General features: G+C 56.1%; 116 protein-coding genes, 1 tRNA gene, 1 pseudogene and 1 other annotated feature (2 of these 119 cut by a window edge). Of the genes and pseudogenes, 57 read left to right on the top strand and 61 right to left on the bottom strand.

The annotated features are described in order from the left end of the window. Positions 1-337 carry the 5' portion of a RadC family protein gene (radC, locus tag FFS28_RS15675; RefSeq protein WP_006177720.1) on the bottom strand. It extends 329 nt beyond the left edge of the window, so only the first 337 of its 666 coding nucleotides appear in the window; it begins with the start codon at positions 335-337; the stop codon falls past the left edge of the window. Positions 338-510: 173 nt separating this feature from the next. Here radC and coaBC point away from each other — a divergent pair, with 173 nt between their 5' ends. The 3 genes from coaBC (at position 511) to slmA (ending at position 2,875) form a co-directional block, all read left to right on the top strand. Next, positions 511-1,722, top strand: coding sequence for a bifunctional phosphopantothenoylcysteine decarboxylase/phosphopantothenate--cysteine ligase CoaBC (coaBC, locus tag FFS28_RS15670; protein WP_102892105.1), 1,212 nt, complete (start codon positions 511-513; stop codon positions 1,720-1,722). Next, positions 1,700-2,158 carry a dUTP diphosphatase gene (gene dut, locus FFS28_RS15665; protein ID WP_006177718.1) on the top strand — a complete coding sequence of 153 codons (459 nt, stop codon included), beginning with the start codon at positions 1,700-1,702 and terminating at the stop codon, positions 2,156-2,158. Before coaBC ends, dut begins: the two co-directional genes overlap by 23 nt. A gap of 120 nt (positions 2,159-2,278) precedes the next feature. Beyond that, the gene (gene slmA, locus FFS28_RS15660; RefSeq protein WP_006177717.1) at positions 2,279-2,875 is read left to right on the top strand and encodes a nucleoid occlusion factor SlmA; all 597 of its coding nucleotides are present in this window, start codon (positions 2,279-2,281) and stop codon (positions 2,873-2,875) included. A gap of 59 nt (positions 2,876-2,934) precedes the next feature. Here the strand turns inward: slmA and pyrE are convergent, their stop codons facing one another. Both pyrE and rph read right to left on the bottom strand, forming a co-directional pair. Then, positions 2,935-3,576, bottom strand: a complete 642-nt coding sequence (pyrE, locus tag FFS28_RS15655; protein ID WP_137273050.1) for an orotate phosphoribosyltransferase — start codon at positions 3,574-3,576, stop codon at positions 2,935-2,937. Positions 3,577-3,641: 65 nt separating this feature from the next. After that, positions 3,642-4,358 (bottom strand): ribonuclease PH, encoded by a 717-nt coding sequence (gene rph, locus FFS28_RS15650; RefSeq protein WP_006177715.1) that lies wholly within the window; start codon positions 4,356-4,358, stop codon positions 3,642-3,644. Between the two features lie 125 nt (positions 4,359-4,483). On the opposite strand from rph, the gene FFS28_RS15645 reads away from it, so the two are divergent. Both FFS28_RS15645 and FFS28_RS15640 read left to right on the top strand, forming a co-directional pair. Then, positions 4,484-5,347, top strand: coding sequence for a YicC/YloC family endoribonuclease (locus tag FFS28_RS15645; RefSeq protein ID WP_042321337.1), 864 nt, complete (start codon positions 4,484-4,486; stop codon positions 5,345-5,347). Between the two features lie 205 nt (positions 5,348-5,552). After that, positions 5,553-6,170 (top strand): trimeric intracellular cation channel family protein, encoded by a 618-nt coding sequence (locus tag FFS28_RS15640; protein WP_058610853.1) that lies wholly within the window; start codon positions 5,553-5,555, stop codon positions 6,168-6,170. Positions 6,171-6,172: 2 nt separating this feature from the next. On the opposite strand, the gene ligB is transcribed toward FFS28_RS15640, so the two are convergent. After that, positions 6,173-7,843, bottom strand: coding sequence for an NAD-dependent DNA ligase LigB (gene ligB / locus FFS28_RS15635; protein ID WP_137903419.1), 1,671 nt, complete (start codon positions 7,841-7,843; stop codon positions 6,173-6,175). 251 nt (positions 7,844-8,094) lie between these two features. Between ligB and gmk the strand changes: the two genes are divergently transcribed. The 7 genes from gmk to FFS28_RS15600 all read left to right on the top strand — a co-directional run bounded on the left by gmk (position 8,095) and on the right by FFS28_RS15600 (position 17,267). Further along, the gene (gene gmk, locus FFS28_RS15630) at positions 8,095-8,718 is read left to right on the top strand and encodes a guanylate kinase (RefSeq protein WP_006177710.1); all 624 of its coding nucleotides are present in this window, start codon (positions 8,095-8,097) and stop codon (positions 8,716-8,718) included. 54 nt (positions 8,719-8,772) lie between these two features. Then, a complete protein-coding gene (gene rpoZ, locus FFS28_RS15625) occupies positions 8,773-9,048 on the top strand; it encodes a DNA-directed RNA polymerase subunit omega (RefSeq protein ID WP_000135058.1) in 276 nt (91 codons plus the stop codon). A gap of 19 nt (positions 9,049-9,067) precedes the next feature. Next, positions 9,068-11,185: a bifunctional GTP diphosphokinase/guanosine-3',5'-bis pyrophosphate 3'-pyrophosphohydrolase gene (gene spoT, locus FFS28_RS15620; RefSeq protein ID WP_006177709.1), complete on the top strand. Its 2,118-nt coding sequence runs from the start codon at positions 9,068-9,070 to the stop codon at positions 11,183-11,185. 4 nt (positions 11,186-11,189) lie between these two features. Next, positions 11,190-11,879: a tRNA (guanosine(18)-2'-O)-methyltransferase TrmH gene (gene trmH, locus FFS28_RS15615; RefSeq protein ID WP_058610855.1), complete on the top strand. Its 690-nt coding sequence runs from the start codon at positions 11,190-11,192 to the stop codon at positions 11,877-11,879. A 3-nt stretch (positions 11,880-11,882) separates the two neighbouring features. Continuing rightward, complete coding sequence (gene recG, locus FFS28_RS15610; RefSeq protein WP_006177707.1) at positions 11,883-13,964, top strand: ATP-dependent DNA helicase RecG; 2,082 nt, start codon at positions 11,883-11,885, stop codon at positions 13,962-13,964. 103 nt (positions 13,965-14,067) lie between these two features. Continuing rightward, positions 14,068-15,459: a nucleobase:cation symporter-2 family protein gene (locus tag FFS28_RS15605; protein WP_006177706.1), complete on the top strand. Its 1,392-nt coding sequence runs from the start codon at positions 14,068-14,070 to the stop codon at positions 15,457-15,459. Between the two features lie 119 nt (positions 15,460-15,578). Beyond that, positions 15,579-17,267: an AsmA family protein gene (locus FFS28_RS15600; RefSeq protein WP_137903418.1), complete on the top strand. Its 1,689-nt coding sequence runs from the start codon at positions 15,579-15,581 to the stop codon at positions 17,265-17,267. A 91-nt stretch (positions 17,268-17,358) separates the two neighbouring features. On the opposite strand, the gene yicI is transcribed toward FFS28_RS15600, so the two are convergent. Then, positions 17,359-19,677 (bottom strand): alpha-xylosidase, encoded by a 2,319-nt coding sequence (yicI, locus tag FFS28_RS15595; RefSeq protein ID WP_137903417.1) that lies wholly within the window; start codon positions 19,675-19,677, stop codon positions 17,359-17,361. A 12-nt stretch (positions 19,678-19,689) separates the two neighbouring features. Continuing rightward, the gene (locus FFS28_RS15590) at positions 19,690-21,081 is read right to left on the bottom strand and encodes a glycoside-pentoside-hexuronide family transporter (protein ID WP_058610858.1); all 1,392 of its coding nucleotides are present in this window, start codon (positions 21,079-21,081) and stop codon (positions 19,690-19,692) included. Positions 21,082-21,371: 290 nt separating this feature from the next. On the opposite strand from FFS28_RS15590, the gene FFS28_RS15585 reads away from it, so the two are divergent. The 3 genes from FFS28_RS15585 (at position 21,372) to FFS28_RS15575 (ending at position 22,581) form a co-directional block, all read left to right on the top strand. Then, a tRNA-Sec gene (locus FFS28_RS15585) sits at positions 21,372-21,466 on the top strand. Between the two features lie 140 nt (positions 21,467-21,606). After that, entirely contained in the window at positions 21,607-22,098 is a 492-nt protein-coding gene (locus tag FFS28_RS15580) for a hypothetical protein (RefSeq protein WP_137903416.1), read from the top strand. 3 nt (positions 22,099-22,101) lie between these two features. Continuing rightward, the gene (locus FFS28_RS15575) at positions 22,102-22,581 is read left to right on the top strand and encodes a hypothetical protein (protein ID WP_137903415.1); all 480 of its coding nucleotides are present in this window, start codon (positions 22,102-22,104) and stop codon (positions 22,579-22,581) included. A 13-nt stretch (positions 22,582-22,594) separates the two neighbouring features. On the opposite strand, the gene FFS28_RS15570 is transcribed toward FFS28_RS15575, so the two are convergent. Continuing rightward, the gene (locus FFS28_RS15570; protein ID WP_137903484.1) at positions 22,595-22,786 is read right to left on the bottom strand and encodes a toxin-antitoxin system HicB family antitoxin; all 192 of its coding nucleotides are present in this window, start codon (positions 22,784-22,786) and stop codon (positions 22,595-22,597) included. 125 nt (positions 22,787-22,911) lie between these two features. Between FFS28_RS15570 and FFS28_RS15565 the strand changes: the two genes are divergently transcribed. The 5 genes and pseudogenes from FFS28_RS15565 to FFS28_RS15545 all read left to right on the top strand — a co-directional run bounded on the left by FFS28_RS15565 (position 22,912) and on the right by FFS28_RS15545 (position 25,349). Beyond that, positions 22,912-23,253 (top strand): SymE family type I addiction module toxin, encoded by a 342-nt coding sequence (locus tag FFS28_RS15565; RefSeq protein WP_137903414.1) that lies wholly within the window; start codon positions 22,912-22,914, stop codon positions 23,251-23,253. 59 nt (positions 23,254-23,312) lie between these two features. Then, positions 23,313-23,694 (top strand): annotated as a pseudogene (locus FFS28_RS15560) (virulence RhuM family protein); the annotation flags it as partial. 222 nt (positions 23,695-23,916) lie between these two features. Further along, entirely contained in the window at positions 23,917-24,402 is a 486-nt protein-coding gene (gene tssD / locus FFS28_RS15555) for a type VI secretion system tube protein TssD (RefSeq protein WP_137903413.1), read from the top strand. Positions 24,403-24,411: 9 nt separating this feature from the next. Continuing rightward, entirely contained in the window at positions 24,412-24,777 is a 366-nt protein-coding gene (locus FFS28_RS15550) for a tlde1 domain-containing protein (RefSeq protein ID WP_137903412.1), read from the top strand. After that, positions 24,774-25,349 carry a hypothetical protein gene (locus FFS28_RS15545; RefSeq protein WP_249357441.1) on the top strand — a complete coding sequence of 192 codons (576 nt, stop codon included), beginning with the start codon at positions 24,774-24,776 and terminating at the stop codon, positions 25,347-25,349. Before FFS28_RS15550 ends, FFS28_RS15545 begins: the two co-directional genes overlap by 4 nt. A 33-nt stretch (positions 25,350-25,382) precedes the next feature. On the opposite strand, the gene FFS28_RS15540 is transcribed toward FFS28_RS15545, so the two are convergent. Then, on the bottom strand, positions 25,383-25,826 hold the full coding sequence (locus FFS28_RS15540; protein WP_137903411.1) for a GNAT family N-acetyltransferase: 444 nt from the start codon (positions 25,824-25,826) through the stop codon (positions 25,383-25,385). Between the two features lie 108 nt (positions 25,827-25,934). On the opposite strand from FFS28_RS15540, the gene FFS28_RS15535 reads away from it, so the two are divergent. Next, complete coding sequence (locus tag FFS28_RS15535; RefSeq protein WP_101736760.1) at positions 25,935-26,372, top strand: hypothetical protein; 438 nt, start codon at positions 25,935-25,937, stop codon at positions 26,370-26,372. Here FFS28_RS15535 and FFS28_RS15530 read toward each other — a convergent pair. From FFS28_RS15530 to FFS28_RS15520, 3 genes are all read right to left on the bottom strand, one after another. Next, complete coding sequence (locus FFS28_RS15530; protein WP_137903410.1) at positions 26,357-27,358, bottom strand: GlxA family transcriptional regulator; 1,002 nt, start codon at positions 27,356-27,358, stop codon at positions 26,357-26,359. The two genes, FFS28_RS15535 and FFS28_RS15530, sit on opposite strands and share 16 nt — an antisense overlap. A 130-nt stretch (positions 27,359-27,488) precedes the next feature. Then, positions 27,489-27,950, bottom strand: a complete 462-nt coding sequence (locus tag FFS28_RS15525) for a YqeJ family protein (protein WP_249357440.1) — start codon at positions 27,948-27,950, stop codon at positions 27,489-27,491. A gap of 19 nt (positions 27,951-27,969) precedes the next feature. Further along, on the bottom strand, positions 27,970-28,767 hold the full coding sequence (locus tag FFS28_RS15520; RefSeq protein ID WP_137903408.1) for a winged helix-turn-helix domain-containing protein: 798 nt from the start codon (positions 28,765-28,767) through the stop codon (positions 27,970-27,972). A gap of 844 nt (positions 28,768-29,611) precedes the next feature. On the opposite strand from FFS28_RS15520, the gene FFS28_RS15515 reads away from it, so the two are divergent. Genes FFS28_RS15515 through FFS28_RS15490 form a run of 6 tightly spaced genes read left to right on the top strand, consistent with a single transcriptional unit; the run spans position 29,612 to position 35,652 of the window. Next, the gene (locus tag FFS28_RS15515) at positions 29,612-30,214 is read left to right on the top strand and encodes a LuxR C-terminal-related transcriptional regulator (RefSeq protein WP_137903407.1); all 603 of its coding nucleotides are present in this window, start codon (positions 29,612-29,614) and stop codon (positions 30,212-30,214) included. A 53-nt stretch (positions 30,215-30,267) separates the two neighbouring features. Continuing rightward, positions 30,268-30,852 carry a fimbrial protein gene (locus tag FFS28_RS15510; RefSeq protein WP_137903406.1) on the top strand — a complete coding sequence of 195 codons (585 nt, stop codon included), beginning with the start codon at positions 30,268-30,270 and terminating at the stop codon, positions 30,850-30,852. A gap of 53 nt (positions 30,853-30,905) precedes the next feature. Then, the gene (locus FFS28_RS15505) at positions 30,906-31,583 is read left to right on the top strand and encodes a fimbrial biogenesis chaperone (protein WP_101736756.1); all 678 of its coding nucleotides are present in this window, start codon (positions 30,906-30,908) and stop codon (positions 31,581-31,583) included. A gap of 24 nt (positions 31,584-31,607) precedes the next feature. Beyond that, positions 31,608-34,133, top strand: coding sequence for a fimbria/pilus outer membrane usher protein (locus FFS28_RS15500; RefSeq protein WP_137903405.1), 2,526 nt, complete (start codon positions 31,608-31,610; stop codon positions 34,131-34,133). After that, complete coding sequence (locus FFS28_RS15495; protein WP_006177680.1) at positions 34,124-34,642, top strand: fimbrial protein; 519 nt, start codon at positions 34,124-34,126, stop codon at positions 34,640-34,642. The genes FFS28_RS15500 and FFS28_RS15495 overlap by 10 nt, the downstream gene beginning before the upstream one ends. Further along, positions 34,642-35,652: a fimbrial protein gene (locus FFS28_RS15490; RefSeq protein ID WP_137903404.1), complete on the top strand. Its 1,011-nt coding sequence runs from the start codon at positions 34,642-34,644 to the stop codon at positions 35,650-35,652. The genes FFS28_RS15495 and FFS28_RS15490 overlap by 1 nt, the downstream gene beginning before the upstream one ends. Positions 35,653-35,655: 3 nt before the next feature. Here the strand turns inward: FFS28_RS15490 and FFS28_RS15485 are convergent, their stop codons facing one another. Next, positions 35,656-36,180, bottom strand: a complete 525-nt coding sequence (locus FFS28_RS15485; protein WP_137903403.1) for a lipocalin family protein — start codon at positions 36,178-36,180, stop codon at positions 35,656-35,658. A 118-nt stretch (positions 36,181-36,298) separates the two neighbouring features. Here FFS28_RS15485 and FFS28_RS15480 point away from each other — a divergent pair, with 118 nt between their 5' ends. The 4 genes from FFS28_RS15480 (at position 36,299) to FFS28_RS15465 (ending at position 39,833) form a co-directional block, all read left to right on the top strand. Next, the gene (locus tag FFS28_RS15480; protein WP_006177676.1) at positions 36,299-37,024 is read left to right on the top strand and encodes a MerR family transcriptional regulator; all 726 of its coding nucleotides are present in this window, start codon (positions 36,299-36,301) and stop codon (positions 37,022-37,024) included. Between the two features lie 101 nt (positions 37,025-37,125). Continuing rightward, positions 37,126-37,536, top strand: coding sequence for a hydroxyisourate hydrolase (uraH, locus tag FFS28_RS15475; RefSeq protein WP_137903402.1), 411 nt, complete (start codon positions 37,126-37,128; stop codon positions 37,534-37,536). Between the two features lie 103 nt (positions 37,537-37,639). After that, entirely contained in the window at positions 37,640-38,599 is a 960-nt protein-coding gene (locus tag FFS28_RS15470) for a YbgA family protein (RefSeq protein WP_006177674.1), read from the top strand. 145 nt (positions 38,600-38,744) lie between these two features. Then, entirely contained in the window at positions 38,745-39,833 is a 1,089-nt protein-coding gene (locus FFS28_RS15465) for an AAA family ATPase (protein ID WP_137903401.1), read from the top strand. A 4-nt stretch (positions 39,834-39,837) separates the two neighbouring features. On the opposite strand, the gene FFS28_RS15460 is transcribed toward FFS28_RS15465, so the two are convergent. From FFS28_RS15460 to FFS28_RS15395, 14 genes are all read right to left on the bottom strand, one after another. Then, complete coding sequence (locus FFS28_RS15460) at positions 39,838-40,791, bottom strand: GlxA family transcriptional regulator (protein ID WP_006177672.1); 954 nt, start codon at positions 40,789-40,791, stop codon at positions 39,838-39,840. A gap of 25 nt (positions 40,792-40,816) precedes the next feature. After that, entirely contained in the window at positions 40,817-41,596 is a 780-nt protein-coding gene (locus tag FFS28_RS15455; protein WP_137903400.1) for an MBL fold metallo-hydrolase, read from the bottom strand. Positions 41,597-41,685: 89 nt separating this feature from the next. After that, the gene (locus FFS28_RS15450; RefSeq protein WP_088208968.1) at positions 41,686-42,936 is read right to left on the bottom strand and encodes an HlyD family secretion protein; all 1,251 of its coding nucleotides are present in this window, start codon (positions 42,934-42,936) and stop codon (positions 41,686-41,688) included. 6 nt (positions 42,937-42,942) lie between these two features. Beyond that, complete coding sequence (locus FFS28_RS15445) at positions 42,943-43,692, bottom strand: hypothetical protein (protein WP_006177669.1); 750 nt, start codon at positions 43,690-43,692, stop codon at positions 42,943-42,945. Continuing rightward, positions 43,689-45,785: a peptidase domain-containing ABC transporter gene (locus tag FFS28_RS15440; protein WP_058609933.1), complete on the bottom strand. Its 2,097-nt coding sequence runs from the start codon at positions 45,783-45,785 to the stop codon at positions 43,689-43,691. The genes FFS28_RS15445 and FFS28_RS15440 overlap by 4 nt, the downstream gene beginning before the upstream one ends. A gap of 66 nt (positions 45,786-45,851) precedes the next feature. Continuing rightward, on the bottom strand, positions 45,852-46,037 hold the full coding sequence (locus FFS28_RS15435) for a hypothetical protein (RefSeq protein ID WP_001196016.1): 186 nt from the start codon (positions 46,035-46,037) through the stop codon (positions 45,852-45,854). A gap of 23 nt (positions 46,038-46,060) precedes the next feature. After that, positions 46,061-46,255, bottom strand: a complete 195-nt coding sequence (locus FFS28_RS15430) for a hypothetical protein (RefSeq protein WP_006177667.1) — start codon at positions 46,253-46,255, stop codon at positions 46,061-46,063. A gap of 73 nt (positions 46,256-46,328) precedes the next feature. Then, on the bottom strand, positions 46,329-46,982 hold the full coding sequence (locus FFS28_RS15425) for an EcpB family pilus assembly chaperone (protein ID WP_006177666.1): 654 nt from the start codon (positions 46,980-46,982) through the stop codon (positions 46,329-46,331). Positions 46,983-46,988: 6 nt separating this feature from the next. Then, positions 46,989-48,587, bottom strand: coding sequence for a fimbrial adhesin EcpD family protein (locus FFS28_RS15420; protein ID WP_137903399.1), 1,599 nt, complete (start codon positions 48,585-48,587; stop codon positions 46,989-46,991). Further along, positions 48,565-51,159, bottom strand: coding sequence for a CS1-pili formation C-terminal domain-containing protein (locus tag FFS28_RS15415; protein ID WP_006177664.1), 2,595 nt, complete (start codon positions 51,157-51,159; stop codon positions 48,565-48,567). The genes FFS28_RS15420 and FFS28_RS15415 overlap by 23 nt, the downstream gene beginning before the upstream one ends. 6 nt (positions 51,160-51,165) lie before the next feature. Further along, on the bottom strand, positions 51,166-51,843 hold the full coding sequence (locus FFS28_RS15410) for an EcpB family pilus assembly chaperone (RefSeq protein WP_006177663.1): 678 nt from the start codon (positions 51,841-51,843) through the stop codon (positions 51,166-51,168). A gap of 45 nt (positions 51,844-51,888) precedes the next feature. Beyond that, positions 51,889-52,512, bottom strand: a complete 624-nt coding sequence (locus FFS28_RS15405; protein ID WP_137903398.1) for a common pilus major fimbrillin subunit EcpA — start codon at positions 52,510-52,512, stop codon at positions 51,889-51,891. Between the two features lie 228 nt (positions 52,513-52,740). After that, positions 52,741-53,226, bottom strand: coding sequence for a FidL-like protein (locus FFS28_RS15400; protein ID WP_006177661.1), 486 nt, complete (start codon positions 53,224-53,226; stop codon positions 52,741-52,743). A gap of 3 nt (positions 53,227-53,229) precedes the next feature. After that, entirely contained in the window at positions 53,230-54,042 is an 813-nt protein-coding gene (locus tag FFS28_RS15395) for a winged helix-turn-helix domain-containing protein (RefSeq protein ID WP_006177660.1), read from the bottom strand. Positions 54,043-54,414: 372 nt separating this feature from the next. On the opposite strand from FFS28_RS15395, the gene FFS28_RS15390 reads away from it, so the two are divergent. Genes FFS28_RS15390 through FFS28_RS15375 form a run of 4 tightly spaced genes read left to right on the top strand, consistent with a single transcriptional unit; the run spans position 54,415 to position 59,333 of the window. Next, positions 54,415-54,999 carry a fimbrial protein gene (locus FFS28_RS15390; RefSeq protein WP_042321476.1) on the top strand — a complete coding sequence of 195 codons (585 nt, stop codon included), beginning with the start codon at positions 54,415-54,417 and terminating at the stop codon, positions 54,997-54,999. Between the two features lie 53 nt (positions 55,000-55,052). After that, entirely contained in the window at positions 55,053-55,745 is a 693-nt protein-coding gene (locus FFS28_RS15385; protein ID WP_088208965.1) for a fimbrial biogenesis chaperone, read from the top strand. 15 nt (positions 55,746-55,760) lie between these two features. After that, on the top strand, positions 55,761-58,253 hold the full coding sequence (locus tag FFS28_RS15380) for a fimbria/pilus outer membrane usher protein (RefSeq protein ID WP_137903397.1): 2,493 nt from the start codon (positions 55,761-55,763) through the stop codon (positions 58,251-58,253). A gap of 15 nt (positions 58,254-58,268) precedes the next feature. After that, the gene (locus FFS28_RS15375) at positions 58,269-59,333 is read left to right on the top strand and encodes a fimbrial protein (RefSeq protein WP_006177656.1); all 1,065 of its coding nucleotides are present in this window, start codon (positions 58,269-58,271) and stop codon (positions 59,331-59,333) included. A gap of 40 nt (positions 59,334-59,373) precedes the next feature. Here the strand turns inward: FFS28_RS15375 and FFS28_RS15370 are convergent, their stop codons facing one another. Beyond that, positions 59,374-60,039, bottom strand: a complete 666-nt coding sequence (locus FFS28_RS15370) for a LuxR C-terminal-related transcriptional regulator (protein ID WP_137903396.1) — start codon at positions 60,037-60,039, stop codon at positions 59,374-59,376. A gap of 542 nt (positions 60,040-60,581) precedes the next feature. Here FFS28_RS15370 and FFS28_RS15365 point away from each other — a divergent pair. Together FFS28_RS15365 and FFS28_RS15360 are read left to right on the top strand one after the other, a co-directional pair. Further along, on the top strand, positions 60,582-61,202 hold the full coding sequence (locus FFS28_RS15365; protein ID WP_102891870.1) for a LuxR C-terminal-related transcriptional regulator: 621 nt from the start codon (positions 60,582-60,584) through the stop codon (positions 61,200-61,202). Between the two features lie 75 nt (positions 61,203-61,277). Beyond that, positions 61,278-61,958 carry an EAL domain-containing protein gene (locus FFS28_RS15360; RefSeq protein ID WP_137903395.1) on the top strand — a complete coding sequence of 227 codons (681 nt, stop codon included), beginning with the start codon at positions 61,278-61,280 and terminating at the stop codon, positions 61,956-61,958. A 5-nt stretch (positions 61,959-61,963) separates the two neighbouring features. On the opposite strand, the gene nlpA is transcribed toward FFS28_RS15360, so the two are convergent. The 4 genes from nlpA to FFS28_RS15340 all read right to left on the bottom strand — a co-directional run bounded on the left by nlpA (position 61,964) and on the right by FFS28_RS15340 (position 65,165). Next, positions 61,964-62,764 carry a lipoprotein NlpA gene (nlpA, locus tag FFS28_RS15355; protein WP_137903394.1) on the bottom strand — a complete coding sequence of 267 codons (801 nt, stop codon included), beginning with the start codon at positions 62,762-62,764 and terminating at the stop codon, positions 61,964-61,966. A gap of 134 nt (positions 62,765-62,898) precedes the next feature. Beyond that, entirely contained in the window at positions 62,899-63,297 is a 399-nt protein-coding gene (locus tag FFS28_RS15350) for a type II toxin-antitoxin system VapC family toxin (RefSeq protein ID WP_137903393.1), read from the bottom strand. Between the two features lie 2 nt (positions 63,298-63,299). After that, positions 63,300-63,560 (bottom strand): antitoxin, encoded by a 261-nt coding sequence (locus FFS28_RS15345; protein WP_137903392.1) that lies wholly within the window; start codon positions 63,558-63,560, stop codon positions 63,300-63,302. Between the two features lie 111 nt (positions 63,561-63,671). Continuing rightward, positions 63,672-65,165: an MDR family MFS transporter gene (locus FFS28_RS15340; protein WP_137903391.1), complete on the bottom strand. Its 1,494-nt coding sequence runs from the start codon at positions 65,163-65,165 to the stop codon at positions 63,672-63,674. A 93-nt stretch (positions 65,166-65,258) separates the two neighbouring features. On the opposite strand from FFS28_RS15340, the gene FFS28_RS15335 reads away from it, so the two are divergent. Beyond that, positions 65,259-65,906 (top strand): TetR/AcrR family transcriptional regulator, encoded by a 648-nt coding sequence (locus FFS28_RS15335; protein ID WP_088208959.1) that lies wholly within the window; start codon positions 65,259-65,261, stop codon positions 65,904-65,906. On the opposite strand, the gene FFS28_RS15330 is transcribed toward FFS28_RS15335, so the two are convergent. Further along, positions 65,903-66,322: a GNAT family N-acetyltransferase gene (locus tag FFS28_RS15330; RefSeq protein ID WP_137903390.1), complete on the bottom strand. Its 420-nt coding sequence runs from the start codon at positions 66,320-66,322 to the stop codon at positions 65,903-65,905. The two genes, FFS28_RS15335 and FFS28_RS15330, sit on opposite strands and share 4 nt — an antisense overlap. 182 nt (positions 66,323-66,504) lie before the next feature. On the opposite strand from FFS28_RS15330, the gene FFS28_RS15325 reads away from it, so the two are divergent. The 5 genes from FFS28_RS15325 to FFS28_RS15305 all read left to right on the top strand — a co-directional run bounded on the left by FFS28_RS15325 (position 66,505) and on the right by FFS28_RS15305 (position 72,540). Next, the gene (locus FFS28_RS15325; RefSeq protein WP_088208957.1) at positions 66,505-67,074 is read left to right on the top strand and encodes a TetR/AcrR family transcriptional regulator; all 570 of its coding nucleotides are present in this window, start codon (positions 66,505-66,507) and stop codon (positions 67,072-67,074) included. Positions 67,075-67,220: 146 nt separating this feature from the next. After that, complete coding sequence (locus FFS28_RS15320; protein WP_137903389.1) at positions 67,221-68,342, top strand: efflux RND transporter periplasmic adaptor subunit; 1,122 nt, start codon at positions 67,221-67,223, stop codon at positions 68,340-68,342. Next, positions 68,342-70,954 carry an efflux RND transporter permease subunit gene (locus FFS28_RS15315; RefSeq protein WP_137903388.1) on the top strand — a complete coding sequence of 871 codons (2,613 nt, stop codon included), beginning with the start codon at positions 68,342-68,344 and terminating at the stop codon, positions 70,952-70,954. Before FFS28_RS15320 ends, FFS28_RS15315 begins: the two co-directional genes overlap by 1 nt. Before the next feature lie 50 nt (positions 70,955-71,004). Further along, positions 71,005-72,162, top strand: coding sequence for a multidrug effflux MFS transporter (locus FFS28_RS15310; RefSeq protein WP_137903387.1), 1,158 nt, complete (start codon positions 71,005-71,007; stop codon positions 72,160-72,162). Between the two features lie 81 nt (positions 72,163-72,243). Beyond that, on the top strand, positions 72,244-72,540 hold the full coding sequence (locus FFS28_RS15305) for a YicS family protein (RefSeq protein ID WP_088208952.1): 297 nt from the start codon (positions 72,244-72,246) through the stop codon (positions 72,538-72,540). Between the two features lie 94 nt (positions 72,541-72,634). Here FFS28_RS15305 and FFS28_RS15300 read toward each other — a convergent pair whose 3' ends face one another. Then, entirely contained in the window at positions 72,635-73,585 is a 951-nt protein-coding gene (locus FFS28_RS15300; protein WP_137903386.1) for a LacI family DNA-binding transcriptional regulator, read from the bottom strand. Between the two features lie 291 nt (positions 73,586-73,876). Here FFS28_RS15300 and FFS28_RS15295 point away from each other — a divergent pair, with 291 nt between their 5' ends. The 6 genes from FFS28_RS15295 to FFS28_RS15270 all read left to right on the top strand — a co-directional run bounded on the left by FFS28_RS15295 (position 73,877) and on the right by FFS28_RS15270 (position 79,788). After that, a complete protein-coding gene (locus tag FFS28_RS15295) occupies positions 73,877-74,191 on the top strand; it encodes a PTS sugar transporter subunit IIB (RefSeq protein ID WP_042321291.1) in 315 nt (104 codons plus the stop codon). Positions 74,192-74,202: 11 nt separating this feature from the next. After that, positions 74,203-75,528: a PTS sugar transporter subunit IIC gene (locus tag FFS28_RS15290; protein WP_042321287.1), complete on the top strand. Its 1,326-nt coding sequence runs from the start codon at positions 74,203-74,205 to the stop codon at positions 75,526-75,528. Positions 75,529-75,545: 17 nt separating this feature from the next. Next, positions 75,546-76,922, top strand: coding sequence for a 6-phospho-beta-glucosidase GmuD (gmuD, locus tag FFS28_RS15285; RefSeq protein ID WP_137903385.1), 1,377 nt, complete (start codon positions 75,546-75,548; stop codon positions 76,920-76,922). 5 nt (positions 76,923-76,927) lie between these two features. After that, positions 76,928-77,230 (top strand): PTS lactose/cellobiose transporter subunit IIA, encoded by a 303-nt coding sequence (locus FFS28_RS15280; RefSeq protein ID WP_072208838.1) that lies wholly within the window; start codon positions 76,928-76,930, stop codon positions 77,228-77,230. Between the two features lie 138 nt (positions 77,231-77,368). Next, positions 77,369-78,748, top strand: a complete 1,380-nt coding sequence (locus FFS28_RS15275) for a carbohydrate porin (protein ID WP_137849961.1) — start codon at positions 77,369-77,371, stop codon at positions 78,746-78,748. 134 nt (positions 78,749-78,882) lie between these two features. Continuing rightward, a complete protein-coding gene (locus FFS28_RS15270) occupies positions 78,883-79,788 on the top strand; it encodes an EamA family transporter (RefSeq protein ID WP_042321283.1) in 906 nt (301 codons plus the stop codon). A 1-nt stretch (position 79,789) separates the two neighbouring features. On the opposite strand, the gene FFS28_RS15265 is transcribed toward FFS28_RS15270, so the two are convergent. The 5 genes from FFS28_RS15265 to FFS28_RS15245 form a co-directional block, all read right to left on the bottom strand. Beyond that, positions 79,790-80,056, bottom strand: coding sequence for a Txe/YoeB family addiction module toxin (locus FFS28_RS15265; RefSeq protein ID WP_088208949.1), 267 nt, complete (start codon positions 80,054-80,056; stop codon positions 79,790-79,792). After that, positions 80,031-80,303 carry a type II toxin-antitoxin system Phd/YefM family antitoxin gene (locus FFS28_RS15260; RefSeq protein WP_041911702.1) on the bottom strand — a complete coding sequence of 91 codons (273 nt, stop codon included), beginning with the start codon at positions 80,301-80,303 and terminating at the stop codon, positions 80,031-80,033. The genes FFS28_RS15265 and FFS28_RS15260 overlap by 26 nt, the downstream gene beginning before the upstream one ends. Before the next feature lie 56 nt (positions 80,304-80,359). Next, the gene (gene nepI, locus FFS28_RS15255; RefSeq protein ID WP_101736732.1) at positions 80,360-81,550 is read right to left on the bottom strand and encodes a purine ribonucleoside efflux pump NepI; all 1,191 of its coding nucleotides are present in this window, start codon (positions 81,548-81,550) and stop codon (positions 80,360-80,362) included. 101 nt (positions 81,551-81,651) lie between these two features. Continuing rightward, entirely contained in the window at positions 81,652-82,104 is a 453-nt protein-coding gene (locus FFS28_RS15250; protein ID WP_006177629.1) for a DUF1198 family protein, read from the bottom strand. A gap of 94 nt (positions 82,105-82,198) precedes the next feature. Beyond that, positions 82,199-83,218, bottom strand: coding sequence for an alpha/beta fold hydrolase (locus FFS28_RS15245; protein ID WP_137849960.1), 1,020 nt, complete (start codon positions 83,216-83,218; stop codon positions 82,199-82,201). A gap of 399 nt (positions 83,219-83,617) precedes the next feature. Here FFS28_RS15245 and FFS28_RS15240 point away from each other — a divergent pair, with 399 nt between their 5' ends. Both FFS28_RS15240 and FFS28_RS15235 read left to right on the top strand, forming a co-directional pair. Continuing rightward, the gene (locus FFS28_RS15240; RefSeq protein ID WP_064324250.1) at positions 83,618-84,070 is read left to right on the top strand and encodes an STM2901 family protein; all 453 of its coding nucleotides are present in this window, start codon (positions 83,618-83,620) and stop codon (positions 84,068-84,070) included. Next, a complete protein-coding gene (locus tag FFS28_RS15235) occupies positions 84,070-84,387 on the top strand; it encodes a DUF1493 family protein (RefSeq protein ID WP_137849959.1) in 318 nt (105 codons plus the stop codon). Before FFS28_RS15240 ends, FFS28_RS15235 begins: the two co-directional genes overlap by 1 nt. A gap of 24 nt (positions 84,388-84,411) precedes the next feature. On the opposite strand, the gene FFS28_RS15230 is transcribed toward FFS28_RS15235, so the two are convergent. The 8 genes from FFS28_RS15230 to ivbL all read right to left on the bottom strand — a co-directional run bounded on the left by FFS28_RS15230 (position 84,412) and on the right by ivbL (position 92,471). Continuing rightward, positions 84,412-84,894 carry an Hcp family type VI secretion system effector gene (locus tag FFS28_RS15230; protein WP_102891907.1) on the bottom strand — a complete coding sequence of 161 codons (483 nt, stop codon included), beginning with the start codon at positions 84,892-84,894 and terminating at the stop codon, positions 84,412-84,414. A gap of 358 nt (positions 84,895-85,252) precedes the next feature. Beyond that, positions 85,253-86,650 carry a hexose-6-phosphate:phosphate antiporter UhpT gene (gene uhpT / locus FFS28_RS15225; protein ID WP_006177624.1) on the bottom strand — a complete coding sequence of 466 codons (1,398 nt, stop codon included), beginning with the start codon at positions 86,648-86,650 and terminating at the stop codon, positions 85,253-85,255. A 142-nt stretch (positions 86,651-86,792) separates the two neighbouring features. Then, entirely contained in the window at positions 86,793-88,103 is a 1,311-nt protein-coding gene (locus FFS28_RS15220) for an MFS transporter (protein WP_006177623.1), read from the bottom strand. After that, a complete protein-coding gene (uhpB, locus tag FFS28_RS15215) occupies positions 88,096-89,601 on the bottom strand; it encodes a signal transduction histidine-protein kinase/phosphatase UhpB (RefSeq protein WP_137849958.1) in 1,506 nt (501 codons plus the stop codon). The genes FFS28_RS15220 and uhpB overlap by 8 nt, the downstream gene beginning before the upstream one ends. Further along, entirely contained in the window at positions 89,598-90,191 is a 594-nt protein-coding gene (gene uhpA, locus FFS28_RS15210; protein ID WP_006177621.1) for a response regulator transcription factor UhpA, read from the bottom strand. The genes uhpB and uhpA overlap by 4 nt, the downstream gene beginning before the upstream one ends. A gap of 99 nt (positions 90,192-90,290) precedes the next feature. After that, positions 90,291-90,578: an acetolactate synthase small subunit gene (ilvN, locus tag FFS28_RS15205; RefSeq protein ID WP_006177620.1), complete on the bottom strand. Its 288-nt coding sequence runs from the start codon at positions 90,576-90,578 to the stop codon at positions 90,291-90,293. 3 nt (positions 90,579-90,581) lie between these two features. After that, positions 90,582-92,270 (bottom strand): acetolactate synthase large subunit, encoded by a 1,689-nt coding sequence (gene ilvB, locus FFS28_RS15200; protein WP_006177619.1) that lies wholly within the window; start codon positions 92,268-92,270, stop codon positions 90,582-90,584. Positions 92,271-92,372: 102 nt separating this feature from the next. Next, positions 92,373-92,471: an ilvB operon leader peptide IvbL gene (gene ivbL, locus FFS28_RS15195; protein ID WP_088208941.1), complete on the bottom strand. Its 99-nt coding sequence runs from the start codon at positions 92,469-92,471 to the stop codon at positions 92,373-92,375. Positions 92,472-92,994: 523 nt separating this feature from the next. On the opposite strand from ivbL, the gene tisB reads away from it, so the two are divergent. The 4 genes from tisB (at position 92,995) to emrD (ending at position 95,851) form a co-directional block, all read left to right on the top strand. Next, positions 92,995-93,084, top strand: coding sequence for a type I toxin-antitoxin system toxin TisB (gene tisB / locus FFS28_RS21875; RefSeq protein WP_072208832.1), 90 nt, complete (start codon positions 92,995-92,997; stop codon positions 93,082-93,084). Positions 93,085-93,148: 64 nt separating this feature from the next. Further along, positions 93,149-93,595 carry a GNAT family N-acetyltransferase gene (locus FFS28_RS15185; RefSeq protein ID WP_006177617.1) on the top strand — a complete coding sequence of 149 codons (447 nt, stop codon included), beginning with the start codon at positions 93,149-93,151 and terminating at the stop codon, positions 93,593-93,595. A gap of 62 nt (positions 93,596-93,657) precedes the next feature. Next, positions 93,658-94,491: an EamA family transporter gene (locus tag FFS28_RS15180; protein WP_137849957.1), complete on the top strand. Its 834-nt coding sequence runs from the start codon at positions 93,658-93,660 to the stop codon at positions 94,489-94,491. Between the two features lie 175 nt (positions 94,492-94,666). Further along, positions 94,667-95,851, top strand: coding sequence for a multidrug efflux MFS transporter EmrD (gene emrD / locus FFS28_RS15175; protein ID WP_006177615.1), 1,185 nt, complete (start codon positions 94,667-94,669; stop codon positions 95,849-95,851). Here emrD and FFS28_RS15170 read toward each other — a convergent pair. Together FFS28_RS15170 and dsdC are read right to left on the bottom strand one after the other, a co-directional pair. Beyond that, positions 95,754-96,842, bottom strand: coding sequence for a cellulase family glycosylhydrolase (locus FFS28_RS15170; RefSeq protein WP_137849956.1), 1,089 nt, complete (start codon positions 96,840-96,842; stop codon positions 95,754-95,756). The two genes, emrD and FFS28_RS15170, sit on opposite strands and share 98 nt — an antisense overlap. 86 nt (positions 96,843-96,928) lie before the next feature. Further along, positions 96,929-97,843, bottom strand: a complete 915-nt coding sequence (gene dsdC, locus FFS28_RS15165; RefSeq protein WP_137849955.1) for a DNA-binding transcriptional regulator DsdC — start codon at positions 97,841-97,843, stop codon at positions 96,929-96,931. Between the two features lie 118 nt (positions 97,844-97,961). On the opposite strand from dsdC, the gene dsdA reads away from it, so the two are divergent. After that, entirely contained in the window at positions 97,962-99,242 is a 1,281-nt protein-coding gene (gene dsdA, locus FFS28_RS15160; RefSeq protein WP_137849954.1) for a D-serine ammonia-lyase, read from the top strand. Between the two features lie 32 nt (positions 99,243-99,274). Here dsdA and FFS28_RS15155 read toward each other — a convergent pair whose 3' ends face one another. The 5 genes from FFS28_RS15155 to ibpA all read right to left on the bottom strand — a co-directional run bounded on the left by FFS28_RS15155 (position 99,275) and on the right by ibpA (position 102,820). Next, on the bottom strand, positions 99,275-99,622 hold the full coding sequence (locus tag FFS28_RS15155; RefSeq protein WP_006177610.1) for a DUF202 domain-containing protein: 348 nt from the start codon (positions 99,620-99,622) through the stop codon (positions 99,275-99,277). Further along, entirely contained in the window at positions 99,612-99,959 is a 348-nt protein-coding gene (locus FFS28_RS15150; RefSeq protein WP_006177608.1) for a YidH family protein, read from the bottom strand. The genes FFS28_RS15155 and FFS28_RS15150 overlap by 11 nt, the downstream gene beginning before the upstream one ends. Positions 99,960-100,017: 58 nt before the next feature. After that, positions 100,018-101,679 (bottom strand): putative transporter, encoded by a 1,662-nt coding sequence (locus FFS28_RS15145; RefSeq protein ID WP_137273014.1) that lies wholly within the window; start codon positions 101,677-101,679, stop codon positions 100,018-100,020. Between the two features lie 165 nt (positions 101,680-101,844). Next, entirely contained in the window at positions 101,845-102,273 is a 429-nt protein-coding gene (ibpB, locus tag FFS28_RS15140) for a small heat shock chaperone IbpB (RefSeq protein WP_006177606.1), read from the bottom strand. A gap of 136 nt (positions 102,274-102,409) precedes the next feature. Further along, on the bottom strand, positions 102,410-102,820 hold the full coding sequence (ibpA, locus tag FFS28_RS15135) for a small heat shock chaperone IbpA (protein WP_006177605.1): 411 nt from the start codon (positions 102,818-102,820) through the stop codon (positions 102,410-102,412). Then, positions 102,814-102,886: a sequence feature (ROSE (Repression Of Heat Shock gene Expression) occurs in the 5'-region of heat shock genes and acts as an RNA thermometer to modulate expression.), on the bottom strand. It overlaps the preceding gene by 7 nt. A gap of 247 nt (positions 102,887-103,133) precedes the next feature. On the opposite strand from ibpA, the gene FFS28_RS15130 reads away from it, so the two are divergent. Beyond that, on the top strand, positions 103,134-103,466 hold the full coding sequence (locus FFS28_RS15130) for a YceK/YidQ family lipoprotein (RefSeq protein ID WP_006177604.1): 333 nt from the start codon (positions 103,134-103,136) through the stop codon (positions 103,464-103,466). Positions 103,467-103,472: 6 nt separating this feature from the next. Here FFS28_RS15130 and FFS28_RS15125 read toward each other — a convergent pair whose 3' ends face one another. The 8 genes from FFS28_RS15125 to gyrB form a co-directional block, all read right to left on the bottom strand. After that, entirely contained in the window at positions 103,473-104,693 is a 1,221-nt protein-coding gene (locus FFS28_RS15125; RefSeq protein WP_212743977.1) for a YidR family protein, read from the bottom strand. A gap of 51 nt (positions 104,694-104,744) precedes the next feature. Next, positions 104,745-106,082: an MFS transporter gene (locus FFS28_RS15120; RefSeq protein WP_137849952.1), complete on the bottom strand. Its 1,338-nt coding sequence runs from the start codon at positions 106,080-106,082 to the stop codon at positions 104,745-104,747. Positions 106,083-106,197: 115 nt separating this feature from the next. Continuing rightward, positions 106,198-107,346: a galactonate dehydratase gene (gene dgoD / locus FFS28_RS15115; RefSeq protein WP_006177597.1), complete on the bottom strand. Its 1,149-nt coding sequence runs from the start codon at positions 107,344-107,346 to the stop codon at positions 106,198-106,200. Next, positions 107,343-107,960 (bottom strand): 2-dehydro-3-deoxy-6-phosphogalactonate aldolase, encoded by a 618-nt coding sequence (locus FFS28_RS15110; RefSeq protein WP_137849951.1) that lies wholly within the window; start codon positions 107,958-107,960, stop codon positions 107,343-107,345. The genes dgoD and FFS28_RS15110 overlap by 4 nt, the downstream gene beginning before the upstream one ends. Further along, positions 107,944-108,822 carry a 2-dehydro-3-deoxygalactonokinase gene (locus FFS28_RS15105; protein WP_137849950.1) on the bottom strand — a complete coding sequence of 293 codons (879 nt, stop codon included), beginning with the start codon at positions 108,820-108,822 and terminating at the stop codon, positions 107,944-107,946. The genes FFS28_RS15110 and FFS28_RS15105 overlap by 17 nt, the downstream gene beginning before the upstream one ends. Then, positions 108,819-109,508, bottom strand: a complete 690-nt coding sequence (gene dgoR / locus FFS28_RS15100) for a D-galactonate utilization transcriptional regulator DgoR (RefSeq protein ID WP_137849949.1) — start codon at positions 109,506-109,508, stop codon at positions 108,819-108,821. The genes FFS28_RS15105 and dgoR overlap by 4 nt, the downstream gene beginning before the upstream one ends. A 225-nt stretch (positions 109,509-109,733) precedes the next feature. Beyond that, positions 109,734-110,546 (bottom strand): sugar-phosphatase, encoded by an 813-nt coding sequence (gene yidA, locus FFS28_RS15095; protein WP_006177593.1) that lies wholly within the window; start codon positions 110,544-110,546, stop codon positions 109,734-109,736. 195 nt (positions 110,547-110,741) lie between these two features. Next, positions 110,742-112,142, bottom strand: partial view of a DNA topoisomerase (ATP-hydrolyzing) subunit B gene (gene gyrB / locus FFS28_RS15090; RefSeq protein WP_006177592.1) — the 3' portion only. The gene runs 1,011 nt beyond the window's last position; 1,401 of the gene's 2,412 nt are visible here — the last part of the coding sequence; the start codon falls outside the window, past its right edge — the gene reads right to left on this strand; the stop codon is at positions 110,742-110,744.

Genomic DNA, 112,142 nt, shown 5'->3' with positions numbered 1-112,142 from the left:
GGCTTTGCAAAAACTCGCGGGTCATTTCAGGGGTCAGGAGCGGGTCTTCTTCCTGCATACGCACAATGTAGAAACGTCGGGCAAGTTCGGCAATCCCCCTTAACTGGGCAAATTTCGCCACGCCAATGCCATCAACCTCTTTAAACGCCGCCATGTCGGCGGTCAGCAGGCCATACAGCGAACCGAAGTGGTGGATCAACTCGCGCGCCAGGACATAGACCGACTTCCCCTGAGTGCCGGTTCGCAAGAACAGCGCCAGCAGCTCCGCATCAGTAAGCGACGTAATGCCATAGCGCAGCATTTTTTCACGCGGTAACAGCGATAATACCTCATCCATGGCCTGTCTCCTTAGGTTTAACACTATGCTGCCACAGCTCTCCCCCCTGCTCGACGCCCATTTTTCGTTCCTGCGTAGCGCCTCGCAAAGTGGATAACGGACAAAATCACCCCGTTTTAGGGATTGTGATAAAATGCCGGCTCTCTGGTGAAACCCAACAGGAAAGAATCATGATGAGCCTGGCCGGTAAAAAAATCGTTCTTGGCGTGAGCGGCGGCATTGCTGCCTATAAAGCGCCGGAGCTGGTGCGCCGTTTGCGCGAGCGCGGAGCCGACGTGCGGGTCGCGATAACCGAAGGCGGCAAAGCCTTTATTACTCCCCTGAGCCTGCAGGCCGTGTCGGGATACCCGGTGTCGGATAGCCTGCTCGATCCGGCGGCTGAAGCCGCGATGGGCCATATCGAGCTCGGCAAGTGGGCAGACCTGGTTATCCTCGCCCCTGCGACGGCTGACTTAATCGCCCGCGTCGCGGCCGGTATGGCGAACGATCTGGTCTCCACCATTTGCCTTGCCACACCGTCTCCCGTCGCCGTCGTGCCTGCGATGAATCAGCAGATGTACCGCAACGCTGCCACCCAGCATAACCTCGAGACGCTGGCCTCTCGCGGCCTGCTTATCTGGGGGCCGGACAGCGGCAGCCAGGCCTGTGGGGATATCGGCCCCGGGCGCATGCTCGATCCGCTGACGATTGTCGATATGGCTGCCGCTCATTTTTCGCCTGTCAACGATCTGCAACATCTCAACATCATGATTACCGCGGGCCCAACGCGCGAGCCGCTGGACCCGGTGCGCTACATCACCAACCACAGCTCCGGCAAGATGGGCTTTGCGATTGCTGCTGCTGCGGCAAAACGCGGCGCGAACGTCACGCTCGTCAGTGGCCCGGTGTCGTTACCGACGCCACCCTTCGTGCAGCGCATTAACGTGACCACAGCCCTGGAAATGGAGGCTGCCGTTCAGGCGCACGCCCAGAATCAGCAGATTTTTATCGGCTGTGCCGCCGTCGCTGACTATCGTGCAGAGACCATCGCAGACAGCAAAATTAAGAAACAAGGCGATGAATTAACACTAAAAATGGTTAAAAACCCGGACATCGTGGCCGGCGTTGCCGCACTGAAAAACCATCGTCCTTACGTTGTTGGGTTTGCCGCCGAAACAAATAATGTGGAAGAATATGCCCGGCAAAAGCGTACCCGCAAAAACCTCGATTTGATTTGCGCGAATGATGTCTCGCTGTCCACGCAAGGATTTAACAGCGACAGCAACGCATTGCACCTTTTCTGGCAGGATGGAGATAAAGTCTTACCGCTTGAGCGCAAGGAACTCCTGGGCCAACAATTACTGGACGAGATCGTTACCCGTTATGATGAAAAAAATCGACGTTAAGATTCTGGACCCGCGCGTTGGCGAGCAATTTCCGCTGCCAACCTATGCCACCTCCGGCTCTGCCGGTCTTGACCTGCGCGCCTGTCTCGATGACGCCGTAGCGCTGGCACCGGGCGAGACCACCCTGCTCCCGACCGGTCTGGCGATTCACATTGCTGACCCGTCGCTGGCGGCGGTGATCCTGCCGCGCTCTGGTTTGGGCCACAAGCATGGTATTGTGCTGGGCAACCTGGTCGGCCTGATTGACTCTGACTACCAGGGCCAGCTGATGGTCTCCGTCTGGAACCGTGGCCAGGATAGCTTCACCATTGAACCCGGCGAGCGGATCGCGCAGATGGTGTTTGTACCTGTTGTGCAGGCCGAATTTAACCTGGTGGCTGACTTTGACGCCACCGACCGTGGCGAAGGCGGCTTCGGCCATTCAGGGCGTAAATAGTCGCCCGTTAGACACGCATCTCACAGCGCCATAATGCAATAACAAACCGCAAACGTCAGTTTGCGGTCGCTGTGTGGATGCCAGCCTGGCAAGTGCTTATTTTCAGGGGTATTTTGTAACATGGCAGAAAAACAAACCGCGAAAAGGAATCGTCGCGAAGAAATACTTCAGTCTCTGGCTCTGATGCTTGAATCCAGCGATGGCAGTCAACGCATTACCACAGCAAAACTGGCGGCCTCCGTGGGCGTGTCGGAAGCGGCGCTGTATCGCCATTTCCCGAGCAAGACCCGGATGTTCGACAGCCTGATTGAGTTTATTGAAGACAGCCTGATCACGCGTATCAACCTGATTCTGAAAGATGAGAAAGACACCAGCGCGCGTCTGCGTCTGATTGTGCAGTTGATTCTGGGCTTTGGCGAACGTAATCCTGGCCTGACCCGTATCCTGACCGGACACGCCCTGATGTTTGAGCAGGATCGTCTGCAGGGCCGCATCAATCAGCTTTTTGAGCGCATAGAGGCGCAGCTGCGCCAGGTCCTGCGTGAGAAGAAGATGCGTGAAGGCGAAGGGTACATCACCGATGAGACGCTGCTGGCAAGCCAGATCCTGGCGTTTTGCGAAGGGATGCTCTCCCGCTTCGTGCGCAGTGAATTCAAATATCGCCCAACGGACGATTTTGACGCCCGCTGGCCGTTAGTGGCTTCGCAGTTGCAGTAACGTTATCCGGCCTGCGTAACCCGTAGGCCCGGTAAGCGCTAGCGCCACCGGGCAAAAAATCACACGCCAAACGCTTCCCGATAGGCACGCACCGCCGCCAGATGGTCCGCCATCTCTGGCTTCTCTTCCAGATACGCAATCAGGTCTTTCAGCGTGATGATTGACGTCACTTTACAGCCGTAATCACGCTCCACTTCCTGAATAGCCGAGATCTCGCCGCGTCCGCGCTCCTGACGGTCCAGAGAGATCAGCACGCCCGCAAGCGTTGCACCGTTCGCCTGGATAATCTCCATCGATTCACGGATCGCGGTGCCTGCCGTGATCACATCATCCACCAGCATCACGCGGCCCTGCAGCGCGCTGCCGACCAGGTTCCCGCCTTCACCGTGGGTTTTCGCCTCTTTACGGTTAAAGCAGTACGGCACGTCGCGATCGTGATGTTCTGCCAGGGCGACCGCCGTGGTGGTCGCAATTGGAATACCTTTGTAGGCCGGGCCAAACAGCAGGTCAAAATCAATCTTTGAATCCACCAGAGCCTCGGCATAGAAACGGCCCAGCAGAGCCAGATCGCGCCCGGTATTAAACAGCCCGGCGTTGAAGAAATAGGGGCTTTTCCGCCCGGATTTCAGCGTAAACTCGCCAAACTTAAGTACCTGCTTGTTAAGCGCAAACTCAATAAACTGGCGCTGATATGGTTTCATGGATTCGCTCCTTTATTTTCTGTCTTACAGGCAAAAAAAAGGCGACTCATTGGTCGCCTTTAAAATCAATTTTCTAACGCCGCTTTCTGCGTCGTGACAATAGATTCGATTCCCCCTCGGGCCAGCGCCAGCAAGGAGAGAAGTTCTTCATGGGTGAACGGCTCGCCTTCTGCGGTGCCCTGCACCTCAATGATGCGTCCGTCTTCGGTCATCACCACGTTCATGTCAGTTTCCGCCGCGGAATCTTCAACGTATTCCAGATCGCACAGCGCTTCACCGTTAACGATACCCACGGAAACCGCCGCCACCATCCCTTTCATAGGGTTAGTTTTCAGTTTGCCGGCCGCAACCAGCTTGTTCAGCGCATCCGCCAGCGCAACACAGGCGCCGGTAATAGACGCCGTACGCGTGCCGCCATCGGCCTGAATCACATCGCAGTCCAGCGTGATGGTGAATTCGCCCAGCACTTTCAAATCAACGGCTGCACGCAGCGCACGCGCGATCAGACGCTGGATCTCCATGGTACGTCCACCCTGTTTACCCTTTGCCGCTTCACGGGCGTTACGGGTATGGGTCGCACGCGGCAGCATGCCGTATTCGGCGGTGATCCAGCCCTGGCCCTGGCCTTTCAGAAAGCGAGGAACGCCTTCTTCAATAGACGCGGTGCACAGCACTTTGGTGTCACCAAACTCAACCAGCACGGAGCCTTCAGCGTGTTTTGTATAGTTACGGGTCAGGGTGACGGGACGCACCTGATTGGCGCTACGGCCTGATGGACGCATGATGAATTCTCCGGCTTGAAACGAATGTGGCTGCGCATTATACGGATAAAGGGCGCTTATTCCTATCCTGAGAAGCCCCCGAAAGCTATAATCCCCCCATCTCTCTTTTAAAAACGGGAATGTCTATGATCCGCAGTATGACCGCCTACGCCCGGCGTGAAATCAAGGGTAGCTGGGGTAGCGCTACCTGGGAAATGCGCTCGGTAAACCAGCGCTATCTGGAAACGTATTTCCGTATGCCGGAGCAGTTCCGCAGCCTGGAGCCAGTCGTGCGTGAGCGTATTCGTGCTCGTCTGACGCGCGGCAAAGTGGAATGCAACCTGCGTTTTGAACCCGATGCCAGCGCTCAGGGTGAGCTGATCCTTAACGAAAAACTGGCTCGCCAGCTGGTGAACGCAGCCAACTGGGTCAAGATGCAGAGCGACGAAGGCGAAATCAACCCGGTGGATATCCTGCGCTGGCCTGGCGTGATGGCTGCCGGTGAACAGGATCTGGACGCCATTACCGCTGAAATTCTCTCCGCCCTCGACGGCACGCTGGACGACTTTATCGTTGCCCGCGAAACAGAAGGCCAGGCGCTGAAAGCCATGATTGAGCAGCGTCTTGAAGGCGTAAGCGCCGAAGTGGCTAAAGTTCGCAGCCACATGCCTGAAGTGCTGCAATGGCAGCGCGAGCGTCTGGTGGCGAAACTTGAAGAAGCAGAAGTTCAGCTTGAAAACACCCGTCTGGAACAGGAGCTTGTCCTGATGGCGCAGCGTGTTGACGTTGCCGAAGAGCTGGACCGTCTTGGCGCGCACGTTAAAGAGACCTACAACATTCTGAAGAAGAAAGAAGCTGTGGGTCGTCGCCTCGACTTCATGATGCAGGAGTTCAACCGTGAGTCAAACACGCTGGCCTCTAAGTCGATTAATGCTGACGTGACCAACTCCGCGATTGAGCTGAAGGTGCTCATCGAGCAGATGCGCGAGCAGATTCAGAATATCGAGTAACGACTTTCGGGTGGTATCGTTCGATATCACCCATTATTTATTCTAATCCGTATTTCTCTACCCCTTTCCCGCCTACCGCCATCCATAACCCATTTTAATCAAAACCTGATTAGTTTTTATAGGGCAAAGCACATCACCTTAGAAAATCTCAATCGTGATCCTGCGCACAACTCGCTAACCTCTGGGCGCTCACACCGGAGGTTATATGCTGCTTCATATTCTTTATCTCATTGGTATCACCGCAGAGGCCATGACGGGCGCGCTTGCAGCCGGACGCCGCCGCATGGACACCTTCGGCGTGATCATCATCGCCACTGCCACCGCGCTGGGTGGCGGCTCGGTACGTGACATTTTGCTGGGCCACTATCCACTGGGTTGGGTAAAACACCCGGAGTACGTGGTTATCGTGGCCACCGCCGCGGTATTGACGACCATTGTGGCTCCCGTGATGTCCCACCTGCGCCGCCTGTTCCTGGTGCTGGATGCCATAGGGCTTATCGTCTTTTCCATTATCGGGGCGCAAATTGCGCTGGATATGGGGGAAGGCCCGATTATCGCCACCATTGCCGCCGTCGTGACCGGCGTGTTTGGCGGTGTGCTGCGCGATATGTTTTGCAAGCGTATTCCGCTCGTTTTTCAGAAGGAACTATACGCCGGCATCTCCTTCGCGGCAGCCGTACTGTATATCGCTCTGCAGCATTACGTCTCCAACCATGACGTCGTGGTGATCTCCACGCTGCTTTTTGGCTTTACGGCACGCATGCTGGCGCTGCGCCTGAAGCTGGGGTTGCCCGTTTTCCACTACAAACACAACGTGCACTGATTTCAGAATCCGTTGATGCGCTGTTCGGCAAGCCATGCTGCCAGCGCCTCGACCTGGGGATGGTGTAACCACTCGACTATTTGCAGCGCTTTTTCTTTTCCGGTCCCCGGCAGGTGTTGCCACTCTTCGGCGCGACGGCTGCGCATTGCCTGCCACGATGTATCCCCGGCGGCATTCAGCGTGGCTTTGGTTACCGGAATACCCATCGCCGTGATCCAGCGGATAAAAGGTTGTTCACGAATCAGGTTAAAACGATGCCAAAGCGCTACACCGCGTGCGGCGGAAAATCCCGGCGTAGACTGGATCTGCGCCTGGTTTAAGCGCAACCACGAAAAGATATGCTCAAAATGATGCGCCTGGTAAAGCGCACGCCAGCCAGCCTCCCCCAGACCCTTAACGTCCAGCCCCTGCGTCGAGCTTAGCCACGTTAACCGGCTAAAGAACTGATCCATACATTCTGGCGAGGCATAAAAACAGGTCAGTGAATGAAACTGCGACGCCGGAGGGCGTGGTTTTTGCCGCTCAACCCCACGCCAGATCACCTTTTCAAACCGCGGGATGCCTTGCCCGGCCAGGCTAATCAGAATGTGATCGCCCGGCGCAATATCCAGCCGTTGCCATCGGTCCACCGACCCCAGGCTCACCCGCTGCACGCGTTTATCATCCAGTTGCACGGGCGCCAGTAATGCGACGACGGAAATTTTTCCCGTTCTGCCCACAGCAAACTGAATGTCCCGAACGTCGGCTACCTGCGAAACCGGGGTGTATTTCCACGCGATGACCCAATTCCCCTCTCCGGGTAGCCAGCGTTCGCCGGCGGGTTCAACGGCCGAACGCACCACAACACCGTCCGTGACAAAGGGCAGAGGCGAGGTAAACCAGTGCGCGCGCTGTTTTTCGACCTCGTCTGCTGACTGGACTGGCAACGTATAGCGGGCCGTTAAATCAAAACCTGACTGCGATAACTGCGTAAGGTGCTGCTGCATGGCTTTGGGTCCATCAGGCCAGGCCCAGATAAACACGCCGATCTGCTTCAGCAGCGAGGCGTCCGCGTGTCGCATCATCGCCCCGGCAACTTTAGCCCGTGCGTTCATTCCGCCCATTTGCTGCTGGATGTGGTTATCACGCAGCAGAAACAGTTCGCCCTGCAGAACGCTGTTCGCCAGCGCGCCTTCGGTGGATTGAGGCACCCATGGCATTGCGCGTACCTGCGCGGTCCAGTCTTCACCTTTTACGCCATCCCCACGGCTGACGGCCTGACTTAATGTCCCGTTGCGGTACACCAGCGTTACCGCCACACCGTCCACTTTCGGCTGCACCCAGAGATCGCGTCGGTCGTACATCCACTGGCGAAGCGCCTCTTTACTGGCAACCTTCTGAACGCCCGTGTGGGCGATGGGATGTTTGACCGTTCCCTTCAGCGCGGGAAGGGACGACTCCGCAGGTGCGTTATCAAAACATCGCTGCCACTGGGCCAGGCGGGCGGTGAGCTGGTCGTAAATCTCATCACTCACCTCGCTTGTCCCTTCTTTCCAGTAGGCCTCATCCCAGCGTGTTTTCTGCGCGCTCAACGCCGCAATCTCTTTCTCTGCCTTCCCCTGCGACCAGACGGGGCATACCGCCACGCTACAACCGCACCACAACAGCATCACACTGCTTATCCATCGCCACATTGCTACCCCTCCTTTGCATTGGGAGTGGTATAACCCGGCGCGCATAACAACGCGATTAGCAACCTTTCACTTTGCGAGGCGTCATCCAGGCTTTCTTTTTGTTGCTGAAAACCAAAGATGAAACCTGAAAACGGCACGCAAAATTTAATAAACCATGGGAAAAAGTGTGACAAAGGCTACGTCACACAGCGCCGACGTGTATAATAAGCCCGTATGTAGGACTTCTTCGCTAACACATACAAAAGACTCTCATGGCTCAAGGCACGCTTTATATTGTTTCTGCCCCTAGTGGCGCGGGTAAATCCAGCCTTATTCAGGCACTGTTAAAAACCCAACCGTTGTACGACACACAGGTTTCTGTTTCTCACACCACGCGAGCACCGCGTCCGGGTGAGGTGCACGGTGAGCACTATTTCTTTGTGAATCACGACGAATTCAGAGCGATGATTGGCAGAGACGCGTTTCTTGAGCACGCTGAAGTTTTCGGTAACTACTACGGCACCTCGCGTGAAACCATTGAGCAGGTGCTGGCAACGGGCGTCAATGTGTTCCTGGATATCGACTGGCAGGGCGCGCAGCAGATCCGCAAGAAGATGCCGGACTCGCGCAGCATTTTTATACTGCCGCCGTCGAAAGATGAACTCGATCGCCGTCTGCGCGGTCGTGGTCAGGACAGCGAAGAGGTGATTGCAAAGCGTATGGCGCAGGCAGTTGCAGAAATGAGCCATTACGCGGAATATGATTACCTTATTGTGAATGATGATTTTGACGCCGCGCTGAGCGATCTCAAGACCATCCTTCGTGCAGAACGTCTGCGTATGAGCCGCCAGAAGCAGCGACATGACGCATTAATCACCAAACTGTTGGCAGACTGAACCCACTTTCAGTATCATGCCCAGTCATTTCTTCACCTGTGGAGCATTTTAAGTATGGCACGCGTAACTGTTCAGGACGCTGTAGAGAAAATTGGTAACCGTTTTGACCTGGTACTGGTCGCCGCGCGTCGCGCTCGTCAGATGCAGGTAGGCGGTAAAGATCCGCTGGTACCGGAAGAAAACGATAAAACCACCGTTATTGCACTTCGCGAAATCGAAGAAGGTCTGATCAACAACCAGATCCTCGACGTGCGTGAGCGCCAGGAGCAGCAAGAGCAGGAAGCCGCAGAACTGCAGGCCGTAACCGCCATTGCTGAAGGTCGTCGTTAATTAAACCTGCGGGTCGCCCTTGTATCTGTTTGAAAGCCTGAATCAACTGATTCAAACCTACCTGCCTGAAGACCAGATTAAGCGTCTTCAGCAGGCGTATCTCGTTGCACGTGACGCTCACGAGGGCCAGACACGTTCAAGCGGTGAACCCTATATCACGCACCCGGTTGCGGTAGCCTGTATTCTGGCCGAGATGAAACTCGACTACGAAACGCTGATGGCTGCCCTACTGCATGACGTGATCGAAGATACCCCTGCCACTTACCAGGATATGGAACAGCTGTTTGGCAAAAGCGTTGCTGAACTGGTGGAAGGGGTCTCTAAGCTTGATAAGCTGAACTTCCGCGATAAGAAAGAGGCGCAAGCCGAAAACTTCCGCAAGATGATTATGGCGATGGTGCAGGATATCCGCGTCATTCTCATCAAACTCGCTGACCGCACGCACAACATGCGCACGCTGGGCTCATTACGCCCGGACAAACGTCGCCGCATTGCCCGTGAAACCCTCGAAATTTACAGTCCGCTGGCGCACCGTTTAGGTATTCATCACATTAAAACCGAGCTGGAAGAGCTGGGTTTTGAAGCGTTGTACCCGAACCGCTATCGCGTAATTAAAGAGGTGGTGAAAGCCGCGCGCGGTAACCGTAAAGAGATGATCCAAAAAATCCTCTCTGAGATTGAAGGACGTTTACAGGAAGCGGGGATCCCCTGCCGCGTCAGCGGTCGCGAAAAACACCTGTACTCCATCTACTGCAAAATGGTGCTTAAAGAGCAGCGTTTTCACTCGATCATGGATATCTACGCGTTCCGCGTGATCGTCCAGGACTCGGACACCTGCTATCGCGTGCTGGGGCAGATGCACAGCCTGTATAAACCGCGTCCGGGGCGCGTGAAAGATTACATCGCCATTCCAAAAGCGAACGGCTATCAATCTTTGCACACCTCAATGATCGGGCCGCACGGTGTGCCTGTCGAAGTGCAGATCCGCACCGAAGATATGGACCAGATGGCGGAAATGGGTGTCGCGGCACACTGGGCCTATAAAGAGCACGGTGGCGAAAGCAGCACTACCGCACAGATCCGCGCCCAGCGCTGGATGCAAAGCCTGCTGGAACTGCAGCAGAGTGCGGGTAGCTCATTTGAATTCATTGAGAGCGTGAAATCCGATCTCTTCCCGGATGAGATTTACGTTTTCACACCAGAAGGGCGCATCGTCGAGCTGCCTGCTGGTGCCACACCGGTCGACTTCGCTTACGCCGTGCATACCGATATCGGTCATGCCTGCGTGGGCGCGCGCGTCGACAGACAGCCTTACCCGCTGTCGCAACCGCTCGCCAGCGGTCAAACGGTGGAAATTATTACCGCGCCGGGCGCACGTCCGAACGCGGCCTGGCTGAACTTTGTCGTCAGCTCCAAGGCGCGCGCCAAAATTCGTCAGCTGCTGAAAAACCTCAAGCGCGATGACTCCGTAAGCCTGGGTCGTCGTCTGCTCAACCACGCGTTGGGCGGCAGCCGTAAGCTCGCGGAGATCCCGCCAGAGAACATCCAGCATGAGCTGGAGCGCATGAAGCTCGCCTCGCTGGACGACCTGCTGGCCGAGATCGGCCTTGGTAACGCCATGAGCGTGGTGGTAGCGAAGAACCTGCAGCAGGGCGACACCGCCTCCGTGCCGCAGTCCACGACGCAAGGCCACGGTCATCTGCCGATTAAAGGCGCTGACGGCGTGCTCATTACCTTCGCGAAATGCTGTCGACCTATTCCCGGCGACCCGATCATTGCTCACGTCAGCCCGGGCAAAGGCCTGGTGATCCACCACGAGTCCTGCCGTAACATCCGCGGCTATCAGAAAGAAGCGGAGAAGTTTATGGCGGTCGAATGGGATAAAGAGACGGCGCAGGAATTTATCACCGAAATTAAGGTGGATATGTTCAACCACCAGGGTGCTCTGGCAAACCTGACGGCTGCCATCAACACCGCCTCTTCCAACATTCAAAGCCTGAACACGGAAGAGAAAGATGGCCGCGTGTATAGCGCCTTTATTCGCCTGACCGCGCGCGACCGTGTGCATCTGGCGAACATTATGCGCAAAATCCGCGTGATGCCAGACGTTATCAAAGTCACTCGTAACAGAAACTAGGCTTATGAATTCAGTACGTTATGCACGTATCTGTGAAATGCTCGCCAGGCGCCAGCCTGACCTGACGGTCTGCATGGAGCAGGTCCATAAGCCTCACAATGTATCCGCTATTGTCCGTACAGCAGACGCCGTCGGCGTGCACGAAGTCCACGCCGTCTGGCCGGGCGCGCGTATGCGTACGATGGTCTCGGCTGCCGCAGGCAGTAATAGCTGGGTCTCGGTTAAATCTCACCAGACAATAGGCGATGCCGTATCCCATCTTAAGGGCCGTGGCATGCAGGTGCTTGCGACCAACCTGTCCGATAAAGCCGTAGATTTTCGCGAGATCGACTACACCCGCCCGACCTGCATTCTGATGGGTCAGGAGAAAACCGGGATCAGCCAGGAAGCGCTGGATCTGGCGGATCGGGATATCATTATCCCGATGATCGGCATGGTACAGTCCCTCAACGTCTCCGTTGCCTCCGCGCTGATCCTGTATGAAGCACAGCGCCAGCGTCAGAACGCCGGAATGTACGCGCGCAGCAGCAGCATGCTGCCGGAAGAAGAACAGCAGCGACTGCTGTTTGAAGGGGGCTACCCGGTGCTGGCCCGCGTGGCGAAACAGAAAAAATTACCTTACCCCCACGTCAACGCGCAGGGCGAAATTGAAGCTGATGCCGAGTGGTGGTCTACCATGCAGTACGCAGGATAACCGATGAAAGGCCGCCTGCTGGATGCCATCCCGCTCAACAGCCTGACGGGCGTGGGCGCGGCGCAAAGCGGTAAGCTGGCAAAAATTGGCCTGCATACCGTGCAGGATCTCCTGCTTCACCTCCCCCTGCGGTATGAAGACCGCACCCAGCTGTACAAAATTGGCGATCTCCTGCCCGCAATTTACGCCACCGTTGAGGGCGAAGTGCTGAACTGCAACATCACGTTCGGCGGACGTCGAATGATGACCTGTCAAATCAGCGACGGCACCGGCATTCTCACCATGCGCTTTTTCAACTTCAACGCGGCGATGAAAAACAGCCTTGCTACCGGAAGGCGGGTACTGGCTTATGGCGAAGCCAAACGCGGAAAATACGGCGCAGAGATGATCCACCCCGAGTATCGCGTACAGGGCGATCTCAGCATGCCGGAACTCCAGGAGACGCTCACGCCGGTCTACCCGACGACCGAAGGGATCAAGCAAGCGACGCTGCGCAAGCTGACCGATCAGGCGCTTGAGCTGCTTGATACCTGTGCCATCGCCGAGTTACTGCCGCCGGAGCTGGCGCAGGGCATGATGAGCCTGCCGGAGGCGCTGCGTACCCTGCACCGTCCGCCACCGACGCTCCAGCTCATTGATTTAGAAAGCGGCACGCATCCCGCCCAGCGGCGGCTTATCCTTGAGGAATTACTGGCTCACAACCTGAGCATGCTGGCCCTGCGTGCGGGAGCGCAGCGCTTCCACGCCCAGCCGTTAAGCCAGCGTGATGAGCTCAAAGATAAGCTTCTGGCCTCGCTGCCATTTAAGCCGACAGGCGCACAGGCGCGTGTCACCGCCGAAATTGAGCGCGATATGGCACTCGACGTGCCGATGATGCGTCTGGTTCAGGGCGACGTCGGTTCCGGTAAAACGCTGGTTGCCGCGCTGGCCGCATTGCGCGCCATTGCCCACGGCAAGCAGGTGGCACTGATGGCACCGACCGAACTGCTGGCCGAACAGCACGCCAATAACTTCCGCGCCTGGTTCGCCCCGCTTGGGGTTGAGGTGGGCTGGCTGGCCGGCAAGCAGAAGGGCAAAGCCCGTCTTGCGCAGCAGGAGGCGATTGCCAGCGGCCAGGTACAGATGATTGTTGGCACCCACGCCATCTTCCAGGAACAGGTCCAGTTTAACGGCCTGGCGCTGGTGATCATCGATGAACAGCACCGCTTTGGCGTGCATCAGCGTCTGGCGCTGTGGGAAAAGGGGCTGCAACAGGGCTACCATCCGCATCAGCTGATCATGACCGCCACGCCTATCCCGCGCACGCTGGCGATGACCGCCTACGCCGATCTCGATACCTCTACCATTGACGAGCTGCCGCCGGGCCGTACGCCGGTGACGACGGTCGCTATCCCGGACACGCGTCGCAGCGATATTATCGACCGCGTGCGCAACGCCTGCATGCAGGAAGGGCGTCAGGCCTACTGGGTGTGTACGCTGATTGAAGAGTCTGACCTGCTTGAAGCGCAGGCCGCAGAAGCCACCTGGGAAGAGCTTAAGCTGGCGCTACCGGAGCTGAACGTTGGCCTGGTGCACGGGCGTATGAAGCCCGCCGAGAAGCAGGCGGTCATGCAGGCCTTTAAACAGGGCGAGCTGCATCTTCTGATTGCCACAACGGTCATCGAAGTGGGCGTGGACGTGCCAAACGCCAGCCTGATGATTGTTGAAAACCCGGAGCGCCTGGGTCTTGCGCAACTCCACCAGCTGCGCGGGCGCGTTGGCCGCGGCGCGGTGGCCTCCCACTGCGTTCTGCTTTATAAAGCGCCGTTGTCCAAAACCGCGCAGATGCGTCTGCAGGTCTTACGCGACAGCAACGATGGTTTCGTGATTGCGCAAAAAGATCTGGAAATCCGCGGGCCGGGCGAATTGCTGGGCACGCGTCAGACGGGCAACGCCGAGTTTAAGGTAGCGGATTTAATGCGCGATCAGGCCATGATCCCCGAAGTTCAGCGCCTCGCCCGCCATATTCATGAACGCTACCCCGAGCAGGCGGCAGCGCTTATCGAACGCTGGATGCCTGAAACCGAGCGCTACTCCAACGCCTGAAAACGCCACAGAATCCCCCTCAGAAAAATTTCTAAATGCAATCGTTTGCTTTTACCAACTGGTCAGATAAAATGCCCGCTTTTCCACCGTGGGATTGCCGCCGATGTCCGTTAACACCATAGAGTCTCCTGATGCGCAACCGATTGCGCAGAAGCAAAACAGTGAACTGATCTACCGTCTTGAGGACCGCCCGCCGCTGCCTCAAACGCTGTTCGCCGCGTGTCAGCACCTGCTGGCAATGTTCGTGGCGGTGATCACCCCTGCGTTATTGATTTGCCAGGCGCTCGGTTTACCGGCTCAGGATACTCAGCACATCATCAGCATGTCCCTGTTCGCCTCCGGTGTGGCCTCCATTATTCAAATTAAAGCGTGGGGTCCGGTAGGGTCCGGGCTGCTGTCGATTCAGGGCACCAGTTTTAACTTTGTGGCCCCGCTGATCATGGGCGGTACGGCACTGAAAACCGGCGGTGCGGACGTCCCGACGATGATGGCAGCGCTGTTCGGCACGCTGATGCTGGCAAGCTGCACGGAGATGGTCATCTCCCGCGTGCTGCACCTGGCGCGCCGGGTGATCACGCCGCTGGTTTCCGGCGTGGTGGTGATGATTATCGGCCTGTCGCTGATACAGGTTGGCCTGACGTCCATCGGCGGTGGCTATGCGGCGATGAACGACCACACCTTTGGCGCACCAAAAAACCTGCTGCTGGCAGGCATCGTGCTGGCGATTATCATTCTGCTTAACCGTCAGCGTAACCCGTATCTGCGCGTGGCATCGCTGGTGATTGCGATGGCGGCTGGCTACCTGATGGCGTGGGCGCTGGGCATGCTGCCGGAGAACACCGCCCCTGCCAATGCGGCGCTCATTACTGTCCCCACCCCGCTGTACTACGGCCTGGGCATTGACTGGGGTCTGCTGCTGCCGCTGATGCTGGTCTTTATGATCACCTCGCTCGAAACCATCGGCGACATTACGGCCACCTCCGACGTCTCCGAGCAGCCGGTCTCCGGCCCGCTGTACATGAAGCGTCTTAAAGGCGGCGTGCTGGCGAACGGCCTGAACTCGTTCGTCTCGGCGGTGTTCAACACCTTCCCGAACTCCTGCTTCGGCCAGAACAACGGCGTGATTCAGCTGACCGGCGTTGCCAGCCGCTACGTGGGTTTTGTGGTCGCCCTGATGTTGATTGTGCTCGGTCTGTTCCCGGCGGTAAGCGGCTTTGTGCAGCACATCCCTGAGCCAGTGCTTGGCGGCGCAACGCTGGTAATGTTCGGCACCATTGCGGCGTCCGGCGTGCGTATCGTCTCACGCGAGCCGCTGAACCGCCGCGCAATCATGATTATCGCCCTGTCGCTGGCCGTCGGTCTTGGCGTCTCTCAGCAGCCGCTGATCCTGCAGTTTGCCCCTGACTGGGTGAAAAACCTGCTCTCTTCCGGCATCGCCGCCGGGGGGATCACCGCTATCGTTCTGAACCTTGTGTTCCCGCCTGAAAAGAACTGATCGCCATCACGGCAGGCTGTCAACGCCTGCCGTGACATCTCTTTACACCATTCCCGCCTTGAGGATTGCGCATAAATCGTGCATAACTCCTCTATGTGCGTTTCACGGGATGGAAGACCATGAAATTTATTGGAAAGCTACTTGTCTATCTTTTGGTGGCCCTGCTTATCGTAGTGCTGGCATTCTATTTTCTGCTTCAGACACGCTGGGGCGCGTCGCAGGCCAGCAGTTGGGTAACGGAAAATACCGCCTACGAACTCAATTTCGATCAGATGGATCACCGCTTTTCATCGCCTTCCCACATCGTTCTCAAAAACGTCACCTTCGGGCGCGATGGCAAACCCGCCACGCTGGTCGCCAAAACGGTCGATATTGGTCTGAGCAGCCGTCAAATTACCGATCCGCTGCATATGGACACCATTACCCTGTTTGACGGGACGTTGAACCTCTCCCCGCAGACCGCGCCGCTGCCTTTCCAGGCAGACCGCCTGCAGTTGAACAACATGGCTTTTAACAGCCCGAATACCGAGTGGGATTTGAGCGCGCAAAAAGTGACGGGCGGCGTGAGCCCGTGGCAGCCCGAGGCGGGTAACGTGCTGGGCAAAAATGCGCAGATCCAGATGAGCGCGGGTTCGCTCACCCTGAACGGCGTCCCGGCGACCAACGTGCTGATTGAGGGCAAACTCAACGGTAAGGAGGTGGTGCTTAACACCATCGGTGCCGATATGGCGCGCGGCTCGCTCACCGGCTCGGCCCAGCGCAACGCCGATGGCGGCTGGGTTATCGATACCCTGCGTCTGAATGATATCCGCCTGCAGAGCGAAAAAACGCTCGCCGATTTCTTCGCGCCGCTCACCACCGTTCCGTCCCTGCAGATTGGTCGGCTGGAAGTGACCGACGCGCGTCTTCAGGGGCCGGACTGGGCGGTGACCGATCTTGATTTAAGCCTGCGCAACCTGACGCTCGCCAAAGGCGACTGGCAGAGCCAGGACGGGCGTCTGTCGATGAACGCCAGCGAGTTTATCTACGGCTCGCTGCATCTGTTCGATCCTATTCTGAATACGGAGTTCTCCCCGCAGGGCATCACGCTGCGTCAGTTCACCTCCCGCTGGGAAGGCGGTATGGTCCGCACGTCCGGCAACTGGCTGCGCGACGGTAAAGCGCTGGTCCTGGACGACGCCGCCATCGCCGGGCTGGAGTACACCCTGCCCGAAAACTGGAAAACGCTGTGGATGGAGCCATTGCCGGAGTGGCTGAACAGCGTGACGCTGAAAAAATTCGGCCTGAGCCGCAATCTGGTCATTGATATCGATCCGGCCTTCCCGTGGCAGATAACCTCGCTTGACGGTTACGGCGCGAACCTGCAGCTGGCTAAAGATCGCCAGTGGGGCGTATGGGGCGGCAGCGCAACGCTCAACGGCGCGGCGGCCACCTTTAACCGTGTTGACGTTCGGCGTCCGTCTCTGGCGCTGAATGCGAACGCCACGACGGTGAACATTACCGAGCTTAGCGCCTTTACGGAAAAAGGCATTCTGGAAGCGACGGCGACGGTTTCACAGCTGGCGCAGCGTCAAACCACCGTCAGCCTGAATGGCCGCGGCGTACCGCTCAACATCATCAACCAGTGGGGATGGCCCGCATTGCCAATCGCGGGCGACGGCAATATGCAACTGACCGCCAGCGGCAGCATCCAGGCCCACGCGCCGCTGAAGCCAACGGTTAACGGGAAGCTGAATGCGGTGAATATGGATAAACAGCAGGTGCAGCAGACAATGACAGGCGGAGTGGTATCAACACCTGTGCAATAAATAAGCCGGGTGGCGGCTGCGCCTTACCCGGCCTAGAAAAATACTGCATCGTAGGCCCGGTAAGCGAAGCGCCACCGGGCATTTTTTCAGCTCAGAGGTGAACAACCACCTCATTTCCCTCGGCTTTCACCACCACGCCCCACTCGCTACCTGCGTGTGAACCGCCCTTCACGCTGCCCACCTTCTGCACGTTGCGCAAGCAGACTGACCAGTTCCGCGCCTCGCCAGCCCCTGCAATCGTGATGCTGTCGCCCTGACGTGACGCCTTCAGCGTAAATGCCACGGAGCCGTCAGCCGCAGGGACGTCGCTCACCGCCGTCACACCGTCATTCAGGCTAAACAGCTGGAAGGCGGTGCCCTCATTCCACGCATAGTCCGGCTTGCGATCGTTGTTGCCCAGCGCCAGCAGGGTGTTATCACGCACATAGACCGGCAGGCTCAGGAAATCGTGCTGCTGCCTATGCCAGCGGCTGCCCTGAAGTTCATCGTTATGCCACAGGTGCGTCCAACGCCCTTCCGGCAGATAAAACTGCACGTCGCCCGCTTCGGAGAACACCGGCGCAACCATCACCGCATCCCCCAGCATGTACTGACGGTCAAGATAATCACACGCCGGATCGTCCGGGAACTCCAGCATCATTGCGCGCAGCATCGGCGTCCCGAACTCGCGGGCCAGCGCCGCCTGGCGATACAGGTACGGCATCATCCGGCATTTTAGCTGGGTGAAGTGGCGTACCACGTCGCAAGATTCGTCATCGTACGCCCACGGCACACGATAGGATTTGCTGCCATGCAGGCGGCTATGGCTGGAGAACAGACCGAAGGCACACCAGCGTTTATAGACGTGCGCTGGGGCGGTGTTTTCGAACCCGCCGATATCGTGGCTCCAGAAACCAAAGCCGGACAGACCAATCGACAGCCCGCCGCGCAGGCTTTCTGCCATAGATTCATAGTTGGCGTAGCAGTCGCCGCCCCAGTGAACCGGGAATTGTTGTGCACCGACGGACGCCGAGCGGGCAAACAGCACCGCCTCGTCTTCGCCCACCGTCTCTTTTAGCACGTTCCACACCAGTTCGTTGTAAATGTAGGCGTAGTGGTTATGCATCTTCTGCGGATCGGCCCCGTCGAACCACTGCACATCTGTCGGGATGCGCTCGCCGAAGTCGGTTTTAAAGCAATCCACGCCAATATCCACCAGGCCCTTGAGCTTGTCGGCATACCATCGGCAGGCTTCCGGGTTGGTAAAGTCATAAATCGCCAGCCCCGGCTGCCATTTATCCCACTGCCACAGCGAACCGTCCGGGCGCTTGAGCAAATAGCCTTTCTCTTTCAGCTCTTTAAACACCGGCGACTTCTGGCCGATATAGGGGTTGATCCACACGCAGACCTTCAGCCCCTTCTCCTTGAGGCGGCGGATCATCCCTTTCGGGTCCGGGAAGGTCACCGGGTCCCACTCAAAATCACACCACTGGAAGGCCTTCATCCAGAAACAGTCGAAGTGGAAGACGTGCAGGGGCAGGTCGCGTTCGGCCATGCCGTCGATAAAGCTGTTAACCGTCGCTTCGTCGTAGTTGGTGGTAAATGAGGTGGTCAGCCACAGGCCAAACGACCACGCGGGCGGCAGCGCCGGACGGCCAGTAAACTGCGTGTAGCGGTTGAGCACCTCTTTCGGCGTCGGGCCGTCGATCACGAAATATTCCAGATATTCGCCTTCAACGCTGAACTGCACCTTAGAGACTTTCTCAGAGCCGATCTCAAACGACACGTTTTCCGGATGGTTCACCAGCACGCCGTAGCCGCGGTTGGTGAGGTAGAACGGGATGTTTTTGTAGGATTGCTCGGTGCTGGTGCCGCCATCGCGGTTCCAGGTTTCCACCATCTGGCCGTTGCGCACCAGCGCGGTAAAACGCTCGCCCAGGCCGTAGACCGTTTCCCCTACCCCCAGGTCCAGACGCTCGAACATGTAGTTGTGATCGGTGTTACCGTCCTGCACGTAGCCGTTATTTTTCAGCTGGCTGCCGGTAATCCGCTGTCCGTTGCGCAAGAAGTCCAGCGCCCAGAATTCCCCTTTGGTCACGCGCACGCTGATGCTGCCGCTTTTCAGCTCGGCAAACTCCGCGTTGTTTTCAATCTCGACCTTCACGTCGTTGAGAACGTTCAGCGGATAGTGCGGGCCGTTATCCAGCGCGCCCTGGAAATGCTCGATACGCACCCCGACAATCCCCTCCTGCGGGGCAAACAGGCGAACGGTGAACATCAATGTATCGAGCTGCCAGGTGCGTTCGCGCACGTCGCGCGGTGCCACGTACACCACCAGGTCGTTGCCCTGCTGCTCCACATCGAACACCTGAACCGGATACGTCACGTTCAGGCCCGGTTGAATAAGCCAGTTTCCATCACTGATTTTCATCTTCTCGTCCTCTTAGTTCTGTAATTCTTTGCTGACCGGCAGGTTCTCAAATTCCTGCTGATTGCGGCGCGCGCCCTGCGCCAGCTCGCCCATGATTTTGATCAGGAACGGCGTTTTCAGCGTGTAATAGCGTTTGGCGATAATGGCGCTCAGCACGTAGCAGATGGCCGGAACCAGGGTAAACAGGCCAACGATGATGCTGATGGTCGCGCTGTTCTGGGTTTTGGCCGCCGCGTCATACCCGCCGCCTGCCAGCATCCAGCCGATCAATGCCCCGCCCAGCGCCAGGCCAAGCTTGAGCACGAACAAGGTACCCGCGAAGCTGATGCCGGTCAGGCGTTTGCCGTTAGTCCATTCACCGTAGTCGACGGTATCGGACATCATCACCCACTGGATTGGCGTTACCAGCTGGTGCAGCACGCCAATGACGAAGATGAAGGCGAACATCAGGACGGTGGCATGCATCGGCACGAAGAACATCGCCACGCTCACCACAGCCAGCGCGGCGTTGGTCCACCAGAAGATGCTGACCTTGCATTTCCAGTCGGTGAGCGGTTTAGCCAGCGCGGAGCCAATCAGGTTGCCGACGCAGTAGGTGGTGAGGAACGCGACGAACACTTCTGGCGAGCCCATGATCCAGGTGCAGTAGTACATCATCGCGCCGCCGCGCACGCAGACGGCGAGAATGTTGAGGATGGTGAGCACGCCCACGATGCGCCACTGGTCGTTGTGCCAGATGTCGCGCAGGTCTTCACGCATGGAGGTGGTGCTCGGCGGCACCTGGATACGCTCTTTGGTGGTGAAGAAGCAGAACGCCAGCATCAGAAACGCGACCACCGACAGCACGGCGATCCCGCCCTGGAAACCAAAGGCTTTGTCTTCCCCGCCAATCAGCTTCACCAGCGGCATCATCAGCACCGTGGAGAGCATCCCGCCCGCCGTCGCCAGCACAAAGCGCCAGGACTGCAGGGAGATACGCTGCGTCGGGTCGTTGGTGATCACCCCGCCCAGCGCGCAGTAAGGAATATTCACCACGGTATAGAGCAGGGTCAGCAGCGTGTAGGTGACGGCAGCGTAAATCATTTTGCCGTTCAGGCTGAGGTCTGGCGTGGTGTAGGCCAGCACGCAGACGATGCCAAACGGGATCGCGCCGAACAGTATCCACGGACGGAACTTGCCCCAGCGGCTGCGGGTGCGGTCGGCGATCAACCCCATGCACGGGTCGGAGATGGCATCCAGGGCGCGCGCCAGCAGGAACATGGTGCCGACAAACCCGGCGGGGATACCAAAGATATCGGTGTAGAAAAACATCATATACAACATGACGTTATCAAAAATGATATGGCTGGCGGCATCGCCCATGCCGTAGCCAATCTTCTCTTTTACAGACAGTACTTCGCTCATATTTTTTTATCCTTCACGCTGTAGGGGGCGCTGAGACCGGTTACCGTGTTTTTAAACCATTGTTTCGAAGACGGGTATTCTGATTTCTGGTTAGCAAGTTATGTTTCTTGTTTTTTGTGATCGCGATAAAAGTTGACGAGCACGAAAAGCTAACCTGAGGATTTTCTTAGGAATTAACTGAAACAGGCGGGTTAAGGTCAAAAGAGCAGTGAAAAAAGCGCGTTGGGGGATGTGGTAAATGCCTGAAAGTAGCTATAATGCGCCCCGCCTCCATGTAGCAATCGAGGCGCGGAAGATCGTCATCTCCGGTGAGGTGGCTGGACTTCAAATCCAGTTGGGGGCGCCAGCGTTCCCGGGCAGGTTCGACTCCTGTGATCTTCCGCCAAAAATGGTTTTTAAGAAAGCAGTTGCTTTAAGATAGTAGTTTGACCAATTCTAATAACGAGTTCTAAATCCTGTTAAAAATATTGGTATTAATTCATTTTAGTATGCATGGGACTATCTATCGTTGAACAAGGGGTACTAGTGAAGAAAGTAAATATTGCAGTAAAAGAGCTTAATGAAATGGATGAAGTTGAAAATATATCCATTGACAAGGAAGATAATACTAACAATCGGTTAATGTGTTCTGGTGAGTTTGATTTTTTCGGAATACACTGTTATTTTTTTTATGTTCATAGTGATCCACTAGTTATATTTCAATCCTCATTTATTTTTACATTTGAAAAATTTATCACAATAGATGAATTAACTATCTATAGAGCTTTAAACTATTTTAATGATAAGAACCTTGGTTTAAAGGCAACACTTTATGAAATTGATCAAGATAAAAAAGAAGTTTCTGTGGAATTTTCGAGTGGCTTGTTGCTTGAAAGCGAGCGTGTTGAAAAAAATCAAACAATAGATATCCAACCCGGGATTATTTTATTATCAAAGTGTAGTGTGAAATTTAGCAAAATTCTTATTGAAAATGGGGCGAAGCACGACTTTTTAGTTGATAGTGACGATGAGGAATGATCAGTGAATCTAGCAGCATTTTTACTTTACGCCGTACCTGCGTTATTTATGACTGCTTCAGGTAGCTACATTCCAACATTAGAAGTGTCACAATCATGGAAGTTTACAATATATGTTTTATGCGTTTTATTAACTTTTGTTTATAAGTTTTATGCTGACGATTTTTTCAAAAAAAAGGAGAAAAGAGACCAAGCTGATAAAGATAACATTAATAAACAAGAGCTAGTTCGGTTAAAAAAAGAAAAAGAATCCTTAGAAAATTTGTTAATGCAAAAAACTCTTGAGCATGGACAAGAGCTTAATAATTTTGTGAGAAAGATAAATAGACATCTTAAAACTAACATAAAAAATGGCAATAATGATTTATTGTGGACGGCTGTAGATAGCGTGCTACTCGAGATTGAGGAGTACTGTGATAATTTGCAAAAAAGCCTGATGCCAAATAATAAGAAAGTTACAAAAAATAGAAAGGCAGGCATTTAATTTTAGTAGTATCTTACCCTTTTGGTTCAATTCCTTTAGTGCGAAGAGTCTCTCTCGCCAACTCCTTTAACCAGCTGGCGAGACTCACCCCTTCCTCAGCCGCCACCGCATCCAGCTGTTCCTTCAATGCCGGATCAATACGCATTTTAAACTGCGGAGACTGCCCGCCGCCTTTTGGTTTTTTTTCGCGCGATATGATTGACATGAGGCCACCTATCCATCTACTCTGAAACACATAGGAGGCCACCTAATCCTCCTTTACTAGCAACACTCCGATGTGCGGGAACACAATCGGAGCGTCTAACCTCACCAACTATCAAGGAGTTGATTATGGCTGATACGCATTCTACCCCAGACACCGACCAATCCGGAACCGAGCACTCACTAATTGTGGGATACCGCCCGAATGTTTTGGACAAATCCACGCCGAAAATCATTCTTTCCGGCAAGTGGCTGCGCGCGGCGGGGTTTGATACCGGACAGCAAGTCACAGTTAAGGTGATGAAGGGGTGCATCGTTCTGGTGGCGTATAACGAGCAGGAGCAGAGGTTGCAGGATGATTATAAACGGACGAAGGCGAAGCTCAGTGAGATAGAAGGCGCGCTTGCAGCCATTCAAACCCAGCTTCCTAGAAAGCACCTCGCAAAACCAAATACAAACCACCTGGCTTAGTGGTCGTTTCTGGCATACTACAGGCAGGTAGGGTTAATCGATAAAAAGAAGGAAGCGACATGGCAGATAAAAACGTAATCCAATCCCCGGCGGATGAATTTGTTATGTTTGCCAGTGAGGACGGTACGGTTCGCATCACATGTCGCTTTGAGAATGAAACGCTCTGGCTATCGCAAGCAGCCATAGCAGCTCTTTATCAAGTCACTCCTCAAGCCATTACTCAGCATATTAGAGCTATTTACCAAGAAGGTGAGCTTGAACAAAAAGCAACTTGTAAGGCTTACTTACAAGTTCAGCAAGAAGGCCAGCGGAAGGACAATTGCAATACACTTCACTAGGGAGATTTTTGTGCTAGCCGCTGACTATCAGCCGTCGCTCAAAGAAACCACACAGTTCTTCCAGACCATCCTGAGTAAACTACATTTTGCCTGCACGGGCCACCGCTACCAGGTTTATTCAACGCCACATAGTTCTTTTGATGGAAGAATAGAAATAAATCAACCTTATTCATTATAAAAATCCATTCACATCATCTATAAACCTGGACCATAAAGTTCTATTTAATCAGCCAGAATTTTATTAGCATTTCTATTTTGAAATGTAAGTCACAATTTAAAGCACTTATGAAGAGTAATTTCCTTCACTCCATAAAAGGAGACTGAGATGGCTATACCTGTTTACTTATGGCTTGAGGACGATGCAGGCCGGAGAATTAATGGATCTGTCGATATAAAAGATCGTGAAGGTTCAATAGAAGTGATTGAATTGATGCACTCCATCGAACAACCTATAGATAAGTCTTCCGGAAAAATCACAGCAAAACGTATTTGTAGTACCTATGCATTCATGAAAGAAATTGATACGTCATCCTCTTATCTATACAACGCCTTGAGCACTGGGCAAACACTAAAAAAAGCAAAATTTATATTTTACAGGATCAACTATAACGGACTTGAAGAGGCATACTTTAAGACAACTTTAGAAAACGTAAGGGTAGTGCAAATTGAACCTGTGATGTTTGACATTAAACATCCGCAAAACGAACGCTATACACATTATGAATATGTAGATCTGACATATGAAAAAATCACATGGCATTACATGGATGGAAACATCATTCACTCTGACACCTGGAAAGAACGCGCTTAAGGAGAAAGTATGTCCTGGGAATATGATGTAAAAGAGCATAAATTTTATTTGGACGGTGTCTATCAATTTGATGCTGATTACGCAGGAGCTAGTGGTTATAAAAACGACCCATCACAAGAATGTGTAAAAAACAGCGGACCTCTGCCAAGAGGGACCTACACAATTGGGTCCCCTCATAATTCTGCCCACACTGGTAAATATACTCTCAGCCTTACGCCCTACTCGACAAATGATATGTGTGGCAGGGACTCCTTTAAAATTCATGGTAAAAGCAGTTTGCACCCTGATGACTCTTCAGAGGGCTGTATCATTGCTCCTCTGAGAGCCAGAAGGAGTATCTGGAAAAGCAACGATACAGTATTGGTTGTCAAATGAAGCGCTTATTATTATCTGTTGCAATCAGTTCGCACGTTTCAGCATCTGAAATGACTGGCTTCGGGACCCAGTATTACAACGAAGACGACTCACTGACGGAAATTTCAAGCAAATTGCCCCTCACCCCTACCATCACTGTCGGTAAGAAAACCTTGAAAATGGAGGTTACGCATTTGACAGACATCTCCAGCACACCCATCAACAAAGACGATTCCGCGCGCTGGGTTTGCCTTCATGACGACAGTGGCACTACTTACTGGTTTATTTCTGATAACGAAATGGGTGCAGGTTTACTCACTGCTCTGGCTATAGCTAAGGATAACATTCATAAAGAGTGTGCGAAAACAACGGAACATGTCAGCGTTTCAGTCGCTAATGTTCCATTGTTGAATGCAACGCATGAGGATCTGGTCAAATTGTCCGGCATGAAAGAGATCGCCAAAAAGAAAGCGATGCTTTTCTATCAGGAGACGCCTGTACAGGAGGAGTTCATCAAAAGTAATACCGTCACTTATTACTTTAACGGCGAAAAAGTGCGTGGCGTCATCATCGGGCAAATTACCAGTAATTAGTTCGCAGACTCCCTCCTCCCGTGGGAGAGGGAGTTAAGCCTGCGCACCCAGCCGCATATGCAGCAACGGAAACGCATTCCCCTGCCCGTCCAGTTCTGAGCGCCCCACCTGCTCAAACCCCATATGCCGGTAAAACGCCACGCCCAGCGGGTTTTGCTCATTCACGTCCACTTCGTTTACGCCAAATTCTGCGATGGCGTATTTCAGCAATAGTTTCCCCACGCCTTTTCCCCGGCTGGCGTCGTCGACAAACAGCATTTCAATCCGGTGTTCATCGACGCCTAAAAAGCCGTGAATTATGCCCGCATCATCACGCGCGATGACAACCGTCAGGCCAGGCAGATAGGTGTTGAGCAATAACGGCCGCAGTGCCGCAATATCGCTTTCCTGCAAGAAATGGTGAGTGGCGCGAACGGCGGATTCCCAGATCGCGGTGAGACGTTCAAATTGTGAAGGGACGGCGGTTTCTATTTTCATGACGGGATTCTGTTCGGATAGCCCCGTTATTTCAAGTGCATCCTTCACGCGTTTAACTTTCACCCGCACGGTGTCGCTTTGCTCGGATAAGACACCGGAGCGATATCAATGAAAAAACTTACCCTGCTGCTGCTTCTCCCGCTTTTGCTGAGCGGCTGCGCCGCCATTGTCGGCGATAACGAAGAAACCGTGACCATCAACAGCCAGCCGACGAACGCGTTCTTTATCATCGCCGATCAACGCGGTGCGATAGTCAAAACCGGCACCACGCCGCAGACCGTCACCCTTACGAAGTCGGACGGCAGCTACTTTGGCAAACGCGAGTACACGCTCACGCTCAAACAGGACGGCTACTACTCGCTTATCGTGCCGCTGGATACCCGCCTGAGCCACTGGTACACCCTGGGGAACGTGATATTCCTGGGCGTGCCCGGCTGGCTGATTGTCGATCCGTTCTTCGGCGGGATGTACACCTTCAAAAACGACACCGTTGACGGCGTACTGCGTCCCTGCCCGCCAGGTCCTTTCAACTACATGTGCTCATAACCCTGCGACGTGCGCCAGACGCCCGGCGTGCAGCCATACTCCGTCTGAAAATGGCGGATAAAGTGCGCGCAGTCGCTAAAGCCCATCCGCAGGCCAATGTCCGTTACGCTCTGCTGCGAATTTTTTAGCAGCCAGCAGGCATAACGAAGACGGGCACTGCGGATGAACTCTCGAGTCGTTTTACCAAACTCGGCATGAAACAGGCGATTGAGCTGCCGCTCGCTAAGCGCCACCTCGCTGGCAAGCCCCGCAGGGGTAAGGGGCCGGGTGAGGTACTGTTCAATGAGCAGCACCACGCGACGCAAACGCGAATCAGGAATGAGGGCAAGGCTGGCTGGTCGGGGAGTGACATTCTCAAGCGGGGCAAGGGAGAGTTGCTGAGCGGCGGTCTTCGCCGTGTCATTTCCGGCATGAAGCCGAATCAGCTCGGTGGCCAGGGTAATGGTTGAAATACCACCCGGGCAGGTCAGGACATCCCCTTCATTAATAAAATCATAACCCTGCTCTGCATAAACCTGCGGAAAAGCGTGCTGGAATATCTCAAGGTGGAAAGGATGAATGGAGGCTCGCCGCTCGTTCAGTAACCCTTCCTGCGCCAGCACAAAACTGCCGGTGCCGATGCCAATCAGCGGGACGTTCATGTGATGCGCATGCGCAAGATACTCTCTGTCTCCCGGGTATCCTTGCGCCAGATACTTCAGGCCCCCTCCAATCACCGCGACATAATTAAAATGCTCAGGCGGGGCATGCGCTGCATCGGGTCTGATGCTCACCCCCACATTGCTGCACAGCGGGATATCGGGGTGCTCGCTGATGAGCGTAATGTCAAAAGCACGTGTCTTCTCACGCTTTGCCGCATTCCGCAGCGCCTCCATCAATCCGGATAACGCCAGCAGCGAAAACCGGGGCCACAGCAGCAACCCGATATGCAGCCGTGTAGTGGGCGCAGCGATACTGCCCCCGGACGGTTCAACTATCATTTTCATTAACTTGCCAAATTTAGAGTAATTACATTATTGCAACACAACGGTTGCTTTTATTTTTCTAAGGTAATTCTTAGATACTAAATAAAGCATAAATGAGAATAAAGGTTTTTATTGCATAATCTTTTCAAAATTATTCATTTTTGGTACTTCGACATACATATGTCGGTAATGTTCCTAAGGTAAAAATATAGTTATCATTCTGTTGTTCATTAATGCGGATATAAATACTTTTCCCGGGATAAACAAAAAATTGCGGTTCGTATTTCTCCAGCAGGCGATCCCCGACGTTATCTCCCGGGAACGTCAAATTATTTTCAGACGTCAGTAACCAGACATTGTCTTTCCGCGCCACGCGGAAGGATATTTTCCGGTCGATAATCGAGCCGGGTTCGCTTTTCAGTCTGCCGTTCATACTGAGCGTGCCGCTTTTGCCGTCAAACCGGTAATTCAGCCAGAGCGACACCTTCTCGTCCTTATGGTGCTGTACCAGGTTAGCCTGACAGGAAAAGGGTTTTATGGCGTATCGCTGCCACAAAAAATAGCCCAGCACCACGGCGGCGGCGATAAATAAGAGAGCCAGCAGTGAGAGCATTTGACGATGACGGGTCATGCTAGCGGTCCTCAATAAAATAATCAGAGATGCAGCGGTTAGGCTCTTTCATCGGCTTGTCACAGCGAATAACGGAAGCGCGCGGTAACAATTCATACCAGCTGATATAGATCCACGGGTAGTCTGCACATTCGGCTTTAAACTGATCGACATAGGCCAGCGCTTTGACACGTTCACTCTGCGTCTGGATGCCATTTGCCAGCCACACCTGGCAGGCCCCTATGGTGGTGGCAAAATGATAATCCTCAATAAAGCGGTTTTCACGCGCGTTGCTATGGCCGATGATGCCCACACTCACCAGCAATACCAGCAGGACCATTAACATCCCAGCCAGCCAGCGAGCACGAGCAAGGCGGCTGTCCCGTTCGGGCAGTGCGTTCTCGCCAGGCTCCTCATTAAGGCGCAAGTCGGCGGTATCCTGCACCTGCACCGCCATTTCCGGCGCGGGCGTGGCCGGCTCTTTAATCACAATCTGCGTGTCGCTTGCCAGCGTTAAGCCGATGCGGGGGATGGTGACGATAGGATCGACGTCAAAACCAATTTTCTTCAGCCCTTTGCGCAGAATCGAGATATTTTGGTAATAAGTATTCGGCGAAACCAGCATACCGCGGCGTTGCCAGACAATATCGAGAAAATCCTGCTGGGTGACAATCGACCCGGCTCTTTCAATTAATAACAACAGGCAACGGCCCGCAGGCGAATTCAGCACGACAACACGATCCGGATTGTTGATGTCGCGAAGCGTGCTGGCTGCAGGATGAAACTCAACAATATTATTTATTATGTAGTGCTTGTGCATAGGGTCAGCGACGGTCCTCCTGAAACACTCTCATGATGTTATCTTTTTCTTGTTTACATAAAGAAAAAGTTCTCCCTTCACGTCCAAATCAATGTGACTGATAAAATTAACGCTGTATATCTTAGCAAGTAGCGAAAATTCTTAATTTCTTATTTTCTCTTTAACTTCACTGAAGCGAGAGAAGTTCGCCATTTGCGTTAAAGCGCCTGCTGACGGGCTTCCCGGGGCCTTTATTGATTCTCTCTCATTTTTTGTGAAGTGGCGTTAATGCCTCAGAAACTTCTCACAAACCGCCTTTTGCCGGGCGAGCACGGCCGCGTTGAAATAGCGTTAACACGCCATCTTGACATTGACAAAAATAGACAAACAACCAAATTGTACGCAATGGACATGCGTGTCTGAATCATTCAACAGAGACACGTCTGATATTTTGTGAACCATGCTCAATATCAATAAGTTAGAAGTACAAATTTCGCGCTCACCCTGCCAGAGCATTCGTTTAAACCAGGATAAATTCCCGCCATTTGTTATTCATTGTCAGCAAGCCACCGCCTGCTCTTACATGAGCAGACAAAAGGCTTACAAAACATTTATCAAAGCGTAAGTAGCATGAAAAAGCGCAGGTATGATTAATTGAAACAACACGCAGCACAGAACCAGTAAGAGGAAAACGGCGTTACCATTATCAATCTTAAAGATTAATATAAATTTAGATTAATTCAGGTTACCTCTTTTTTGGCCGACTTATACTAGCCCTACACAGCACAACGTGATTGCTTCGAAAGTACAGGCCGATATCAACCTACTGGTTCGCCTCATTACAATTATAAATCGAGGGAATAACATGGCGAATGAACCCTATATAAAAAGACCGATTCATATTGCGTTGATGGGTGGCGATCATTATGCACGCCAGGGCATTACCGCTTTATTAATGAAGATTAACTCAAAGGTGCAGGTAAAAATATCGACGGAAGATTATCAGCAGCTTAATGCGATGTTAGCCACAACCCGCATAGATATTCTCTTTATGTCCGGGGCTGATAAATACCATACGGGATACGATTACTTACGCTATTTGAAAAGAATTAAAGCCGAGCATCCGGAAACAGTGATTTGTCTTTATTCCGCCCCCGCGAACTCCATGCTGTGGGTCAGAGGAGATATAGACGCTTATATGTCGCTTCAGGATCCGCTTTATCACTGGCGAACTAATTTAATGCGGTTGGTCGATAACCGCTATCGGCCAAAACAGAGATCAACGGCGTTATCGCTGACGCCGGGTGAATGGAGGGTATTGAAGGAGCTGCGTAAAGGTCTGGATATGCGCTACATCGCCGAAATGGAGAAGCTTTCTTACCGTCGTGTCAGCGCGTTAAAAAGCTCAGCGATAAAAAAACTTGGGCTCAGGAACAAGACAGATTTGCTGGTCTTTTTAACCAGTTAGACCTGCCAACTTCAGAGCAAATCTCGTAATAACAACACAATGGAATCAAGACAATGAAAGCTCAATTCACAAAAAAAACAGTGCTGGCAATCGCTGCTATGGCCTTACTGCCAGCGGGCAATGCCCTGGCCGTTGGCACCAGCGGCGGTACGGTTAACTTTAACGGTAGCGTCGTGACCTCCGCCTGCGCCATCAGCGCGGGTAGCGCCAACATTGACGTCGACATGGGTGAAGTCCGTACCGCAACCCTGGCGGCGGCGGGCAGCGAGGCCAGCACGGCAAAAGCCTTCTCCATCACCCTGGAGGATTGCGAAATCGCGGATACCTCTGCTTCCACGGAGGCGAACCCGATTGCCGCAACCACCATCGCCGTGACCTTTACCGGCACGCCGGACAGCGCCGATGCCCACAGCCTGGCCGTCGGGTCAAACGGCAGCGCTGACTCGGCTCAGAACGTTGCGATCCGTCTGTATGACGAAAAAGGCAACATCGTGCGTCTGGGAGAGGCAGCCGCCGCGGTGCCCCTGCGTGCCGGCCCTAACGTCCTGAACTTCAGCGCGAAGTACATCTCCCCGGAAGGTCATGCCACCGCGGGCGATGCCAGCGCAACGGCAACCTACACCGTGACCTATTCGTAATCATCAGGCCCGGTCTGCGGGCCGGGCCTGACACCGTTTTAAGGAGAAACACTATGCGCGTATTACCATGGATTTGTCTGGCAGGTTCGTTATGTGCAACGGCCGCCCATGCAGGTGGCGTCGGGCTTGGCGCAACGCGAATGGTCTACTCCAGCTCCACCACACAGTCCATGCTGCAGGTGAGAAACACCCATCCCGATGCCACCTTCCTGATCCAGTCCTGGATAGAAAGTGAAAACGGCGAACGCAGCCATGACTTCGTCATTACGCCACCGCTGTACGTGTTAAAACCGGCCAGCGAGAGCGTGGTGAAAATCATGTTTAACGGCAAATCCCTGCCTCAGGATCGCGAAACGCTCTACTGGATAACGGTAAAAGCGATCCCGCAGCAGATGAAAAACAGCTCGGGCAACTCCCTGCAGTTTGCCTCGGCCAACCGCATCAAAATTTTCTACCGCCCGGACGGGCTTAGGGAAGGCGCGGGCGAAGCGTGGAAATCCCTCCGCGGCAGTTTCCGCGCGGGCCAGGTCACCCTGACGAACCCTACGCCGTACTACCTCACCACCATCAATGTGAAGGTGGACGGCAAGCCGGTTAAGCCGGTCATGCTGCCTCCGAAGGGGAGCGTGACGCTGGCGGAAAGCTTTAGCCATGCAAATAGCGTGAGCTACCAGACCATTAACGATTACGGAGCATGGACGCCCGTGACCCGCTCGTCGTTGTCCCCTTAATCAGCATCCCGAGGGCGTGACCACGTGAAAATAAAAACCTTGTGCGCCATGGCGATGTCCCTGGTCATTCGGCAAGCCATGGCTGTCGAAAGTGAGCTGCAATTTAACCCCGCGTTTCTCAACGGCGAGAGCGCGAACAGCGCCGATCTCGCCTGGGTCAATGCCGGGAGCGCGCTGCCGCCGGGGGAGTACAACCTTAACGTCTACATCAATAATGCCTACGCCTTCACCGGCGACGTGGCCTTCCGTGCGGATGAACAAGGGGCCGGCGATGCGCAGCCCTGCGTCACGCCGCAGCAAATTGACGCCCTGGGTATCGACCCTCATCAGGCGAAGGGCGGCGCATTGCCGCTCGCGCAGCGCTGCATTGTTTTGCAGAGCGTTTTTCCGGGCAGCCACGTTGACTATGATCAGAAGACGCTGACCCTGAGCTTTACCGTACCGCAGAGCATGATGCGCAACCTGCCGCGCGGCTACGTCAGCCCGGAAAGCTGGGAGCCGGGGATCACTGCCGCATGGCTGAACTATGTGCTGAATGGCTCAAACAATGAGTATCAGGGCGAGACGCGCACGCGCGACAGCCAGCTTTTCGTCAGCCTCAACAGCGGCGTCAACCTTGGCGCGTGGCGGCTGCGTGATTTCACCACCTGGACCAAAGACGCTAACGAGCTGACCCACGTACAAACCTGGCTGCAGCGGGATATTCCCGCCCTGCGCGCCCAGTTTTATGCGGGCGAAACCTATACGTCGGCGCAGGTGTTTGATTCCGTGGGCGTTCGCGGTATTGCTCTGAAAACCGATGACAACATGCTGCCCGCCAGCCTGAGCGGCTACGCGCCCGAAGTGCGCGGTATCGCCCGCAGCAACGCTACCGTCACGGTGCGCCAGAACGGCAACATCATTTATCAAACGTCCGTCACGCCGGGGGCGTTTGTGCTGAAAGATCTCTATCCCACCTCGTCGGGCGGCGATCTGGCGGTCACCGTTCAGGAGAGCGACGGCAGCATTACGCAGTACACCCTGCCCTTTGCCAGCGTGCCAAACCTGGTGCGCAACGGGCAGATGAAATATGCCTTCGGCGCGGGAAAATATCGCCCGACCGGCAATCAGGATGCGCCGACCTTTGCGCAGGGCGAGCTGTTCTACGGCTGGCAGTACGGGCTGACCTTCTACGGCGGCGCGCAGTTTTCCGATCGTTACACCGGCCTGGCGCTCGGTGCCGGGCAGAACCTTGGCCGTTTTGGGGCCTGGTCCGCCGATATCACGCATGCCCGCAGCCAGCTGGCTGACAACAAAACCTACACCGGCGATTCGGTGCGCCTGCGCTACAGCAAGCTGCTGAATGAGATGGGCACGCGCATCAACTTCTTCTCGCTGCGCTACTCGACGCAGGGGTTCTATACCCTGAGCGATACCACCTACAAAGGTATGGCGGGCGGCACTGCCCGGCAGGTCGTGGAAGATGACGGCACCCTAACCACCCACTATGACACCGTCTACAACCTGCATATGTCACGCAAAGCGAAGAACCAGCTGCTGCTGTCGCAGCCGATGGGAGAGTACGGCGCGCTGTCGCTGTCGTGGGATCAGCAGACGTACTGGAACACGCCGAAAACGACGCAGAGCCTGCAGCTGGCATGGAACGCCACGTTTCGCAACGTCTCGCTCGGCGTGAGCCTGCAGCGCAGCACCAGCCTGTATGACAATCAAAAAGACACGCTGATGGCGGTGTCCCTGTCCCTGCCGTTTGGTAATCCGACGCTGGCGACCCGCGCCCGCGTCACCACCACGCAGGCGGGGTCTGGCGGCACCACCACCAGCACGGGCGTCAGCGGTTATATGCCGGGTCAGGAAAACCTGTTTTACAGCGTGAACCAGCGCTACGGCACGCAGCAGAAATACGGCGGCGATGCGGCGCTCCAGTACGAAGGCCAGCGGGGGGATTACCACCTCGGCTACGCCTATGCGAAAAATTCGCGCAACCTCAGCTACGGCATGAGCGGTGGCGCTGTGTTGCATGAAGATGGTCTGACGCTAAGCCAGCCGCTGGGCAACACCAACATTCTGGTGAAAGCGCCGGGTGCCAGCGATGTCGCCGTGCTTAACCACAAAGGCATCAAAACCGACAGCCGGGGCTACGCGGTGATCCCCTACGCCACGCCGTATCGGGTGAATCAGGTGGCGCTGGACGTCACCACCGTGGGCAATGACGTGGAGCTGGAAAACGCCATCGTCAATAAAACCCCCACCGACGGCGCGCTGGTACGCGCAACCCTCACCACCCGCCGGGGGGCAAAAGCGATGTTCATCGTGCGCCACCGCAATGACGTGCTGCCTTTCGGCACGCTGGTATCGCTGGACGATGAAAACGTCAGCGGTATCGTCGGGGATGGCGGCAGCCTTTATCTCTCCGGGCTGACGCCAGAGGGTACCTTGCGGGCGGAATGGGGGCGCGGCAGCGGCCAGCGTTGCACCATCCATTACCGGTTAGACGCGCAGAATTACAACGCGCGCACCGGCCTTTATTCACAGGAGGTGGTATGCCAGTAGCCTTTCGTCTTGCCAGCATCGCCCTGCTGATGGCGTTTACGGTTCCCGTTCGCGGTTACGACGTGCTGGTTTCCGTCACCGGGAATTTGATCGGCAACACCTGCGTTGTCGCGGCGGATTCACTCGAGAAAAACGTGCCGCTGGGCACCATTGGCATCAAGCAGTTCAGTAAAGCGGGCGCGGTCAGCAATATCAAAGCACCCTTCACGCTGACGCTTGAAGAGTGCGGCCCTACCTTTGCGGGGGTGAAAATTCGCTTCAGCGGAACGCCGGACGATGACGACCCCCAGCTCATCAAAATTGCGCAGGGTGGTGCTACCGGCGTGGCGGTACAAATTCTCGATAACGAGAGCGCCCTGATCCCGCTGAACACCCAAACAACCGCCTACGGCGCGGCGGGTGATGACAGCGTCAACATGACCTTTTATGCGCGGCTGGCGGCCACCGGCGCGCCCGTCAGTGCCGGCGAGGTGTCGGCAGTGGCGACCTGGACTACGGAGTATCAATAATGCGTATTTTTGTGCTGATCGGCTGGTTACTGACCTGCACCCCCGTTCTCGCGATGGAATGGAAATCAGATATCACGCTCTCTCCCCAGCCGATGACCTACAGCGGCCCCGCAGATTCGGTGGTACCGGGAAATATTATCGGCTCAACCTGGAGCGCGACCGCAGACGTTCAGCAGGTGTTCTGGTGTGGGTGGGTATTTACCTGCTCGAAAGGCACCCTGGAACCGAGCAGCAGCGCCATCTCAAGCGGCATGACGGTCACCGTCGATGGGGTGAACTACACCATTTTCGAAACCGGCGTGCCCGGCGTGGGCTATATCATCGGGCTGAAAGATTTTAACGGCTCCAGTTACGTCCCGCTGCAAACCGGGATCACCCAAAGCTATCCTGCAGATGGCACCAACGGCTACGCCGCTGATTTAGGCTGGTCGGCAAAAGTCACCTTTATCAAAACCGGCACGGCGCTGAAATCCGGCGTATATCAAATCCCGACCATCAACGCCGCGGTCCTGACCGCCTACAACAACGAAACCAAAACCGCGCAGGTGATTATCAGCCCCACCACCATCACGGTTACCGCCAGCGGCTGCACGGTAGAAACCAAAAGCGCGAACGTCAATCTGGGGACAATTGATATCCGCACGCTGCCCACCGTAGGCAGCACGTCGCCATCAGGCACCTTTAACATTGGCCTGACCTGCGATGCAAACGTGGCGGTTCACGCGGTGATGACCGATCAGACCACGCCCTCAAACACCTCGTCCGTTGTCACCTTAACCGGTGACTCCACGGCCTCAGGCGTGGGCGTGCAATTCTTCTACAACGGCACCGGGCCGCTGATGATGGGGCCAGACAGCTCCGGCGCGGGCACCACTAACCAGTTCGCTGTCCAGACGCTCACCTCGGCACAAACGCTGTCGCTGCCGTTTCAGGCGCACTACATCCGCACGGGCGAACTGGTGCCCGGCACCGCAAATGCGCTGGCGAGCATCACGTTTTCGTACCAGTAACGGTTAGTGCTTCACCCAGACCAGCCGGTCGACGTTAAAGCCCAGACCACGTGCGGTGTTCAGGTAATCCTGTTTCACCGCATCCGGGATGGTTGGCGTGCGGGACAGGATCCACAGATAGTCGCGGTTCGGGCCGCTGACCAGCGCGTACTGGTACTTGTCGTCCAGCTTGATGACGTTATACCCGCCGTAGAACGGGCCGAAGAACGAGACCTTGAGCGCGGCCGTGGTCGGCTCGCCGGTAAAGTAGGCTTTACCTTCGCTCTCATTCCATTTTTTCTTCACCGGATCGTAGCCGCGGTTTAGCACGCTAATGCCGCCGTCGCTGCGTTCGCCGTACGTGGCAGTTACCTGCTCCAGCCCGCGCTCAAAGCGGTTTTCCAGGCGGGCCACTTCGTACCACTTGCCCAGATAACGGCTGGCATCAAAGCCGGAAATTGGCTGCACGCCTTTCGGCGGCGTTGGGGATTTACAGGCAACCAGAGTCAGGGCAATGGCGACACCGGTTACAACAGGCCATAGCTTCATGAGAATTCCTTTCATTTGCGCGGTTGGAAGTTAAAGTGTAGTGCACCGCTCGGGCGCTTCATCCCATCGGGAAGAATTCGTAGTATATTGGGAATATTCTTTCTCTGCGGGCACGGACATGGCTTACTCCATCGGCGAATTCGCCAGACTCAGCGGGATCACCGCCACTACGCTTCGCGCGTGGCAGCGCCGCTATGGTTTACTCAAGCCGCAGCGCACCGAGGGCGGGCATCGCCTGTACAGCGAAGACGATGTCCGGCAGGCGTTAATCATCCTCGACTGGGTCAAAAAAGGCGTCCCTATCGGTCAGGTGAAATCCCTGCTGGAGCGTCCTGCCCCGCGTCGTACCAACAACTGGCAAACGCTGCAGCAAACCCTGCTGGAGCGCCTGAAAGCGGGAAAAATTGAATCCCTGCGCCAGGCGATTTACGACGCCGGTCGGGAATATCCCCGGCCCGACCTGGTTGCCAACGTCTTACGCCCGCTGCGCAGCCAGATGTCGGCCAACGTGCCTGCGGCCATGACCCTGCGAGAAATCCTCGACGGTATTATCATCGCCTACACCTCGTTTTGCCTGGAGGGCGATAAAAAAGCGCCCGGCGATAATTTCCTGCTCAGCGGCTGGCACCTCAACGATCCGTGCGAAGTCTGGCTCGAGGCCTTAGCCCGCACCGGGCAGGGCCACCGCATCGACGTCCTGCCCTTTCCACCTGCTGCGCTGGCGCCGGAGATTTTCCCGGACCGCAAATGGCTTCTGGTCACCAGCGGAAAGCTCAACGCTGCCCGCAAAAAGCAGCTTGAGCAGTGGCAGCAGCAGGTTTCCCTTGAGGTGATTATCCTCTAAACATTTTCTGCGGTGGGAATTGTCACGAAAAGTTGAATATTTTCCCGCCTCTGGAGTGCTAACGTTTTCCTGTGACCTAACCACAACAACAGGAAAACGTGATGAAAAAAACAACCCCGCTGCTGATCCTCGCCTCGCTGGCCTTTGTGCCCGTTGCCTTTAGCGCCCCGATGGGCACCCTGAGCGTGCACGTGCTCGACCAGCAAACCGGCACCCCACCGCCGGGTGTCACCGTCACGCTCGAAAAACAGCAGCAGGATAAATGGACCCCGCTTGCCAGCGGTAAAACCGACCAGGATGGCCGCATCAAATCACTCTATCCGCAGGGTCAGGACATGCAGCCTGGCGTCTACAAAGTGACGTTTAAAACCGCGGACTATTTCCAGGGCAAAAAGCTGGACACCTTCTTCCCGGAAATTCCGGTGCTGTTTACCGTGACCCGCACGAACGAAAAGCTGCACATCCCGCTGTTGCTTAGCCAGTACGGTTACTCCACTTACAAGGGCAGCTAAACCGCGTTGATTTACAACGATTAGTAAAAATAATCGTGCCAATACTTGGACAAATCAGTCATGTTGTGTAAGTTTTAAAGAAGAGATTCTGGAGGCTTACACCATGACGACAAAACCTGTACTGGGAATTAGCGGATGCTTGACCGGTTCCGCCGTGCGTTTCGACGGCGGGCATAAGCGTATGGGCTTTGTCATGGATGAGCTGGCCCAGTGGGTGAATTTCAGGCCGGTATGTCCTGAAATGGGCATCGGCCTGCCGACGCCTCGCCCGGCCTTGCGCCTGACGATAACCCCTGCAGGCGAGACGCAAATGCGTTTCAGCAAAGCACCGCATGAAGACGTTACGCAGAAAATGGCCGACTTTACGGCACAATATCTGCCAAAAATCGGCGATCTCGCCGGGTTTATCGTCTGCGCCAAATCGCCAAGCTGCGGTATGGAGCGCGTGCGCCTGTATGATGAAAACGGCAATCGGGGCCGCAAGGAGGGCGTCGGGCTGTTCACCGCCGCCCTCCTTGAAACCTACCCGTGGCTGCCGGTCGAAGAAGATGGCCGCCTGCACGATCCCGTTCTGCGGGAAAATTTTGTCGAGCGCCTGTTTGCCCTTCACGAACTGAACACCCTGCGGGCCAACGGCCTGACGCGCCGGGCGCTGCTTGATTTTCACAGCCGCTATAAGCTCCAGCTGCTGGCGCACCATCAGGCAGGCTATCGCGAGATCGGGCCGTTCGTGGCGTCGCTGCATCAGTGGGACGATCTTGAGGCGTTCTTCGTCGAATACCGCAGCAAGCTGATGGCCATTCTGAAGAAGCCGGCCTCGCGTAAAAACCATACCAACGTGCTGATGCATATTCAGGGCTATTTCCGCAACCAGCTCAACAGCCGCCAGCGCGGGGAGTTACGCGACGTGATCCTCCACTACCGAGACGGGCTGTTGCCTATCCTCGCCCCGCTTACGCTGCTGAAGCACTATATGGCGGAATACCCGGACCGCTATCTGCAAACGCAAAACTATTTTGACCCCTATCCGGACGATCTGGGTCTCCGTCTCGCCGTGACCTAAGGCAGTATGCAAGGGCCCAAATTGACCCATAGAGGCCCAAAGCAGTACCCCGTTTAGACGACACCTCACTGTCGTCTTTTTTTGCATTTCACGTAAAAATACTGGCATTATATACAGGTCTTTATCCGCAAATCGGGACTGCCAGATGATCAAAACGCTGCATATCGAAAACTATCGCTCCATTCGCCGGATGTCGCTGGAGCTTGAACAGCTCAACATCGTTTTCGGGCCGAATGGCACCGGCAAGTCAAACATCTATAAGGCGATCCACCTGATGCACAGCGCGGCGCAAGGGCAGTTCTCGCAGGCGCTGGCGAACGAAGGGGGCATTCTGAAGGTGTTCTGGGCGGGTAAAACCAGCACCGACCAGCTGCGGCGGATGAACCTGGCGGTAGAAACCGAAACCTATGAGTATGAACTTCAGGTCGGTTTTGTTGAGCGGCTGCCTTACCCCTCGCAGTTCCAGCTCGATCCGGTTATCAAAGAAGAGACAATCTGGCTGAGCGATCAGCATCGCCGCCCATCGGCGCGGCTGATGCAGCGCAAAAACCAGACGGTGTTTCTGAACAACGTGCACCACGAGAAAGTGACCCACAGCGGTACGCTGTACGAGAACGAATCGGTCTTTGGCCAGCTCGGTGAGCCGCACCTGTACCCGGAAGTGTCACAGATGCGTGAATCCCTGCGCAACTGGCGCTTTTACCATGAATTTTCGGTCTCGTCCGGCTCGGCCATCCGCGCCCCGCAGGTCGGTTTCCGCTCGCCGGTGCTGGCCAGCGACGGGGCAAACCTGGCCGCGGCGTTCCAGACCATTGTGGAGATTGGCGATGAACTGCTCCTGATGCGCATCCTCGATCAGGCCTTTCCCGGCTGCGTGTTTTACAGCGATAACACGGATGGCCGTTTCCGCATGATGATGCAGCGTGAGGGCTTAAGCAGGCCGCTGGAGCCGACCGAGTTTTCCGACGGCACGCTGCGTTTTCTCTGTCTGGCCGTGGCGCTGTTAAGCCCGCGCCCGCCCGCATTTATCGTTCTCAACGAACCGGAAAACAGCCTGCATCCGCAGATGCTGCCCGCGCTGGCGAGCCTGATTGCCGAGGCCAGCCGCTACTCGCAGATCTGGCTGACCAGCCACTCGCCGGAGCTGGCGAACCTGATTGAAAAACAGCGCTCGTTTTCGCTGTATCAGCTGTCAATGGCGGACGGTGAAACGAGGATGGAACGGCTGGGATAGCGCGTTACGCACGCGTGCGGAACGTTTTGCGCCACTCCATGGGGCTGACGCCAAAGCGCGCCTTAAACTGCTGGCGATAGGTGACCGCCGACGCAAACCCAACCTCCGCAGCCACGCTCTCAATCGGCAGATTGCCCGATTCCAGTAAAATCTGGCTGCGCCGCAGGCGCTCGGCGCTGAGCCAGTCGGCGACGCTCATGCCCGTTGCGTGGGTGAAATGGCGGGTCAGGGTACGACGGCTCATAGAGACGATCGCCGCCAGAGAATCGAGATTATGCGGTTGCGCGATGTGCTGCTGTAGATAGTCGATCAGGCAGTTAATCCGCGCGTCGCGGGTATCTTTGGGCACAGGCTGGGCAATAAATTGCGCCTGCCCGCCTTCGCGGTGCGGTGGCACAATCATCCGTCGCGCAATCTGGTTAGCGACCACGCTGCCAAAGCGCTGGCGGATAATATACAGGCAGCAGTCCAGCGCCGCGGCGGTACCCGCCGAGGTAATGATGTGGTCGTCATCAACATAAAGCGCGTTGATATCCAGCTGCACCTTCGGGAATAACGACTGGAACTGGCGTTCAAATTCCCAGTGCGTGGCGGCGCGTTTGCCGTCGAGGATCCCCGCATAGCCCAGCACAAATGCCCCCAGACACAGGCCGACAATCGCCGCGCCCCTCTTTTTTGCCTGCACCAGGCTATCGAGCAAGGCCTGAGGCGGGCGCTCCAGAACATGCTGCCAGTAGGGCACGACGACGATATCGGCTTGCCCAATGGCTGAAAAATCCTGCGTCGCATTCAGCGCGAAACCGTCCTTCGAGGTCAATAAGCCCGGCTTTTCGGCGCATATCGTGACCTTAAAACGCGTTTCACCCGAGACCGTATCGCCAAACAGAATGCAGGGAACGGCGTAGTGGAACGGGCTAAACCCGTCCACTGCAACAATCGCGACGTGTGTAAGCGGCATCTGTCTCTCCTACCCTCAGTGAGGCTCAGAATATAACGGTTTCGCCGTCCTGTGGAATGCTCAGCGCATCGCTAAACTGGTTGGCTTCGGCATATTCCCGCAGCGCGCGGCGGGTCAGCAGGCAGTGATTAATCGCTTCCATATGGACCGCCATAAGCTTCGCCTGCGGGAGCAGGAAATGCACGTTCAGCACATCCTGCTCGCCCATAATAATCGGTCCAAAACCAATAACGTGCGCATACCCGGCGTTAAGTATCACCACATCCGGCTGATGGTGCAGCAGATCCGCCGCCACGTCTTCGCGCCATATCGTATCCCCGGCGAGATAAAGCGTTTTTTCATCAGCATGGCGGAACACTACGCCGCAGGCTTCTCCCAGCCGATCAGCCAGCTCGGGCACGGCGTAAGCGCGATCGGTACCGTGCTGGCCGCCGTGGGTTTTGGCGATGCGGATATCACCAAAAGCCGTCTCATTAGTCATCACCGTCAGGTGGGTGAATCCCTGCGAGCGCAACAGCGCGGCGTCGTGCTCGTTCTGAACAAAGATGGGTTTATCTTTGGGGATCAGCGCAATAGCTTCGCGATCCCAGTGATCGTCATGCGTATGGGTCACGATCACCGCGTCGGCCTCCAGCAGCGTCTTCACGTCCACGGGAAGTTCTACCATCGGGTTGCGCAGTTCCGCGCGGGCGGTCCCCGGAAAGCCCGGGTAAGCGCCTTTAGGTGCCAGCATCGGATCGATTAAAAAGCGTTTCCCGGCGTAGGTAATCAGCTGGGTGGCATTGCGAATATGGGTAATATTCATGGGCTATCCTCCGGTGTGTGTGATAAGGAGGATAGCCAGATGCCGCGCGTAACGATGTGGGTTATCGGGCAATGATCGATGAAATCGGGTCAATCAATAAACCGCTTCCTCACCCTTTCAAGCGGGGCGATAAGTAAATTAATAAGCGGCTTGCGGTCGATAACGATATCCGCGTTAACGGTCATTCCGCCCATCAGCAGCCGTTTTTTCTTGTCCGGGTCGCTAAACCACGAAGGAACGCGCACCTTCGCGAGATAGTAGTTCTGCCCTTCCTGGAGCGGGATCAGCGCCGAATGGGCGTCGATATTAACCTCATAGAAATCGGACAGCGTGGCGTCAACCGAGCCATATTTATCCACTGGCCAGGAGTCGAAGCGCAGTTTGACCTTGTCCCCTTTCGCCACCCGGCCAACGCCCGTCGCCGGGACGTAGAGATACCCCTCCATCGTCGCGGTGGTGTTTTTGCGGATCACCACCACCACCTCGCTGTTTTGCGTAATAGCGCGTCCGGGCGGGAAATTGATGGCCACAACGTACCCCTCGGCGGGAGCCAGCATCGACATGGTCGAACTGCCCCGGCTGGAGAGATTGCGGTCAATTTCACTGATGCGGTTTTTCACGTACAGCTGCTCTTCGCTCAGGGAGTCGATTTGCGACTGCGTGCTGTCCGACAGGCTGGTTTTCCGCGCCTCCAGATCGAGAATGGTGCTCTCCTCCAGCGTCAGGTTCAGCTGGGCGTTGAGCACATCGTTATGGCTTTTATCGAGGTCAACCTTCGACACATACCCCTTCCCGGAGATGGCTTTCCACGCGTTGTAGGTATCCGTGCTGTTTTTCAGCAGCGCGCGCAGCTTCTTGACCTTGTCCCGCGACACGGCGATCTGCCGGTCGGTGATATTCAGCTGCTGCGCCAGATTCTTACGGTATGAGGCGATAGAGTCATCAATGGCCTGAATACGCTGTTCACTGCGCTTTTTCTCGGCCTCCATCTGCTGGCGGTCGAACTGCACCACCGACCCCTGCTTACCGCCATAGTCCTGCGATACCGTAAACAGCGGGTCGTTTTCCTTCACGTAATCGCCCGGACGCACCGCGAAATCGACGATGGTGCCGGACTCTCTGGCCCGCACTTCAACATCGCCCTGCGCGGGGATCAGCACCCCGCGCGCCAGCGTGGTTTCGGAAAAATTAAACACCACGGAAAAAATCAGCAAGCAGAGAAAAAAGGAGATAAACAGCGCCAGCACGGCCTTTAACCGGGGGGCGTTAATCTGGTAACTCTTTGAAAAGTGGTTCGGGATCAGCGCCCGACGCTGTCGGCTACGGTTTTTTAATTTCACAACATGTCATCCATGATAAATCACTGAAAGATCGTCCCACGCACTCCAGAGCGTGGGGGTGCTGTGCAGCGCATTCAGCGTGGCGGTCGCGGCCTGGCGGTAATCCGCTGGCGCATAGCGCTGGCTCTCCAGTCCAAACGCCGGGGAATGGAGCGACCCCGTGGGCAGCAAGGTACGAATGCTGTAGCCGTATCGCGTCAGAAACCGCGTTGAGACATCCGTAAGCCACGCCGCCTGATCGCCCGCCCGGGCCATAAACAGCGGCGCGCCCGGCAGGCGCTCGTCCATCATCAGCACCGTTACCAGACGCTGGCGGGCAAAGAAGGACCCGGCGCGACGCGCCTCATGCGCGGCCATCAGCTTGTGCAGCGCGGGATAGTGGCTGATGCACTGAAAGCGCACATCGTCCGGCGCGGTGGATAACAGCGCGTCCATCACCAGCCCAAACCCCGCCCAGCGCATCCCCAGCAGCAGCGTGCGTTGTGAGGCGTAGAAGTCCTGCTCACGGGTAAACGCCGCCACGCGCGGATGCAGATCGAAGCGCACGTTACGCCGCCAGAGCGCGGGCGGGAAAACCTGCTCCACGAAGCCGAATCCGCTCAGCTCGCGGGCGTTCTCGCGCAGGAATTCGGCCGGGACATCGCTCTCTGCGCAGCGCATAAACTGGCTGTAGTTTTGCGTAATCCGGCTTCCCAGCGGCGTGCGCCCGACCTGACGGGCACAAAGATGGGCGTAGATCCGCGGAAGCAACATCATGGCTCACTCTCCCGCAGGGTGCCGTTTTCCATGGTGTAGCACCGCCCCTCACAGCCGACCACGTCAGGCGAGTGGGTGACAAACACCAGCCCGATCCCCAGGCTTCGCAGGTTTGCCAGCACCTTCTGCGCGGTGGTTTTATCGAGGTTGGCGGTCACTTCATCGCACAGCAGCAGCTTCGGCTGGCTGTACAGCGCGCGCGCCAGTACCAGACGCTGCATCTCTCCCGCGGAGAAAAAGGTATTCCCCGGCAGCAGCTGCGTTTCATAGCCGTGCGGCAGACGTGCCACCACGCTATCGACTTCCGCCAGCCGACAGGCCTCGATAACCCGCTCTTTATCCGGGGCGCTGTCGAAGCAGGCAATGTTGTCCAGAATCGATCCGGTAAAGAGAATATCGTCCGCATGGACGATGCGGATCTGCTGGCGCAGCGAGGAGAGATCGCACTCGTGAATGGGGATCGCATTGATCCGCAACGAACCCGACGTCGCCAGCAGCATGCCGGAGATCAGCCGCAGCAGCGTGGTTTTGCCGGAACCGCTCTGACCGACAATCACCGCCTCTTCGCCCTGCTTCAGGGTCATGTTGATGTGTTTAAGCGTGGCCTCGCGTCCTGGATAAGCAAACGAAACGTCCTCAAACGCCAGGCTCACCGGCGAGGTGACGATGCGTTTGCCGAACTGGCTGGCTTCCGAGGGGGCAAACAGCAGGTCGCCTACGCGATCCAGCGGCCCCTTAAGGGCGTTTTTGTCCAGCAGCTTTTGCGCCACCTGCACCATTGCGTCGGAAAAATAGCGTTTATAGCTGATGTAGGCGTACAGCATCCCGATGCTCATCTGCCCTTCCAGAATCAGCCACGCGCCAAAGCAGACCACCAGCAGCTGTTCGGCATTGATCACCAGCAGCGAGGCCACGTCAAAGCGGGCCAGCAGCCGCTCTTTGCGCATCAGGCCGGCGATATGCTCGCGCTGGGATTTATCCATCACCGCATCCCGCGCCTGCTCCATATTGTTTGCTTTAAGCGTAATGATGCCTTTCTGGGTCTCCACCAGCAGGGATTCATACTGCGCGGTGCGTTCAATGGAATCATCCACGGCGCGCTGATACGGGCCAATCAGTGAAAAGCGGATCAGGAAGAAGACGCCCATCAGCAGCAGGGTCAGCACCGCAATCTTCACGTTATACAGCAGCATAAACAGCAGGCTGGTGAAGGCGATCAGGCAGGAAAAAAGGATTTGTACATAGCCATTGCTGATGAACTCCGCGCAGGCGTGGAGCGATTTCTCAATCGCCAGTACGATGCCCGGCGGACGCGAGCGGAACCAGCTGGTCTGGGTGCGCAGCATATAGTGGCGCACGGACTGGCTCAGGTCGTCATAGGCGATGTTGCGCATCAGGATCTCAAGCAGCTGCTTGAGGAATTTGCCTATCACTTCAAAAATAAAGACGATCGCAAAGATGGCGGTGAGCAGGATCACCAGGTCACTGTCGCTGCGGGCAATCGCCTCATCCATAATCAGCTGCACGTAGGTGGGGCTGGCCAGCATGGTGATGAGGGTAAAAATAGAGAGCACGAACAGCAGCAGCTGGCGCTGGAACAGGCTCGGGGATTTATTCGCCAGCCGCCCGAGGGTCAGCGTGTCGTCCGGCGTTTTCTTTTCAAAACGCGGGGTGGGTTTTAGCTCCAGAACATAGCCGGAGAAGAGTTTTTCCGCTTCCTTAAGGCGATAACGACGTACGCCGCTCGCAGGGTCGTGGACGGTAACGCTGCGGCTGTCGACCTTCACGATGACCACAAAATGGTTCCCGCGCCAGAAGGCGATAAGCGGCAGCTCCGAGGTTTCTATTTCAGTGATTTCGCCTTTTAACACCCGGCCCGTCATATTTTTATCGCTGGCAAGGGTCATCAATTCCGCCATCGAGGTGCCCGCGTCGGCAGACACCGAGATCTCCCGGCGTAGCTGGCTTACAGAGACATGGTGCTCGTAATGCCCCATCACCATCGCCAGGCAGGCCAGACCACATTCGGTAAATTCATGCTGACGAATAACAGGGGTTTTACCCTGCTTCTTATACTGAAAAAGCGAAAACATAATGATCCGTGGCTGAAATAAAAAAATGGCCCGGCAAGGCGGGCCATAGGAGCATAGGTCGAAAACTTATGCGCTGAAGAAGCCGCCGATGAAGCCGCCCACCAGACCGAACACGCCGCCGATGGTGCCGCCCAGCGCGCCTAACATCTGGCTGCCTGCGTTATAGCCCGCGCTTGCGCCCTGAATTGCAGCGGCAAACGGATCCCAACCACCGATGATGGCCTGTGCTTTCTTAAAATCGATAACTTGCATGTTTCTGTTCCTGTAATCGTGAATTAGTTGTAGCTGCCAACCAGCGCGCCAAGGAAGCCCATTGCGCCACCCAGGATCCCGCCAACAACGCCGCCCACCATACCCATGATGCCTGCGCCAGTGTCGTAACCCAGCTGTGCACCTTTAACCAGACCCGCGAACGGGTTCAGCGCGCCACCGATAATGTCTTTCGCTTCTGTGAATGAAATCGCTTTCATTTTATTCTCCTGTTGATTGAGATCTTTGGCTTTAGACCAAAGGTTAATTTCCTTTTATGAAGGAAAGCGGTTGCTACGGGCAGGTAGAAAGCGGAATGATTTTATTTCCATAAATAATCATCCGCCTTGCTGGCTGCCCGGCATTATCTATTTCCAGCCGTTGTCCCGGTGGAAGATATTTTGAGTTGTTATATTGCGTGCTGCACCCGACCGAGGAAACATATTTAAAATAGGTATTCCCCGTATTGCTTACCACCCCGTTGCTAAACGCATAATCAAAATGTCTTGTCCACGGACGGACAATCAAAATCGCCTCAAGCGAAACCACCACATCCGACTGAATGCGTTGGCCTTTACTCATTACAACCCGCGCCTGTAGCGGCGTCTCGGTGAATTTTACGCGATAATAACGCTCTTTATCGTCGTGCGGGCCGGTATAGTAAAACTTAAACCCGGCGCGCTCGCCGCTCCCCAGCGTCAATTGTTTTGGCGAGAACATCAGCTCGCCATCTTTTATTTCAGTCTCTTTCCCTTTTTGTTTAGGGACGTCTACCTGGATAAGTGAGACAGTATAATTCTGCCTTTCACTGGTATCGTTTTTTATAGGCTGAAAAACAACTTCCTTTTCTGGCAAAAAATCAATATTCAGACTTTCGATAATTAAAGCATTTGCCCCGAAAGAAATGAAGCAATTTATTGCGAAAATAGCCAGGATTTTTGCAGTCATATTCGTTTAATTCCAGGATGCACTGACGTCTATTTTCCCTTGCGCGGTTACTTCACCAAACCAGTCATTCCCGTCATAGGTTGTTTTCGATACCGGGTTATCCATCACAAACTGCAGTACCAGCGGCGTTTTCCACAGCCACAGGTCCGTGACCCCGGAACTCATTTTGTCCCACTCGGACGCGTGGGTGGCAGGTGCTGGTACCTGGAGAACCTCGCCTTTACAGTTATGCGTCAGCAGCGTCTGGCTTTTGCCCACCAGCACGTTGCCCGGGATCGGGACGGTAAAACCGTTGCCGCTGAAGGCACAGTAATCCACCCCGTTCAGGCTCCGCGTTGGCCCGGTCACTTTGACCGTTACCGCCACGGCGGCATCGCTTTGTGCGCCGCTGTAGGTAATGGTGTAGGGGATCTCAATGGGCGTTTCGCCAATGATACCCGTGCCGGACCCGCCCAGACCGTTCGGGTCGAGCGTATAGTCAGGGTTATCCGGCACAATCTCCAGCCCCGGCTCGATCGGGTTGATCACCACGCCGCCGCCCGGCTGGAAGCAGAAGTCCGCCGCCAGCGAGCTGTTGCCCGGCGTCAGGCACAGGCTAACGATATTGCCAATGCCGGTGCCGTCACCCGCCTGCGCCACGCTCAAAATCAGCGCCTTTGGCAAAAAGATTTTGAGGTAGGCTTTGCCGCCGTTTTTTTGCGGCGCTGCGAGGAAGGTTTGTGCCAGCACGCGGGTATCGCTCTGGATACCGCCGGAGATGCTGTACCAGTTGCTCTCATCAAACGTCAGCTCGGCGGCCAGGCCAGTGCCGCCGCTCATGTGCGACTGCAGCACGCTGTTCACGCGAGATGAGGTGAGCGCCAGTCCGGGGCTGTAGCCGGTAACATCCTCGCCGATAAAGGTGTATTCCATCAGGTCGCACAGCACCCCCGATATTGTATTTCGGGTGTATTTGGTGCAGGCGGCCCCCGTCGACCCGTCAACAATCGTGACCTCGCCGCTGATCGGGTCAATTCCCAGGTCCAACTCCCGGGAGTTGGTCATCGTCATCGTCCCCACCTTGTGCAGCGTGTTGGTGGTCGTCACTTTGTTGATGGACGACGTTTGCGGCGTGGAGGTAATGGTCACCTCGTCACCCGGCGCGGCGTTGAGTAGCGCGTTAAAGAACGGATCGCCCAACACCCAGCGGCCATAGGAGGTCCCCGGCTCCATCACCGGCGGCTTCACCACCATCGACGTGTCGCTGTAGCTGGTAGTCGGGGTGTAGCCGGCGTTACCGCAGCTCGATGAGCACGACGTCCCTTTAAAAAACGGCGAGGCGCTGGAGCCGGTGACGGAAAAGTTAATCGTCAACGCACTGCCCGCAGGCCCGCTATAGCTGTTATCCGGGATGTAGGTGGCGACCCCGTTGTTGGCCTTTGCGCTCAGCGTCGGCCACTCGCGCGAACCGTGTAAAAAGGCGGTCGAGGTGCTGTTCAGGCTAAACAGCCCTGCGGTATTCCCCGTCCCGTTGTTGTCGGGATTATTAATGGCGAAATAGGGCAACTGCTGCGCCTGAGCCGCCGCGCTCATCAGGAGCAAATTAAGAGCGAATATCTTTTTCATCGTCACGTTCCCGTGTTCCTTTTGCTTCCTGCCAGACGTAATTGCCCTTATCGCAGGAGATGTCCCCCAGCCACAGCGCGCCGCGGTTGGACTCGATGTCCAGGCGCACCTCACAGACGCTGTCGTCCGGCGTGGCAATGCTCAGAATCGGATTGTTTTTATCCACATCAATCACAAAGCGTCCGTCGTTTTCCGTGCGGGTCAGGCCGACGTGGTTTTTGATTTGCGTCTCACCAATCGGGGAGCCGTTGGCGTCCACCAGCCGGCCAAACAGCGTGACGATTTTCTTCACCTGCGGCTTCATCACCACCGTGTTACCCGGGTAAACCGTGATGTGGCGACGCGCGTTCGCGCCAATCTCATAGCTTTCGGTGCCGGTTTCACTGTTCATCACTTCGAGGTCGTAAGCCTGATAGGCAGGCAGCGACAGCCAGGTTTTATCCCCTTTGATCCGCTCCGCCCGGCCATTGAGCTTCAGGGTGAGCGCTTCATCGGATTTAAGACCGGTGCTGACGATCACCCCCGCGCTGTCGGTCCCTTTCCCGGCGGCGATGGCCTCTTTCGACCAGCCCACGCTACCGTCGCTGGTCAGGGTGGAGTTCCAGCCTTTGCTCATGCCGCTCTGCACGCTGAGGATGTTGCTGTTCCACGGCGTATCAAAATTCACGCTGCCGCCGCCGCTTACGCTGCGATCGTAGGTGCTGTTAAACGCCTTCGAGACGTTGGCGGTGGCCGATTTCAGGTAATCGCCGTCGAACTGGCGACTGGCGCTTACGTTGAGCGCCGTGCCGGTGTCGCGGTTATGGGAAACGCCCACCGACACGCTATTTCCGAGAGGAATAGAGAAGTCGAGCATCACGTAGCGATCTTTCTCTTCGTAATACCCTTCGTATTTATTGCGCGACAATCCGACGCGCAGGCGCGCGGTACCGTATCGCCCGGCATACAGCCCCTGGGAATAATCCAGCTGATCGCGTTTATAGCGATACATTTTGTCTTCCTGGCGCATCACGCTCAGGTTGCCCGCAGAAGGTAATCCGAAGGAGGGCAAGCTCAACGACGCCCCCCAGGTGTTGCCCTTGCTTTCATAGATATCGAGGAACTTGCCGCTGGAGAGCTGCTCGTGGGAGTACCAGACCGAACCAATCTGCCACGGCAGGCTGAGGTTCACGCCATAGTTCGCACGGTAGGTGCCATCGGTGGCCGCCATCGTCTGGGTATTGACCGAGAGCATGTTCGTCAGGTTAAGCGAGGCCCACAGTTCGCTGACCGCGTGCTCGCGCATCATGTACGCCGAGGCATTCCAGTCGACCATCCCGCTGCGCTTGCTGAACGACGCCCCGACCAGCGACATGGTGTCTTTATGTTTGGTGTTGTAATCGTAGTACCAGGTGTTGTCCTGCTCGTTTTTGCGCTTAGCGTATTTTTTATAGTTAACGACGGATTTATCGCGGCTGTAGAGGCCGCCCCACATCTGCCAGCGCAGCGTTTCCGACACGTTGCTGGAGAAGGGTTTATTGATGGAGTACATGCTGCGCGACACGGTGCGGCTGCCGCTAACCACTTCCACCTCAACGTTGTAGATCCCGTAAGGCAGGCTGCTGGTGTCAATCTCATGGTTGCCGACGTCAAAGCGCTGAATGCCGATCAGCTGGCCGTCGCGGCGAATGCGCGCCTCACCCGCCGTGGGGAAGTACACCACCACCGGCGTCAGGGAGAGCGTATTGTCACGCTTGCGCGAGTTGGCCTGGTTGCCCACCGACACGCCGTACACTTCCCCCCCGGCGATGCCACTCACGCTAGCGAGAGACTGCATCGCCCAGCCGTTGAGCATCCCTGCGGCGTAGCGCATGCCCTGGTAGTCGCGCTCCCACATGGCCGCATTCATCTGGGTATCGCTGCTGTTCTCGTTCACATAGCCTGAGCCGTCGATGAGCAGGTGATCGACCCCCATCGAGATCCAGCTTTTCGCATTCAGATACCCTGAGGACCAGCCGTCGCCGTAACCGCTCTCGGTGTGGTAAGCCCCGAGGTTATAAGAGAAGGTGCCGCTCAGGTCGTCCGACTCGGGCGCGTCGATATCCACCTCGCGTGGACGAATATTCACCCCATAGTCGTTCTTCGACAGGTTCAGCAGCAGGCGCATCTTCTTTTGATCGAGCGTAAACGACGACCCCGCGCTGACGGGGATCCGCATCTGGTCGTCAAACTGCTTGTTATTGATGCTTTTCAGCAGTTTGCGCATCTCTTTCGAGAGACGAATGCCGTTATCAGACTCCTGGACCTGCACGTCACGCAGCCCGAGCTTGAGATCTTTCGCGAAAAGGGTCACATCACCGATGCGCACGTATTCATGCGTATTGCTGCCGTCGCTTCCCTGCGTCGCTGCCTCTGATCGCGTATTGACTAAATAGACGGGGATTTTGATCCCCTGCTCCAGTAATCCATAAAGCGCGTCGGGAAAACGGTAATTAGCGATAACCACGGAGCCTGGAGCGGCAGACGCGAGCGCGGGCAGCGTGCCGGATGCGCAAGCCATCAGCACCGGCAACACTAATTTATTTTTCACCATGCATCCTTACTTAACAGGAATGAACTGTTTCAGGTCCCAAATTCCGAGATGAAAATGGTTGTCCGTCACGTTGATATCCTCGATAGCACGCGAGGTATTGGGCATCAGATAGAAGTTTTTGGTACAGGGCGTGGTCGGGGATTCCGGGTTCGGCTTCAGGCACGTCCCCGTTGCGTTGACGCGAAACGACGTGTTGCCCTTGTTGGTGATCTTTCCCGCCACGTAAACGAAATCGACTTTTTTGTCGCGGGGCTGAACCACGAGGATGGTGCTCACCACGGCGCGGGTCATCCCTTTACCGTTCTTTTGCGCAGCGTTGTCCAGCTCTTCGCTCACCCCTTCATCGACAAAGGTGATGCGGTAGTAGCGCTCTTTATTGTCGGCGTTACCGTGGTAGTAAAATTTGACGATATTGCTGGTGCCAGCGGGCATCACCATGCGCGTGGGGGTGAGCAAGAGTTCGTCCACTTTCTCGGGGTTAATCACCACGCCTTCATCCATTGGGCTGCTGATACGCTGCGCGCTAATGGAGACAATACGTACGCTGTCCGCTTCGTTTTTTAATTCCTTCGACGTGGAATCCGCGTCGGCAGGAATAATGGTGGTGATTTTGCCGACGTTAATCGCCAGCGCGGAAGAGGAGACGAACAGTAAGAAGAAAATGGCAGATTTGAGGCTAAACATGATATTTCCCTAAACAGGGGCTTGCGCCCCTGGATCTGTCAGGCCTTAGCCCCAGGTTGCGCGGAACGCAACGGACACGGTACCTTCCCACAGGCTGTTGGTCAGGTCTTTGAACTCTTTCTTCGCACCAGCATTGTCCTGAGCGGAATCAACGTAGAAGACAAATTTGTCCTGGCCGGTGATTTCAGTATCTGCCGCCGCGCCAGCGCTGGTGGTTAGGTTCCACAGGCCGGAAGAGACGCCGGTGTTAGAAGAAGAATCAACCAGCGTGGTCCACGCGGTAGATTTCGCCCCTACGGTACCGCCTACGGAGCCCAGGTCGTTTCCGCCCCAACGAGCACCCACTTTCAGCTTGGTCGCTTCACCGCCAACGCTGTACAGGGTGTTGTTTGAATCGTCGAGGATGGCTTCGAGTTTGAACGTCGTGGCAGAAGAGTGATCGCCGCGAATGGCCACATCAAACAGACCGGTATCGGTGTTGAATGATTTGGTATTTGCGCTGTAGGCAAAGTTCAGAGCACGCGTCGGGGTAACCACCAGATCGGATTCGCTGTCTTTCGTCGCAGAGGCCTGCCAGGTTGCAGAGGCCGTGGTTTCAGCAGCGTTAACCGCGCTCAGGGCAGAAACAGACAGCAGTGAGCCCAGAACGATAGCGTTCAGTTTGTTCATTTATTTAGTCCTTCAAAAAAGAATCCACATGTATAAAAAGGGGGTGCCCCTTTTTCGAGGCGGAGTATAGTCAGCCCGAAAATAGCGAGGCAATACAGAAAAATTCACTCACCTGCATGAAAAGATGAATATAAAAATACACCCCTGGTATCTTGTTGTTACATAATGAATAAATATTCCACCGGGTGGATAATAGATATTCATCGATTCTTATCTGATGAGAAATTATCAGGACGTGGGAACAGCAACACACATCATTACAGGCAAAACCAGCCCCTTAATTAGCCATGCGTGTCTTTTTACACTGGTGATATAAAAGAAGTTGATATTGTCGAGCAACATTTCGTTGACGACACCATCGGGTGCCGCATCATCTTCAGATTTGTTCAGCTTTTTATCGGTAATATAATAGATGTTACTCCCGTCAATTTTCTCGACGCTGAGAAGGTAATTTCTGTCGATCAGATAACTTTTGCCATCCTTTCTCAGCACACCTTTATGGATAACTGTTATCGCATCGGTGCTGTTGAACATAAATAGCGTGGTTAACGACATATCGGTAGAGTCGCCCGTAGAATACGTTTTCCAGGAAACCGTATCTGACTGACAGCCAAATCCCGTCTCCTGGGGTCTCATAAAGTAAAACAACGCTAAAGCAATGATTGACAGCAGCAGTACGACGCCCAATAACACACTAAGCTTGGTCCTTGACATATTTTAACTCCCGGTCAGGCTTCTGTAAGAAAGGCAATTCTTATAGTCATCGACGCTATCCTGCTGGTAACAAACCGCAAGGAAATAGTTTTCCATCTGCGATTTTTTGAAATTTGAATAGTACGCATCAGCCGTTTGATGCTCGCAGTCGATGTGCCGGCTCGCGATGACCTCTTTCACGCGGTTAAAATAGTATTGTCGCGGCTCGAACATGTTCTTATCGACCAGGTATACCGTACAGCGATCCACTTTGCCGAGCAGATGAATGTCAGATTCTTTCAGGCTGTCCGCCGAGGAGGAGGTTTGATAAATCAGAAAGCCCGCTATTCCGGCAATGACGATCAGCATCACCACACATAGCGTTATAAACAGGGTGTGGAAATGTTGAAATCGTTTAGGGGGATCGGGATCGCGCTGCGGAATAAGCAAATCCGTCTCATCAGCCTTAGGGAGTTCGGGCACGGGTGGCGCGACCGGCGGTCTTACCGTATGGTGTTCAATATGCGCCGCCAGGCTAAATCCTTTCCCACGAATCGTTTTAATCAGCATCGGATCGCGCCCCAAAATACGAAACGCTTTCCTAATTTCACTTATGGCAACATTAAGACTGACGGAAGAACCCGAGAAGCCGTGCTCCTCCCAGACCTTTTTTATCAGGTCATCTCTGTCGAGAGTTTTACCATTATTGATGATAAGTTCGTAAAGTAAACGTGCGGCCTGGTTAGATAACTTAATGGAAGATTCCTCTTCTCCATTAATCATGATCATACCGGTGTCCACTTCATAAAGCATTGCAAGATCAATGAGATACTTCATAATATTATTTCGCCACTGTTATAAGTTTTTGTATTTCCCTGGCAATAATAAGTCTAAAGCGGGTAGGGTCAAGTCATGTAATATTATTTGGAGGGGGGATATAGAAAACTTCATTAATTAACGATTATTAAATCATTAATTAAAATCTTTGGAAGATAACATTTGGGTTATGATCTTAAAAAAAACCTTACAGCAAGATTATAATCTCGATTACTTCGTTTCTTCGGAATAATGTTTTGTTATGTGTCATTTTGATGCAACATAATCTCGTCAAGGCTTGTATCTCAAGTCGCTATGCGCCTGGCCCGGTCACCGCGTGCTGCGCTGCAAATAACATTCATCTTATACAAAACAAACATTATGGAGTTTATCATGTTCAAATCGATCATGACCGTTTCAATGCTGGCCGCAGCCATTGCCTCTACCAGCGCGGTTGCCGCCGATAACTCAGCGGGTGGCGTAATTAACTTTACCGGGGCCATTACCGATACCACCTGTACCATTAACGGCGGCAAAAGCGCTGATTTTACCGTTGCGCTCGCTCCAATTTCGGTTAAAGACGCTGGCACCGCAGTGGGTCTGATTACCAAAAATAAGAAATCCATCGCTCTGACCTTCTCCGGTTGTTCACCTGCGGCGGGCACCACCGGTACACCACTGAAAGTGTACTTCTCCAGCGCGGATAATATCTCCACCGACGGGAAATACCTGCTGAATAACAGCGTCAATGAAAGCGATGCCAGCGTAGCCCGTAACGTTGGTTTTGCATTAGTGGAACCGGGTTCTTCTACCCCTATTTCACTGAACCAGCCTTACACCACCGATATTATGGGAACGGCCAAAGCACCAGATTCAGAAACCCTGACCCTGGATGTTTATTACTATAAAACCAACGCCACCGCGGCGACGGTTGGTGATTTAAGCTCTAACGTTACCTACACCATTTCCTATCTGTAATATCACATTATTCAGGCTCTGTTCTGGCAGAGCCTGTTGTAAAGGTTTTAATCATGCGTAAGGCTATTTTGCTGGCAATGCTGCTGTTGAGCACGGGTCACTCATGGGCCAATATTGTCATTAACGGCACCCGAATTATTTATCCTGAAAAGAATAAAGAGGTGATTGTTCAGTTAATCAATACCGGCGATGCGCCTTCCCTGGTGCAATCCTGGATTGATGACGGCGATATTAATTCAACCCCGGAAACGGCAAAGGTTCCCTTCCTGTTATCTCCGCCGGTCATTAAGGTCAACGAACATAACGGTCAACAGCTTCGCATTAAAAAATTGCCGGCAACGTTACCTGCGGATCGTGAATCGGTCTTTTTCCTGAACGTTCTGGATATTCCACCCAGACCCGAAAACCTGCAAAACCAAAATACCGTTCAGCTGGCGATTAAGTCCCGCATCAAGCTTTTTTATCGTCCGACATCGCTGACGGGCACGCTCGATGACGCCGTGGGAAAATTGACGCTGGTCGCCAACGGGCATGAATTCCGCATCAGCAATAACAGCCCGTTCTTTATTACGGTCGCCAATATTTCCCGGGGCAAAAATAAGCTTCTCGAGGAATCGCCGATGGTTTCGCCTTTTGGGCAGCTGACCGTAGCGACAAAAAACGAGGTTAAACGCGGCCAGAGCGTCCAGCTGATGTACGTAGACGATCTGGGTGCCTACAAAACACGGACCTTCACCAGCCAGTGACCGGAAAGACTCACCATGACATTGAAACAAAACAGGCTCTATCTTCTGGCAGTCTGCTCGCTTCTGCTTTCGCATAAATCAGGTGCGGTGTCGTTTGACCCTTCCCTGCTTGCTGGCGCATCCGGTGAGTCTGATTTGTCACGTTTTTACGAAAACAACGCCATGCCCGCGGGTAAGCAGGAGATGGATATCTACGTCAACGGGAGCTGGAAGGGGCGTTATAACGTGACCTACGGTGAGCAGCGCGATGACATCCGGCTTGCCTGGAAGGATGCCCAAACGCTGGGGATTAACACAAAATCCCTGCCCGCGCCCGCCATCCCCCAGGGTCAGGTGCAGTTGCACGACCTGGTGCAGGGCGGTGAAGTTAAAACCGATCCCGGTACCCTGAGCCTGGCGCTTACCGTTCCGCAGGCGGCGATATTACGCACCGAAGAGGGGTACATTGCGCCGCAGTTCTGGGACGAAGGAATCCCGGCGCTGATGCTCTCGTGGAACACCACCTGGTACAACACCCGGGCAAAAGGGTCGGCGAAAGAGACCAATGATGATTTTTATGCCGGGCTGGATTCCGGTGCGAACCTGCTCGGCTGGCAGTTTCGCGACAGCAGCACCTGGCGCAGGGCAGCCAGCGGCGACAGCAGCTGGCAAAACAACACCCGCTACCTGCGCCGCCCGCTGGCGGGAATCAAATCAAACCTGACGATGGGCGACTTTTATATCCCCGGCGATCTGTTTGATTCCCTTCGCGTGCGCGGCGTTTCGCTGGCATCAGACATGAAAATGCGGCCCAACTCGCAGCAAGGCTTTTCACCGGTAGTACATGGCGTGGCACGCACCAATGCGCTGGTCAAGGTGATCCAGAACGGTAACGTGATCTATCAGGAAAACGTCCCGCCCGGCCAGTTCACGCTCGACAGCATCCAGCCCACCGGTTCAGCCGGGGATCTGCTGGTTGTGGTGCGTGAGGCCGACGGCTCACAGCAATCCTTCACGGTTCCGTTTTCCGCCGTGCCCGGTATGTTAAAACAAGGGGTGAGCCAGTACAGCGTGGTGGCGGGTAAAGTCCATCAAAATACGCTCGATACCGAACCCGCCTTTCTGCAGGCGACCCTGCGCTACGGCTTTAATAACCTGATTACCGGCTACACCGGCACGATACTCAGCGATAACTATCAGGCCGGGCTGATCGGCACGGGCTGGAACCTGCCCTTTGGCGCCGTTTCCGTTGACGTCACCCACGCGAAAACCACGCTGCAGGATCGCACCGACAGCGGCCAGAGCTTTCGCGTGTCGTACAGCAAATTTATTGATACCACCGCCACCAACTTCACGCTGGCGGCCTACCGCTACTCCACCAAAGGCTATTACAGCTTCAGCGATGCGCTCTATTCGCGCGAAGGCTACCGGCGTCTGAAAGAACAGTACGACGATTACAAAGACCAGTTTGGCGTTGCACCGGAGATGTCGCTGGGCACCTGGGATGCCCTGCGCGCCGCCCAGCCTAAAAACACCTTAACGCTCAACCTCAACCAGCGCCTGGCTGACAACTGGGGCACGGTATTTATCTCCGGCACACAGCGCGACTACTGGAACTCGCAGCAGACCACGCGCGAATATCAGGCGGGGTACTCCAACGCCATTGGCCGCGCCAGCTATACCCTGTCGGCCAGCCGGGTGCGTAACAGTGAGAGCGAAGAGGAGACGCGGTTTTACCTCTCCCTGAGCCTGCCGTTCTCGCTCTTCGACAACAACGCGTGGATCACCTCCAGCGTGACGGCCAGCGATTCCCACTATGAGCAGAGCAACATCAGCATGAGCGGCAACGCGCTGGAATCAAACCGCCTGAGCTACACCCTTTCCGGCAGCAACGCCCGGGGAGGAAATAACACCGCGAGCGTTAACACGGCGTACCGCTCCAACTTCGCGACGCTCGGCGGCTCCTACAGTGAATCTTCCGACTACCGTCAAACGGGGCTGAGCGGACGCGGCAGCCTGGTGGCGTTCCCGTGGCATGTTCTCGCCTCCAACGAAACCGGCACCACCATGACCATTGTGGATGCGCCGCAGGCGGAAGGGCTGATGGTCAACGGCGACGAAAGTATCGTGACCAACCACGACGGCGTGGCGCTGGTCCCCTACGCCACGCCTTATCGCAAAAACTCTATCACCTTGTCCGAAACGCCGGGCAGCACGGGCGCAGAGGTGCTCGGCAATATCGCAAACGTCGCCCCGTATGACGGCGCGGTGAATTACGTCCGCTTTGAGACCGACAAACGTCAGTCCTGGGTACTTCAGGCCACGCGCCAGGACGGCAAGCCGCTGCCTTTTGGTACCGAAGTGCTGGATGAACGCGGTGAGTCGGTGGGATACGTCGGCCAGGCAAGCATTCTCTATATTCGTGCCGAGCAGCCACCGCAGACCCTTAACGTTCATCTTCGTGGCGGGAAGTGTGAAATTTCCTCGCCAGCGTGGGGGTTGAACAGCCCGCCCTCTGTTTGCCATTAATCACGGAATATCACTATGATACGGTTCTTCACCTTTCTGCTTCTGGCCTGCCTGAGTACCGCCAGCTACGCCACCTGCTCCGGGGGCAGCATTGTCTATGGCACGCCGATCAGCGTGGATTTATCGGACAAACTCAGCCCGGCGACGCCAACCTGGACGGGGAGCTTTACCACGCAGTACAGCGGTACCTTTAACTGTACAACCGGCAACAGCGAGTTCTCCTATACGCCGATTCTTTCTACCGACAGCAAATATGCCACGATCCTGGGGTTCAGCAATAACAAGTACATGGTGCGGGCGGAAATCACCAGCACCCAGGCCAATAAAACGCTGGCGGCTGGCGGGAGCCACACCGCAGCCGAGCTGAACACCCCTTTTACGGTCCGCTTCACGCTGGTGAACCAAAGCGGCACCACCCTTACCGGCGACACGGCCAACATGAGCGACGTCATGTTCGTCAGCGATATGAGCGGCATGTCCTTCTGGGAGATCATCACCTGGCCGATCAATCAGATGGTGAAAATCGTGCAGTGGCTGTTCAACGGTTTTCAATGGCCCTACGATAACCGCGATATGTTTGGTCAGCCGATGACCATCAAATATGCGCCTAAGCTGACAACCTGCTCTTTTGATAACGCCGGGTTGACCGTAAACCTGCCGACGCTGGGTATTCCCCAGCTCAGCGCCTCCGCCCAGCCGGGGCTGACGCCTTTTACGCTGAACATGAGCTGTCAGAACGTGGGCGTGAACGGCAATTCAGACCGGGCAATTGAGATGTTTTTCTCCAGCACACAGCTGTCATCCACGGACAATTCGGTGCTGGTCGACAGCAGCAGTAGCGCTGCGCAGGGCATCGGGCTACGGCTCATCAAGCAGGATACGCCCCAGACGCCCGTGACTTTCTCGACATCCACCACCAGCCGTGGAAATGCCACCCTGATTTTCAATGTGGCAGCAGGGGCGGCGCTGAGCGAACGTTTCACGATACCGATGGCGGCGTACTACTACGCCTGGGCTCCCGCGAAAGTGACGCAGGGCAAGATCAACACCTCCGCGACGTTGAACATCATCTATCCCTGATCTGACCTGGCCGGAATGATGTGCGTTCCGGCTCACCAGGTTAGCTTCCCATCTTCCCCACGGTGTTCAGATACTTAATCAGTTCGCTGTGGCTCGAAATGTTAAGCTTTTTCATCGCGTTATGTTTCTGCGTAGCAATAGTGCTTACGGAACGATTTCGATAACTGGCGATTTCGGTGATCGTATAGCCTTCGACGATAAGGTGGATCACCTCCCATTCTCTGGCAGACAGCACCGAACGCGAGCGCGCGCCGGCGCGCATGGCCCCTTTAAGCCAGGTTGAGACGACCGGTTTTTGCTCCTGGGTTTGCATCAGCGTCTGTAATTCTTTTTTCAGCTCCGCCATGTCATCCTGCAGGCTAATGGTCAATTCAAACTTCATTTCCAGCACTTTCTTCAACAGCCCATAGTGCAGCTCCGGCACAAAAAGAACGCGCCTGACGTTCCGGGTCTTGCACAACATATTTAACCGGCTGCTGGTTTCCGTACTCCACTCCTTGTGATTAAGCAGATAATTAAATTCAGTAAAAACAAGATCCACTTCATTTTCAGCAAGCGCTTCCAGAAACTTATCCGCAGTTTCCACGATCGTGACATGTAGCGAGTAATCAGAAAGCATATTCTGAAGCGAACAAGATATTATTTCCTGAAAGATATTTATTTTATAGAACACTATCACCCTGACGGGGTTTTCACTATTTATCATGTCATTTCAGAGTTATTGTGGTGAAGAAAAAACCGATGATAGTTTATGCCCCCCTCGCTCACAACCTCTTACGCGCCAGGATTTTATCCTTCAGAATGCTAAAAATCTGAACAACTTTATTAGAATAATAGAATTTCTTCTATTTTATCCTTAACAGGCTTTTTAGCATTAAGACAAAATCACCTTACAACCCTATTCCGCCCGTGAGGTTTTCTGAAGAAAACCGCTTAAAACCCCCATTAAAACCGTGGATTAGCACTGCTTTACACCAACCGAATCCTGGCTTAACGGCATTTAACAGGATAAAAACCTGTGCACCAGATTAATAAAAGATTAAAGAGATTATATTTCCCATTAAAACGACTTTACAATTTTATCTTCCCCTAATAATTAGCATTCTCTTTACTCAGTCATTTCCAGTGAATTACATTTAGCCCCATCGACTTTAAATATTAAAAAGAGATTCGCTATTCTTTACGATACGGCGAAGCAGTCACCTTCTCTGTATATGGACTGATTCTTTCAGCAAAAGGAGAATGCCAATGCCAAACAAAAAAACAATTCATGTGGCCGTCATTGATAGCTGTGAATTCACCCTGATTGGTCTGCAATGGCTGGTAAACCGCGAGCCGGATGCCCAGCAAGAGGTCGTTTTCCATGGCTTCAGCCAAATAGACGATTTTGCGCTTAGCGAGTGCCGCTTTGACATTATTATTTACGATCCGCTGAATACGCTTGATTTCAAAGTGTCAACCAATGACGATATTTTAAGCCTGAAAGAGAAACAACCTGGGGCCAAAATCTATATTTATTCCCTGTCCGTCGGCTATTTGAAATATAAACATGTGGATGGCGTGATCAGTAAAAGGGTCTCCCTGGGGGATATCAAAGCGCTGTGGCAGATCCTGATGAGCCAGACCCCGGCGGATTCCGGGCTGTATAACGTGAGCATGACTGCCCGGCAACGCGCCCCGGCGAGGCTTTCCAGCGAAGAGGCCAGCGTGCTGCGCGGCTATTCCTGCAACCTTAAAACCAAGCAAATTGCCCGCCAGTTGGGCTGTAACGTCAGGCTGGTTTACTTCTACAAGAACAATGCGATGCACAAACTTAAGGCCGTGCGTGGCCCGTCGTTCTACCAAAGCATTCGCTGGATACTGAATTAAGCATTTGACCGTGTGTCGTTTGCCTTTTGTTCCCGTGTCCGCGGGAACTTTTTTTTCGTCTTTTGAAGGGCCGTCATGTATACCGTTCTTCCCTCCCCCGTGTTTCAGCGCATCTCCGGGCTGCGGTTTCAGCCGCTGGTCGACTTACGTTCTGGTCAGGTGGTGGCGCATGAAGTTCTCGTGGAGATCCCGAACGTCAATCTGGAGGCATTCTTTGCCACCTTGCCCTCCCGCTGTGCGCTGCAGATTTTTTTCTGGCAGGCCAACACGCTTTTGCAGATGCCCGGGGCCGGTCACTACTGGCTCAACCTGCTGGCGGAACATTTCCTGGACGCGCGGGCGATTGGGCTACTGCTGAGGTTACGCCATCAGCAGCGGCTGACGATTGAGATTCAGGACCCCTTCACCCTTACCCGAATGAACGAGGCTGAACAACGGCGTTTCCATGACGCGCTGAACCAGCTCAAACAGGCGGGCTGGAAAATCTGGCTGGACGACCTGACCTGGGATCTGGCAGAGGAGTACATGCGCCTCGCGCTGCCGCTGGACGGTGTGAAAATCGATCGCTCCGCACTCCATGCGCAGGAGGGCCCTGACGCCCTGGTGCAGTCCGTCAGGGCCAGGATAGCAAAAGCGGTCGTCATTGAGGGCATTGAAACCTCTCAGGATCTGGCGCGCGCCTGTGCAACGGGCGCGCAGTTTGGCCAGGGTTTTCTCTGGCCAGAGAGCCGCGTTAATGCCCGCGTGCCGGTATAAGAGGCTTACCAGCCCGGAACGGCACCGCCGTTAAAGATTTTTTCCGCCGCCTTCGCCACCTCAGGCGACTGGTACGACTGGATAAATTCCTTCACCTTCTCTGCGTCTTTGTTGTCTTCACGCGTCACCACAATGTTCACATAGGGCGAATTTTTATCTTCGACAAAGACGCTGTCGTGAACCGGTGACAGCCCGGTTTGCTGGAGGTAGGTGGTGCTGATAATGGCGACATCGACTTTCGGATCGTCCAGCACGCGCGGGAGCTGCGCCCCTTCCAGCTCCATGATGTTGAGCTTTTTCGGGTTGGCAGTAATATCCAGCGCCGTCGGCAGCAGGCCAACGTCCGGCCTGAGCGTAATCAGCTTCTCTTTTTGCAGCAACAGCAGCGCGCGACCAAGGTTGGTTGGATCGTTTGGAATGGCAATGGTTGCGCCATCCTTAAGGTCATCCACCGCTTTGATTTTGCGGGAGTAACCGGCCATCGGGAAAACGAAGGTATTCGCAACCGCGACCAGCTTATAGCCATGCGCTTTGTTATCTTCCGCGAGGAACGGGCGATGCTGGAAGACGTTGGCATCCAGTTCGCCGCTGTTGGTGGCATCGTTTGGCAGCAGCGAGCCGCTAAAGCCCACCAGCTCTATGTCGAGGCCATACTTCTCTTTCGCCACCTTTTTCGCGACTTCCGCCACGTCCTGCTCGGCGCCGTTAATCACGCCAACCTTAATGTGTTTGGCATCGCTGCCTTCCCGATCGCAACCTGCCAACAGCAGTCCCGCCAGAACCAGCGCACCCAATCGAAGTTTCACCAGACATATCCTTTTGATAAACGTTTCAGTGACTATATCGACAACGAGACGGCTGGCTAAAAAACGAAAAGGCATCAGTAAGAAGGATAGGTTATATGCGGATTTTCCCTCTCCTGCAGGAGAGGGGGGGAACATCAGGCAGCGTGCGTCCAGTCTTCCACGCTTAACTCCTGCACCATCAGAAAGGCACGATCGTTCGTGACAATGGTGGTGCCCTGGCTGATGGCATGCGCAGCGATCAGCTGGTCGAGATCGCCCATGACGTTGCCTCTCTTTTCCATCGCCGCACGGAGCGCGCCGTAGGTGGCTGCGGCCTCGCTGTCCCAGTCGCAGACGGTGATGGTTTTGAGAAATTCCAGAATGGTTTCTTCGAGTTTATGGCTATGCTTTTTGGCTACGCCATAAAGTAATTCCGCCTCCGTTACGCTTGAAATACACATGTCATCCGGTGCAATTTTCGAATACTGGCTCACCACCTCAGGATGTTGCCGTACGAGATGGCTAACCATATTGGTGTCCAGCATATGCCGCATCACTATAGCCCTTCTAACGGATCCCTGGACGTATAGCTCTGATTACGCTCCTCTTTGCTAAGGAAGGAATCCGGCACCGGCGTTTGCTTGAGTAAACGCAAAAAGATTTCTCTGTGTCGCGCTTTCTCTGAAATAGCCGTCAGCACCACATTCCCGTTTTCATCCCGCCGGATATAAACACTCTCCGCATCAAACGTGAATTCAGCAGGCAGCATTACCGCCTGGCTTCGCCCTCTTTTAAACAGTTTTGCTTTGCGTTCCATGGCAACCTCTGTCGGTTTATTGACCAGGCCAAAGCATGCGTCATCGCCAGAGGGCAAGACAAGCATGACGCGTCAAATTAGGAAAGCGACTCGCAATAAATAACCGAACCCTTAACCTTGCGCCTGCCCGCGTCGTAGCGGTGCCTCGCGTAAAAACCACGACAGCGCAAACGCCAGCACCATAATCGCGGCCGCCAGCAGGAACACCGCGTGGATGGCGGAGCCGAAGGCATCAAGATAACCCAGCCTGAGCGCATCCGGCAGATGATGGATCGCCGTCGGGTTAAGCTCGCGCGGCATCTCTGCCCCTTCCGGCAGACGCTCTGCCAGGCCGGACTGCAGAACGTGGGTAAACACCGCGCCAAACAGCGCTACGCCTATCGCGCCGCCGATTGAGCGGAACAGCGTCACCCCGGAGGTTGCCACGCCATATTGATCCACAGAGACGCTGTTCTGCACCGCCAGCACCAGCACCTGCATGACCAGCCCAAGCCCCATACCCAGCACGCCGGTAAACAGGTACAGCTGCCAGGTCGGAGAGTGAATCGAAATGCGCGTCAGCAGGCACATCCCCACCACGCCCAGCAGCGTGCCGAGGATCGGGAACAGCCGGTATTTCCCGGTGCGGCTGATGATGCGACCGCTGATAATCGAGGTCAGCAGCAGACCGCCCATCAGCGGGATCAGCTGAAGCCCGGCCTGCGTTGGGGTGGCATCTTTCACCACCTGCAGGTAGAGCGGCAGGAAGGTAACCGAACCAAACAGCGACATCCCGATGATGAAGCCGATCAGGCTGCAGAGCAGGAAGCTGCGGTCGCGGAACAGCGACAGCGGAATAATCGGCTCCCACGCCAGACGTTCTTCATAGATAAACCCGGCGATACCCGTCAGGCCAAAGGCCAGGATGCACCACAGCTGCGGATCGCTCCACGGGCGTATCGTCCCGCCTTCGGTGGTGAACAGGATGATGCACAGCAGCGCCATGCTGAGGTAAATCGCCCCCAGATAATCAATTTCGTGCTTATTGCGCCTGACGCTGCCCTGAAAAACGGCGCCAATCACCAGCAGCGCAAACAGGCCAAGCGGCAGGTTGATGTAAAAAATCCAGCGCCATGACGCGTGCTGGACGATAAACCCGCCGATCAGCGGCCCGATGACCGTCGCCAGGCCAAACACGCCGCCAAACAGCCCCTGATAACGGCCACGTTCCGCAGGCGGGATAACGTCCGCCACGGCGGCCATGCTGATCACCATCAGCCCGCCGCCGCCCAGCCCCTGCAGGGCACGCATCAGCACCAGCTGGGTCATGTTTTGCGCCAGCCCGCAGAGTACGGACCCCGCAAGGAACAGCACGATCGCGATTTGCAGCACGATTTTACGGCCAAACAGATCGCCAAATTTCCCGTATAACGGGACCACGATGGTGGAGCTCAGAATATAGGCCGTTACCACCCAGGAGAGCTTATCCAGCCCGCCCAGTTCGCCAACGATGGTCGGCAGCGCTGTGGAAACGATGGTCTGATCCAGCGCGGAAAGCAGCATCACCAGCAGCAGCGCGCTGAACAGCAGCTTTATCGACGGCGCGTTTTGCGCAGGTTGAGTCATTACGTCGGACTCCCAAAGAGATCGCTTGAAATTAATTAATGAGATAATTAATATTCATGTAAGTGATGAATAAGATCAAGAGATCCTCAGACCATGCCAGCACAAAAGGACAATTCCGAACCGCGCCGCCCCGGTCGTCCGCGCGGCGGCAAACGCGCAGCGGCCAGCCGCGAACAGCTGCTGGATATCGCCCTGAACCTGTTTTCCCGTCAGGGGATTGCCAACACCTCGCTCAATGCGATTGCGAAAGACGCCGGCGTCACACCCGCGATGCTGCACTACTACTTCAACTCCAGGGAGCAGTTACTGGATGCGATGATAGAGGAGCGTTTCCTGCCGTTACGCAGCAGGATCGGCGCGCTGTTCGTCGAAAACGCAGACTCACCGGTCAACGCCCTCACGGAGATGGTCAAGGTTCTCGCCGAACTGGCGGAACAGCATCGCTGGTTTGCGCCACTGTGGATGCAGGAGGTCATTGGCGAAATGCCGGTACTGCGCACCCATCTGCAGGCGCGGTTTGGCGACGAGCATTATCAGGCGACGCTCGCCACCGTTAAACGCTGGCAGGCGGAAGGGAAACTGAATCGGGCGCTGGCCCCTGAACTGCTGTTCACCACGCTGCTCAGCCTGGTGCTGGTGCCCTTCTCCAGAATGCGCAACGACGAGAGGCTAAGCGACCTCTCGCCGGAGAGTATTGTGCGCCATGCGCTGGCCGTGATGGGCAGCGGGATTGGCGGTTAAAGGGTTTTCGTCAGATAGTGTCTCTGCATTCCCGGATAAGGATAATCCTGCAAAGACAGTTGCAGCTGATAACCCTGTTTTTCATAAAACGGGCGCGCCTGGAAACTGACCGTATCCACCAGCGCGTGGGGGCAGCCTTTGCGTCGGGCTTCGTCCTCTGCCGTTTTGATAAGCTGGCTGCCGACGCCCGAGCCCCGCACGGCGTCGCTGACCCACAGGTATTCAATGTTCAGCCAGTCGCCTTTGCGCACGCCAATTAAGCCGCCCAGCATCACGCCTTTGTCGTCTCGCACATAAACGCCAATATCGCCGCTAAAGGTCGAGAGATCTAAAAATTGCCCGTTATAGGTACGAAGCCCTGTTAATAATTCTTCTTTTTCTTCGGCCGTGACGTTATCTCTAATGCTCAGATGCATAGTTTCTCCTTATTTTCCGCGCCGTCTGAATATCTCACAGCTTAACCTTCATAAAAACTCCTTATTTTCTACATTGTTTATTCCAGGAAATATTCATTCAATATGTAAATAAAAAAAGTCTTCCCAGAAGCCTTCAAAATCGTATAATGAGAACGATCATTCTCACTTTTAGGTAGCCGACGATGAGTACAAAGCTGGAAGAACGACAAAAACTGCGTCAGGACGAGATCATCACCGCCGCGCGCAGATGCTTTCGCGCCAGCGGATTTCATGCTGCCAGCATGTCGCAGATCGCCAGCGAGGCGAAGCTCAGCGTCGGGCAAATTTACCGCTATTTCAGTAACAAAGACGCGATTATTGAAGAGATGATCCGTCGCATCATCGATTCACGAATCGCGGAGATGCAGGGCAAAACGCTGGTTGAAGGGATGCCGCAGGCGCTTGCCTGGCGGCAGACGCTTAACGAAGACGATGACGCGTTGATGCTCGAAATGTCGGCAGAGGCCACGCGCAATCCGCTGGTGGCAAACATGATGATCGAAGCCGAAGCCCGCATGTTTGCTAACGCCTGTGAGCATCTGAAAAAGCAATTCCCCCACCTGAGCGATGAGCATATTCGCTGCTGCGTGGAGATTACCGCCGTGATGATCGAAGGAACAATTTATCGTCGACTCACACCCTTAAAAGTACCGTCAGAAGATTTAGAGACCCTTTATCAAAATATTTTAAATATGCTTTTCTCTGCGAAATAGTCGCATGTGAATAATTAGCGGGAACAGGTAATTCCCCATTTTACATTTCTGGCACTGCCAGAGATGCGGTATCGCTGTGCTCTAAATAACCCTCCTCCCTGTTAAGCGATTTACAGGGCAGGCTTCGTTCACCCTGGAAAAAGATTATGAAAACCATAACAACCTCCATCGCGGCATTACTCCTCCTGACAGGGTGTGATAATGCGCAAACATCTGCTCCCCAGCATCCTCTTCCGGAAGTGGGAATTGTGACACTCATGAGCCAGCCGGTCTCCGTCGTCAGCGAGCTGACTGGCCGCACCACCGCCGCGATGAGCGCCGAAGTGCGCCCGCAGGTGGGCGGCATTATTCAAAAACGACTCTTCACCGAAGGTGACACGGTAAAGGCCGGGCAGGGGCTGTATCAGATCGATCCTTCCAGCTACCGCGCGGCTTATGATGAAGCAGCCGCCGCGCTGAAGCAGGCGCAAGCCCTGGTGCAGGCCGACTGTCAGAAAGCCCAACGCTATGCGCAACTGGTAAAAGACGATGGTGTGTCGCGTCAGGATGCGGAAGACGCGAAAGCGACCTGCGCGCAGGACAAAGCGAGCGTCGAGTCAAAAAAGGCCGCGCAGGAGAGCGCCCGCATCAACCTTAACTGGACCACCATCACCGCGCCGATTGCCGGACGCATCGGTATCTCTTCTGTCACCCCCGGCGCACTGGTGACTGCCCAGCAGGATACTGCGCTGGCCACCATTCGCGGGCTGGATAGCATGTACGTTGATTTGACCCGCTCCAGTGCCGATCTGCTGCGATTGCGTAAGCAAACCCTCACCACCAATCGCGATACGCTGAGCGTGTCGTTGATTCTTGAAGATGGCAGCACCTACAGCGAAAAAGGTCGTCTTGCGTTGACCGAAGTGGCAGTGGATGAATCTACCGGCTCAGTCACCCTGCGCGCCGTCTTCCCGAACCCGCAGCATCAGCTTCTGCCGGGGATGTTTGTCCGCGCCAGAGTGGATGAAGGCATCATGAGCGACGCGATCCTCGCGCCACAGCAGGGCGTCACCCGCGACGCCAAAGGCACCGCCACCGCGCTGGTGGTGAACGCAAGCAACAAGGTTGAACAGCGTCAACTGGAAACCGGTGACACCTATGGCGATAAATGGCTGGTACTGAGCGGTCTGAAAGCTGGCGACAAGCTGATTGTGGAAGGCACAGACAAAGTCACCGCCGGTCAGGAAGTGAAAGCCGAAGAGATGAAAGCCACCGGAGGAAACGCCTGATGTTTTCCCGTTTCTTCGTGCGTCGCCCGGTTTTTGCCTGGGTTATCGCCATTCTCATCATGCTCGCCGGGATGCTCGCCATCCGTACGCTGCCGGTGGCACAGTATCCGGACGTGGCCCCGCCGTCGATTAAAATATCCGCTACCTATACCGGTGCGTCTGCGCAAACGCTGGAAAACAGCGTGACGCAGGTGATAGAGCAACAGCTGACCGGGCTGGATAACCTGCTCTACTTCACCTCCACCAGCAGCTCGGACGGGTCGGTAAGCATTAATGTCACTTTCGAGCAGGGAACCGATCCTGACACCGCTCAGGTGCAGGTGCAGAACAAAGTCCAGCAGGCGGAATCGCGCCTGCCGACCGAGGTACAGCAGTCCGGGATCACCGTTGAAAAATCCCAGAGCAACTTCCTGCTGATCATGGGCGTATACGACAAAACCGACGCCGCCAGCAGCTCGGATATCGCCGACTGGCTGGTGAGTAATATGCAGGATCCGCTGGCGCGCGTGGACGGCGTCGGTAGCCTGCAGGTGTTCGGTGCCGAATACGCGATGCGCATCTGGCTCGACCCGGCGAAACTGGCGTCGTACTCGCTGATGCCGTCCGACGTGCAGAGCGCGATTGAAGCCCAGAACGTACAGGTCTCCGCCGGTAAAATTGGTGCGCTGCCTTCGTCGAACGCCCAGCAGCTGACCGCCACCGTTCGTGCCCAGTCGCGTCTGCAGACGGTCGATCAGTTTAAAAAGATCATCGTGAAGAGTCAGTCTAACGGTGCGGTGGTGCACATTAGCGACGTCGCCCGCGTGGAGATGGGTAGCGAAGATTACACCGCCACCGCGAAGCTAAACGGCCATCCGGCTGCGGGTATGGCGGTCATGCTCTCGCCGGGCGCGAACGCGCTGAACACCGCCACGGCGGTGAAAGATAAAATCGCAGAGTTCAAAAAGTCGATGCCGGAAGGCTATGACGTGGCCTACCCGAAAGACAGCACTGAGTTCATTAAGATCTCCGTTGAGGACGTTATTCAGACCCTGTTTGAAGCCATTATCCTCGTGGTAGTCGTGATGTATCTCTTCCTGCAGAACATCCGCGCCACGTTGATCCCGGCGCTGGCAGTGCCGGTCGTTCTGCTGGGCACCTTCGGCGTGCTGGCGCTGTTCGGTTACTCCATCAACACCCTGACGCTGTTTGCTATGGTGCTGGCCATCGGTCTGCTGGTGGATGACGCCATCGTGGTGGTAGAAAACGTCGAACGTATTATGCGCGACGAAGGGCTGCCCGCCCGGGAAGCCACCGAAAAATCGATGGGCGAAATCTCCGGCGCGTTAATCGCGATTGCGCTGGTGCTCTCTGCGGTATTTCTGCCGATGGCCTTCTTCGGCGGCTCCACCGGCGTAATTTACCGTCAGTTCTCGGTCACCATCATTTCGGCGATGTTCCTCTCCGTGGTAGTGGCATTGACGTTGACCCCGGCACTCTGCGGCTCGATTCTGAGCCACGCCTCTGCGCATAAAAAAGGCTTCTTCGGCGCGTTCAACCGCTTCTACAGCAAAACCGAACACGGCTATCAAAATAAGGTCCTGCGCGCCCTGCGCCGCTCCGGCAGCATGCTGGCCGTTTACGCTCTGCTCTGCGGCGCGATGGGGTTCGCCATGCTGAAACTGCCTGGCAGCTTCCTGCCGACCGAAGATCAGGGTGAAATCATGGTGCAGTACACCTTGCCTGCAGGCGCAACCGCGGTGCGTACCGCCGAGATCAGCCGCCAGGTACGAGAGTGGTTCCTCACCAAAGAAAAAGCCAATACCGATGTGATTTTTACGATTGAAGGCTTCAGCTTTAGCGGTAGCGGCCAGAATGCCGGCATGGCGTTCGTCTCACTGAAAAACTGGTCAGAGCGTAAAGGCGATGAGAATACCGCTCAGGCCATAGCCCTGCGCGCCACGCAGGAGCTGAGCACCATCCGCGATGCGACCATCTTTGCCATGACGCCCCCGGCGGTTGACGGCCTCGGCCAGAGCAACGGCTTTACCTTTGAGCTGATGGCCAGCGGCGGCACCGACCGCGACGCGCTGTTGAAACTGCGTAACCAGCTGATTGGTCAAGCCAATCAGGACAACTCACTGCACGCCGTGCGCGCCAACTTCTTCCCGACCATTTCACTGACGGCCAGCGCGGGCGTCGGCAGCGACTCACTTTCATCTCTGTTCAACCATGGGATGAAAGTCTGGTCGTTCGCGCCGTCGATCACCCTGCCGCTGTTCAGCGGTGGCAACAATATGGCGCAGCTGCGTTACGCACAAGCGGAGAAAAAAGGGTTAATTGCCACCTACGAGAAAACCATCCAGAGCGCGTTTAAGGACGTTGCCGATGCACTGGCGCGTCGTGAAACGCTGAGCGAGCAGCTTGATGCCCAGCGTGAATACGTGGCGGCGGAGCAAAAAACGCTGGATGTCGCCACGCGCAGCTATCAGGCGGGCGCGGGAGATTATCTGACGGTACTCACCGCGCAGCGCTCGCTGTGGTCTGCACAATCGTCGCTGATCGCCCTACAGCAAACCGACCTGGAAAACCGTATCACGCTCTGGCAGTCGCTCGGTGGCGGACTTCATTAACACCTTTGCCGGGCGGCGCGATGCTTGCCCGGTCTATGGGACAGATACTGATGACAAAACTCTCTTTCTCTTTTGCGGCCATACTGGGCCTGCTAACGGCAATCGGGCCCCTGTGTTCTGATTTTTATCTTCCGGCACTGCCGGAGATCGCCACCCGGCTCGACACGTCCACAACGCTGACGCAGCTTTCGCTGACCTCGGCACTGATCGGCCTGGGGGTCGGGCAGCTCTTTTTCGGCCCGCTAAGCGATCGTATCGGACGTAAAACGCCGCTGCTGTTATCACTTCTGCTGTTTGTGCTGGCTTCAGTACTTTGCGCGATCGCACAGAATATTTATGCCCTGATCGGCTGGCGCTTTGTGCAGGGCGTTGCGGGGGCGGGTGGCTCTGTTCTCGCGCGATCCATCGCCCGGGATAAGTATCACGGCACGATGCTAACGCAGTTTTTTGCCTTGCTGATGACGGTTAACGGCATCGCGCCCGTCGTGTCCCCGGTGCTCGGGGGCTTTATCGCGTCGCATTTCGACTGGCGGATGCTGTTCTGGGTGATGGCCGGGGCAGGTCTGGCGCTGCTGATTGCCAGCCAGTGGTTTATCCCTGAGACCCTCACCGATAAACAGAGCGGGGGATCGCTGGCGCGAACCACCAGAACGGTACTTAAAAATCGTCGATTCATACGCTACTGCCTGATTCAGGCGTTCATGTTAGCAGGGCTGTTCTCCTACATCGGGGCATCCTCATTTGTGATGCAAAGCGAATATGGCCTGAGCGCAATGCAGTTCAGCCTGCTGTTCGGCGTCAACGGTATCGGTCTTATCGTCTCGGCGCTGGTGTTTTCCCGTCTTGCACGGCGGCATCCGGCGGAAGGATTGATGCAAATGGGCCTGGTTATGGCCGTGTCCTGCGCGGGGCTGACGTTGCTCTTTGCCTGGATGCAGCTTTCCGTACCAGCACTGATCGCACTCTTTTTCACCGTCGCCTTTAACAGTGGAATCAGCACCATTGCGGGTTCAGAAGCGATGAGCGCAGTCGATGCGAAAGAGTCCGGTACAGCATCGGCCATTCTGGGCATGCTGATGTTTTTATTTGGGGGGATCGCAACACCCCTCGCCGGTATCGGCGGGGAAACGATGCTGAAAATGAGTCTCGCGGTGACGGTGAGCTATGGCATTGCATTGGTCATCGGTACTCGCTCGCAGAATGCATAAATTCATACTTTCGACTTGAATCGCTTTGGTGAATGTAACTATATATTTCAGAGAAAGCCTGTGACGTGACCGGAGGGATTGATGAAAGCTACACACCTGGTTTGCCTGCTCATCTGCATGCTGTTTGCCGCCTTCGTCCACGCGCAGGAGAAGGACAATCCGGCGAAAGAGGCCCAGATCAAACAGCAGGTGATGAAAGACATTAAGAAAACCTGCACGCCGCAGAAGAAGCAGAGCGACAAGGCTTGGCAGGCGATGATTTTATCGTCTGAGGCCAATCAGCTGCTGATCAAAAATGCCGTCACCGCCATGAAACGCGACAACCTCGACGGCTACTGGGACGCGGTGAGTCAGGTGGATTGTATGGAGGATTATTAAGGATACAGCCCGTGCTTATTGCCGGGTGGCGCTGCGCTTACCCGGCCTACAAAACCGTGTAAGCGCCGCCGGGCAAAACGCACCCTGCGCCTTCTCAGCGCTTACGTCTGTCCGGAATAATCAAATCCCCACGCAGCACGTACGACCCCAGCATCTGCGTTTTCTCATTCAGCCAGCTCACGATGCGCGCCGCCATGGCGTCCATGGAATATTCAATCGCCGGGATCACCGGAATGCCCGGCAGCTGCAGCGAACCGGCCAGGCTAAAGACCATGATGTCGTCCGGAACGGATTTATTAAACGCCTGCAGTTGCGGGATCACCCGCTGGGCTTCTTGTTCATCCACCACCAGCAGCGCGTTGAAGTTCAGCGTGCTCGCATTGTTGAGTAACTCCTGCAGCGCAACGGAGGACGAGGTCGCGTCCATAAAGACAAGGTTGCGGTTAAAGGGCAGGAAGTTTTTCTCCAGCGCGTGCTTGTAGCCGAGCAGCACCTGATCGCCAAAACCGCTACCGTGCGGGTGGATCAGGGCAATCTGGCGTCGTCCCTGGCTGGTGAGAAAGTTGCAGGCCGTTTCGGCGGCAAAGGCGTGATCGAACTGAATGCTGTTGGCGTTATCGGCTTCCATGCAGTCAACCAGGATGACGTTATCCATTTCGATATCCAGCGGGAAACGCGCGCCAATCACCAGAATGTCATCGCATAACCCACAGGAGAGCTCTTCCAGGGCGTGCATGACTTCCGCTTTGGTGTGCGCAAAGCGCAGCAGCAGATGCTTTTGATGCTGGCTGAGGTGTTTTTCCAGCGCGTAGAGATAACCCGTGGTCTGGTTGATGTTCTCCTGGGCGCAAATCACGCCGATACAGCCCGTTGACTGGCTCAGCAGCGACTGGGCAATCACGTTGGGACGATAGTTCAGCTCATCCACCGCTTTTAAAACGGCCTGGCGGCTGGCCTCTTTCACGCCACGCGATCCGCTCAACACCCGTGATACCGTGGCTTTGGACACCCCGGCCAGACGCGATACATCGTTGATTGTAGACATCTCTCTCCCCTGGCAGGCCTGGCGCACCTGCAAATTCCATTTCCGCTACGGCTCACATTATAGCCAGTACGGAGTATATCCGTTTCCGTTTTTCATGGAAACCGATTTTCCGTTTCCACTCAATTTGATGTAAAACTCGCCAAATTATGTGACACCGATCGTGATAATTAGCCCCATAAGCAACGCTTCTTGATAGCTGTCACACTTCTGTCTTTTATAAATGGAAACCGGTTTCCGTATGATGTCCAATCATCCTCGCAATAACTTTTTACATTTAGAGGAAGGATGTCGATGTTCAAGATTATGCTGTGTTGTTCAGCCGGGATGTCCACCAGCCTGCTGGTCAGCAAAATGGTCGAAGAAGCGAATGCGCGTGGGCTGCCGGTCAAGATTGATGCCTATGGCGTGTCCGAATTTGACACGCAGTTTCCGCATTACCAGGTGGTGCTTCTCGGACCGCAGGTGAAATACATGTTAAAGACACTCTCAGACAAGGCGGCGACGCAAGGCATTCCGGTACAGGCCATCGAGATGATGGACTACGGCATGCAGCGTGGCGATAAAGTACTGGACTATGCTCTGTCGCTCATTGAAGCGGCACACTAAAAGGTGTTCACATGAGTTCGTTATATCAATCCATGGTCGCGGTGATTGAGCAATCGATTACCCCGCTGGCCGCAAAGCTCGGTCAGCAGAAGTATGTGATTGCCATTCGCGACGGCTTTACCGCCGCGCTGCCGTTTATGATCATCGGCTCGTTCATGCTGGTGTTCATCTTCCCGCCATTCTCGGCGGATACCACCAACAGTTTCGCCCGCGGCTGGCTGGATTTCTCCCAGACCTACCGTGAACAGCTGATGCTGCCGTTTAACCTCAGCATGGGCGTGATGACCTTCTTCATTTCGGTGGGGATTGGCGCGAGCCTCGGACGTCAGTTTAACCTCGACCCGGTGATGTCCGGCCTGCTGGCGTTTATGGCGTTCCTGCTGGTTGCCGCGCCCTATGCCGACGGTAAGATCTCGACCCAGTATCTGTCGGGCCAGGGCATCTTTACCGCGCTGATCACCGCCATTTACTCCACCCGCGTGTATGCGTGGCTTAAGCAAAACAACGTGACCATCCGCCTGCCAAAAGAAGTGCCGACCGGCGTGGCGCGCTCGTTTGAAATCCTGATCCCGGTGATGGTGGTGATTGGCACCCTGCATCCGCTGAACCTGTTTATCGAAGCGCAAACCGGGATGATCATCCCACAGGCGATCATGCACCTGCTGGAGCCGCTGGTGTCGGCGTCGGATTCCCTGCCCGCCATTCTGCTCTCCGTGCTGCTGTGCCAGATCTTCTGGTTTGCTGGCATTCACGGCTCGCTGATTGTCACCGGCATCATGAACCCGTTCTGGATGGCGAACCTGTCGGCAAACCAGGCCGCACTGGCTGCCGGTGCCGCTCTGCCGCACGTTTATCTGCAGGGCTTCTGGGACCACTACCTGCTGATTGGTGGCGTCGGTTCTACCCTGCCGCTGGCGTTCCTGCTGCTGCGCAGCCGCGTCACACACCTGCGTACTATCGGCAAAATGGGCGTGGTGCCCAGCTTCTTTAACATCAACGAACCGATTCTGTTCGGCGCGCCGATTATCATGAACCCGATGCTGTTTATCCCGTTCGTGTTTGTGCCGCTGATCAACGCCTGTCTGGCCTACGGTGCCACTAAGCTCGGCTGGCTGGCGCAGGTGGTGTCGTTAACCCCATGGACCACTCCCGCACCGATTGGTGCCTCGTGGGCGGCGAACTGGGCATTAAGCCCGGTGGTGATGTGCGTGGTCTGTATGGTGATGTCCGCGCTGATGTACCTGCCGTTCCTGCGTGCCTATGAGCGTACGCTGATGAAAAACGAAGAGCAGAAAGCCCAGGCCACCGTCGGCGTCGCTGAAACCGCAAGTCATTGAGTCAAAGAGGACGCGTCATGAAATACACATTTCCCGATCGCTTCTGGTGGGGCAGCGCAAGCTCCGCTCTCCAGACCGAAGGGACACGAGAGGGGGAAACCACGTGGGACTACTGGTTTGCCCGCGAGCCGAACCGTTTTCATAACGGCGTGGGGCCGCAGCAGACCTCCACGTTTTATCAGCACTGGAAAACGGACATTCAACTGTTAAAGCAGCTGAACCACAACAGCTTTCGCACCTCGATAAGCTGGGCGCGCCTGATCCCCGACGGTATCGGTGAAGTGAACCCGCAGGCGGTCGACTTTTATAATCAGGTCATTGATGAGCTGATTGAACAGGGCATCACGCCGTTTATTACCCTGTTCCATTTCGACATGCCGATGGCGATGCAGGAGATCGGCGGTTGGGAAAACCGCGACGTGGTGGACGCTTACGCCCGCTACGCGCAGATCTGCTTTGCGCTGTTCGGCGACCGCGTGCTGCACTGGTTTACCTTCAACGAGCCGATTGTGCCGGTGGAGGGCGGTTATCTGTACGACTTCCACTATCCGAACGTGGTGGATTTTCGTCGTGCGGCTACCGTGGCGTATCACACCGTGCTGGCCCACGCGAAAGCGGTTCAGGCTTACCGCGCCGGGCGTTACGCCGGGGAAATTGGCATCGTGCTCAACCTGACGCCCTCCTACCCGCGTTCGCAGAACCCGGCGGATGTGAAGGCGGCGCACATTGCGGATCTGATGTTTAACCGCAGCTTCCTCGACCCGGTGCTTCGCGGCGTCTATCCGGCAGACCTGGTGGCGCTGTTGAAAGCGTACGACCAGCTCCCCGCCTGCAAGCCGGAGGACCGCGCCCTGATTGCGGAAGGGAAAATCGACCTGCTCGGCGTGAACTACTACCAGCCGCGGCGCGTGAAGTGTCGCGACAGCGCGGTAAACCCGCAGGCGCCGTTTATGCCGGAGTGGTTCTTTGACAATTACGAGATGCCGGGCCGCAAGATGAACCCATACCGCGGCTGGGAAATCTACGAGCCGGGTATTTACGATATTCTGGTTAACCTGCGCGACAACTACGATAACCCTCGCTGCTTTATTTCTGAAAACGGTATGGGCGTCGAAAATGAACAGCGCTTTATTGAAAATGGCCAGATTAACGATCAATACCGCATCGATTTTATTTCTGAGCACTTAGCGTGGCTGCATAAAGGTATTAACGAAGGATGCAATTGCCTTGGCTACCATATGTGGACCTTTATTGATAACTGGTCCTGGTGTAATGCCTATAAAAATCGTTACGGATTTATTCAGCTCGACTTAGAGACGCAGCAGCGCACCCTCAAAAAAAGCGGCGAGTGGTTTGCCACCACTGCCTTAAATAACAGTTTTGATAAAGAGTAATTATGATGATCGTATTAGAAGATGCCGTAATGGAAATTATCGTCAACGCCGGTCAGTCCCGCAGTTTGTGCTTTGAAGCGCTGCACGCGGCGCGCCAGGGCAACCTTGACGAAGCCAAAAGCCTGCTGCGCGAGGCCGATGGCTATGCTCGCCAGGCACACAAAATGCAGACCAAACTGATCGAGCAGGATGCGGGAGAAGCCCGCCAGCCGATGACCTTAATTATGGTGCACGCCCAGGACCATTTAATGAATTCCCTGCTGGCGCGTGAATTATCGGAAGAAATTATTCATTTATATCAGAGATAATCTATGGCGAAATAACGTTAGCGTAATACCTCTGTACCTAAAATAGAGATCCACTTGTTCTGATGATAGCGACATACTCTGTCAGATCGGAGCGGGATGGTTATTGTCTGAATAAAATTAAACTATATTGAGATAACCATGAATACGATTAAAAAACTTCCATTAACAATGGCGGTTATCGCCGCGCTTTGCCCCATTTCCGTACTCGCGCAAGAATTTACGCAGGAGCAAATCGACGCCATTGTGGCCAAAGCGGTGGATAAAGCCCTGGCAGAACGTCAGGCCAAAATGGATGCCGCCGTTGCCAAAAAAGCGGACGTGGTGACCGAGCCGCAAAGCGCGGCGCAATCCCCGGATATGGCGATCCCGTTCGGGGTGAAATTTACCGGCTACGCCCGCTATGGCGCGCACTTCCAGGCCGCCGATCAGAAATACGTGGCGGTAGACGGTTCCTACAACGGCGCGTCCGCGATTGGTCGTCTGGGAAACGAAGGCAACGGCGGTGAATTCCAGCTTTCCAAAGCCTTCAAAGGTGACAACGGTGCCATCTGGGACATCAACGTGATGATCGACCACTGGGGCGATGAGGTTAACCTGAAAAAAGCCTACGCCGGTGTGACCAACATTATGGCATCGAACCCGAACGCCTATTTCTGGGCGGGGCGCGACTTCCACCAGCGTCCGCAGCAGGGCATCAACGATTACTTCTGGATGAACCACGACGGCCAGGGTGCCGGGGTGAAGAACTTCGACATCGGCGGCGTGCAGTTTGACGTGGCGGCCGTGGCGGCGGTGGAATCCTGTAGCCCGGAAGTGATGGAAGACGAAGCGAACCCGTCCCGCATCACCTGTACCGGCGGCTCCGGCACGGGCGACAAAGGCAACTACGCGGCAACCTCTAAAATCCACGGCATGAAGCTCGGCCCGATCGACCTGGAGCTGTACGCCAACTACGGCTTTGACTCGAAGGCCATTGAAAGCGACGAGCGTCTGAACGCCTGGCAGGGCGGCGTGGTGATGAGCCACACCAACGACAGCGGCGTGAACAAGGTGATCGCCCGCTACTCGGATAACTCGGACAACAGCGTCTTCAACAAAACCGAGGATCTGACCACGGTCTACGCCAGCTTCGAGGGGCTGTACAAATTCACCCAAGCCACGCAGGTGGAATACATCCTCGCCTTCCACGATTACGACAACAGTCGTAATGACACCGACAACCGCAAGAACTACAACGCCATCGTCCGCCCGATGCACTGGTGGAACGACGTCCACTCGACCTGGCTGGAAGCGGGCTGGCAGCACGTTGATTACGACAACGGCGGCGATAACAAGGGCTGGAAGCTGACCCTGTCGCAGAACATGTCTATCGCCATGGGGCCGGAGTTCCGTCCGATGCTGCGTTTCTACGTTACCGGCGGCAAAGTGGATAACGAACGCACCGCCCGCGTGAACAATACCAAAGACGAAACGCTCGACGATTTCAACGTCGGCGCGATGTGGGAGGCATGGTTCTAATACGGCGCCGTTAGTTTCGCCCGGCGGCGCTGCGCTTGCACGGGCCTACAAAACCTTGTAGGCCACGTAAGCGCAGCGCCGTCCGGCAAGATCCCATGTTATGCTACAAAAAAACCGACATAACAGGGGAGAACATGGGTTCCACACGTAAAGGGATGCTTAACGTCCTGATCGCCGCCGTTTTATGGGGAAGTTCGGGCGTTTGCGCGCAGTACATCATGGAGAAAAGCCACATTTCCTCGCCTTATCTGACCATGATTCGCCTGCTGTTTACCGGCGTGATCCTGCTGACGCTCTCCTTCGTTCACGGCGACAAGATTTTCTCGGTCATCAAAAACCGCAAGGACGCCCTCAGCCTGCTGTTTTTCTCATTGGTCGGCGCGCTTACGGTGCAGCTCACCTTCCTGCTGACGATTGAAAAATCCAACGCCGCCACCGCTACCGTGCTGCAGTTCCTCTCGCCGACCATTATCGTGGCGTGGTTCGCGCTGGCGCGGAAAAAGCGCCCCGGTATTTTTGTCTTATCCGCGATAATGACCTCGCTTGTCGGCACTTTCCTGCTGGTAACGCACGGCGATCCGACATCGCTCTCTATCTCGCCTGCCGCGCTGTTCTTCGGCATCGCCTCGGCCTTTGCTGCGGCGTTCTATACCACTTATCCGTCAACGCTGATCGCCCGCTACGGCACGCTGCCGATTGTTGGCTGGAGTATGTTGATTGCAGGACTGGTGCTGACGCCGTTCTACGCCGGGCGAGGCACCACGTTTGCGTTCGACGGTAGCCTGCTGCTGGCGTTTTTCTATCTGGTGGTGATCGGTACGGCGCTGACGTTCAGCCTGTATCTGAAAGGGGCACAAATGATCGGTGGGCCGAAGGCAAGCATTCTGAGCTGCGCCGAGCCGCTGAGCAGCGCATTGCTGTCGGTGATCCTGCTGGGAGTGGCCTTCACCCTGCCGGACTGGCTGGGCACGCTGCTGATTGTCTCGTCGGTGGTGTTGATTTCGATGGATTCGAGAAGACGGGTTCAGACTTCAGCCTGATTTACGCATGATAGTGATAGCGGCACATCAAAATGGTCAGCGCGCTATCCGTCACGCCATAAACCAGACGGTCAGTATCGTTTATCCGGCGGGACCAGTAGCCTGAAAGATTACCTTTAAGCGGTTCCGGCTTCCCCAGTCCATCAAAAGGCTGGCGCTTCGCATCTTCAATCAGCTTGTTGATTCTGCGAAGCGTTTTCTTATCCTGCTCTTGCCACCACAGGTAATCGTCCCAGCCGTTATCAGTCCAAATCAGTAGCCTGGTCATCAATCAGATCCCTCTGCGTGGTTTTTCCAGTGTTTGCCTGTGCGATTGACTCCATCAGTCGGCTGGCATTAGCGGGCGAACTCATTAAATGGATCGTTTCCATCATCGAGTTATAGTGCTGAAGAGACATAACAACCGCATCCCCGCCGTTGCGGCGGCTGATGATTGTCGTCTCCACATTGTCATTCACGTCGTCCAACACATCTTTGAGTCGGCTTCGTGCTTCAGTAAACGTCACAACCTGCATATTCCCTCCTGTACAAGTTACGGTACAAGTATATCGCCAGTGTGACTATTTATCAATCAACGCGCCCTCACCTTCGCTGCCACCAGCAGCGCCGTCAGCAGCATCAGGGTGCCGGAAATCACCAGCGGTGAGGTCAGACCCAGATGGTCGAGCGCCACGCCGCCCACCGCTGCGCCGCAGGTGTTCGCCAGCTGGATCACCGCTACCTGAATCGACCCGGCTTTTTCCGCCTGATCGGCCAGCGAGCGGGTGATCCACGTCGACCAGCCCACCGGTACCAGCGCAAAGGCAAAGCCCCAGATAATCGCAATCGCCGAGGCGACCCACTTATCGCTGCCCCACAGCACCAGCACCGCGGCGCTTATCGCCAGCACCAGCGGCGCGCCTGCCAACGCCACCTTGAGGGAGCGTTTCAGGAACTGGGACGACAGCGAGGTGCCAACAAAGCTGGCGATACCGAAACTCAGCAGCACCAGCGTCAGGCCATCCACATCAAAGCCCGCCATGGTCATAAACACCGGGCGGATGTAGGTGAAGAAGGCAAACTGCCCGGCGAAGGCCATAAAGATGGCGGTCATGCCCGCCATAACGCCGGGGCGCTTGAGCAGCGCGAACATGTTCTGTTTGTGGTGCGCCGCTTCACCCGGCAGGGACGGCAGCGCCTTCCACACCCAGATAATGCACAGAAGGCCCATCACCGCGGCGGCGTTAAAGACGTTACGCCAGCCGATAATCCCGCCGAGGAAACTGCCCAGCGGCGCGGCAATCACCAGCGCGATGGAGACCGCGCCGAAAATCACGGACAGCGCTTTAGGCACCGTGCGGGCGGGCACCAGGCGCATGGTCAGCGAGGCCGACATCGCCCAGAAGCCGCCGAGCCCTAAACCAAGGCAGGCGCGGCCGAGCAGCAGCAGGCTAAAGCTATTGGCGAAGGAGACCAGCAGGCAGGATGCCGTCAGCAGCACGCTGAAGAGAATGACCACTTTGCGGCGGTCGATAGCGCCAATCGCCTGGGTAATAAAGAGGCTGGCAAACATCGCCACAAACGCGGTGACGGTGACGGACTGCCCCGCCACACCTTCGGAAATACCCAGATCCTGCGCCATTGGCGTCAGCAGGCTCACCGGCAGAAACTCAACGGTAATCAGGCAGGCGACGCAGAACGCCACGGAGAAAACCGCCGACCAGTTGGGCCGGGAAACCTCTTTGGTCTGCGGTCTGGTCGTGGGCTGGATATGTTCTGTCATGGCATCACCTGAAGATAAAAACGTGCGGAAAAGTCGCGCAGTTTATCATCAAAAGTGTGATGAATTTAACGTTTAGACAACTTTTGTCGTTTTACAGGGGATCAGTGAAGGTAAAACACGCCCTCATCCGGTAAGAAGAGTTGGTTATACCGCAGCTGGAAGGCGTTAAGCTCCTGCGGGTCTGGCTCTATTTCGCGCATGAAGCCGAGTGCAAGGCGGATTTGCGCATCGGTAATGGGCGCGGCAAGGCGGGCTTTGCGCAGCATGCGGTGCCAGGTGTGCAGGTTCTGTTCACTGCCATCAACAATACAGACCTGCCAGATTAGCAGCACCTGCGCAGCGTTTTGCAGATGGGCTTCGTCGGGACGCTCAAGGTAGCGGATAAACTCGTTGCCGGACGATTTACCAAACTGATCGATCATCGATTCCACCGGAACCGGGGTGATCCCCAGACGCTCGCTTAACCGTTTGATGGCGCGACGGGAATCCGAGGTCAGGACACGAAACCCCACCACAAACACCACGACAAGCGTTGCCAGCATTATCCAGACCATGCGATCTCCTTAGAATAGCCGCTTATCATAGCGGGAAACTCATGGCCTCGACAGCTGGCAAAACGCGATTAGTGCAGTGAAAAGAGGTGGAAAATCATTCTGAAAGCGGATCGCTGCGCTTCAGCCCTTTCAGCAGCGCCTCGTGGAAGCGCACCGGATCCTGCATCTGCGGCGCGTGGCCCATATCGTTAAACTCGACCAGCGTGGCGTGCGGAATGCGTTTTGCCGTCTCCTTTCCCAGCACCGCGTAGTTACCGAGCGTTTTACGCACCTCCGGCGGGGCGAGATCTTTGCCGATAGCGGTGTTGTCCTTCGTGCCGATCATCAATAATACCGGCATCTTCAGCTCGCTAAATTCGTAGACAACCGGCTGGGTGTAGATCATGTCGTAGAGCAGCGCCGAGTTCCATGCCACGCGCGCTTTGCCCGGCCCGTTGTTCAGCCCGGCAAGCATGGTCACCCAACGCTCGTACTCCGGCTTCCACTCTCCGGCATAGTAGGTGTTTTTCTCGTACTGGCGAATGCCGTCCGCGCTGGTTTTCAGCTCACGCTGATACCACTGGTCGACGGTAATATGCGGCACGCCGCGCGCCTTCCAGTCCTCCAGGCCAATCGGGTTGACCATCACCAACTGCTCCACCTGCTGCGGCCACATCAGCGCGTAGCGCGTCGCCAGCATGCTGCCGGTAGAGTGCCCGATCACCGTCACGCGTTCGACACCCAGGGATGTGAGCAGCGCATGGGTATTATCAGCCAGCTGCTGGAAGGTGTACTGATACCGCTCGGGCTTGGTGGATTTGCAGAAGCCGATCTGGTCCGGGGCGATCACCCGATACCCGCTCGCCGTCAGCGCACGGATGGTGCCGTCCCAGGTACCGGCACAGAAGTTCTTGCCATGCATCAGCACCACGGTGCGGCCGTTGGCTTTTTCCGGCTTCACGTCGAGATAGGCCATGTCCAGAGACTGATTTTGCGAGGTAAAGGTAAAGTGTTTAACCGGCCAGCCGTAGTTAAAACCTTCCAGCTTTTCGCCATAGGTGGGGGTATCCGCCGCCATCGCGGGGGACGCCAGCGCCATCAGCAGCGCAAGGCAGGATAATCGTCGGGTTAACATGCAAGCTCTCCATAACAAAACGGTCAAATGCCGTGCAGCGCGGCAGCAAAAATAAACTGTAGAGCATGCTGGGGAGCGGGTCTGTAAAGCGGGGTAAAGGGGGACGTAAAATATACGCATCCCCTTTTATGGAAGGTTTTAAAGGATATGCAGTGATGAGCCTGAGCGTTTCAGAACGCCAGGTGCCGAAACGTCTGGCTTTGTAGTAAGTACCACAGCGGGTACAACGCACTTGAAGAGGATGCGATCCTCATTACAGCTTGCGGATATCACGACCTCATAATCGACAAATATACTGTTTGCGGGCACTTTTCTTAATTTCATAAAACTATTACCCACTCATTATCCTTAGGTTAAGCAAGGCTATAACCTTGCTTAAAATGAATTCAGGATGATGCTATGAATACAATAGAGGAATCTGGGGGGACGTATTTCTATCGAGGGAATTCGAACGTAACCCCACAAGAGCTATTTTTGCTGATATTCGCTGAGGGTCTGGCGAACCATTTGGGCGTAACCATAGAGACTGCTGCAACAATCCTTGCAGGTCAGCCTCTAATACCCAAGCGTAAGGTGTTAGGCGCGTCAGGCTCGCGAACAAGTGTTGCCTCCAAACTAGCACGTCGCATATTAAAGGGAGTCCGCTTTCCTGGAGGGATGAGGGTGGAAACCATTATCGGTATGGGTAAAACAAGACAAACAAATAAGGTTGGGGCAGTAGTTGGAAGAGCTGTTCCGTTCGTTGGCTATGCCCAGGCAATCATTGTATTTGCCCTTGTGGCCAAAGAAACCAGAAACAAGTACAACCTGATAGCTCGACCGAAAGATCGGATCGAATGGACATACTTCTAATGTTATTGCCTGATGATCAAGAATTTTTAGATTACATCACTGAAAACTACAGTGAACTGAAACGTCCCGCCCAGAAGGAGTGGACCTTCCAGGAGCATTTCAACCTCGTTCCTGAAGATCTTGAGGACATGCTGCTTGACCTTTTCAATCGCTATGGGATTGAGTACAGCAACTTTGTTCTGGACAACTATTTTGAGCCGGAGCTGTTTTGGTTTCAGTTTGGACTTAGAAAAAGGTTTTGGGATCGACAGTATAAGCCGCTAACGCTCGAAATGATTATTGAGTCAGCCAAAGCCGGGCGCTGGTTATATGATTAAGGGGCTGCTTGCCCCTTACGTTCTTTACGCTGACTGGCGTTCGTTCCAGGCATCGCTAAAGATGATGTTCCCGTCGTTATGCTTCCAGGTAATTTTCTCGTAACGTAGTTCAACCGTTTCCATATGGTTTTCGTTAGGGTTATCGCCTGGTGCCATCGCTGGTGAGATAGAAACGACTCTGACGCCTTCGAGCAGCATATTAAAGTACTCTTCTTCCTGGCCGGAGTAGTTAATCCTATACCATTTTATCTCAGCAGAGACCAGGCTCTGCCCTGTTGCTACCGCTTTATAGAGGTATGGGCTTGAGCAATCGAATTCTTTAATGATCAACATAGGTGAATGCATGCGCGTACCGGTTATTTTACCGGTGGCATTGTCTGTTGGGATCATGAGGTTATGATGGAATCCTTTTACCTCAATGCTGCATTCTCTGTGCTGAACATCAACTCCGCCTTTGATTAATGCTCCCCCGTCATCCTTAAGCCATAAGTAAGCTGGTATAGCCATGTTAATTTTTCCTTGAGCAAGTTGTAATAGTCAAACACCGGGTTGTGTTCTGGCTAGTAGTTGGCTTGAAAACTTCATTCATGTTCTTCTTTTTAGTGCGCCTATCTCCCCCCAGCGTATGCCCGGTGCGGCTATAAAAGTTCAAGCCAGGTCATGTTTACGCCTGGCCGATCTCTTTTTGAGATATTGACCAGGCATTTTTTAACCATATTAAGAAGTTAGATGATGAACGTTCCAGAAAACACCGTGCGACCGGCTGCGGGTGGAGTGAAAAAATGAGCCGTAATCTTTTTTCTGAGGGGGAGCGGGAAGGAAAAAAAGCCCGGTGGTCAGCCGGGCAAAGAAGTCACCTGCACACTCAGGCTGCTTTCAATTTTTGTTTCTGCGCACGATTCTCACGGCGGATCTTACGTTCTTCCAGCACTGCGACCATCGCCATCAGGACGATACAGCCGATGGCGGCGGCGTCCAGCGCGGCGAAGGTGCCTGCCCAGCCGGTGAGGCCAAAGACCGGCGTGCCGTCGGCGATCATTCCCAGACCGAGCTTGGCGAAGCTGTCGCCGATCAGGTAGGCGAAAGTGCCCTTAATTCCATCGGCTGCGCCGATCGCTTTTTTCGGCACAAAACCGACCGCCGCCACGCCAATCAGCAACTGCGGACCAAACACCAGGAAGCCGAGCGCGAACAGGGAGGCGAGGTACACGTACTGGTTGCTGGCGTGCTGGTATACGCCAAGCGTGGCGATAATCAGCGCCAGCGCAACGCAGGCCACCAGCGCGCGACGCCCATTGGCGAGGTCAGAGAGCCAGCCCCACAGCAGCGTGCCAACCAGCGCACCCACTTCAAAGAGGGTAAAGCCCTGAATCGCCACTTCTTTCGAGAGTTTCAGCTCCTGGAAGGCGTACACGGTTGACCACTGGTCGATACCGATGCGCACCACGTACAGGAAGATGTTCGAGAAGCAGAGCAGCCAGATCACCTTGTTTTTCAGCACGTACTCAACAAAGATCTGCCATTTGGTCATCTCATTTTCTTCGGTCTCTTTATCCTCCTCGCTGATCTCCTCACCGAACAGCTCTTCGGCTTTGCCGAGGCCGTAGGATTCCGGGGAGTCGCTGCCGAAGCGCAGGCCGATAAAGCCGACGATCAGGGCGATAATCGACGGGAAGATAAACATGCCGATGACGTGGCCGTCGAACAGATAGTTGGCACCGAACAGCGCCACGCCTGCCGCGCCCGCTCCGCCGAGGTTGTGGGAGATGTTCCACATGCCGAGGTACGAGCCACGCTTGCGGCGCGGGGTCCATTTGGTGATGGTCGAGTAGCTGCACGACCCGCCGGTGCTCTGGAAGAAGCCGCTCAGGGCGTAGAAAGCGATCATCAGGAACAGGCTGACGGAGCCTGAACCCATGCTGGCGCTGAAGCCAAGCATACAGATGGCGGAGAGGATCAGCATAAACGGCAGGAACTGCTTGGTGTTTTTGCCGTCGGCGTAGTACGACACCAGCGTTTTCCCCACGCCATAAGTGATGGAGAAGCCCAGGCCAATCATCCCCAGCTGCGTCATGCTCAGCCCGTAGGTTGAGATCATGTCGTTCTGCGCGATGTTAAAGTTTTTGCGGATCAGGTACATGGTCAGGTAGCCGATAAAGACCACCAGATAAGACTGCATGAACGGTTTGAACCACATCTTGCGCCGCACGTCGAGCGGCAGATCCAGGGTCGGCTTGCGCACCTGGTTGAGGAAGGCCAGCATGGTTTGCTCCTGAGCTGATTTTTATACCTGCGAATGGCAGGCATTGTAAAAATCAGCCGGGCGCGACGCCTGAGACAGCGTCCAGGTAAAACCGGGAAAATTTCTTAGTTTTGCGCCACTCGGCACCAAAAGGTGAGGCTCGTCACGCTTCGCGCGGCGCCTGAGCGTGCAAAAACGGCAGCAGCAGCAGGGCAGAGATCCCCGCCGCGATGGCGATCACCGCGAAGAATCCGCTCCAGTGCCAGGCGTCGATCACCCGCGCCAGCGGCCAGCCGGAGAGCGACGCGCCGAGGTAGGCAAACAGCCCGACGAAGCCCGTCGCCGCGCCTGCCGCCTCTTTGTGCGAGCACTCCGCCGCCGCCATGCCGATCAGCATCTGTGGGCCAAACACGAAGAAGCCGGTGGTGAAAAAGCACGCCGCCTGCATCACGTAGCTGGCAAAAGGCATCAGCCACAGCGACCCGACGGAGAGCAAAATACCGGCAGCGAAAATCAGGTTCATCGGCCCACGGTTGCCGTTGAACAGTTTGTCCGATCCCCAGCCCGCCACCAGCGCGCCGATAAATCCGCCAAGTTCAAACATGGTGACCGCCGAGTTGGCCGTCACCAGATCCACGCCGAGCGTCTCGGACATGTACAGGTTGCCCCAGTCGTTGATGGCCGCGCGCACCACGTAGACCAGCACGTAGCACAGCGACAAAAGCCAGATATAGGGGTTTTTCAGCACGTATTTGGTGAGGATCTCTTTGCGGGTCAGCCCCGCGCCCTCCTGCTGCTGGGCGATCTCCATCTCGTCGTGTCGCCAGTCGCCAACGGGGGGAAGCCCAACGGTCTGCGGCTTATCGCGCAAACGCCAGCAGAGGAACAATCCGGCGAGAATGGCAAGCCCGCCCGCAATCATCATCCCCGCGCGCCAGCCATAGTGCAGCGCCGCCGCGCCCACCACGATGGGGATCAGCGCCCCGCCGACGTTATGCGCCGTGTTCCATATGGCCCACCAGCCGCCGCGCTCGTTGCGCGAATACCAGGCGGTGAGCAGGCGGGCGCACACCGGCGCGCCCCAGCCCTGGAAAAAGGCGTTCAGCGCCCACAGCAACGCAAACGCCCACAGGGAGGTGGAAAAGCCAAATAAAATGTTCACCACACCGGTTGCCATCAGCCCAACGCCCATAAAATAGCGGGCGTTGGAGCGGTCGCTGACGATGCCGGAGAAGAACTTCGACAGGCCGTAGGTGATGTAAAACAGCGTCGCCAGCAGGCCGATATCGGTGCGCGTCATCACGCCGGTGGCGAGGATTTCCGGCGCGGCGGCGTTAAAACTTTTGCGCGTGAAGTAGAACAGGGCGTAACCGAGCCAGATGGTCATCAGAATATGGCGACGCCAGTAGCGATAGCGGGCGTCGATCTCCGCTTTGTCGCCTAGCGGCGCGGCATTGGCAGGCGTTTTAAACATGGTGGCTCCGTAGCGGTAAACTGACGCTGACGCGCGTTCCGTGGGTACAGGAGATAGCCAGCGTGCCGCCCAGCGCCTTGACGCGCTCGCGCATCCCCGCCAGGCCAAAGCCCTGCTGGCCAGAGCCTGGCGGCAGGCCGCAGCCGTCGTCCTCAATCACCAGCATCAGGCGATCGTCCTGCTGCCAGCCCTGCAGCGTCACCGCGCTGGCGTTGGCGTGTTTGACAATATTGTTCAGCCCCTCCTGGCAGACGCGGAACAGCGTGACCCGCTGGCCTTCGCTCAGCGTTGGCTCATCAATGCGCCAGTCGAGATGGCTGACAATACCGCGGCTTTCCAGCTCCATCTCGCGCATCAGGGAACGCACCGCCTGCTCAAGCGAGAGATCATCCAGCTGGCGCGGGCGCAGCCTGCCGAGCAGGCGGCGCACCGAATCGTACACCCCCAGCGACAGCTGTTCGATGTGTGCCCCGCCCTGCTTCACGCCGCTATTTTCCGCCGCCAGACGCTGAACGATGCCCGCCTGGGTGCGGATGGCGGTGATGGTCTGGCCGATGTCGTCGTGCAGCTCGCGCGCCACTTCCTGGCGCACGCTCTCTTCGGTCTCCAGCAGGCGTTCGGCCAGGCGGCGGTTGCGCGCCAGCTCGGTTTGCAGGGACTGGTTCAGCTCGCGCAGGCGCTGAATGCCCGCCCCAAGCAGCAGCCCGGTCAGGCTCTGGGCCAGCAGCGAGAGCAGCAAATCTACAGGGTGATCGTGCCAGGTCTGGCTGGCGATCAGCGCGATGGCATTCATCAACGTTGCGATCAGCGCCCCCTGCCAGCCATAGTGCCAGGCCAGGGCGATAATCGGCAGCGCCAGACAAAACGGCGTAAAGCGTGAAAGCTCGGCCGGTAAACCCAGCTGCAGCCACAGGCTCACCACAAACAGCAGCAGATACCAGATGAGATGCCGGGCGCGCCAGTTTACCGGCTGGGAGACCAGCGCCGGGCCGAGTGGCTGCCAGACGGTGCTGGTGAGATAATGCCAGATGACGAGACAGGTCGGCGCGAGCGTCAGCCCGCCGGTGAGGGTGAGGAGCAGCGCGTTCAGCATCTCCTTTTCGCCGATCCACGGCAGGGATTGCAGCAGCGCGGCGGCAATCAGCGCCGCCCCCTGGCGCAGCAGCGTGCGCCAGTCCCGCTGGTGCCGGTAGCGGGAGATCAGCGCCACCGGGATCAGGGTCAGCACGCTTCCGGTCATCAATAATGGCAGATGCGCCAGCGGCACCTGCTGCGCCAGCCAGACCAGCATCAGCCACTCTGCGCCCAGCAGCACAGGCCAGTAGCCGCGCGGGCATTGCAGCATCAGCCCAAGACGCAGGCCGAACGGGAACAGCAGCACCGCCAGTTCAGGGCGTTCAACCAGATGCAGGCTGATGCTCCACAGGCAAAACCATGCGGCGGAGAAGATAAAAAAACTGGCAACGACGGCGATCAGCCGCGAAAACACAGAGTTCATTGCCAGCTGTCGAACATACGGCGCGCCAGCTCGACGTCGTTACTGACGCCGAGTTTTTCCATCAGGTTAGCGCGATGAACGTGAACGGTTTTGGGCGACAGCCCCAGTTCGGCGGCAATCTCTTTCACCGCCATCCCCTGCGCGAGCTTTTCCGCCACCTGTCGTTCGCGTCGGGTCAGCGGATCCTGACGGCCTGCCGCCAGCTTGATGGCGATATCCGGCGTCAGATAGCAGCCGCCTGTCGCGACGGTGCGCACGGCGGCGATCAGCTCGTCCGGGCTACAGCGCTTGGAGAGAAACCCGCGCGCGCCGGCGTTTAACGCCTGTTCCACCAGCGCCGGGCTGTCGTGAACCGACAGCATGATCGTCGCCATGCCTTTCGGCAGTTGGCTCAACAGCTCCAGCCCGGAAAGGTCCGGCATGGAGATATCGCAGATACAGACCTGCACGCCGCGCCCCGGCAGACCCGCCAGCGCCTCGCGGCCGGAACCGAACTCGGCCACTACCTGAAAATCAGGTTCGAGGCTTAAAAGCTGGGCAAATCCGGAGCGGACGATAAGGTGGTCGTCGATAAGGGCGATGGTAATCATGTGCGTTCCTGCGGTCTGAAAGCGCCGGATGGCGCTGCGCTTATCCGGCCTACAAAGGGCAAAGTTCGTTGGCCAACAAAGGCGCTTACCTTAAGCGATTTACTCGAAAAACACCGCAATTTTGTTAAACATGGTGGGATCGGACTGGTTGCGCACCACTTTGGCGACGTCTTCCAGCTTGTCGATCTGGGCCATCATCTGCTCCAGACGCTGATCGTCATTGACCAGCAGCCAGATGCGGCTGTGCTCGCTGCCCTGAATCGGCAGGCAGAGAATGCCTTCGACGTTAAACGCGCGGCGGGCGAACAGCCCGCAGACGTGGGTCATGACGCCGGGATGGTTGCGGACGGTGAGTTCCAGGATGACGTTATCGTGTTGTTTCTGCATGGCTTATTCCCCCACCATCTCAGTATTTGCCGCACCCGGCGGCACCATCGGATAGACTTTTTGTTGCGCGTCGATGCGCACGTGGATCAGCGCCGGGCCGGGACGAGAGATCGCCGCCTGCAGCGCCGCGTGGGCATCCTCCTCCGCGTTCAGATCGCAGGTGTGCAGGCCAAACCCGGCGGCAATCTGCATAAAGTTAATCATTCCCGGATAGGTCGCGGCAAAGACCCCCTGCTTGTAGAACAGGCTCTGCTGCTGGTGCACCAGTCCCAGCGCCTCGTTGTTCATCAGAATGATTTTTACGTCTAACTGATTTTCGGCTGCGGTCGCCATTTCCTGAATGTTCATCATCAGGCTGCCGTCGCCGGAGAAGCAGATGACTTTACGATCCGGGTTAGCCAGCGCCGCGCCCACGGCGGCGGGCAGGCCAAAGCCCATGGTGCCCAGCCCGCCGGAGGTCAGCCACTGACGCGGACGGTTCAGCGGGTAAGCCTGCGCGGTCCACATCTGGTGCTGGCCCACATCGGTAGTGATAATTGCGCTGTCGTCCACGCAGGCGGCCACGGCGTTGATCAGGCCGTAGTGGCTCAGCGGGTCGCCTTCAGCGGGGATCGCCCCCGGAAACTCTTTTTGCAGATCAGCCACCAGCTGACGCCAGTCGTCACGGCCGGTTGCCTCGGTTTGTGGGATCAGCTGCGCCAGTACCTCGGCGACATCGCCCTGGATCGCGACGTGCGGCTGCTTGATTTTACCCAGCTCGGCGCGGTCGATATCCACGTGAATGATTTTGGCGTTCGGGCAGAACTGTTCGGTTTTGCCAATCGCCCGGTCATCAAAACGCGCGCCCATGACGATCAGCAGATCCGCTTCTTGCAGGATGAAATTGGTGCTGCGCGCGCCGTGCATCCCCAGCATGCCCAGGGAGAGCGGGTGTGCTTTTGGCAGCATACCCAGCGCCATCAGCGTCATGGTGGTGGGCAGGTTGGCTTTCTCGGCGAACTGGCGCACCTCGTCAGAGGCGTTGATCGCCCCGCCGCCCAGATAGAGCACCGGACGTTTCGCGGCGTTAATCATCGCCGCCGCATCGCGCACGCTCTCTGCGCTGAATTCTGGCGCAGGGGCACGGTCGCCCGGCTCCGGCAGCACGTCAATGTCGATCTCTGCGGTCTGAACATCCTTAGGAATGTCTATCCACACCGGGCCAGGACGGCCAGACTGCGCAATGCGGAACGCATCGCTAATAACCTGTGGCAGCTCGCTGATATCGCGCACCAGATAGTTATGCTTGGTGATGGGGATAGAGATGCCGTAGGTGTCCACTTCCTGGAACGCATCGGTGCCGATCATCGAGGACGGTACCTGTCCGGTGATGCAAATCAGCGGAATGGAATCGAGACGCGCGTCGGCGATGGCGGTCACCAGGTTAGTTGCGCCTGGGCCGCTACAGGCCATACAGACCGCCGGTTTGCCCTGGGTACGCGCCATGCCCTGCGCGATAAAGCCCGCGCCCTGCTCGTGGCGAGCCAGAACGTGACGAATTTTTGTGCTTTGGCTTAACGCGTCGTACAGCGGCAGCACCGTGCCGCCCGGGATACCCGCTACGATGGTGATGCCCTGTCGTTCCAGTAAATGCACGATTAACTGCGCACCGGTAAAACGCGTTGTGGATGATGTTGTGCCCGAACTTGCCATGCTCCAGTCCTTTTATGAGCCGACTTTCCGGGGGGTGTTTAAACGAAAAACCCCGCCCGGTTTGCGCCGGCGGGGTTTTGGATTCGTGTGTTGATCCAGTCCCTACGGCGCATTGCCGACGACGACCACCACACGCACGACGACCACTGCGGCGGGTTGCGCAGTTTTTAGTAGGGTCGCGGTGAACAGGGATGGAGTCATTAGGAACCTGTGTTTGGAATCATTGATAGAATTTATACAACCACAGGTTGTAGGGCGTGACAATGGAAAAATATTCAACCGCACAAAAATGCGTCAGGGATCACGTTTCGTTTGGTGCGTGGTGAAAACAAAAAACCCCGCCTAAGCGAGGTTTTTATCAGGGTTTTGCGGTTGGTTTCCGCAGAACACACTGTGTTACGTCAACGGCAAAAGTATACGCGATCGAAGACGAACGCGCAATTTATGGCACGGATTTTGACGTTTTTGAGTATGGACCGCCTTCTGATTTTTGTCCATAAAATACTGTTCATACATACAGTATTTATCTATACTGAGTGTGTTCGCAGTGAGCGAGGGGGCCGCAGTTCTACCGGCGCAACGACGTCCTGGCTGAAACGGGTGGTGCCGTCAGTGCCTTAACCCCCTGAAGTGAGCACACTGTGTTACGTCAATCCAGGTGCTGGCAACAGGCGGCGGAAAGGTACGCCAGCATCGTGCTCCTTTTAACCAAAAGGAGACGCGTATGAGCGTCGTGGATATGGTTGTACTCATCCTCAAACTCATTGTTGCTGTTCTGCAACTGCTTGATGCTGTCCTGAAATACATTCGGTGATTCAGGTTCAAGTCGCACCTAAGAGGGGCGGGAAACCGCCCCTCTTTAATAACGAGGGAATGCTATGTCGCGTCTGTTAATTGAGCCTGTTACGCCAGAAGAGCCGGGATACATCGCGCTCAAAGCTGAGAGCATCGCCTTACACTTCAACATGCTGCGCAGGCTGGAAGAGAACTGGCAGCGCGGTGAGAATCGTTTTAATGCGCCGGGCGAAAAACTGCTGGGAGCCTTCCTCAACGGCAGGCTGGTGGGCGTGTGCGGGTTAAACCGCGATCCTTTTAGCCAGCAGCCGCGTGCCGGGCGTATTCGTCATCTTTACGTCAGCGAGAAGTGCCGCGGGCTGGGCATCGGCAAACAGCTGTTAACCGTGGTGATGGCCGATGCCAGCATCTGGTTTGATTTTCTCAATACCCATGCGCCGGAAGCGGCTTACGGGTTCTATCATCGGGTTGGGTTCACGCTGGTGGCGGACGAACCGCGGGTCACGCATCGGCTTTTTTGCGCCGTGTAGCTGGCTGGTAGCATCGTGCGGTGAATGTTACAGTTGGATGACAATTCACCGCCTGACGCGCCATGACCATCACCGTATTCTGCATTCTGCTGTTCGCCGCGCTGCTGCATGCCAGCTGGAACGCCATCGTTAAAGCCGGAACGGACAAGCTCTACTCCGCGATCAGCGTGAGCGGCTCAGCAACGCTTATCGCGCTGGTCCTGCTGCCGTTCTCTCCTCAGCCGTCCGCCGCAAGCTGGCCGTTTTTGGTTGTCTCCTGCGCGCTGCAGGTGGTGTACACCGTGCTGGTGGCAAAAACCTATCAGGTGTCTGATATGAGCCAGACCTACCCGCTGATGCGCGGCACCGCGCCGCTGCTGGTGGCGCTGGTCAGCGTGCTGGTGCTCGGCGATAGCCTTTCGTGGCTGGCGTGGAGCGGGATCGGCGTTATCTGCCTGTCAATCCTGGCAATGGCGATGAACGGCAGGATGCAGTCGCGTAAAGGCGTCTGGCTGGCACTGATCAACGCCTGCTTTATCGCCGGATATACGCTGGTTGACGGCACCGGGGTGCGGCTGTCAGACACCGCGCTCGGCTATACCCTCTGGACGTTCTTCATGAACGGTTTTTGCCTGCTTAGCTGGGCGATGGTGGCGCGCCGTCGGGAGGCGACCCGCTACGTGAGTCTGCACTGGAAAAAAGGCCTGCTCGGCGGTGTCGGCACGATGGGCTCTTACGGTCTGGCACTGTGGGCGATGACGCAGGCCCCGCTGGCGGTGGTGGCCGCGCTGCGTGAAACCTCGATTCTCTTTGGCGCGCTGCTGGCGTTTCTGCTTTTAAAAGAGAAGGTTGCCGGTGTGCGTATTGCCGCAGCGGTGGGGATCGCAGGCGGCGCCATTCTGCTGCGTCTGGCGTAAAGCGCTGGCAACATTAGTTGCCGTTCTTGTTTACAAATCCTGCCTTTTTGCTTCCATCCATTCATCACAGCAATGCTTAATTTGTCATCTGACTGTGGTAGATTCCTCGCGCATTTATGGGAATGCGTAGTCACTTATTCTTCATTTCTCTCTTTTGGCAAAAGTATTCAGCGACATGAAAAAACAAAGGAACGTTAACTTATTGTTGATGCTGGTGTTACTGGTGGCCGTCGGTCAGATGGCGCAAACCATCTACATTCCGGCGATTGCCGACATGGCAAAGGAACTCAATGTCCGCGAGGGCGCGGTGCAGAGCGTGATGGCGGCGTACCTGCTAACCTACGGCGTCTCTCAGCTCTTCTACGGACCGCTGTCTGACCGCGTCGGGCGTCGCCCGGTGATTCTGGTGGGCATGAGCATTTTCATGGTGGCGACGGTGATTGCCATTAGCACTTCCAGCCTGACGGTGCTGATTGCCGCCAGCGCCCTGCAGGGCGTGGGGACCGGCGTCGGGGGCGTGATGGCGCGAACCCTGCCGCGTGACATGTACCAGGGCACCCAGCTGCGCCACGCCAATAGCCTGTTAAATATGGGTATTCTGGTCAGCCCGCTGATGGCACCGCTGATTGGCGGCCTGCTGGACACCCTGTGGTCCTGGCGCGCCTGCTACGCCTTCCTGCTGGTGCTGTGCGTGATTGTCACCTTCAGCATGGCGCGCTGGATGCCGGAAACGCGCCCGGTGGATGCGCCGCGCACGAAGCTTCTCACCAGCTATAAAACGCTATTCGGCAACGGGGCGTTTACCTGTTATCTGCTGATGCTGATCGGCGGCCTGGCGGGAATTGCGGTGTTCGAAGCCTGTTCCGGCGTGCTGCTGGGCGCAGGGCTTGGCCTCAGCAGTATGGTGGTGAGTATTCTGTTTATTCTGCCAATCCCGGCGGCGTTTTTCGGCGCGTGGTTCGCAGGTCGGCCCAACAAGCGTTTCTCCACGCTGATGTGGCAATCGGTGATCAGCTGCCTGCTGGCGGGCCTGATGATGTGGATCCCGGGGCTGTTTGGCGTGATGACGGTCTGGACGCTGCTGATCCCGGCGGCGCTGTTCTTCTTCGGTGCGGGAATGCTGTTCCCGCTCGCCACCAGCGGCGCGATGGAGCCGTTTCCGTTCCTTGCCGGAACGGCAGGCGCACTGGTAGGCGGCTTGCAGAACATCGGTTCCGGCGCGCTGGCCTGGCTTTCAGCCATGATGCCGCAAACCGGCCAGTCTAGTCTGGGCTTGCTGATGACCCTGATGGGGCTGCTGATTTTGCTGTGCTGGCTGCCGCTGGCGTCGCGCGTCCCGCATCACGAGCAGCCGGTTTAACCGCACGATGGCCCGGCTTCTCGCCGGGCTTGTCACAGACCGGGGCGATCATCACCTGCAGCAACGGCTCAGGCGCGGGTCGCCATGCCCCCTCCTCGCCGTCGTAGAACTGAAAATCGGCGTTAACCGCATACGGAATTTTTGCTTTTTGCAGCTCGCAGGCCATGAAGGTCGCGAAAGCCATTTGCGACGCCGTGGGGGTAAAGCGGTTCGATTCCCCGACTCCCCAGCCGCCCACCCAGCTCATATGCCCGGTTTTTTGCTGCCAGCGCAGCGCCGTCGCGATGCGGTTGTGGATAGCCGCTTTCTCCGCCGCAGTCCCTGACGTCCACGGGTATTTACCGTTATTTTTCAGCGGTCCCCACGGAAAGATGTGCCACTCCGCCAGCAGGTAATTTTGACTGCGGGGCGGCAGCTTCAGGCTGGATAAATCTTCCGGCGCAGCGCGCAGGCGCGGCGCAATGAAGATCATGCGCTGCGGGTCGATGTCGTGGATCGCTTTGATGGTTTTTTCATACACGCGGTTCAACGACGCAAGATTGTGGTTGAGCTTATCGGCAGGTTCGTAAATGAGGTCAAATCCCAGCATGGGCGAGCGTTGGCCAAAATAGTGCGCCACGGCAATCCACCAGTTGACCACCTCTTTCTCGTTATCGGCTTTCGGGTCGTTTTTATATTCATCAGCCTGATAGGCGATAACCGGAATCACGCCGTATTGCTCGCAGGCTTCCACCAGCTTACGCAGGTGGATCAGCCGAGCTTCCGTCGGCTCATCCGCCACGCGAATACGCACATGGCGGATCCCTTTCGCGTGAAAATCGCGGACGACCAGCGGGTCGAACTCGCGGATGCCACGCTCGGTGCGCGCCCAGTCCACGTCGATACCCACGCCAAGCTCTTGCGCATAGCGGGCAGCCGTCAGCGGCGGCTCAGCGGCACAGGCCAGGCCGGAAGCGATCACAAGCGCAGTGGCAATAACAAGCTTTAACACGGTTTACCTTGCGAGAAATCGAAAGCAATAACCTGTATTTAGCACGCTTTTTCACATTTGGTGTAGCCTCAAAACGTAATAATTCTTCATCCTGCCTGCGCTTTTAGCCAGCCGATAAACGCGTCAATTTTCGGCCAATGCCGTTCAGGCAGCGTGGCAATGTAGTAGTGCTGCTGGCACGGCAAGGTCTTATTACCAAAAGGGGCAACAAGTTCTCCGCGCGCGAGGCGTTTTTCAACCAGCCTTTTTCGCCCCATCGCCACCCCCGCATGGTTTAACGCAGCGGTGATGGCTAAATCTGAACGATCGAAGCCCATGCCCGATGAAGGCAGCGCGTTCACGGCAAAACGCTGCGCCCAGAGTTGCCATTCATCCGTGCCGGAATCCTGACTCCAGGCCTGACGGTCGTGCAGGAGCGTGCAGCGGGCGAGATTCTCGGGCTGGCCGAATAACGCGTGCTCGCGGGCATACTCCAGCGAGCAAACGGGTAAAATGTCTTCATCCATCAGGAACGTGTGCGCAAGGTGTTTTGGCGGCGAATCGTCGAAATAGAGCGCCAGATCGACGCCGGTTCGCTGCATATCGATGTCGTCGTTGCCGGTCAGAAGGGTGAGTGAAATCGCAGGATAGCGGCGCGTAAAATCGCCGAGCAGGGGCACCAGCCAGCACTGAGCGAGGGATGGCCGTGAGTAGACGGTCAGCGTGCCGCTCAGCGCCTGGTTTTTGATATCCTGAATCTCCTGGTTCAGGGTATCGAGCGACGATTTAAGCGTCCCGTAAAGACGCTTCCCCTCCTGCGTAAGCTCAACCTTACGGTGAGAGCGGACAAACAGCCGGATCCCCAACTCCTCTTCCAGCAAATTGATACGGTGGCTCACCGCGCTGGGGCTAAGCGACAGCTCCGCCGCCGCCAGCGCGAAGGATGCATGTCGCGCCGCGACTTCAAAGGTGTACATTTTTGACAGCTGCCAGCCGTTTAGCTGCGGCTTATCTCCCTCCATCGCCCCTCCCTTTCCTGTTTGGTTCAATCTGGCTCACCTGAAACGCAATTTATATCATTTGTCAGTATGCCCCTTTTTTTGTCCAATGAAGAACATGGCCGAATGGAAAGAGACGACGATGAATAACCTCCCTGCCTTAAAGGCACAGTTTCCTCTGATTGAGGATCTGATTGCCCTGAAAGAAACGACCTGGCTCAACCCGCGTACCACCACGCTTGCCGAGGGGCTGCCCTATGTTGGGCTAACCGAAGACGATGTGAATGACGCCCACGCGCGCCTGCAACGTTTTGCGCCTTACCTGGCGAAAGCGTTTCCGGAAACGGCGGCTACCCACGGGCTGATTGAATCGGAGCTGGTCGCCATTCCGGCGATGCAAACGCGGCTGGAGAAAGAGGCTGGCGCGGCGATCCCCGGCACGCTGCTGCTGAAAAAAGACAGCCATTTGCCCATTTCCGGCTCCATCAAGGCGCGCGGCGGTATCTATGAAGTGCTGGCCCATGCCGAAACGCTGGCGCTGAACGCCGGGCTACTGAGCGTTGACGATGATTACAGCATCCTGCTGGAGCCGCGCTTTAAAGACTTCTTCAGTCAGTACAGCATCGCCGTGGGGTCAACCGGCAATCTGGGGATGTCCATCGGCATCATGAGCGCGCGTCTTGGCTTCAGGGTGACGGTGCATATGTCTGCCGACGCCCGCGAATGGAAAAAAGCCAGGCTGCGCAGCCACGGTGCGATCGTCGTTGAATATGAGCAGGATTACGGCGTGGCGGTGGAGCAAGGGCGTAAGGCGGCGGAGCGTGACCCGAACTGTTTCTTTATCGACGATGAAAACTCCCGCACGCTGTTTCTCGGCTACGCGGTGGCCGGCGGGCGGCTGAAAGCGCAGTTTGCCGCGCAGGGCCGCGTGGTGGATGCGCAACATCCTCTGCACGTTTATCTGCCATGCGGCGTCGGTGGGGGTCCTGGCGGCGTGGCGTTTGGCCTTAAGCTGGCCTTTGGCGATAACGTCCACTGCTACTTCGCCGAGCCGACCCACTCGCCGTGCATGCTGCTGGGCGTCTACACCGGCCTGCACGATGGGATCGCCGTGCAGGATTTGGGGATAGACAACGTCACGGCGGCGGATGGTCTCGCGGTGGGTCGCGCGTCCGGCTTTGTGGGCCGCGCCATGGAGCGCCTGCTCGACGGATTCTATACCCTCTCGGATCAAAGTATGTACGACATGCTCGGCTGGCTGGCACAGGAAGAGGACATTCGCCTGGAGCCGTCCGCGCTGGCGGGTATGGCCGGGCCGCTACGGTTCAAAGCCGATGCCAGCGTTACCCACCTGGTGTGGGCGACCGGCGGCGGTATGGTGCCGGAAGAGGAGATGGCGAGGTATCTGGCTAAAGGGGAGTAATTATGCCGGGTGGCGGCTACGCCTTACCCGGCCTACAGGTGCAAAATTTGTTGAATGTGGGTTACCGCAAACAGCAGCGACAGTGACAGCACGGCCAGGGCGATCAGGAACTTATCCCGCACCGCCTTCGGTTGCGCAACGTCGTCCTGCGCCACGTCCATCAGGTTTCGGCTGCGGGTGTAGCGCCATAAAATCACCGCCACCAGCGCCAGTACCACGATGGAGATCCAGAAAGGCACCCCGGTGCGATGCCAGTTGTGCTTAATCGCCAGGGCGATCAGCGCACCATACCCCAGCAGCGTGCGCAGCCAGGCCAGCGACGTACGCTCGGGCTGAAGGCCGGGGTCGGCTTCGCGACGCGCTTTGCGGCTATCCGCCATAGAACACTAGCCCCATCACCACACCGGCCACTGCCAGCAACACCGCGCTGATGATCAGCAGCCCACGCGTATAGGGCAGATCCTGCTTCAGGCGCATCGCCTTTTCGTTACGCAGCCAGCGCAGATAACCGTAAATCGCCAGCACGCCCGCAAACAGACACAGCAGCAGCGCCAGCACTTCGCGGATCAATGGGGTAGCAAAATCGGGAGCCAACTGGTCGAGGCCGACGCCCGCAGCCAGAAAGCCCAGCGCGGTGCGGATCCACGCTAAATAGGTGCGCTCGTTAGCCAGAGAGAAGCGGTAGTCCGGCGCTTCGCCGAGGCGGGAGATTTTCATGGCGGTTCCTTGTGGTGCATAAGGCAGGCTTCAGCATAGCCTAATGCTGGCACCGTTGTTAGCCTATCCCCCAGAACAGCACCGCCAGAAGTTGCGGAGTAATGATTCGCAGGAACATCACCAGCGGATAGACCGTGGCGTACGACAGCGCCGCCGCGCCGCTGGTGGCGTGGAGGTTATTGGCGAAGGCCAGCGCGGGTGGGTCCGTCATCGATCCTGCGAGCATACCGCAGAGCGTGAGATAGTTCATTTTGGCGAACATTCGCGCCACTATCCCGACCGTTATCAGCGGGATCGCAGTGATAAAGATGCCGTAACCGATCCAGCTGACGCCTTCGCCCTGAAGCAGGGTATCAACAAAATCTCCGCCAGATTTCAGCCCGACCACCGCGAGGAACAGCACAATGCCCAGCTCGCGCAGCGCCAGGTTGGCGCTCGGCGGCATAAACCAGTACAGCTTGCCGATGCAGCCGATACGCCCGAGGATCAGCGCCATAATCAGCGGCCCACCGGCCAGCCCGAGCTTCAGGGCCACCGGAAAACCCGGTACATACATGGGGACAGAGCCGAGCAGTACACCAAGCCCGATGCCGATGAACACCGGCAGCATCTGCACCTGCTGGAGCTTTTGCTGGGCGTTGCCCACCATATCCGCCACGGCATCAATCGACGCGGGCCGCCCGACCAGATTGAGGATATCGCCAAACTGCAGGCTGGCGTCCTGGCTGGCAACCAGCTCCACGCCTGCGCGGTTCAGACGCGAGATCACCACGTCATAGCGTTCTTTTACCTGCAAATCGCGGATTTTCTTGCCCAATACCTTCTCGTTTGTGACCACCACGCGCTCGACGCGCAGATCGGTACCCCGGGTAGAAAGTGAGGTCTCCACCTCCTGACCAATCACCAGCCGGGCGTTGTTGAGATCCCCGGGCTGACCAACCAGGTGCAGCAGATCGCCGTGCTGAATAAGCGTGCCGGGCGAGGGAACCATCAGCATGTCGTCACGTTTCAGGCGCGAGCAGATGATGGTGGCGCTGTTCAGAATGGGTACATCCTGAATCGCCATATTGTTCAGGTTGGGGTTTTCAACGCGGATATTGATGGTTTTGATCGGCGCATGGCCGTTGGTCAGGGTGGTTTCATGGTCCTTCGCTTCCTGCTCAACGTTAACGCGGAACAGCACCCGCACCAGCCACATTGAGAGCAGAATGCCGCAAATGCCAAACGGATAGGCCATGGCGTAGCTCATCCCCATCTGATCGACGACATCCGAAGAGATCCCCAGGTCGCGCAGGATTTGCTGGCCTGCCCCGAGCGCGGGCGTGTTGGTCACTGCCCCGGAGAAAATGCCGAGCACCACGGGAAGCGGGATCGCGAAAAGTTTATGCAGCACGGCGGTAACCAGCCCACCCATCACCACAATGCCGAAAGCGAACAGGTTGAGCCGCAGGCCCGAGACGCGAAGAGAGGCGAAAAAGCCCGGCCCCACCTGGATACCAATGGTGTAAACGAAGAGGATCAGGCCGAATTCCTGGATAAAATGCAGCATGTCGGCGCTCAGCGCCAGCCCAAACTGGTCGGCAAAGTGGCCGATAAAAATCCCGCCGAACAGCACCCCGCCGATGCCAAAGCCGACGCCGCGAATTTTAATATTGCCTATCCACAGTCCCACCACCGCGACCAGGGCCAACACGCTAACCGTCAACGCGATATCACTCATGATCCACATCCTGTGCATAACCTTAGTTATTTCAGGGATTCTCTCAGAGCCGGGGGCGATTGTATGGGCGATGGCGCACAAAAAAGCCCTGCCGGGGCAGGGCGTTATCTTTGCACCCTCTCCCTGTGGGAGAGGGTCGGGGTGAGGGCATCAGCCCGCACACTGTTAGCTGTTCAACGCCGGGCGCGCGCTAATGGCGATGCGCTGAGGCGCAATGGCTTCCGGCACGTTACGGGTGAGGTCGATATTCAGCAGCCCGTTAGTGAACGTCGCGCCAGAAACTTCCATATGGTCTGCCAGGGTAAAGCTCAGGCTAAACGGCTGAGTGACAAGCCCCTGATGCAGCCATTTGGTCTCGGTTTCTTGTTTTTCCGGCGTGCCTTTTACGGTCAGACGCGTACCTTCGAGCTGGATGTCCAGGTCTTCCTGACGGAACCCGGCTAACGCCAGCGTGATGCGATAGTGGTTGTCATCGCTTTTTTCGATGTTGTACGGCGGAAAAGTCTGTTGCTCGGTGGTGCTTTGCAGGGCATTCGCCAGTTTGTCAAAACCAATCCACTGACGCAGCAGGGGGGATAAATCATAGTTACGCATACTAAATCTCCTTCTGAGAAGCGAGTTCGGCACAGTCTAATTTTGTGCGCAGTTGTTCCTGCAAATCCTGATGGATTCGCCTATGCTCCCGGTTCGGCAAGCAATTCTGAGTGGGCCGCAGCCGCGACCCGCGTGATTAGTTAATTTCGATCCGGCGCGGTTTTTTCTCTTCCGGAATCACACGTTCCAGTTCGATAAACAGCAGTCCGTTGACCAGGTTCGCGCCTTTTACGTGAATGTTCTCAGCCAACTGGAACTTGCGTTCAAAGTTGCGCTCAGCGATGCCCTGGTAAAGGTAGGTACGTTCTTTCTGCTCTGCCGTATGGGAGCCTTTCACTACCAGCAGGTTGTCCTGCGCGGTGATCTCCAGCTCGCTTTCTGCGAAACCGGCGACGGCAATGGCAATGCGGTAGTGGTTTTCATCGACCAGCTCAACGTTGTAGGGAGGATAGCCGTTGCTCTGGCTTTGGTTATTTTCTAAATGGTTGAACAGGCGGTCAAAACCAATAGCAGAACGGTATAGCGGAGAAAGATCGAAGTTACGCATACATTAAAACTCCTGAAATCAGCGAGAGATGTAGCCTTCCACCATGGACAGGCTTCTGTGCCCCCGAACACCCCTCAGGCGTGTTCGTTATCGGGTTACATTCTTAAAATGGGTCTGGATACGGGCTTTTCAAGCGTATGCAGACGAGATTTTTTTGCACTTTGCTGGATGTCGCATAGACTGGGACAACAGCACTAAGGGTTAAATTGCGATAGCCGCCACAGAGCCGGGTTGTCGGGCTATTCATTTTGATCAAGGCCCGCTATAACCCTGAGTTACAGGCTCATGCAATGCCATTAACAATGACTGAGTGATGATGAAAAATGTTCTGATTAAGCTGACGACGTTCAGCGGGATTGTTTTACTTTGCGGGTGTTCGAGCGTGATGTCTCACACCGGCGGTAAAGAAGGAACATACCCGGGAACGCGCGCCAGCGCAGCGATGATCTCGGATGACGATACCAACTGGGGCACCAAATCCCTGGCCATTCTGGATATGCCTTTCACGGCCGTGGCGGACACGCTCCTGCTGCCGTGGGATCTGTTCCGCACCGACAGCTCCGTGCGTTCACGCGTTGAAAAAAGCGAGAAGGAAAACCTGGCCACCAACGCCGTTATCCCGCCCGCTAGCCTGTCCGTACAGTAATCGTAATCAGGTTTCCGTTACCCAAAGCTGACGGAAACCGTTCGTTTCTTCCATCCAGGCTATCCAGTGACCGTCCGGGGAAAACACGACAGCATCCGCTGATGGCGGGTTGCCATGATCGGACGTCAGAAACGTCACCGCCCCGGTTTGCGCATCGCAGCACGCTATGCGGTTCTCCAGCACATAGCCCAGTTTCTCCCCCGACGGATGCCAGTTAAAAGCCGATTGAATGCCGCTTTCATGGTGCGTTAGCTGGCGCGGTTCACCGCCTTCCGGCGAGATAAGCCACAGCTGCACAATGCCGTTGTCGTCGCGCATCAAAAAGGCAATCTGCGTGCCCTGCGGATTGCTGCGCACCCAGTGACGCGGCACGTTGACCAGCCCCGGATACGCATTCTGGTGCGTAAAGGTTAAACGACGCTGTGCCACGCCCGCTGGCGGTGCAGGCAGGGTTTCCGGCGTGCCCTGCAAAGGCACCTCGCCAGCACGTTTCCACCCTTGTTCATCGTTGGGCAGATCGATAACGAACAGTTCGGGCACTTTCTCACCCGTGACGGACAGCGTATCGCCAATAAAGGCCAGCCTGTCGTTGCCCACCCAGCCCTCTTCATAGGCGCGGTTGATCTCATCGCTGCCGGGCTGCGGCGTTGGCGTGGTGCGGCTGACCAGCACGCTCCAGAAGGCGCCAGCATAGTTACGTGGATGGTTGCCCCGCGGGGTTACCGGGCCAAACGGCGACGCGACGCCGACGTTGCGTAAGTCCCGCTTCGGGTCGCGCTCATGCATGACGTGGTCGTTATAGGTAAAGCTGACCAACTGCCCGTTCGGGCTAAAGACATGCACATGGCTGCCGCCGCGCAGCGCACCTGCGGTATAGGGCGGAGTGATATCCATGGCATCAAGATTTTCGACCGCACCGTTGCAGGCCACCACCCCCTGACGATGGTGAAAGTCATACTGCCAGTCGGCATCCGGGTGTTGCGGGCCGTGGATGAAGACGTATTTGTCTTCTGCAGGATGAACGGTCACCACGCCGACGTGCGCGCCGTTCGTAGCGCGATAAATCACCTCAACCTCCCCCGTCATGACGTTGACCCGCTCGATGGTTTCGCCGGTGAACGACGCGCCGGACGGACGCACGTCAAAGGCCAGCCACTGGCTGTCGGGCGTCCAGGTGTTGATATTGGTGAGCTGGTGATGGCGGGAAGCGAAGGTGATTTGTTTCATGGAGATACCCTGATGCGCAGTTATCGCATCAGGGTAAAACATCAGCGGGAATTAGCCTACACGTTTCACATCGCCCACCAGCAGGATGTAAGAAAGCGCGCCGATCAACGCCACGGCGGAGATGTAAACCAGCGCCGGACCAAAACCGTAATCCTGCGCCAGATAGCCGATCACCAGGGGTACGGTGATCCCCCCCAGACCGCCAACGAAGTTGAAGACACCGCCCGTGAGGCCGATCAGGCGCATCGGTGCCAGCGAGGAGACCAGAGACCAGGTGATGGAGGCAAAACCGTTGCCGAAGAAGGCGATGGCCATCAGGGTCATTATCCACACCGGATCGTTGGTATAGTTCGCGCCCATGATGCAGGTGGAGATCAGCAGCCCGCAGATGATCGGCGTTTTACGCGCCACGCCCAGCGAGAAGCCCTTTTTCACCAGCCTGTCGGCCAGCCAGCCGGAGAGCAGCACGCCGAAGAAGGCCGCGAGGAACGGCACGGTGGTCATAAAGCCCGCCTTCAGCGCGGTGATGCCTTTTTCCTGCGTGAGATAGTTCGGGAACCAGGTCAGGAAGAACCACAGCGTTGAGGTGACGGCAAACTGGCCCAGATACACGCCCACCAGCTTACGGTGGAACACCAGCTTCCAGTCCGCTTTGGTCAGGGGCTGACGCGCCTCTTTTTTCACAGGCGCATCGCCATCCACCAGACCGCCTCCGTCGCGGATGTAGTCCAGTTCGGCTTTGGTGATGCTTTTGGTCAGGCGCGGCGGCTGGTACACCTTGAACCAGATCAGTGACCAGATAATCCCGATACCGCCGGTGACAATAAACACCCAGTGCCAGCTCAGCAGCTCCTGGATCCAGATCAGCAGCGGCGTGAGAAACGCCAGGCCGACAAACTGCCCGGAGGTGTAGAACCCAACGGCAGACGCACGTTCATGCTCCGGGAACCAGCTGGTCACCATGCGGTTGTTGGTCGGGAACGCCGGGGCTTCGAAAATCCCGGTGATGGCGCGCAGGCCAATCAGCGACATCAGCCCGGTCGCAAAGCCCTGGAACAGCGTGGCGACGGACCAGCCGAAAATGGCGATAAAGTAGGTCAGACGTGAGCCGACCCGGTCAAGGAACCAGCCGCCGGGGATCTGGCACAGCGTATAGAGCCAGGCAAAGGCCGAGAAGACGTAGCCCATTTCCGCCTTGGTAATACCAAATTCTTCCTGAATATGGGCCGACGCGACGGCCAGGTTGGCGCGGTCGACATAACAAATCACCACGGTAATAAAAATCATCATCAGCGTCAGGTAGCGGCGACGCCCGGTATTGGTAGCAGTAACTGGAATATCCATCGCAATCTGTCTCCAGATTTTGGGCATAGCGAAGCCGCTCACCATGCCCTGTAGTTTACAGAGGGTTATATTTTTATATGTGCGTTTTTTTGCCCGGTGGCGCTGCGCTTACCGGGCCTACGGGAGAGTAGGCCGGATAAGCGTAGCGCCATCCGGCGATTTACCACTCGGCGACGGAACCGTCTTCATGCCGCCATAACGGGTTACGCCAGTCCGGCGCATGTTTACTCAGCTCAATGACTTTGGCTTCGTCGATCTCCACGCCAAGGCCCGGCTTCGTTAACGGTTTAAAGAACCCGCCTTCCATGCAGAAGTCTTCTTTGTTCTTCACAAAATCGAGCAGTTCCGCACCCTTGTTGTAATGAATGCCCATGCTCTGTTCCTGGAACACGGCGTTGCGGGAGACAAAATCGACGTGCAGACAGGCCGCCAGCGCGACAGGCCCGAGCGGGCAGTGCGGGGCCAGCGCCACGTCGTAAGCTTCTGCCATACCGGCAATTTTGTAGCATTCAGTGATGCCGCCCGCATGAGAGAGGTCCGGCTGCAGGATCGCGATTCCGCCCGCTTCCAGCACGCGTTTAAACTCGAAGCGTGAGAACATCCGTTCGCCCGCCGCAATCGGAATGTGCGTCTGTTCCGCCAGCTTCGGATAGTATTCGGCCTGCTCGGCCAGCACCGGCTCTTCGATAAACAGCGGACGGTACGGCTCCAGCTCTTTGATCAGCACTTTCGCCATCGGCGCGCTGACGCGGCCATGGAAGTCCAGCCCAAACTCAATGTCATTGCCGAAGGCTTCACGGATCTGCGCCACGGTGTTCACCGCCCGGTCTACCGCACGTGAATTGTCGATCACCCCCATCTCTTCACAGCCGTTGAGCTTGAAGGTGTCAAAACCAATGCTGCGCAGTTGCTTGATACCGTCGATCACTTCCGCAGGACGGTCGCCGCCTACCCAGCTGTAGGCTTTAATTTTGTCGCGTACCAGGCCGCCCATCAGCTGCCAGACCGGGGCGTTCAGCACTTTCCCTTTGATATCCCACAGCGCCTGGTCGATACCGGCGATAGCACTCATCAGAATGGGGCCGCCGCGGTAGAAGCCCGCGCGATACATCACCTGCCACAGGTCGTTAATGCGCGCCGGATCCTGACCAATCAGATATTCACCCAGCTCGTGCACGGCAGCTTCCACGGTGCGGGCGCGGCCCTCAATCACCGGCTCGCCCCAGCCAACAACCCCTTCGTCGGTTTCGATTTTCAGGAACATCCAACGCGGCGGTAAACGGTACGTGGTGAGTTTGGTTATTTTCATTTCACTGCCTCTCGATACGCTTTCACAAATGCTGCTGCCTGCTGTGCGGTGCGCTCTACGCTCTGTCCGGCGCGATAAAGATCGCTACCCAGCCCGGCGCCTGCACAGCCAGCCTTCATCCACTGCGCCAGGTTTTCTGGCGTCACGCCGCCCACGGCCAGGACCGGTACGCTTGCGGGTAAGACCGCTTTCAGCGCTTTGATGTACTCCGGGCCAAAGGCCGATGACGGGAAAATTTTCAGCGCCTGCGCGCCCGCATCGAGAGCGGTAAAGGCTTCGGTTGCCGTTGCACATCCCGGGCAGACGGTCATGCCGTAGCCCACCGCGCGGCGGATCACCTCTGGGTTGATGTTGGGCGTGACGATAAGTTTGCAGCCCATTTTCGCCAGCCTGTCGACCTGCTCCGGCTGTAGCACCGTGCCTGCGCCAATCAGCGCCTTATCACCAAACGCATCGACGACGGCCGGGATGCTTTTTTCCCACTCCGGGGAGTTGAGCGGGATTTCCACCGCGTCGAACCCGGCGTCAATCACCGCGCCTACGTGCGCCAGCGCCTCGCCGGGAGTGATGCCGCGCAATATCGCGATAAGGGGAAGGTTAGTTTGCCACTGCATGAGCGATGCTCCTTATTCCAGCCTGAAATGCCGTGTCGCCCTCTACCGCCGCCACGTCCCGACCCATGGCGTGAAACGCCTGGCGATACCGTGAGGTCAGCGATGAGCCTGCGACGAGAGTAATGGCCTGCTGCCCGGCGAAGCGTTCACTCAGGCTGGCGACTTCGGCGCCAATCAGCAGGCCGGACAGAAACTCGCTGACCTGCTCGCGCGGGAGTTGCCCCAGCACGTGCGAGGCGCGAACCTCAAAAAGCTGCAGCAAAACGGCAGGAGAAGCGATCCCGCGCTCAAGCCCGGCGGCAAACGCCTCCGGCGACGGGGCTTGCTCCGGCAATCCCGCACCTACCAACGAATGCTTAAGCAGCAAATGGTGTAATTCGCCGGTCATCACGGTGCGAAAATCGTGGATTGTGTCGGTATCGGCCTGCACCCACTTGCAGTGGGTACCGGGCATGACGTAGACAGAAGAAGGAGAAAGCGTGCGTGCGCCGAGCAGCTGCGTCTCTTCACCGCGCATAACGTTGTGGTTATCGTCGCGAGAGACGCACAAGCCGGGAATAATCCAGATATTGTCGCCAACGGACGTTAACTGCTCGCCAATGGATGAGAACGGGGCAGGCACCGGCAGATAGGGCGCAACCTTCCAGCCCACATTGCTGCCCACCATGCCTGCCATCACCACCGGCGTGGCGCCGTCGCGCCAGTTTTGTGTCACCTCTGCCAGCACCGCCTCTGGGGATTTACCATTCAGACGCGTAACGCCTGCTTCTGATTGCCTGCTCTCCAGGCACTGCTCGCCCTGGTACAGCCAGGCGCGCAGATTGGTCGATCCCCAGTCAATGGCGATGTAGCGAGATGTCATGTGATTTCCTTTAACCTTCGTGTCGAGCTGGCGATCATCGTGAGCGCCGCCTGCTCTGCCGCATCGCCGTCCTGATGCCGTATCGCATCGAACAGCGCTTTATGTTCCTGGAGCGTTTTCGGCATGTTGGCCTCATCGCCCATCCAGGTACGTTCAAATACCGCACGCTGTAGCGAGCTGATTGCCACGCTAAGCTGCTGCAGCACCGGGTTATGCACCGACTGCAGCACCGCCTCGTGGTAGCGAATATCCGCTTCGTTGAAGGCGTCCCGGTTCTGGTTGTTGACGATCATGTCGTTCAGGGCCGACTCAATCTGCGCCAGGTCGCCCGACGTGGCGCGTTCCGCCGCCCAGCGGGCTATCGCCGGTTCCACGAGGTTTCGTACCTCGCTCATCGCGCCGATAAGCCGCGGGTCGTAGTCGTTTTCCAGCACCCACTGCAGAACATCGGTATCGAGGTAGTTCCACTGATTGCGCGGAGCAACAAACGCGCCGCGATAACGCTTCATTTCAATCAGCCGTTTCGCCATCAGCGAACGGAACACTTCCCGGATGATGTTGCGCGAGGTTTCAAACTCCTCACACAGTTCCGCCTCGGCAGGCAGCGGTGAACCTGGAACATATTTGCCGCCCACAATCTGGGTGCCCAGCGTGATAACAATGCGATCGGTTTTATTGAGAGTCATGGAGAGTCCTTATGCTCTTTGTGTCCATCCCTACTTTACCGCGACCGCTGAATTTCGCCTCACTTTTGCAGTACAAACGTGATGCTGTTCGTCATGCCTGTAGCTGTAATGTAGTACAATCATTAAATGTTGTACTACAATACAGATCACAAAAAGAACAATTCAATAAATTGAAGGCAAAAAAAAGCCCCGGTTGATAACCAGGGCCGATGTGTTTAACAAAGCTTAATTCAGGACAAATTTCTCGATCGCGTAGGCAACGCCGTCTTCCAGGTTGGATTTGGTCACGAAGTTGGCCACTTCTTTCACCGATGGGATCGCGTTATCCATCGCCACCCCCATGCCCGCGTATTCGATCATCGCGATATCGTTTTCCTGATCGCCCAGGGACATGATCTCTTCAGGCTTGATGCCCAGCGCATCGGCCAGCGATTTCACGCCAGTGCCCTTATTGACGCGTTTATCGAGGATTTCGAGGAAGTACGGCGCGCTTTTCAGCACGGTGTATTTCTCTTTGACCTCCGCCGGGATGCGTGCGATGGCTTTATCAAGAATCGCTGGCTCATCAATCATCATGACCTTCAGGAACTGCGTGGCCGGGTCCATGTTCTCTGCTTCGCAGAACACCAACGGAATAGTGGCGACATAGGATTCATGCACGGTGTAGTAGCTGATATCGCGGTTGGCGGTATACAGCGTATTGCGATCGAGCGCATGGAAGTGTGAACCCACTTCGCGGGAGAGCTTTTCCAGGAACCGGTAATCATCATAGCTCAGCGCGGTTTGCGCCACCGTGCTGCCATCGGCCGCTTTCTGCACCAGCGCACCGTTATAGGTGATGCAGTAATCGCCCGGCTGGTTCATATGCAGTTCTTTCAGGTAGCTGTGCACACCCGCATATGGCCGGCCAGTGGTCAGTACCACGTTCACGCCTTTTGCGCGCGCGGCGGCAATCGCGTTTTTAACGGCTGGAGAGATAGTGTGGTCTGGCAGCAGCAGCGTGCCGTCCATATCAATTGCAATGAGTTTGATGGCCATGAGATCCCCGGATTGAATGAGTCTGCACTCATGCTAACGCGATTCCGCTCAAAAAACACGGTAAGAAAGGGGATTGGGTGTGAGGGGGGGATTCCTCTTTTGCACAGGTTTACCCTCACCCTAACCCTCTCCCACAGGGAGAGGGAACCGTGCACCCTCTCCCTGTGGGAGAGGGTTGGGGTGAGGGGGGATTACTTAGATATCAATATTCGCCGCTTTCAGGGCATTCTCTTCGATAAAGGCACGGCGTGGTTCAACCGCATCGCCCATCAGGGTTGTGAACAGCTGGTCCGCTGCAATCGCGTCCTTCACGGTTACGCGCAGCATGCGACGGCTTTCCGGATCCATGGTGGTTTCCCACAGCTGCTCCGGGTTCATCTCGCCCAGACCTTTATAACGCTGGATTGCCAGGCCACGACGGGACTCTTTCACCAGCCATTCCAGCGCCTGCTCGAAGCTGGCAACCGGCTGACGACGTTCGCCACGTTCAATGAACGCATCGTCTTCGATCAAACCGCGCAGCTTTTCGCCGAGGGTGCAGAGACGGCGGTATTCCGGCCCGGTCACAAACTCGTGCTCCAGCGGATAATCGGTGTCGACACCGTGGGTACGCACGCGGATAACCGGCTCGAACTGCTGGTCAGCGTTCTGCTGAACATCGCATTTCCACATGCTACCGTGCTGTTCGTTCTCGTTCAGCTCGCTCACCAGGCTGTTTACCCAGCGGGACACGGTCTGTTCGTCGCTCAGATCCGCTTCGGTCAGCGTAGGTTGATACACCAGCGCTTTCAGCAGCGTTTTCGGATAACGACGCTCCATGCGGACAATCATTTTCTGAGCAGCGTTGAACTCGGAGACCAGACGCTCCAGCGGCTCGCCTGCCAGCGCTGGTGCGCTGGAGTTGGCGTGCAGGGTCGCACCGTCAAGCGCGATCGCGATTTGGTACTGATCCATCGCTTCGTCGTCTTTAATGTACTGTTCCTGTTTGCCTTTCTTCACTTTGTACAGCGGTGGCTGTGCAATGTAGACGTGACCACGTTCAACGATTTCCGGCATCTGACGGTAGAAGAAGGTCAACAGCAGCGTACGAATGTGCGAGCCGTCGACGTCCGCATCGGTCATGATGATGATGCTGTGATAGCGCAGCTTGTCCGGGTTGTACTCGTCACGGCCAATGCCGCAGCCGAGCGCGGTGATAAGCGTCGCCACTTCCTGAGAAGAGAGCATCTTGTCGAAGCGCGCTTTCTCCACGTTGAGGATTTTACCCTTCAGCGGCAGGATCGCCTGGTTCTTACGGTTACGGCCCTGCTTCGCAGAACCGCCCGCGGAGTCCCCTTCCACCAGGTACAGTTCGGACAGCGCCGGGTCGCGTTCCTGACAGTCCGCCAGTTTGCCCGGCAGGCCTGCTAAGTCCAGCGCACCCTTACGGCGCGTCATTTCGCGGGCTTTACGCGCCGCTTCACGGGCACGTGCCGCATCGATAATTTTGCCGACCACGATTTTCGCGTCAGACGGGTTTTCCAGCAGGTATTCGCTCAGCAGTTCGTTCATCTGCTGCTCAACCGCCGATTTCACCTCAGAAGAGACCAGTTTGTC

The sequence above is a fragment of the Enterobacter sp. 2VL genome, assembly GCF_005503595.1.
Classification (GTDB): domain Bacteria; phylum Pseudomonadota; class Gammaproteobacteria; order Enterobacterales; family Enterobacteriaceae; genus Enterobacter; species Enterobacter cancerogenus.
The sequence above is the reverse complement of the archived record's forward strand: the minus strand, read 5'-3'. Positions and strand labels throughout refer to the sequence as shown.

Coding starts and splice junctions, on each gene's coding strand:
- coaBC (WP_102892105.1), top strand. CDS start 511: ATGAGCCTGGCCGGTAAAAAAATCGTTCTTGGCGTGAGCGGCGGCATT.
- dut (WP_006177718.1), top strand. CDS start 1,700: ATGATGAAAAAAATCGACGTTAAGATTCTGGACCCGCGCGTTGGCGAG.
- slmA (WP_006177717.1), top strand. CDS start 2,279: ATGGCAGAAAAACAAACCGCGAAAAGGAATCGTCGCGAAGAAATACTT.
- pyrE (WP_137273050.1), bottom strand. CDS start 3,576: ATGAAACCATATCAGCGCCAGTTTATTGAGTTTGCGCTTAACAAGCAG.
- rph (WP_006177715.1), bottom strand. CDS start 4,358: ATGCGTCCATCAGGCCGTAGCGCCAATCAGGTGCGTCCCGTCACCCTG.
- FFS28_RS15645 (WP_042321337.1), top strand. CDS start 4,484: ATGATCCGCAGTATGACCGCCTACGCCCGGCGTGAAATCAAGGGTAGC.
- FFS28_RS15640 (WP_058610853.1), top strand. CDS start 5,553: ATGCTGCTTCATATTCTTTATCTCATTGGTATCACCGCAGAGGCCATG.
- ligB (WP_137903419.1), bottom strand. CDS start 7,843: ATGTGGCGATGGATAAGCAGTGTGATGCTGTTGTGGTGCGGTTGTAGC.
- gmk (WP_006177710.1), top strand. CDS start 8,095: ATGGCTCAAGGCACGCTTTATATTGTTTCTGCCCCTAGTGGCGCGGGT.
- rpoZ (WP_000135058.1), top strand. CDS start 8,773: ATGGCACGCGTAACTGTTCAGGACGCTGTAGAGAAAATTGGTAACCGT.
- trmH (WP_058610855.1), top strand. CDS start 11,190: ATGAATTCAGTACGTTATGCACGTATCTGTGAAATGCTCGCCAGGCGC.
- recG (WP_006177707.1), top strand. CDS start 11,883: ATGAAAGGCCGCCTGCTGGATGCCATCCCGCTCAACAGCCTGACGGGC.
- FFS28_RS15605 (WP_006177706.1), top strand. CDS start 14,068: ATGTCCGTTAACACCATAGAGTCTCCTGATGCGCAACCGATTGCGCAG.
- FFS28_RS15600 (WP_137903418.1), top strand. CDS start 15,579: ATGAAATTTATTGGAAAGCTACTTGTCTATCTTTTGGTGGCCCTGCTT.
- yicI (WP_137903417.1), bottom strand. CDS start 19,677: ATGAAAATCAGTGATGGAAACTGGCTTATTCAACCGGGCCTGAACGTG.
- FFS28_RS15590 (WP_058610858.1), bottom strand. CDS start 21,081: ATGAGCGAAGTACTGTCTGTAAAAGAGAAGATTGGCTACGGCATGGGC.
- FFS28_RS15570 (WP_137903484.1), bottom strand. CDS start 22,786: ATGTCAATCATATCGCGCGAAAAAAAACCAAAAGGCGGCGGGCAGTCT.
- FFS28_RS15565 (WP_137903414.1), top strand. CDS start 22,912: ATGGCTGATACGCATTCTACCCCAGACACCGACCAATCCGGAACCGAG.
- tssD (WP_137903413.1), top strand. CDS start 23,917: ATGGCTATACCTGTTTACTTATGGCTTGAGGACGATGCAGGCCGGAGA.
- FFS28_RS15550 (WP_137903412.1), top strand. CDS start 24,412: ATGTCCTGGGAATATGATGTAAAAGAGCATAAATTTTATTTGGACGGT.
- FFS28_RS15545 (WP_249357441.1), top strand. CDS start 24,774: ATGAAGCGCTTATTATTATCTGTTGCAATCAGTTCGCACGTTTCAGCA.
- FFS28_RS15540 (WP_137903411.1), bottom strand. CDS start 25,826: ATGAAAATAGAAACCGCCGTCCCTTCACAATTTGAACGTCTCACCGCG.
- FFS28_RS15535 (WP_101736760.1), top strand. CDS start 25,935: ATGAAAAAACTTACCCTGCTGCTGCTTCTCCCGCTTTTGCTGAGCGGC.
- FFS28_RS15530 (WP_137903410.1), bottom strand. CDS start 27,358: ATGAAAATGATAGTTGAACCGTCCGGGGGCAGTATCGCTGCGCCCACT.
- FFS28_RS15525 (WP_249357440.1), bottom strand. CDS start 27,950: ATGCTCTCACTGCTGGCTCTCTTATTTATCGCCGCCGCCGTGGTGCTG.
- FFS28_RS15520 (WP_137903408.1), bottom strand. CDS start 28,767: ATGCACAAGCACTACATAATAAATAATATTGTTGAGTTTCATCCTGCA.
- FFS28_RS15515 (WP_137903407.1), top strand. CDS start 29,612: ATGGCGAATGAACCCTATATAAAAAGACCGATTCATATTGCGTTGATG.
- FFS28_RS15510 (WP_137903406.1), top strand. CDS start 30,268: ATGAAAGCTCAATTCACAAAAAAAACAGTGCTGGCAATCGCTGCTATG.
- FFS28_RS15505 (WP_101736756.1), top strand. CDS start 30,906: ATGCGCGTATTACCATGGATTTGTCTGGCAGGTTCGTTATGTGCAACG.
- FFS28_RS15495 (WP_006177680.1), top strand. CDS start 34,124: ATGCCAGTAGCCTTTCGTCTTGCCAGCATCGCCCTGCTGATGGCGTTT.
- FFS28_RS15490 (WP_137903404.1), top strand. CDS start 34,642: ATGCGTATTTTTGTGCTGATCGGCTGGTTACTGACCTGCACCCCCGTT.
- FFS28_RS15485 (WP_137903403.1), bottom strand. CDS start 36,180: ATGAAGCTATGGCCTGTTGTAACCGGTGTCGCCATTGCCCTGACTCTG.
- FFS28_RS15480 (WP_006177676.1), top strand. CDS start 36,299: ATGGCTTACTCCATCGGCGAATTCGCCAGACTCAGCGGGATCACCGCC.
- uraH (WP_137903402.1), top strand. CDS start 37,126: ATGAAAAAAACAACCCCGCTGCTGATCCTCGCCTCGCTGGCCTTTGTG.
- FFS28_RS15470 (WP_006177674.1), top strand. CDS start 37,640: ATGACGACAAAACCTGTACTGGGAATTAGCGGATGCTTGACCGGTTCC.
- FFS28_RS15465 (WP_137903401.1), top strand. CDS start 38,745: ATGATCAAAACGCTGCATATCGAAAACTATCGCTCCATTCGCCGGATG.
- FFS28_RS15460 (WP_006177672.1), bottom strand. CDS start 40,791: ATGCCGCTTACACACGTCGCGATTGTTGCAGTGGACGGGTTTAGCCCG.
- FFS28_RS15455 (WP_137903400.1), bottom strand. CDS start 41,596: ATGAATATTACCCATATTCGCAATGCCACCCAGCTGATTACCTACGCC.
- FFS28_RS15445 (WP_006177669.1), bottom strand. CDS start 43,692: ATGATGTTGCTTCCGCGGATCTACGCCCATCTTTGTGCCCGTCAGGTC.
- FFS28_RS15440 (WP_058609933.1), bottom strand. CDS start 45,785: ATGTTTTCGCTTTTTCAGTATAAGAAGCAGGGTAAAACCCCTGTTATT.
- FFS28_RS15435 (WP_001196016.1), bottom strand. CDS start 46,037: ATGCAAGTTATCGATTTTAAGAAAGCACAGGCCATCATCGGTGGTTGG.
- FFS28_RS15430 (WP_006177667.1), bottom strand. CDS start 46,255: ATGAAAGCGATTTCATTCACAGAAGCGAAAGACATTATCGGTGGCGCG.
- FFS28_RS15425 (WP_006177666.1), bottom strand. CDS start 46,982: ATGACTGCAAAAATCCTGGCTATTTTCGCAATAAATTGCTTCATTTCT.
- FFS28_RS15420 (WP_137903399.1), bottom strand. CDS start 48,587: ATGAAAAAGATATTCGCTCTTAATTTGCTCCTGATGAGCGCGGCGGCT.
- FFS28_RS15415 (WP_006177664.1), bottom strand. CDS start 51,159: ATGGTGAAAAATAAATTAGTGTTGCCGGTGCTGATGGCTTGCGCATCC.
- FFS28_RS15410 (WP_006177663.1), bottom strand. CDS start 51,843: ATGTTTAGCCTCAAATCTGCCATTTTCTTCTTACTGTTCGTCTCCTCT.
- FFS28_RS15405 (WP_137903398.1), bottom strand. CDS start 52,512: ATGAACAAACTGAACGCTATCGTTCTGGGCTCACTGCTGTCTGTTTCT.
- FFS28_RS15400 (WP_006177661.1), bottom strand. CDS start 53,226: ATGTCAAGGACCAAGCTTAGTGTGTTATTGGGCGTCGTACTGCTGCTG.
- FFS28_RS15395 (WP_006177660.1), bottom strand. CDS start 54,042: ATGAAGTATCTCATTGATCTTGCAATGCTTTATGAAGTGGACACCGGT.
- FFS28_RS15390 (WP_042321476.1), top strand. CDS start 54,415: ATGTTCAAATCGATCATGACCGTTTCAATGCTGGCCGCAGCCATTGCC.
- FFS28_RS15385 (WP_088208965.1), top strand. CDS start 55,053: ATGCGTAAGGCTATTTTGCTGGCAATGCTGCTGTTGAGCACGGGTCAC.
- FFS28_RS15380 (WP_137903397.1), top strand. CDS start 55,761: ATGACATTGAAACAAAACAGGCTCTATCTTCTGGCAGTCTGCTCGCTT.
- FFS28_RS15375 (WP_006177656.1), top strand. CDS start 58,269: ATGATACGGTTCTTCACCTTTCTGCTTCTGGCCTGCCTGAGTACCGCC.
- FFS28_RS15370 (WP_137903396.1), bottom strand. CDS start 60,039: ATGATAAATAGTGAAAACCCCGTCAGGGTGATAGTGTTCTATAAAATA.
- FFS28_RS15365 (WP_102891870.1), top strand. CDS start 60,582: ATGCCAAACAAAAAAACAATTCATGTGGCCGTCATTGATAGCTGTGAA.
- FFS28_RS15360 (WP_137903395.1), top strand. CDS start 61,278: ATGTATACCGTTCTTCCCTCCCCCGTGTTTCAGCGCATCTCCGGGCTG.
- FFS28_RS15350 (WP_137903393.1), bottom strand. CDS start 63,297: ATGCGGCATATGCTGGACACCAATATGGTTAGCCATCTCGTACGGCAA.
- FFS28_RS15345 (WP_137903392.1), bottom strand. CDS start 63,560: ATGGAACGCAAAGCAAAACTGTTTAAAAGAGGGCGAAGCCAGGCGGTA.
- FFS28_RS15340 (WP_137903391.1), bottom strand. CDS start 65,165: ATGACTCAACCTGCGCAAAACGCGCCGTCGATAAAGCTGCTGTTCAGC.
- FFS28_RS15335 (WP_088208959.1), top strand. CDS start 65,259: ATGCCAGCACAAAAGGACAATTCCGAACCGCGCCGCCCCGGTCGTCCG.
- FFS28_RS15330 (WP_137903390.1), bottom strand. CDS start 66,322: ATGCATCTGAGCATTAGAGATAACGTCACGGCCGAAGAAAAAGAAGAA.
- FFS28_RS15325 (WP_088208957.1), top strand. CDS start 66,505: ATGAGTACAAAGCTGGAAGAACGACAAAAACTGCGTCAGGACGAGATC.
- FFS28_RS15320 (WP_137903389.1), top strand. CDS start 67,221: ATGAAAACCATAACAACCTCCATCGCGGCATTACTCCTCCTGACAGGG.
- FFS28_RS15315 (WP_137903388.1), top strand. CDS start 68,342: ATGTTTTCCCGTTTCTTCGTGCGTCGCCCGGTTTTTGCCTGGGTTATC.
- FFS28_RS15310 (WP_137903387.1), top strand. CDS start 71,005: ATGACAAAACTCTCTTTCTCTTTTGCGGCCATACTGGGCCTGCTAACG.
- FFS28_RS15305 (WP_088208952.1), top strand. CDS start 72,244: ATGAAAGCTACACACCTGGTTTGCCTGCTCATCTGCATGCTGTTTGCC.
- FFS28_RS15300 (WP_137903386.1), bottom strand. CDS start 73,585: ATGTCTACAATCAACGATGTATCGCGTCTGGCCGGGGTGTCCAAAGCC.
- FFS28_RS15295 (WP_042321291.1), top strand. CDS start 73,877: ATGTTCAAGATTATGCTGTGTTGTTCAGCCGGGATGTCCACCAGCCTG.
- FFS28_RS15290 (WP_042321287.1), top strand. CDS start 74,203: ATGAGTTCGTTATATCAATCCATGGTCGCGGTGATTGAGCAATCGATT.
- gmuD (WP_137903385.1), top strand. CDS start 75,546: ATGAAATACACATTTCCCGATCGCTTCTGGTGGGGCAGCGCAAGCTCC.
- FFS28_RS15280 (WP_072208838.1), top strand. CDS start 76,928: ATGATCGTATTAGAAGATGCCGTAATGGAAATTATCGTCAACGCCGGT.
- FFS28_RS15275 (WP_137849961.1), top strand. CDS start 77,369: ATGAATACGATTAAAAAACTTCCATTAACAATGGCGGTTATCGCCGCG.
- FFS28_RS15270 (WP_042321283.1), top strand. CDS start 78,883: ATGGGTTCCACACGTAAAGGGATGCTTAACGTCCTGATCGCCGCCGTT.
- FFS28_RS15265 (WP_088208949.1), bottom strand. CDS start 80,056: ATGACCAGGCTACTGATTTGGACTGATAACGGCTGGGACGATTACCTG.
- FFS28_RS15260 (WP_041911702.1), bottom strand. CDS start 80,303: ATGCAGGTTGTGACGTTTACTGAAGCACGAAGCCGACTCAAAGATGTG.
- nepI (WP_101736732.1), bottom strand. CDS start 81,550: ATGACAGAACATATCCAGCCCACGACCAGACCGCAGACCAAAGAGGTT.
- FFS28_RS15250 (WP_006177629.1), bottom strand. CDS start 82,104: ATGGTCTGGATAATGCTGGCAACGCTTGTCGTGGTGTTTGTGGTGGGG.
- FFS28_RS15245 (WP_137849960.1), bottom strand. CDS start 83,218: ATGTTAACCCGACGATTATCCTGCCTTGCGCTGCTGATGGCGCTGGCG.
- FFS28_RS15240 (WP_064324250.1), top strand. CDS start 83,618: ATGAATACAATAGAGGAATCTGGGGGGACGTATTTCTATCGAGGGAAT.
- FFS28_RS15235 (WP_137849959.1), top strand. CDS start 84,070: ATGTTATTGCCTGATGATCAAGAATTTTTAGATTACATCACTGAAAAC.
- FFS28_RS15230 (WP_102891907.1), bottom strand. CDS start 84,894: ATGGCTATACCAGCTTACTTATGGCTTAAGGATGACGGGGGAGCATTA.
- uhpT (WP_006177624.1), bottom strand. CDS start 86,650: ATGCTGGCCTTCCTCAACCAGGTGCGCAAGCCGACCCTGGATCTGCCG.
- FFS28_RS15220 (WP_006177623.1), bottom strand. CDS start 88,103: ATGTTTAAAACGCCTGCCAATGCCGCGCCGCTAGGCGACAAAGCGGAG.
- uhpB (WP_137849958.1), bottom strand. CDS start 89,601: ATGAACTCTGTGTTTTCGCGGCTGATCGCCGTCGTTGCCAGTTTTTTT.
- uhpA (WP_006177621.1), bottom strand. CDS start 90,191: ATGATTACCATCGCCCTTATCGACGACCACCTTATCGTCCGCTCCGGA.
- ilvN (WP_006177620.1), bottom strand. CDS start 90,578: ATGCAGAAACAACACGATAACGTCATCCTGGAACTCACCGTCCGCAAC.
- ilvB (WP_006177619.1), bottom strand. CDS start 92,270: ATGGCAAGTTCGGGCACAACATCATCCACAACGCGTTTTACCGGTGCG.
- ivbL (WP_088208941.1), bottom strand. CDS start 92,471: ATGACTCCATCCCTGTTCACCGCGACCCTACTAAAAACTGCGCAACCC.
- tisB (WP_072208832.1), top strand. CDS start 92,995: ATGAGCGTCGTGGATATGGTTGTACTCATCCTCAAACTCATTGTTGCT.
- FFS28_RS15185 (WP_006177617.1), top strand. CDS start 93,149: ATGTCGCGTCTGTTAATTGAGCCTGTTACGCCAGAAGAGCCGGGATAC.
- FFS28_RS15180 (WP_137849957.1), top strand. CDS start 93,658: ATGACCATCACCGTATTCTGCATTCTGCTGTTCGCCGCGCTGCTGCAT.
- emrD (WP_006177615.1), top strand. CDS start 94,667: ATGAAAAAACAAAGGAACGTTAACTTATTGTTGATGCTGGTGTTACTG.
- dsdC (WP_137849955.1), bottom strand. CDS start 97,843: ATGGAGGGAGATAAGCCGCAGCTAAACGGCTGGCAGCTGTCAAAAATG.
- dsdA (WP_137849954.1), top strand. CDS start 97,962: ATGAATAACCTCCCTGCCTTAAAGGCACAGTTTCCTCTGATTGAGGAT.
- FFS28_RS15155 (WP_006177610.1), bottom strand. CDS start 99,622: ATGGCGGATAGCCGCAAAGCGCGTCGCGAAGCCGACCCCGGCCTTCAG.
- FFS28_RS15150 (WP_006177608.1), bottom strand. CDS start 99,959: ATGAAAATCTCCCGCCTCGGCGAAGCGCCGGACTACCGCTTCTCTCTG.
- FFS28_RS15145 (WP_137273014.1), bottom strand. CDS start 101,679: ATGAGTGATATCGCGTTGACGGTTAGCGTGTTGGCCCTGGTCGCGGTG.
- ibpB (WP_006177606.1), bottom strand. CDS start 102,273: ATGCGTAACTATGATTTATCCCCCCTGCTGCGTCAGTGGATTGGTTTT.
- ibpA (WP_006177605.1), bottom strand. CDS start 102,820: ATGCGTAACTTCGATCTTTCTCCGCTATACCGTTCTGCTATTGGTTTT.
- FFS28_RS15130 (WP_006177604.1), top strand. CDS start 103,134: ATGATGAAAAATGTTCTGATTAAGCTGACGACGTTCAGCGGGATTGTT.
- FFS28_RS15125 (WP_212743977.1), bottom strand. CDS start 104,693: ATGAAACAAATCACCTTCGCTTCCCGCCATCACCAGCTCACCAATATC.
- FFS28_RS15120 (WP_137849952.1), bottom strand. CDS start 106,082: ATGGTGAGCGGCTTCGCTATGCCCAAAATCTGGAGACAGATTGCGATG.
- dgoD (WP_006177597.1), bottom strand. CDS start 107,346: ATGAAAATAACCAAACTCACCACGTACCGTTTACCGCCGCGTTGGATG.
- FFS28_RS15110 (WP_137849951.1), bottom strand. CDS start 107,960: ATGCAGTGGCAAACTAACCTTCCCCTTATCGCGATATTGCGCGGCATC.
- FFS28_RS15105 (WP_137849950.1), bottom strand. CDS start 108,822: ATGACATCTCGCTACATCGCCATTGACTGGGGATCGACCAATCTGCGC.
- dgoR (WP_137849949.1), bottom strand. CDS start 109,508: ATGACTCTCAATAAAACCGATCGCATTGTTATCACGCTGGGCACCCAG.
- yidA (WP_006177593.1), bottom strand. CDS start 110,546: ATGGCCATCAAACTCATTGCAATTGATATGGACGGCACGCTGCTGCTG.